This is a genomic window from Curtobacterium sp. PvP017, assembly GCF_054060195.1.
On the sequence record NZ_JBSSCY010000002.1, the window covers coordinates 619,119 to 721,506 of the forward strand.

The 102,388-nt window shown below is 70.9% G+C and carries 97 protein-coding genes, 3 tRNA genes and 1 riboswitch (1 of these 101 running past the window's edge); of the genes, 52 read left to right on the forward strand and 48 right to left on the reverse strand.

Annotation, left to right across the window (positions count from 1 at the left end):
• The 3 genes in view from ACVKXF_RS07020 to ACVKXF_RS07030 are tightly spaced (each overlapping or abutting the next) and all read left to right on the forward strand, a layout consistent with a single transcriptional unit that may run on beyond the window.
• Positions 1-304 carry the 3' portion of an ABC transporter permease gene (locus ACVKXF_RS07020; RefSeq protein ID WP_456795289.1) on the forward strand. The gene continues 677 nt to the left of window position 1, outside the view, so 304 of the gene's 981 nt are visible here — the last part of the coding sequence; its start codon lies off the left edge, out of view; the stop codon is at positions 302-304.
• Positions 301-1,191, forward strand: a complete 891-nt coding sequence (locus ACVKXF_RS07025; RefSeq protein WP_456795290.1) for an ABC transporter permease — start codon at positions 301-303, stop codon at positions 1,189-1,191. Before ACVKXF_RS07020 ends, ACVKXF_RS07025 begins: the two co-directional genes overlap by 4 nt.
• Positions 1,188-2,258 carry an ABC transporter ATP-binding protein gene (locus tag ACVKXF_RS07030; RefSeq protein ID WP_456795291.1) on the forward strand — a complete coding sequence of 357 codons (1,071 nt, stop codon included), beginning with the start codon at positions 1,188-1,190 and terminating at the stop codon, positions 2,256-2,258. The genes ACVKXF_RS07025 and ACVKXF_RS07030 overlap by 4 nt, the downstream gene beginning before the upstream one ends.
• A 164-nt stretch (positions 2,259-2,422) precedes the next feature.
• Here ACVKXF_RS07030 and ACVKXF_RS07035 read toward each other — a convergent pair whose 3' ends face one another.
• Positions 2,423-2,902, reverse strand: a complete 480-nt coding sequence (locus ACVKXF_RS07035; protein ID WP_123311899.1) for an NUDIX hydrolase — start codon at positions 2,900-2,902, stop codon at positions 2,423-2,425.
• A gap of 59 nt (positions 2,903-2,961) precedes the next feature.
• Between ACVKXF_RS07035 and nagB the strand changes: the two genes are divergently transcribed.
• Entirely contained in the window at positions 2,962-3,747 is a 786-nt protein-coding gene (nagB, locus tag ACVKXF_RS07040) for a glucosamine-6-phosphate deaminase (protein ID WP_123311901.1), read from the forward strand.
• A 9-nt stretch (positions 3,748-3,756) separates the two neighbouring features.
• On the opposite strand, the gene ACVKXF_RS07045 is transcribed toward nagB, so the two are convergent.
• Positions 3,757-4,944: a MalY/PatB family protein gene (locus tag ACVKXF_RS07045; RefSeq protein WP_456795292.1), complete on the reverse strand. Its 1,188-nt coding sequence runs from the start codon at positions 4,942-4,944 to the stop codon at positions 3,757-3,759.
• A 45-nt stretch (positions 4,945-4,989) separates the two neighbouring features.
• Here ACVKXF_RS07045 and ACVKXF_RS07050 point away from each other — a divergent pair, with 45 nt between their 5' ends.
• On the forward strand, positions 4,990-5,277 hold the full coding sequence (locus ACVKXF_RS07050; protein ID WP_123311905.1) for a hypothetical protein: 288 nt from the start codon (positions 4,990-4,992) through the stop codon (positions 5,275-5,277).
• Here the strand turns inward: ACVKXF_RS07050 and ACVKXF_RS07055 are convergent.
• Entirely contained in the window at positions 5,219-5,794 is a 576-nt protein-coding gene (locus tag ACVKXF_RS07055; RefSeq protein ID WP_456795293.1) for a TetR/AcrR family transcriptional regulator, read from the reverse strand. The two genes, ACVKXF_RS07050 and ACVKXF_RS07055, sit on opposite strands and share 59 nt — an antisense overlap.
• Positions 5,795-5,871: 77 nt before the next feature.
• On the opposite strand from ACVKXF_RS07055, the gene ACVKXF_RS07060 reads away from it, so the two are divergent.
• The 3 genes from ACVKXF_RS07060 (at position 5,872) to ACVKXF_RS07070 (ending at position 9,717) form a co-directional block, all read left to right on the forward strand.
• Positions 5,872-6,774 (forward strand): SDR family NAD(P)-dependent oxidoreductase, encoded by a 903-nt coding sequence (locus tag ACVKXF_RS07060; protein ID WP_456795294.1) that lies wholly within the window; start codon positions 5,872-5,874, stop codon positions 6,772-6,774.
• Positions 6,775-6,816: 42 nt separating this feature from the next.
• The gene (locus tag ACVKXF_RS07065) at positions 6,817-9,273 is read left to right on the forward strand and encodes a GH92 family glycosyl hydrolase (RefSeq protein WP_456795295.1); all 2,457 of its coding nucleotides are present in this window, start codon (positions 6,817-6,819) and stop codon (positions 9,271-9,273) included.
• Between the two features lie 141 nt (positions 9,274-9,414).
• Positions 9,415-9,717 carry a hypothetical protein gene (locus ACVKXF_RS07070; RefSeq protein WP_340196790.1) on the forward strand — a complete coding sequence of 101 codons (303 nt, stop codon included), beginning with the start codon at positions 9,415-9,417 and terminating at the stop codon, positions 9,715-9,717.
• Between the two features lie 5 nt (positions 9,718-9,722).
• On the opposite strand, the gene nagA is transcribed toward ACVKXF_RS07070, so the two are convergent.
• The 9 genes from nagA to clpS form a co-directional block, all read right to left on the reverse strand.
• Entirely contained in the window at positions 9,723-10,889 is a 1,167-nt protein-coding gene (gene nagA, locus ACVKXF_RS07075; RefSeq protein WP_456795296.1) for an N-acetylglucosamine-6-phosphate deacetylase, read from the reverse strand.
• Positions 10,886-11,293, reverse strand: coding sequence for a YrdB family protein (locus tag ACVKXF_RS07080; protein WP_456795297.1), 408 nt, complete (start codon positions 11,291-11,293; stop codon positions 10,886-10,888). The genes nagA and ACVKXF_RS07080 overlap by 4 nt, the downstream gene beginning before the upstream one ends.
• Positions 11,294-11,301: 8 nt before the next feature.
• Positions 11,302-12,162 (reverse strand): formyltetrahydrofolate deformylase, encoded by an 861-nt coding sequence (purU, locus tag ACVKXF_RS07085; RefSeq protein WP_340196793.1) that lies wholly within the window; start codon positions 12,160-12,162, stop codon positions 11,302-11,304.
• Positions 12,163-12,212: 50 nt separating this feature from the next.
• Positions 12,213-12,425 carry a hypothetical protein gene (locus tag ACVKXF_RS07090; RefSeq protein ID WP_456795298.1) on the reverse strand — a complete coding sequence of 71 codons (213 nt, stop codon included), beginning with the start codon at positions 12,423-12,425 and terminating at the stop codon, positions 12,213-12,215.
• A gap of 44 nt (positions 12,426-12,469) precedes the next feature.
• Positions 12,470-13,807 carry an MFS transporter gene (locus ACVKXF_RS07095; RefSeq protein ID WP_456795299.1) on the reverse strand — a complete coding sequence of 446 codons (1,338 nt, stop codon included), beginning with the start codon at positions 13,805-13,807 and terminating at the stop codon, positions 12,470-12,472.
• 100 nt (positions 13,808-13,907) lie between these two features.
• Positions 13,908-14,333 carry a MarR family winged helix-turn-helix transcriptional regulator gene (locus tag ACVKXF_RS07100; RefSeq protein ID WP_123311921.1) on the reverse strand — a complete coding sequence of 142 codons (426 nt, stop codon included), beginning with the start codon at positions 14,331-14,333 and terminating at the stop codon, positions 13,908-13,910.
• A 77-nt stretch (positions 14,334-14,410) separates the two neighbouring features.
• The gene (locus tag ACVKXF_RS07105; protein ID WP_456795300.1) at positions 14,411-15,355 is read right to left on the reverse strand and encodes a GNAT family N-acetyltransferase; all 945 of its coding nucleotides are present in this window, start codon (positions 15,353-15,355) and stop codon (positions 14,411-14,413) included.
• Positions 15,352-15,828, reverse strand: a complete 477-nt coding sequence (locus ACVKXF_RS07110; RefSeq protein ID WP_456795301.1) for a DUF2017 family protein — start codon at positions 15,826-15,828, stop codon at positions 15,352-15,354. Before ACVKXF_RS07110 ends, ACVKXF_RS07105 begins: the two co-directional genes overlap by 4 nt.
• Entirely contained in the window at positions 15,825-16,130 is a 306-nt protein-coding gene (gene clpS, locus ACVKXF_RS07115) for an ATP-dependent Clp protease adapter ClpS (protein WP_185003162.1), read from the reverse strand. Before clpS ends, ACVKXF_RS07110 begins: the two co-directional genes overlap by 4 nt.
• Before the next feature lie 37 nt (positions 16,131-16,167).
• Positions 16,168-16,253: riboswitch (ZMP/ZTP riboswitch) on the forward strand.
• A 53-nt stretch (positions 16,254-16,306) separates the two neighbouring features.
• Between clpS and glyA the strand changes: the two genes are divergently transcribed.
• The 3 genes from glyA (at position 16,307) to ACVKXF_RS07130 (ending at position 19,245) form a co-directional block, all read left to right on the forward strand.
• On the forward strand, positions 16,307-17,611 hold the full coding sequence (glyA, locus tag ACVKXF_RS07120; protein WP_395871447.1) for a serine hydroxymethyltransferase: 1,305 nt from the start codon (positions 16,307-16,309) through the stop codon (positions 17,609-17,611).
• Entirely contained in the window at positions 17,608-18,540 is a 933-nt protein-coding gene (locus ACVKXF_RS07125; RefSeq protein ID WP_456795302.1) for a tetrahydrofolate dehydrogenase/cyclohydrolase catalytic domain-containing protein, read from the forward strand. Before glyA ends, ACVKXF_RS07125 begins: the two co-directional genes overlap by 4 nt.
• 201 nt (positions 18,541-18,741) lie before the next feature.
• Complete coding sequence (locus ACVKXF_RS07130; RefSeq protein ID WP_123311927.1) at positions 18,742-19,245, forward strand: hypothetical protein; 504 nt, start codon at positions 18,742-18,744, stop codon at positions 19,243-19,245.
• 22 nt (positions 19,246-19,267) lie between these two features.
• On the opposite strand, the gene galK is transcribed toward ACVKXF_RS07130, so the two are convergent.
• Positions 19,268-20,404 carry a galactokinase gene (gene galK, locus ACVKXF_RS07135; RefSeq protein WP_456795303.1) on the reverse strand — a complete coding sequence of 379 codons (1,137 nt, stop codon included), beginning with the start codon at positions 20,402-20,404 and terminating at the stop codon, positions 19,268-19,270.
• Positions 20,401-21,498, reverse strand: a complete 1,098-nt coding sequence (gene galT / locus ACVKXF_RS07140; RefSeq protein WP_456795304.1) for a galactose-1-phosphate uridylyltransferase — start codon at positions 21,496-21,498, stop codon at positions 20,401-20,403. Before galT ends, galK begins: the two co-directional genes overlap by 4 nt.
• 64 nt (positions 21,499-21,562) lie before the next feature.
• Between galT and ACVKXF_RS07145 the strand changes: the two genes are divergently transcribed.
• Positions 21,563-22,408, forward strand: a complete 846-nt coding sequence (locus tag ACVKXF_RS07145; RefSeq protein WP_456795305.1) for a DeoR/GlpR family DNA-binding transcription regulator — start codon at positions 21,563-21,565, stop codon at positions 22,406-22,408.
• Positions 22,405-23,337, forward strand: a complete 933-nt coding sequence (locus ACVKXF_RS07150; RefSeq protein ID WP_456795306.1) for an aldose 1-epimerase family protein — start codon at positions 22,405-22,407, stop codon at positions 23,335-23,337. Before ACVKXF_RS07145 ends, ACVKXF_RS07150 begins: the two co-directional genes overlap by 4 nt.
• Positions 23,338-23,450: 113 nt before the next feature.
• On the opposite strand, the gene ACVKXF_RS07155 is transcribed toward ACVKXF_RS07150, so the two are convergent.
• The 4 genes from ACVKXF_RS07155 to ACVKXF_RS07170 form a co-directional block, all read right to left on the reverse strand.
• Positions 23,451-23,771, reverse strand: a complete 321-nt coding sequence (locus tag ACVKXF_RS07155; RefSeq protein ID WP_111085292.1) for a hypothetical protein — start codon at positions 23,769-23,771, stop codon at positions 23,451-23,453.
• A gap of 164 nt (positions 23,772-23,935) precedes the next feature.
• Positions 23,936-24,685: an SGNH/GDSL hydrolase family protein gene (locus tag ACVKXF_RS07160; RefSeq protein ID WP_456795307.1), complete on the reverse strand. Its 750-nt coding sequence runs from the start codon at positions 24,683-24,685 to the stop codon at positions 23,936-23,938.
• A gap of 39 nt (positions 24,686-24,724) precedes the next feature.
• A tRNA-Lys gene (locus tag ACVKXF_RS07165) sits at positions 24,725-24,800 on the reverse strand.
• A gap of 53 nt (positions 24,801-24,853) precedes the next feature.
• Positions 24,854-25,015 (reverse strand): DUF2207 domain-containing protein, encoded by a 162-nt coding sequence (locus ACVKXF_RS07170; protein WP_146249745.1) that lies wholly within the window; start codon positions 25,013-25,015, stop codon positions 24,854-24,856.
• 126 nt (positions 25,016-25,141) lie between these two features.
• Here ACVKXF_RS07170 and ACVKXF_RS07175 point away from each other — a divergent pair, with 126 nt between their 5' ends.
• From ACVKXF_RS07175 to ACVKXF_RS07185, 3 genes are all read left to right on the forward strand, one after another.
• Positions 25,142-25,771 carry a DNA-directed RNA polymerase subunit beta gene (locus tag ACVKXF_RS07175; protein ID WP_123311937.1) on the forward strand — a complete coding sequence of 210 codons (630 nt, stop codon included), beginning with the start codon at positions 25,142-25,144 and terminating at the stop codon, positions 25,769-25,771.
• A gap of 577 nt (positions 25,772-26,348) precedes the next feature.
• Positions 26,349-26,948 carry an ECF RNA polymerase sigma factor SigK gene (gene sigK, locus ACVKXF_RS07180; RefSeq protein ID WP_123311939.1) on the forward strand — a complete coding sequence of 200 codons (600 nt, stop codon included), beginning with the start codon at positions 26,349-26,351 and terminating at the stop codon, positions 26,946-26,948.
• Positions 26,945-27,826: an anti-sigma factor gene (locus ACVKXF_RS07185; protein WP_456795308.1), complete on the forward strand. Its 882-nt coding sequence runs from the start codon at positions 26,945-26,947 to the stop codon at positions 27,824-27,826. The genes sigK and ACVKXF_RS07185 overlap by 4 nt, the downstream gene beginning before the upstream one ends.
• A 178-nt stretch (positions 27,827-28,004) precedes the next feature.
• Here the strand turns inward: ACVKXF_RS07185 and pstB are convergent, their stop codons facing one another.
• From pstB to ACVKXF_RS07215, 6 genes are all read right to left on the reverse strand, one after another.
• Complete coding sequence (gene pstB, locus ACVKXF_RS07190; protein WP_111085283.1) at positions 28,005-28,784, reverse strand: phosphate ABC transporter ATP-binding protein PstB; 780 nt, start codon at positions 28,782-28,784, stop codon at positions 28,005-28,007.
• A gap of 34 nt (positions 28,785-28,818) precedes the next feature.
• Complete coding sequence (gene pstA / locus ACVKXF_RS07195) at positions 28,819-29,904, reverse strand: phosphate ABC transporter permease PstA (protein WP_123311943.1); 1,086 nt, start codon at positions 29,902-29,904, stop codon at positions 28,819-28,821.
• Between the two features lie 13 nt (positions 29,905-29,917).
• On the reverse strand, positions 29,918-30,868 hold the full coding sequence (gene pstC, locus ACVKXF_RS07200) for a phosphate ABC transporter permease subunit PstC (protein ID WP_222658693.1): 951 nt from the start codon (positions 30,866-30,868) through the stop codon (positions 29,918-29,920).
• Between the two features lie 174 nt (positions 30,869-31,042).
• The gene (gene pstS, locus ACVKXF_RS07205) at positions 31,043-32,146 is read right to left on the reverse strand and encodes a phosphate ABC transporter substrate-binding protein PstS (RefSeq protein WP_123311947.1); all 1,104 of its coding nucleotides are present in this window, start codon (positions 32,144-32,146) and stop codon (positions 31,043-31,045) included.
• A 305-nt stretch (positions 32,147-32,451) separates the two neighbouring features.
• A complete protein-coding gene (locus tag ACVKXF_RS07210) occupies positions 32,452-33,399 on the reverse strand; it encodes an NUDIX hydrolase (protein ID WP_123311949.1) in 948 nt (315 codons plus the stop codon).
• Complete coding sequence (locus ACVKXF_RS07215) at positions 33,396-35,561, reverse strand: RNA degradosome polyphosphate kinase (protein ID WP_123311951.1); 2,166 nt, start codon at positions 35,559-35,561, stop codon at positions 33,396-33,398. Before ACVKXF_RS07215 ends, ACVKXF_RS07210 begins: the two co-directional genes overlap by 4 nt.
• Positions 35,562-35,768: 207 nt before the next feature.
• On the opposite strand from ACVKXF_RS07215, the gene ACVKXF_RS07220 reads away from it, so the two are divergent.
• The 3 genes from ACVKXF_RS07220 (at position 35,769) to ACVKXF_RS07230 (ending at position 41,977) form a co-directional block, all read left to right on the forward strand.
• On the forward strand, positions 35,769-36,050 hold the full coding sequence (locus tag ACVKXF_RS07220; protein WP_027466625.1) for a hypothetical protein: 282 nt from the start codon (positions 35,769-35,771) through the stop codon (positions 36,048-36,050).
• 106 nt (positions 36,051-36,156) lie between these two features.
• Positions 36,157-41,508, forward strand: a complete 5,352-nt coding sequence (locus tag ACVKXF_RS07225) for a DUF6531 domain-containing protein (RefSeq protein WP_456795309.1) — start codon at positions 36,157-36,159, stop codon at positions 41,506-41,508.
• A 22-nt stretch (positions 41,509-41,530) separates the two neighbouring features.
• Positions 41,531-41,977: a hypothetical protein gene (locus ACVKXF_RS07230; protein ID WP_148061735.1), complete on the forward strand. Its 447-nt coding sequence runs from the start codon at positions 41,531-41,533 to the stop codon at positions 41,975-41,977.
• A 682-nt stretch (positions 41,978-42,659) separates the two neighbouring features.
• On the opposite strand, the gene ACVKXF_RS07235 is transcribed toward ACVKXF_RS07230, so the two are convergent.
• Positions 42,660-43,253: a hypothetical protein gene (locus ACVKXF_RS07235; protein WP_456795310.1), complete on the reverse strand. Its 594-nt coding sequence runs from the start codon at positions 43,251-43,253 to the stop codon at positions 42,660-42,662.
• Positions 43,254-43,505: 252 nt separating this feature from the next.
• Here ACVKXF_RS07235 and ACVKXF_RS07240 point away from each other — a divergent pair, with 252 nt between their 5' ends.
• The 3 genes from ACVKXF_RS07240 to ACVKXF_RS07250 are packed head-to-tail and all read left to right on the forward strand — an operon-like array spanning position 43,506 to position 51,949.
• Positions 43,506-46,262 carry a hypothetical protein gene (locus ACVKXF_RS07240; RefSeq protein ID WP_456795311.1) on the forward strand — a complete coding sequence of 919 codons (2,757 nt, stop codon included), beginning with the start codon at positions 43,506-43,508 and terminating at the stop codon, positions 46,260-46,262.
• Complete coding sequence (locus tag ACVKXF_RS07245) at positions 46,259-47,677, forward strand: hypothetical protein (RefSeq protein ID WP_456795312.1); 1,419 nt, start codon at positions 46,259-46,261, stop codon at positions 47,675-47,677. The genes ACVKXF_RS07240 and ACVKXF_RS07245 overlap by 4 nt, the downstream gene beginning before the upstream one ends.
• A gap of 36 nt (positions 47,678-47,713) precedes the next feature.
• Positions 47,714-51,949, forward strand: a complete 4,236-nt coding sequence (locus ACVKXF_RS07250) for an FtsK/SpoIIIE domain-containing protein (protein WP_456795313.1) — start codon at positions 47,714-47,716, stop codon at positions 51,947-51,949.
• Positions 51,950-52,037: 88 nt separating this feature from the next.
• Here ACVKXF_RS07250 and ACVKXF_RS07255 read toward each other — a convergent pair whose 3' ends face one another.
• From ACVKXF_RS07255 to ACVKXF_RS07265, 3 genes are read right to left on the reverse strand one after another with little or no spacing between them, the layout of a single operon-like run.
• A complete protein-coding gene (locus ACVKXF_RS07255; RefSeq protein ID WP_456795314.1) occupies positions 52,038-54,041 on the reverse strand; it encodes a serine/threonine-protein kinase in 2,004 nt (667 codons plus the stop codon).
• A 56-nt stretch (positions 54,042-54,097) separates the two neighbouring features.
• The gene (mshD, locus tag ACVKXF_RS07260; RefSeq protein WP_456795315.1) at positions 54,098-54,925 is read right to left on the reverse strand and encodes a mycothiol synthase; all 828 of its coding nucleotides are present in this window, start codon (positions 54,923-54,925) and stop codon (positions 54,098-54,100) included.
• On the reverse strand, positions 54,925-55,608 hold the full coding sequence (locus ACVKXF_RS07265) for a response regulator transcription factor (protein WP_111085255.1): 684 nt from the start codon (positions 55,606-55,608) through the stop codon (positions 54,925-54,927). Before ACVKXF_RS07265 ends, mshD begins: the two co-directional genes overlap by 1 nt.
• A 192-nt stretch (positions 55,609-55,800) precedes the next feature.
• On the opposite strand from ACVKXF_RS07265, the gene ACVKXF_RS07270 reads away from it, so the two are divergent.
• From ACVKXF_RS07270 to ygfZ, 3 genes are all read left to right on the forward strand, one after another.
• Positions 55,801-56,082 (forward strand): hypothetical protein, encoded by a 282-nt coding sequence (locus tag ACVKXF_RS07270; protein WP_222658683.1) that lies wholly within the window; start codon positions 55,801-55,803, stop codon positions 56,080-56,082.
• Between the two features lie 137 nt (positions 56,083-56,219).
• Complete coding sequence (locus ACVKXF_RS07275; protein ID WP_111085252.1) at positions 56,220-56,822, forward strand: FABP family protein; 603 nt, start codon at positions 56,220-56,222, stop codon at positions 56,820-56,822.
• The gene (gene ygfZ / locus ACVKXF_RS07280) at positions 56,822-57,898 is read left to right on the forward strand and encodes a CAF17-like 4Fe-4S cluster assembly/insertion protein YgfZ (RefSeq protein ID WP_456795316.1); all 1,077 of its coding nucleotides are present in this window, start codon (positions 56,822-56,824) and stop codon (positions 57,896-57,898) included. Before ACVKXF_RS07275 ends, ygfZ begins: the two co-directional genes overlap by 1 nt.
• A 12-nt stretch (positions 57,899-57,910) precedes the next feature.
• On the opposite strand, the gene ACVKXF_RS07285 is transcribed toward ygfZ, so the two are convergent.
• Genes ACVKXF_RS07285 through ACVKXF_RS07295 form a run of 3 tightly spaced genes read right to left on the reverse strand, consistent with a single transcriptional unit; the run spans position 57,911 to position 60,785 of the window.
• Entirely contained in the window at positions 57,911-58,624 is a 714-nt protein-coding gene (locus ACVKXF_RS07285; RefSeq protein ID WP_456795317.1) for an ABC transporter ATP-binding protein, read from the reverse strand.
• On the reverse strand, positions 58,621-59,958 hold the full coding sequence (locus tag ACVKXF_RS07290; protein ID WP_456795318.1) for an FtsX-like permease family protein: 1,338 nt from the start codon (positions 59,956-59,958) through the stop codon (positions 58,621-58,623). The genes ACVKXF_RS07285 and ACVKXF_RS07290 overlap by 4 nt, the downstream gene beginning before the upstream one ends.
• 53 nt (positions 59,959-60,011) lie before the next feature.
• Positions 60,012-60,785: a class I SAM-dependent methyltransferase gene (locus ACVKXF_RS07295; RefSeq protein WP_456795319.1), complete on the reverse strand. Its 774-nt coding sequence runs from the start codon at positions 60,783-60,785 to the stop codon at positions 60,012-60,014.
• Between the two features lie 45 nt (positions 60,786-60,830).
• On the opposite strand from ACVKXF_RS07295, the gene ACVKXF_RS07300 reads away from it, so the two are divergent.
• Positions 60,831-61,577, forward strand: coding sequence for a phosphoglyceromutase (locus tag ACVKXF_RS07300; protein WP_222658679.1), 747 nt, complete (start codon positions 60,831-60,833; stop codon positions 61,575-61,577).
• Between the two features lie 58 nt (positions 61,578-61,635).
• On the opposite strand, the gene ACVKXF_RS07305 is transcribed toward ACVKXF_RS07300, so the two are convergent.
• Positions 61,636-62,184 (reverse strand): AAA family ATPase, encoded by a 549-nt coding sequence (locus ACVKXF_RS07305; RefSeq protein ID WP_456795320.1) that lies wholly within the window; start codon positions 62,182-62,184, stop codon positions 61,636-61,638.
• Between the two features lie 59 nt (positions 62,185-62,243).
• Positions 62,244-62,912, reverse strand: coding sequence for a phosphate signaling complex protein PhoU (phoU, locus tag ACVKXF_RS07310; protein ID WP_111085245.1), 669 nt, complete (start codon positions 62,910-62,912; stop codon positions 62,244-62,246).
• A gap of 146 nt (positions 62,913-63,058) precedes the next feature.
• On the opposite strand from phoU, the gene ACVKXF_RS07315 reads away from it, so the two are divergent.
• Both ACVKXF_RS07315 and ACVKXF_RS07320 read left to right on the forward strand, forming a co-directional pair.
• The gene (locus ACVKXF_RS07315; RefSeq protein WP_123311982.1) at positions 63,059-64,225 is read left to right on the forward strand and encodes a sensor histidine kinase; all 1,167 of its coding nucleotides are present in this window, start codon (positions 63,059-63,061) and stop codon (positions 64,223-64,225) included.
• Positions 64,222-64,902, forward strand: a complete 681-nt coding sequence (locus ACVKXF_RS07320; RefSeq protein WP_111085241.1) for a response regulator transcription factor — start codon at positions 64,222-64,224, stop codon at positions 64,900-64,902. The genes ACVKXF_RS07315 and ACVKXF_RS07320 overlap by 4 nt, the downstream gene beginning before the upstream one ends.
• Before the next feature lie 84 nt (positions 64,903-64,986).
• Here ACVKXF_RS07320 and ACVKXF_RS07325 read toward each other — a convergent pair whose 3' ends face one another.
• Positions 64,987-65,505 (reverse strand): hypothetical protein, encoded by a 519-nt coding sequence (locus tag ACVKXF_RS07325; RefSeq protein WP_123311984.1) that lies wholly within the window; start codon positions 65,503-65,505, stop codon positions 64,987-64,989.
• A gap of 155 nt (positions 65,506-65,660) precedes the next feature.
• Between ACVKXF_RS07325 and ACVKXF_RS07330 the strand changes: the two genes are divergently transcribed.
• The 4 genes from ACVKXF_RS07330 to rlmB all read left to right on the forward strand — a co-directional run bounded on the left by ACVKXF_RS07330 (position 65,661) and on the right by rlmB (position 69,903).
• On the forward strand, positions 65,661-66,143 hold the full coding sequence (locus ACVKXF_RS07330; protein ID WP_017888066.1) for a CarD family transcriptional regulator: 483 nt from the start codon (positions 65,661-65,663) through the stop codon (positions 66,141-66,143).
• A gap of 64 nt (positions 66,144-66,207) precedes the next feature.
• Positions 66,208-67,386 (forward strand): 2-C-methyl-D-erythritol 4-phosphate cytidylyltransferase, encoded by a 1,179-nt coding sequence (gene ispD / locus ACVKXF_RS07335; RefSeq protein WP_456795321.1) that lies wholly within the window; start codon positions 66,208-66,210, stop codon positions 67,384-67,386.
• A gap of 17 nt (positions 67,387-67,403) precedes the next feature.
• Positions 67,404-68,813: a cysteine--tRNA ligase gene (cysS, locus tag ACVKXF_RS07340; RefSeq protein WP_456795322.1), complete on the forward strand. Its 1,410-nt coding sequence runs from the start codon at positions 67,404-67,406 to the stop codon at positions 68,811-68,813.
• 79 nt (positions 68,814-68,892) lie between these two features.
• Positions 68,893-69,903 carry a 23S rRNA (guanosine(2251)-2'-O)-methyltransferase RlmB gene (gene rlmB, locus ACVKXF_RS07345; RefSeq protein WP_123311990.1) on the forward strand — a complete coding sequence of 337 codons (1,011 nt, stop codon included), beginning with the start codon at positions 68,893-68,895 and terminating at the stop codon, positions 69,901-69,903.
• Positions 69,904-70,229: 326 nt separating this feature from the next.
• On the opposite strand, the gene ACVKXF_RS07350 is transcribed toward rlmB, so the two are convergent.
• The gene (locus ACVKXF_RS07350) at positions 70,230-71,543 is read right to left on the reverse strand and encodes a DUF4032 domain-containing protein (RefSeq protein WP_123311992.1); all 1,314 of its coding nucleotides are present in this window, start codon (positions 71,541-71,543) and stop codon (positions 70,230-70,232) included.
• Positions 71,544-71,631: 88 nt separating this feature from the next.
• Entirely contained in the window at positions 71,632-72,732 is a 1,101-nt protein-coding gene (locus ACVKXF_RS07355) for an ABC transporter ATP-binding protein (protein WP_123311994.1), read from the reverse strand.
• Between the two features lie 264 nt (positions 72,733-72,996).
• Here ACVKXF_RS07355 and ACVKXF_RS07360 point away from each other — a divergent pair, with 264 nt between their 5' ends.
• Entirely contained in the window at positions 72,997-73,947 is a 951-nt protein-coding gene (locus ACVKXF_RS07360; RefSeq protein WP_456795323.1) for a DsbA family protein, read from the forward strand.
• 81 nt (positions 73,948-74,028) lie between these two features.
• On the opposite strand, the gene ypfJ is transcribed toward ACVKXF_RS07360, so the two are convergent.
• On the reverse strand, positions 74,029-74,919 hold the full coding sequence (gene ypfJ, locus ACVKXF_RS07365; protein WP_456795324.1) for a KPN_02809 family neutral zinc metallopeptidase: 891 nt from the start codon (positions 74,917-74,919) through the stop codon (positions 74,029-74,031).
• A 112-nt stretch (positions 74,920-75,031) separates the two neighbouring features.
• Here ypfJ and ACVKXF_RS07370 point away from each other — a divergent pair, with 112 nt between their 5' ends.
• Positions 75,032-76,174, forward strand: a complete 1,143-nt coding sequence (locus ACVKXF_RS07370) for a glycerol dehydrogenase (protein ID WP_340196818.1) — start codon at positions 75,032-75,034, stop codon at positions 76,172-76,174.
• Positions 76,175-76,185: 11 nt separating this feature from the next.
• Here ACVKXF_RS07370 and ACVKXF_RS07375 read toward each other — a convergent pair whose 3' ends face one another.
• A complete protein-coding gene (locus ACVKXF_RS07375) occupies positions 76,186-76,923 on the reverse strand; it encodes an NAD(P)H-hydrate epimerase (protein WP_456795325.1) in 738 nt (245 codons plus the stop codon).
• Between the two features lie 34 nt (positions 76,924-76,957).
• Between ACVKXF_RS07375 and ACVKXF_RS07380 the strand changes: the two genes are divergently transcribed.
• A complete protein-coding gene (locus ACVKXF_RS07380) occupies positions 76,958-77,737 on the forward strand; it encodes an alpha/beta fold hydrolase (protein ID WP_123312002.1) in 780 nt (259 codons plus the stop codon).
• A gap of 81 nt (positions 77,738-77,818) precedes the next feature.
• The gene (locus ACVKXF_RS07385) at positions 77,819-78,850 is read left to right on the forward strand and encodes an aldo/keto reductase (RefSeq protein WP_194647530.1); all 1,032 of its coding nucleotides are present in this window, start codon (positions 77,819-77,821) and stop codon (positions 78,848-78,850) included.
• A gap of 199 nt (positions 78,851-79,049) precedes the next feature.
• Here the strand turns inward: ACVKXF_RS07385 and ACVKXF_RS07390 are convergent.
• Both ACVKXF_RS07390 and msrB read right to left on the reverse strand, forming a co-directional pair.
• Positions 79,050-79,125: transfer RNA gene (locus ACVKXF_RS07390), tRNA-Thr, on the reverse strand.
• A 37-nt stretch (positions 79,126-79,162) separates the two neighbouring features.
• The gene (gene msrB / locus ACVKXF_RS07395; RefSeq protein ID WP_123312006.1) at positions 79,163-79,570 is read right to left on the reverse strand and encodes a peptide-methionine (R)-S-oxide reductase MsrB; all 408 of its coding nucleotides are present in this window, start codon (positions 79,568-79,570) and stop codon (positions 79,163-79,165) included.
• 65 nt (positions 79,571-79,635) lie between these two features.
• Between msrB and ACVKXF_RS07400 the strand changes: the two genes are divergently transcribed.
• The 6 genes from ACVKXF_RS07400 to groL all read left to right on the forward strand — a co-directional run bounded on the left by ACVKXF_RS07400 (position 79,636) and on the right by groL (position 84,468).
• Complete coding sequence (locus ACVKXF_RS07400) at positions 79,636-80,109, forward strand: GNAT family N-acetyltransferase (protein WP_396289382.1); 474 nt, start codon at positions 79,636-79,638, stop codon at positions 80,107-80,109.
• Positions 80,109-81,188 carry a DUF2332 family protein gene (locus ACVKXF_RS07405; RefSeq protein WP_456795326.1) on the forward strand — a complete coding sequence of 360 codons (1,080 nt, stop codon included), beginning with the start codon at positions 80,109-80,111 and terminating at the stop codon, positions 81,186-81,188. The genes ACVKXF_RS07400 and ACVKXF_RS07405 overlap by 1 nt, the downstream gene beginning before the upstream one ends.
• Positions 81,189-81,285: 97 nt before the next feature.
• Positions 81,286-81,597, forward strand: a complete 312-nt coding sequence (locus tag ACVKXF_RS07410) for a DUF3263 domain-containing protein (RefSeq protein ID WP_396289380.1) — start codon at positions 81,286-81,288, stop codon at positions 81,595-81,597.
• Positions 81,594-82,199, forward strand: a complete 606-nt coding sequence (locus ACVKXF_RS07415) for a LytR C-terminal domain-containing protein (RefSeq protein ID WP_123312012.1) — start codon at positions 81,594-81,596, stop codon at positions 82,197-82,199. Before ACVKXF_RS07410 ends, ACVKXF_RS07415 begins: the two co-directional genes overlap by 4 nt.
• A 181-nt stretch (positions 82,200-82,380) precedes the next feature.
• Positions 82,381-82,584 (forward strand): cold-shock protein, encoded by a 204-nt coding sequence (locus tag ACVKXF_RS07420; protein ID WP_111085222.1) that lies wholly within the window; start codon positions 82,381-82,383, stop codon positions 82,582-82,584.
• A 261-nt stretch (positions 82,585-82,845) separates the two neighbouring features.
• Complete coding sequence (gene groL / locus ACVKXF_RS07425) at positions 82,846-84,468, forward strand: chaperonin GroEL (RefSeq protein WP_123312014.1); 1,623 nt, start codon at positions 82,846-82,848, stop codon at positions 84,466-84,468.
• 550 nt (positions 84,469-85,018) lie between these two features.
• Here the strand turns inward: groL and ACVKXF_RS07430 are convergent.
• From ACVKXF_RS07430 to ACVKXF_RS07450, 5 genes are all read right to left on the reverse strand, one after another.
• The gene (locus ACVKXF_RS07430; RefSeq protein WP_340196823.1) at positions 85,019-86,725 is read right to left on the reverse strand and encodes a sensor histidine kinase; all 1,707 of its coding nucleotides are present in this window, start codon (positions 86,723-86,725) and stop codon (positions 85,019-85,021) included.
• A 63-nt stretch (positions 86,726-86,788) separates the two neighbouring features.
• The gene (locus ACVKXF_RS07435; protein WP_017888045.1) at positions 86,789-87,484 is read right to left on the reverse strand and encodes a response regulator transcription factor; all 696 of its coding nucleotides are present in this window, start codon (positions 87,482-87,484) and stop codon (positions 86,789-86,791) included.
• A 51-nt stretch (positions 87,485-87,535) separates the two neighbouring features.
• The gene (locus ACVKXF_RS07440; RefSeq protein WP_123312018.1) at positions 87,536-89,233 is read right to left on the reverse strand and encodes a DNA repair helicase XPB; all 1,698 of its coding nucleotides are present in this window, start codon (positions 89,231-89,233) and stop codon (positions 87,536-87,538) included.
• 48 nt (positions 89,234-89,281) lie between these two features.
• On the reverse strand, positions 89,282-91,045 hold the full coding sequence (locus ACVKXF_RS07445) for a helicase-associated domain-containing protein (RefSeq protein ID WP_123312020.1): 1,764 nt from the start codon (positions 91,043-91,045) through the stop codon (positions 89,282-89,284).
• Positions 91,046-91,073: 28 nt separating this feature from the next.
• Complete coding sequence (locus ACVKXF_RS07450) at positions 91,074-91,319, reverse strand: hypothetical protein (protein WP_148061738.1); 246 nt, start codon at positions 91,317-91,319, stop codon at positions 91,074-91,076.
• 109 nt (positions 91,320-91,428) lie between these two features.
• Here ACVKXF_RS07450 and ACVKXF_RS07455 point away from each other — a divergent pair, with 109 nt between their 5' ends.
• The gene (locus tag ACVKXF_RS07455) at positions 91,429-91,806 is read left to right on the forward strand and encodes a cold-shock protein (protein WP_111085215.1); all 378 of its coding nucleotides are present in this window, start codon (positions 91,429-91,431) and stop codon (positions 91,804-91,806) included.
• A gap of 4 nt (positions 91,807-91,810) precedes the next feature.
• Positions 91,811-92,518 carry a DUF3027 domain-containing protein gene (locus tag ACVKXF_RS07460; protein ID WP_396289376.1) on the forward strand — a complete coding sequence of 236 codons (708 nt, stop codon included), beginning with the start codon at positions 91,811-91,813 and terminating at the stop codon, positions 92,516-92,518.
• 91 nt (positions 92,519-92,609) lie between these two features.
• Here the strand turns inward: ACVKXF_RS07460 and serC are convergent, their stop codons facing one another.
• Entirely contained in the window at positions 92,610-93,725 is a 1,116-nt protein-coding gene (gene serC / locus ACVKXF_RS07465; protein ID WP_123312026.1) for a phosphoserine transaminase, read from the reverse strand.
• Between the two features lie 174 nt (positions 93,726-93,899).
• Here serC and ACVKXF_RS07470 point away from each other — a divergent pair, with 174 nt between their 5' ends.
• The 7 genes from ACVKXF_RS07470 to ACVKXF_RS07500 all read left to right on the forward strand — a co-directional run bounded on the left by ACVKXF_RS07470 (position 93,900) and on the right by ACVKXF_RS07500 (position 99,143).
• Complete coding sequence (locus ACVKXF_RS07470) at positions 93,900-94,595, forward strand: metal-dependent transcriptional regulator (RefSeq protein ID WP_123312028.1); 696 nt, start codon at positions 93,900-93,902, stop codon at positions 94,593-94,595.
• Positions 94,596-94,772: 177 nt separating this feature from the next.
• A complete protein-coding gene (locus ACVKXF_RS07475; RefSeq protein ID WP_123312030.1) occupies positions 94,773-95,816 on the forward strand; it encodes a C40 family peptidase in 1,044 nt (347 codons plus the stop codon).
• Between the two features lie 391 nt (positions 95,817-96,207).
• Positions 96,208-96,702, forward strand: coding sequence for an HNH endonuclease (locus ACVKXF_RS07480; protein WP_123312032.1), 495 nt, complete (start codon positions 96,208-96,210; stop codon positions 96,700-96,702).
• Positions 96,703-96,869: 167 nt separating this feature from the next.
• A complete protein-coding gene (cmtR, locus tag ACVKXF_RS07485) occupies positions 96,870-97,223 on the forward strand; it encodes a Cd(II)/Pb(II)-sensing metalloregulatory transcriptional regulator CmtR (RefSeq protein ID WP_456795327.1) in 354 nt (117 codons plus the stop codon).
• Complete coding sequence (locus tag ACVKXF_RS07490) at positions 97,220-97,894, forward strand: cation diffusion facilitator family transporter (RefSeq protein ID WP_456795328.1); 675 nt, start codon at positions 97,220-97,222, stop codon at positions 97,892-97,894. The genes cmtR and ACVKXF_RS07490 overlap by 4 nt, the downstream gene beginning before the upstream one ends.
• Before the next feature lie 57 nt (positions 97,895-97,951).
• On the forward strand, positions 97,952-99,055 hold the full coding sequence (locus ACVKXF_RS07495; RefSeq protein ID WP_456795329.1) for an epoxide hydrolase family protein: 1,104 nt from the start codon (positions 97,952-97,954) through the stop codon (positions 99,053-99,055).
• 13 nt (positions 99,056-99,068) lie between these two features.
• Positions 99,069-99,143, forward strand: a tRNA-Arg gene (locus ACVKXF_RS07500).
• 64 nt (positions 99,144-99,207) lie between these two features.
• On the opposite strand, the gene ACVKXF_RS07505 is transcribed toward ACVKXF_RS07500, so the two are convergent.
• Positions 99,208-100,086 carry a hypothetical protein gene (locus ACVKXF_RS07505; protein ID WP_456795330.1) on the reverse strand — a complete coding sequence of 293 codons (879 nt, stop codon included), beginning with the start codon at positions 100,084-100,086 and terminating at the stop codon, positions 99,208-99,210.
• Positions 100,083-100,637, reverse strand: coding sequence for an RNA polymerase sigma factor (locus ACVKXF_RS07510; RefSeq protein ID WP_340196832.1), 555 nt, complete (start codon positions 100,635-100,637; stop codon positions 100,083-100,085). Before ACVKXF_RS07510 ends, ACVKXF_RS07505 begins: the two co-directional genes overlap by 4 nt.
• Before the next feature lie 110 nt (positions 100,638-100,747).
• Between ACVKXF_RS07510 and argG the strand changes: the two genes are divergently transcribed.
• Positions 100,748-102,190 carry an argininosuccinate synthase gene (argG, locus tag ACVKXF_RS07515; protein ID WP_123293324.1) on the forward strand — a complete coding sequence of 481 codons (1,443 nt, stop codon included), beginning with the start codon at positions 100,748-100,750 and terminating at the stop codon, positions 102,188-102,190.
• Positions 102,191-102,388 lie beyond the last annotated feature (198 nt).

Consider the following 102,388-nt stretch of genomic DNA (forward strand, 5'->3'; position numbering starts at 1 on the left):
CACCCTCGGCGCCTCGCGCGCCACGTACTGGCGCCGGATCGCCCTGCCCCTGCTCGCGCCGGCGTTCTGGGGTTCGTTGCTCCTGCTCTTCGCGAACGGGTTCTCGTCCTTCGCGACCGCCGCCGCGCTCATCTCGCAGGGCGGCATCGTGCCGCTCACGATCCGCACGCAGCTCACCAGCGAGACGCTCATCGGCCTGCAGAACGTCGCCGGGGTGCTCGCGTTCGGGATGGTCGTGGTGATGGCGGTCGTGATGGGTGCGTACGCACTGCTGCAGCGCCGGGCAGCCAGGTGGCAGCGATGAGCGGGGCGGCCCCGGTGCGTCCGGTGAGGCCGGGAGGCGCGGCTCGCGTCGGCCGCTTCGGTGCGGCCCCGTCGCGGGTCACCGCCACGGCCGTGCTCACGGTCGTCGGGATCGTCTTCGCGGTCCCGCTGGCCGCGCTGGTGCAGTTCACCTTCCGGCAGGGGACCGACGGCGGCCTGACGCTCGCGCACTGGACAGCCGTCACCGACCCGGTCAACGCGTTCACCTACCAGCCGGTGTTCGACGGGCTCCGGGCGTCGCTGCTCATCGCGGTGATCACCGTGGGTATCGTGCTGTTCGTCCTGCTGCCCGCCCAGATCATCACGGCGCTGCGCTACCCGAGGCTCCGCCGCGTCCTCGAGTTCGTCTGCATCGTGCCGATCACCGTCCCCGTCGTGGTGCTCGTCGTCGGCTTCATCCCCGTCTACCAGGTGGTCTCGCGGGTCTTCGGGTCCGACGCCTGGACGCTGGCCTTCGCGATCGGCATCATCACGCTGCCGTTCGCGTTCCGCCCGATCGCCGCCGCCATCACCGCGACGGACATGACGGTGCTGTCCGAGGCCGCCCGGTCGCTCGGGGCGTCGTGGTGGACGGTCACGTGGCGGGTGCTCCTGCCGAACCTCCGCCGGGGCATCACCGCCGCGTGCTTCCTCACCATCACGGTGGTCCTCGGGGAGTACACGCTCGCGGCGTTCCTGTCCCGCACCACCTTCCAGACCGCGCTCGTCCTCGTGCAGCAGACCGACCCGTACGTCGCCGCGATCTTCTCGGTCGCCGCGCTCGTGTTCGGGTTCGTCCTGCTCGTCCTGATCGGCCGCATCGGTTCGGGCCGTCGTGTCCGCCGTGTCCGCGCCGTCCGCAGCACCCCCGTCAAGGAGTCCGCATGACCGTCACCGCACCGGCAACCCCGGCGTCCCTCGCCACCACCGGCGCCGTCGTCGAGCTCGAGGCCGTCGAGAAGCACTACGGCACGCACCGCGCCCTGGCCGGGTTGTCGCTCCGCGTCGAACCGGGGGAGTTCGTGTCCCTGCTCGGACCGTCCGGGTGCGGCAAGACGACGGCGCTCCGAGCACTCGCAGGCCTCGAGGCCATCGACTCCGGCGCCATCCGCATCGACGGCCACGACGTCGCCGCCACGCCGGTGAACAAGCGCGACATCGGCATGGTGTTCCAGCAGTACTCACTGTTCCCGCACATGACGGTGCGGCAGAACGTGGCGTTCGGCCTCGAGATGCGCCGCGTCCCCGCCGCCGAGCGCAGGAGCCGCGTGGTCGAGGCGCTCAACATGGTGCACCTGGGTGCGTTCGCCGAGCGCTACCCGCACCAGCTGTCCGGCGGCCAGCAGCAGCGCGTCGCCCTCGCACGGGCCCTGGTCACGCGGCCCCGGGTCCTCCTGCTCGACGAGCCGCTGTCCGCCCTCGACGCGAAGGTCCGGGTCTCGCTGCGCGACGAGATCCGCCGGATCCAGAGCGACCTCGGCATCACCACCGTGTTCGTCACCCACGACCAAGAGGAAGCGCTCGCCGTGTCCGACCGCATCGCCGTGATGAACGCCGGTGACATCGAGCAGGTCGGCACGCCCGAGGAGCTCTACCGCTCCCCGTCGTCGGCGTTCACGGCGGACTTCGTCGGCCAGTCGAACCGGCTGCAGGGCGACCTGCGCGGCGGCGACGTGTTCGTGTACGGGTTCCGCGTGCCGGCACTCGATGCCTCGGTCCCGGACGGGCCGGTGCGCGCCTACGTCCGACCGGAGGACGTCGCCTTCGCCCCGGAGGGGATCACCGGCACCGTCGTCTCGTCGAGCTTCCTCGGGTCGATCCGCCGCACCACCGTCCGCCTCGACGACGACACCGTCGTGACCGTGCAGCACGAGGTCGGCGACCGTCGCGCCGCGGGCGAGCCCGTCGCCGTTCGGCTGCTCGGCGCACCCGTGGCGGTCGCCCCGCTCGCGTAGTCGCGAAAGTGACAGTCCTCGCCGGGCCAGGCGCGTCCCCTCCGCGAAGGCGACAGTTCCCCGCGGAACGTCGGCGGCACACTGTCGCTTTCGCGGGGTGGGCGCGACCACGGGCGGACGGGAGGCGCGGGGCGGGGCCGCCCCGCGCCTCCCGTCCGGTGGGGTCAGCGCTGGAAGCGCGCCTCGCGCTCGTCGGACAGGGCGGCCGCGACGCGGGCCCGCATGTTCGCGGGCATGTCGGGCAGGTCGTCGAGCCGTGCCCAGAACGCCTCGGTGTTCTCGCCGTCCGCAGGGTTCGGGGTGCCCGAGACGTACCGGCAGACGAACACGAGGTCGAGGTACTGCGCCCGGTCGCCGTTCGGGTAGGTCATCTCCGGCAGCACCTGCACCCACGCCAGCCGTTCGGCGACGGCGACGACGTCGGCCTCCTCGAGGACCTCGCGCTCGGCGGCGACGGCCGGTTCCTCACCCGGGTCGACGATGCCGGTCACCGGGGTGAAGGCGCCGTTGTCGGCACGACGGACCACGAGCAGTTCCTGGTCGTCACCGGAACCACGCGTGACCACGGCGGTGACGCCCGTCAGCCACAGCGGATCGGTGCCGATCCTCGAGCGGAGGGACAGGACGAAGTCGGGGGTGGGCATGCGCCCACGCTACCGATCCCGCCCTGTCGGAGACTGGTCATGACCAGTAGCATGGGACCGTGGAGATCATCATCCTGCCCACGCCGGCTGAGGTCGGTCGCGTCGCCGCGGCCAAGATCGCGTCCGTCGTCGCCAAGAAGCCGTCCGCCGTCATCGGTCTCGCCACCGGATCCAGCCCGCAGGGCATCTACACCGACCTGCAGCGTCGGGTCGGTGCCGGCGAGATCTCGTTCGCCGAGGCTCGCGGGTTCGCCCTCGACGAGTACGTCGGCATCCCGCTCGAGCACCCGGAGTCGTACGCCAGTGTCATCGCGCGCGACGTCGTGGCACCGCTCGGGTTCGACCCCTCGCGGGTGCGGGTGCCCGACGGTCGTGCCGACGACCTGGAGTTCGCGGCGAAGGAGTACGACGCAGCGATCCGAGCTGCCGGCGGGATCGACGTGCAGATCCTCGGCATCGGCGCGAACGGGCACATCGGGTTCAACGAGCCGACGTCGTCCTTCGCCTCGCGCACCCGGATCAAGACCCTGGCACCCTCCACCCGTGACGCCAACGCGCGGTTCTTCGACTCGCCCGAGCAGGTCCCGACGCACTGCATGACGCAGGGACTCGGCACCATCCTCGAGGCCCAGCAGCTCGTCCTCGTCGCGCAGGGCTCCGCCAAGGCCGACGCCATCGCCGCCGCGGTCGAGGGGCCGCTCAGCTCGTTCGTCCCCGGTTCGGCCCTGCAGCTGCACGAGCACGCGACGGTCGTCGTCGACGAGGAAGCCGCGGCCGGCCTGCAGCTCGCCGACTACTACCGCTACACGTACGCGAACAAGCCGGCGTGGCAGGTGTTCGAGTAGAACCGACGATCAGCCGTCTGCGCGCTGCCGGAACGCGGTGTGCAGGCGGCTGAGACCGTCGTCCAGGGTCTCGGCCGAGCACCCGAAGTTCAGCCGCGCGAACCCCTGACCCTGGCGTCCGAACGCCGGGCCCGAGGCCAGCGCGACCTTCGCCTCGTCGACCAGCAGTGCTGCGGGGTCGTCGCCCCACGGCAGGGCGCGCAGGTCCAGCCACGCCAGGTAGGACGCCTGCGGCTGCCGGTACTCGGCACCGGGCAGGACGTCACCGATCCGCTCGGCCAGGGTGCGACGGTTGGCGGCGAGCTCGGTGAGCAGTGACGCGAGCCACGGCTCTCCCTCGCTGAACGCGGCGACGCTCGCGGTGTAGCCGAGGATGCCGGTGCGCTCGACGACCTCGGTCGGCAGGGCGTCGAACCAGGCACGGGCCCGCTCCGAGGCGCCGACGATGAGCGCGCACTTCGTCCCCGCGAGGTTCCAGGCCTTGCTCGCACTCGTCAACGAGACGCCGAGCGCGGCTGCCTCGGGACAGGACTCCAGGAACGGCGTGAAGACCGCGTCGGCGTGCACGAGCGGCGCGTGGATCTCGTCCGAGACGACGACGGCGTCCCACTCGGCGGCGAGCTTCGCGAGTGCGACGAGCGACGCGCGGTCGTGCACCAGCCCGAGGGGGTTGTGCGGGTTGCAGAGCAGCACCGTGCGGGCCCCGTCGGCGAACGCCTGCGCGAGGCCGTCCAGGTCCATCCGCCAGCCGGCCGTGGTGTCGAACGGGTCGGCGGGGCCGTCGGGTGCGAGCAGCGGGACCTCGGTCACGGTGCCGCCGGCCTCGGACACGTACTCCCAGAACGGCGGGTACACGGGCGGCATGATGACGACCTGGTCGCCGGGCTCGATGATCCGGCGCAGCATCTCCACCGCGGCGACCGACACGTCGGTGGTGGTGCGGACGAGGTCGGGGTCGACCCGCCAGGCCCATCGGCTCTCGGCGAAGTCCGCGAACGCCTCGGGCAGCGCCCGACCGTGGCCGACGTACCCGGTGTCGCCGTTGGTGACCGCGGCGACGAGGGCCTCACGCACGGGTTCCGCGAGCATCGAGTCCATCTCGGCGACGAACATCGGCAGGACGTCCGGCGGGTACGCGGTGTACTTCTCGCTCGTACGGCTGCGGTGCGCATCGAACACGGAGACCATGACGCTCATGCGCCCATCCTGACAGTGCCCGCCGTCGCACGGCAGGATGAACCCGTGGAACACCGCTCGCGCACCGTGCTCCGGGCCGTCCGTGACGCGGTGCTGGTGGTCGTCGGCAGTGTCGCGATCGGCCTGGTCATCGTGATCGCCGGACTGGGGTGGCTCGACGACATGCCCTACCGGGGGTCCTCGACCGAAGCGGCCTACATCGCGGTCGCGGTGGCGGCGGTCGCCGTCTGCGGGTTCGGGGCGCTGGTCGGCCTCGCCGCGATCAGGGCGTCGGTCAGCTCGTCGGACGGAGCCCGGCGAGCAGGATCTCGACGTAGCGCTCCGGATCGCTGACCCGGGTACCGCCGGCGACGGCGGCCTCGCGCAGCCCGCACAGCAGTCGGCGGAGGTCGTCGGCGTCGATGTCGGTCCGGACGATCCCCTCGGTGCGTCCCCGCGCGAGCAGCGCGTCGACGGACACGACCAGGTCTCCGGCGAGGGCAGCGGTGTCCGCGCAGGAGAACCCGCCGTTCGTCAGCAGGTCGCCGAGCGCTGCGTCGTCCACCATGCTCCGGAACGCAGTGGTGACGACCCCGCGGAGCGCATCGGCCGCGTCCGGCAGGACGACGGCGTCGCGGACCTGGTCGAGCATGTCCTCGAGCGCGTCGATCGCGAGCGCTTCGAGCAGGTGCTGCTGGCTCGGGAAGTGCCGGTAGGCGGTCCCGACCCCCACTCCGGCCTCGTGCGCGACGGCGTTGAGCAGGGCCGGTTCTCCCCGGTCGACGAAGGTGCGGGCGACGTCGAGCAGCGCCGTCCGGTTGCGCTGGGCATCGGAGCGCAGCGCCTCGGGTCGAGCCATCGCGATCGTCATGTGGACACTCTATCCGGTTGTGCTAGCGTTCCGGATGAATCATCCGATTCAGTACGGCGAACGAGCAGGAGACGACGATGGACACCTTCGAGTGGGAACCGGCAGCGATGCCCGACCAGCACGGCAGGACCGTGGTGGTCACCGGCGCGACCGGTGGGCTCGGCCTCGTCGTCGCCACGACCCTCGCCTCGGCCGGCGCCCGCGTCGTCGCCGGGGTGCGCGACCTCGACAAGGCGGCTCGCGTCCTCCCCGCGGGTCTCGACCTGGAGGCGCGGCTCGTCGACACCTCCTCCGTCGCGTCCGTCACGGCGTTCGCCCGGCAGCTCGCTGCGGACGGCATCGTCGTGGATGCCCTCGTCAACAACGCCGGTGCGACACTCGGCACCTTCGGTCGCACGGACGAAGGAATCGAGCGCACCTGGGCGACGAACGTCGTCGGACCGGCCGTGCTCGCCGAGGCGATGCTCCCGCTGCTCGGCGGGCCGTCGCCCCGCGTCGTGCTCGTCGGCTCGAACCTGTCGCAGCGAACCCGCCGCGTACCCGGTCCCGGCGGGGTCGACGATCCGGGCGACTACTCGCAGTTCGCCGTGTACACCGACTCGAAGACGGCGGCGACGGCGCTCGCGGTCGACCTCGGTGAGCGGCTCCGCGCGGCCGGCTCGGACGTCCGCTCGGTCATCGCACACCCCGGCATCGCGGCGACGGGGATGAACGACCAGGCGGAGACCCTGGCGCAGCGCCTCGGCGGCATGGTCGCCCGCAGCATGGCCCGGACCGCTGCGGACGGCGCTCGCTCGACGCTCTGGTCGGCCACCGCGCCGGACGTCGCCGAGGGGGTGTTCGTCGGACCGGCACTCCGTCGAGGTGACCGGCGACTGCACGTCGTGCCCGTGAAGGGCCCGGCGGCGGACCCGGCGTTCCGCGCGCGCGTCCGGGCGTTCGTCGAGGAGCGACGTGAACAGCAGGAGAGTGCTCGGTGACGGATCGCGCGTCCCCCGTCCGAGGGGGCTAGCGTCGCCGACGTGAACCGTTCTCGCGTGCACCGTCGCCCGCTCGTCCGCCCGCTCCCGCTCGCCGCGGTGGCCACGATCGCCGCGCTGCTCGGGACGGGGGTCGTCGCCGCGCCGGCCGTCGCCTCGCCGTCAGGGCAGGCGACGCATGCGGGGAGGACTGTCTACGACCCGGCTCGGTACGTCGACCCGTTCATCGGCACCAGCGGCGACGGCAACACCTGGCCCGGTGCCACCGCCCCGTTCGGCATGCTCCAGTGGAGCCCCACCGGCACCGCAGGCGACCAGACCTCGACCCCGGTCGCGAACGGCTACTCGTACGACGTGAACCGGCTGCGCGGCTTCAGCCTGACGCACCTCAACGGCGCCGGCTGCGCACCTGGTGCCGCGGGTGACGTGCCGATCATGCCCGTCACGACCCCGGTCACGACGTCGCCGTCGGCCGACAGCACCGACGCGGTCTACGCCGCCGGCTACTCGCACGACGACGAGTCCGCGAGCCCGGGTCGCTACGGGGTCGCGCTCGACAACGGCGTCCGCACCGACCTCGCCGTCACCACCCGGGCCGGCATCGGCGAGTTCGCGTTCCCCGCCGGGAAGGCAGCGAACCTGCTCTTCCGCACCTCGAACTCGATCAACGGCAGCGAGGCCGCGACCACCCGCGTCGACCCCCGCACCCGCACGGTGAGCGGCAGCGTCCTGACCGGCGGCTTCTGCAGCCGCCGGGCGAACGGCGGCGGCGCCACCAACCCCGACCGCCGCAGCTACTACCGGCTGTTCTTCACGGCCACCTTCGACAAGGCGTTCACGAGCACCGGCACCTGGCAGGACGGCACGGTCCGACCGGGAGGCACGTCCTCCTCCGGTGGGGAGGGCTACCTGACCGGCGCCGACCGTGCCGGACGCGGCTCCGGCGCGTGGGTCGGGTTCGACGCGCGTCGCGGTGCGACGGTGCACGCGAAGATCGGCATCTCGTACGTGAGCGCGGCAGGCGCTGTCGCCAACCGCGACGGGGAGGTGACCCCGCGCTCGACCGTCGCCAGCGTGGCGGCCGGCACACGGGCCTCCTGGAACCGTGAACTGTCGCGCCTGCGCGTCGCAGGCGGCACCGCGGACCGGACCACCCAGCTGTACACGTCCGTCTACCACGCCCTCATGCAGCCGAACACGCTGAACGACCGCGACGGCCGCTACCTGGGGCCGGACCAGCGGGTACACCGGATGGATCGCGGGCACCGCGCCGTCTACGGCACGTACTCCGGGTGGGACCAGTACCGGGCGCAGATCCAACTGCTCGCACTGCTGCGGCCGGACGTCGCCGGGGACATGGCGCAGTCGATGCTGCGGTTCGCCCAGCAGAACGGCGGGGTGTGGGACCGCTGGCTCCACCTCGGGGCGCCGACGCACGTGATGACGGGTGACCCCTCGGCCGCGACGCTCGCCACCTGGTACGCGATGGGGGTCCGGAACTTCGACGTGCGAGCCGCCTACGCGTCGCTGAAGCACCAGGCGACCGTCGAGAACGCCGACGCCGAGAGCGACATCGGGTGCCCGGGCCAGTGCCTGGCGCAACGCCCCGCGCTCGACGAGTACCTGCAGCGCCAGTACGCCGCCAACGACGACTGCTCGTGCTGGGGCGGCGCTGCCGAGACGCTCGAGGACTCGATCTCCGACAGTGCGCTCGGGTACTGGGCGGGTTCCCTCGGGCTGCGCTCGGACGCCCGGATGTTCGCGGAGCGCGGGGCCTACTGGAAGAACACCTTCAACGCGGCCGTCGGCTACCAGGCCGCTCGCCAGGCGGATGGATCGTGGACGCCCGACTGGTCGCCCTCGACCGGCACCGGGTTCGCGCAGGGCACGAGTGCGCAGTACACCTGGCTCGTGCCGCAGGACGTGCAGGGGCTGTCGACGGCGTTGGGCGGCGACGACGCGGCGGTCGCGCGACTCGACGCGTTCTTCCACGACAGCACTGGTGCGTTCGCGGTGACCGGCGGCGACGCCACGAAGTTCGACCCGACGAACGAGCCCGACATCCACACGCCGTGGATGTACAACGCGCTCGGGAGGCCGTGGAAGACGCAGGAGACCGTGCGTCGGGTCGTCGACGACGCGTACTCGACGGGGCCGAGCGGGCTGCCGGGCAACGACGACCTGGGCACGATGAGCGCCTGGTACGTCTTCGCGTCGATCGGGTTGTTCCCGCAGACGCCGGGGCGGGCGGAGATGCTCATCGGCAGCCCCACGTTCAGCACGGTCGACATCCGGCGGTCGAGCGGGGAGCGGATCGTCGTCCGGTCCTCCGGCACGGCGCCGTACGTGCACGGTGCGCGGTTGGACGGGCGGACCCTCGAGAAGTCGTGGGTGCCGGCGTCCTTCGTCACCCGGGGTGGCGCGCTGTCGCTCCGGGTCGGGGACACCGCGGACACGTCGTGGGCGACCGGTGCTCGGGAACGCCCGATCGACCGCTGACCCGGGGTGAGGCTCGTCCTTCGGAGAGTACGGCGCTCGGTGATCGCTCAGAGAGCGTCGACGGAACGGCCAGCACGCTGGTCGGAGGGCTCTGGTCCTGACGTGCAGGCCCTACGATCGACCCGACAGAGAGGGACCACGATGACCGAACTCGCCGAATGGGAGACCGAGGGCGCCAAGGCCCGACCAGCGTCGCCGGACGAGCGGAACCGGGTACCAGCACCGGCCGCGCTCCGCGCCACGACCTGGATCGGCGTGCTGTTGCTCGTCGCTGCGACGTTCGTGTTCGTGGGTGCGTCGTACCTCGGCGTCCGCGAGGACGAGACCGAGGCGCACGCCCTCGCCCGACTCGTGATCGTCGTCGTCATCGGGGTCGCCGTCGCCGTGGTCGGCGCGGTCGCCCTGCTGCTCCGGCTCGTCGCAGGAGCACTCGCCCGGCGGTGACCGGGTCAGCGCAGCTCGCGCCCGCCGCCCCACACGCGCTGCACCTCGAGCGTCGGTGACAGCGCCACGAGGTCGGCCGCATAGCCCGGTGCCAGTCGCCCCAGCCGGTCGCCGAGCCCCATCGCCGCAGCCGGCACGCTCGTCAGGGCCGCGACGGCCTCGGGCAGCGTCCGTCCGGCGAGCGAGACCGCGTTCTGCAACGCCACGTCCTGCGTCAGGGTCGACCCCGCGATGGTGTCCGTCCCGGCGACGTGCGCGACGCCGTCCGTCACGGTGACGTCGAGCGACCCGAGCCGGTAGGACCCGTCCGCCGCGCCAGCAGCACCCATCGCATCGGTGATGAGCGCCACCCGGCCCGGGGCTGCACGGAGCAGGGTGTCCGCGACGACCGGGTGCACGTGCACGGCGTCGAGGATGAGCTCGAGCGTCACGCGGTCGTCGGCCACGGCGGCACCGATCGGCCCCGGTGCACGGTGGTGCAGCCCCGGCATCGCGTTGAAGGCATGGGTCAGCAGCGTCGCACCGGCGTCGAACGCGGCACGGGCCTGGTCGTACGTGCCGACGGTGTGCCCGACGGCGACGGTGACCCCGGCGGCGACGAACCGCCGGACGGCGTCGAGCGCGCCGGGGAGTTCCGGAGCGATGGTGACCTGGCGGATGACGCCCTCGCCGGCTTCGAGCAGTGCCTCGACCGCTGCCGGCGAGGGGTCGATGAGGAACGACTCGTTGTGGGCGCCCTTGTTGTGCGGGGACAGGAACGGCCCCTCCAGGTGCGCACCGAGCACGAGCGGGTCCGCGGCCATCACGGAACGGATCCGCGCGAGTGAGTCCGCGAGCGCGGGGACCGGGTTGGCGACGAGCGACAGGACCGAGCGGGTCGTGCCGTGCGCACGGTGCACGGCCAGCGACCCGGCGAAGGAGTCGTCCTCGTACGACTCGGTCGCCCCGCCGTGCCCGTGCAGGTCGATGAACCCGGGCGTCAGGACCGCATCGCCGAGGTCGACGACCTGGTCCGCCGTGGGGGCTTCGGGGCCGGAGCCGACCGCGTGCACCACGTCACCGGTGAGCAGGACCCAGCCGTTCGCCGTGGAGCCGGCCACGTCGACGACGTGGGATGCGCGCACCAGGGTGCGCTGGGCCTCCCGGCCGGTCTGGAGTCCCGTGGCGGTCATGCGGTCTCCCTGCGGAACGCGATCACGCCGCTCAGGGCGGCGATCACGATGAAGACGATGCCCACGATCGGCAGGCCGATGGAGATCCAGGTCGCGCCTGCGGCGATGACCAGGGCGACCTCGACGATCGTCTTGCCGACGATGTCGGTCTCGATCGGCGAGGCCGGCGAGCGGAAGAAGTACCAGACGACCGCCGCGAACAGCGGGGCACCGACCATGAACAGGTAGCCGGGCAGGGGGAGCTGCCACGACCAGTACCCCCAGAAGGCCAGGGAGAGCAGGCCGAACGTGCAGACCAGGATGCGGAGCACGCGCCAGGCGTCGAACGGTCGTCGCTGCTTGCCGGCGGGGGCGGGCACGGGGACCGCTTCCCAGTCGACGGGGGACTGCGGGGCGTTCGTCATGGTGCTGCCTACTTGAAGATGATGGTGCGGGCGCCGTCGAGCAGGACACGGTCCTCGGCGATCCAGCGCACTGCCTGGGTGAGGGTGCGGGACTCCTCGTCCTGGCCGATGGAGACCAGCTCGGCGGGGTCCTTCGTGTGGTCGACACGGACGACGTTCTGCTCGATGATCGGGCCCTCGTCCAGGTCGCTCGTGACGAAGTGGGCCGTCGCGCCGATGAGCTTCACACCGCGTGCGTGGGCCTGGCGGTAGGGGTTCGCGCCCTTGAAGCCGGGCAGGAACGAGTGGTGGATGTTGACCGCTCGGCCCTGGAGCGCGGCGCAGAGCTCCGGCGACAGGATCTGCATGTAGCGGGCGAGGACGACGAGTTCGATGTCGTGCTCCTCGACCGCTTCCAGCACACGGCGCTCCATGGCCGCCTTGCTGTCCGCGTCGGTGACGGGCCGGTGCTCGAACGGCACCGAGTAGAACGACGCGAGCTCGGACAGGTCCGGGTGGTTGGACAGGACGAGGGGGACCTCGATCGGCAGCTGCCCGCCGCGCTGGCGGTAGAGCAGGTCGTTGAGGCAGTGGCCGGCCTTCGACACCAGCACGAGGGTGCGCAGGGGGCGACCGACGACGTCGAGCTGGACGCGGGCGTCGTAGCGGGCGGCGACGGGGGCGAGGGCAGCCTCGAAGGTCGCGCGGTCGACGGGGGCCATGACCTGCAGGCGCATGAAGAACGTGTTCGTGTCGGCGCTCGAGAACTGCTGCGACTCGGTGATGTTGCCGTCCGCGGCGACGACCGCTCCGGAGACGGCGTGCACGATCCCGGGCTGGTCGTCGCAGACGAGCGTCAGGGTCCAGTGCGTGGGGGTCGGGTCGGTCACCGGATCAGGGTACCGGGCGCGGCGATGCAGCCGGTGCGGGCTGCCGGACGTCAGCGGCGGCGGGCGCGGAGGCGTCGGACGAAGTAGACCTCCATGCCGATCGCGAGCACCGTCACGACGATGCCCATGGTGACGGAGAAGGTGCCTCGGTTGGCGTTGACGATCGTGAAGACCGGTGCCGCGATGCAGATGAGGCCGCAGATCACCACGTTCCAGATCGCGCCTGGTCTGGTGTCGCTGCTGAACCCGCCGCCGTGCGTCATGACCCCGACGCTACCGACGCGCGGGTGCGTCGGACCGGATCCGCTCACGAAGCGGGCGTGGCGGCGGCCGTGCGGAGGCGGCGGTCGGCCAGGGTCAGGACCGTGAGGAGCACCGCGACGCCGAGGATCACCCAGGCCAGCAGGTGCAGGTCGGGCGTCGTCGGCGCCTGACCGAACACGCCACCGATGAGCGACGACGCCGCGATCGCCCCGATGTACACCGCCGTGCGGGACAGCCCGGCCGCGGTGCCGATGGACGCCGCGGGCACGAGCCGGTACAGCGCCGCCTGGTTCGACACCGACGCCAGGGCCTGCGGGACGCCGAACAGTGCCGGCGCCAGGGCGAGCAGCACGACCGGCGACCCGGTGTGCAGGAAGAGCAGGAGCGCCCCGCCGACGATCGGCACGACGGCCGCGACGATCAGCGGCCCGCGCACGGCGGTCTTCCGCGCGACGACGAACGACGCGCTCCCGGCCACGATCGCGGCGGGCAGCTGGATGTACCCGGCGACGTCGCTCGAGTACCCGGCGACGTCCTGCACCCACTGCGAGAACCCGTAGGTCATCGTGTAGGCGAGCAGGTAGGTCAGGAACAGCCGCACGTAGGTGCGGGACAGCGCGCCGTTCCGTGCGAGCATCCGGACGTCGACGAACGGCCGGACCGCCCGCAGCTCCCAGAGCACCAGGGCGACGAGCAGCACGATCGCGACCGCGAGCAGCCACCACAGCCCGGCGGACAGGTCGAGCAGGAACACGAGCAGCGCGGAGACGGTGCCCGTCATGAGCAGCATGCCGAACGGGTCGAGTGCCTGGAGGACGGGCAGGGCCTCGTCGTCACGCGGACGGAGGCGGTCGGACGGCAGCCACATCGACGCGACGACGATGCCGAACGCCGCGAGGGGCACGTTCACCAGGAAGATCGCGTGCCAGCCGAACGCCGCGATCAACGCGCCGCCGAGGGGCGGCCCGGCCGCCGCGGACACGAGCGAGGTGATCGACAGCGCTCCGAGCACGAGTGGGGGCGTCGGCTTCCCGATCCGCGCCGAGTACTGCCGCAGGGTGGTGAGTGCCGCCGGGTACGCGGACGAGGTCCCGATGCCGATGAGCACGCGGGCGAACACCGCGCCGCCGAAGCCGGTCAGGAACTCGGGTACGACCCCGGCGACGCCGACGATCACGAGCCCGGTCAGGAACACCTTCTTCGGGCCGAAGCGGTCGGCGAGCTTGCCCATCGTCGGCTGGGCGATCGCACTCGCCAGGTACAGGGCGGCGACGAGCCAGATCGCCTGTGCTGCTCCGATCCCGAGGTCGCGGGAGATCGGCGTCAGGGCGACGGACACCATCGTGGTGTTGATCGGGTTGAGCAGCGGCCCGACGAGCACCGGGATGAGGAGCTTCGGGCCGAAGCCGCTGGCGGTACTGCCCGGGGCGACGACGGGGGTGGGAGTGGTCGAGGTGGACGTGGGAGTGCTTCTTCCGGGGTCAGCGTTCGGTGAGCGGCGTGAGGATCGCGATCGCTCGGGCGACGGTGTCGCGGTCGGCGTCGGGCAGCGCGGCGAGCCGGTCGGTCAGGACGCGGGTGCGGGTCGTCCAGGCGTCCTCGCGGGCACGGGCGCCCCGGTCGGTCGCGCGGACGAGCGCCCGGCGGCCGTCGGCGGGGTCTGGACGCCGTTCGACGAGGCCGAGGTCCTCGAGCGCCTGGACGGTCGCGCCCATCGACTGCGGCCGGACGCCCTCGGCGCGGGCGAGCTCGGCGACCGTGGTCTCGCCGTACCGCAGCAGGCGTCCGAGCGCGGCCGTCTGGGACGCCGTGACGTCGTCGGCCTTGCCGGTCAGCAGCGTGCGCCGGATCCGGCCGTACAGCGTCAGCAGGTCACCGGCGAGCACGGTCGGATCGGGTGACTCCATACCGGCACGGTACTACTTCGACAGCGGAACTTGCAAGGCTCCCTTGTGAGTTCCAGGCGCGCTGCGCCGGACCGGGCTCAGCGCTCGAACACGATCCGGCGCTTCGTCACCACGAAGCCGGCCCGTTCGAACGCCCGGCGCATCGGGGTGTTCGCCGCGTCCGTCGTGCCGACCACCTTCGGCTCGCCGGCCTCGGCGTGCACGCGCAGTCCCTCGGCGAGCAGGCCGTCGACCACACCGCGGCCACGGTGCTGCGGCAGCACGCCGATGAAGCTGATCGCCGCGTCGTACGCCGTCCGCGTCGCCAGGACGAACCCGACCACCGGGCCGTCGGGATCGAGCGCGATCCGCCAGCCGTCGCGCGACCCCGGCAGCGAGCGGTAGAACTCGAGGTCGTCGGCGGCGGCGCCCCGCGGGCCGAGTTCGTCCACCGATGCCATTGTGTGGGCGTCGAGGCTCCCCACCGCGACGCGGGCGAAGAGGTCCGCGAACTCGTCGTCGTCACCGGCGCGGAACCGCAGTTCCGGTGTCTGCGACGGCATCGGCACCGGAGCCCCCGCCCGTTCCGGCGTCCACGCCACACTCACCCGCTCCGTCGACCGTCCGAGTCCCGCCGACCGAGCGGCCGCCGTGCGCCACGACACCGCGGCGACGGCGGCGGGATCGTCGTGCCACTCCACCGCGACGTCGACGATCCACTCCGGGACCACCCCGAACGCAGCGGTCCCCGCCGTGATCAGCCCGGCGGCGATCGTCACACGGTCGTCGTCCGTCACGTCGGGAGCCACCAGCAGGTCGTCGAGGGTCGACGGCGCCGCGGCGTCCGTGCCGCCCCACCAGAGTGCCCGCGCCACCGGACGGCCGTCGCGCACGGCCAGCCACGACCACTCCGGGCGGTAGTTGTCCGTGCCGGACTCGGCGCGGTACCGGTCCGGACCGATCCACGCGACCGGCTCCGACGTCGAGAACGCGAGCAGGTCCTCCCGGTCGTCCTCGGTGGCAGCGCGGAAGGCGACCGTCACCGCGGGTCGGTCATCGTCGTGATCAGGTGCTCCTGCACGTACCCGAGCCAGTCGTAGACGTCGCGCAGGCCGACGCCCGCGTCGGCCTCGACCGAACGCTCCTCGTCGTCGGCGTCGACGATCCCGAGACGGTCGGCGATCGTCAGCCGCAGGTCGGTCAGGGTGCGGAGCCAGGCCTGCTCGTCCTCGGGGGCGAGGGCGCCGTCGCGGGTGCCCGTCAGCCACTCGTGCACGGTCGTCGCGTTCGTGGTCTTCTGCGCCAGCAGGTCGGACTGCGTGTACTTCCGGAACTCGGCGCTGGCGTCGTCGTCGTCCGGGTAGGCGTCCGGGAACATCCGCTCGGTGACCGGGTCCACCGACAGATCGCCGTCGAGCACCTGGCGCAGCTGCTCGGTCAGGGACGTGAGCAGCCCGCGCTCGCCGGAGGACATGCCGAGGTGGACGCCGTCGGCGCGGCGGACGAAGGGGATCACGCTTCGGGGGCCTTGTCGACGGTCGCCTGCAGGCCGTAGCCGTGCATCGACTGGACGTGGGCCTCCATCGCCTCGCGCGGCCCCGTCGCCACGATGGCGCGCCCCTCGGTGTCCACCTGGTGCATGAGCCGCTCCGCCTGCGCGCGCCCGAAGCCGAAGTGCCGCTGGAAGACGTAGGTGACGTAGGACATCAGGTTCACCGGGTCGTCCCACACGACGGTGACCCACGGGGTGTCCGCGCGGGCACTGGTGCGTTCGTCCGGGGTGGTCCGTTCGTCCACGTCGGGCGAGGTCAGCGTCATGCATCCAGGGTGACACAGGGCGGGCGGCTCGGTACGATCGTGAGGTCGCGACTGGCGTTGGATGGGTCACCATCGGGGAGCGACACCTGACACGGTGCGCGGCCGTACGCCTGGGCTGCACCGACCGATCGTCCGTGCGCGACCTCCCGGTCGTCGCCAACCCACGTAGGAGAACCGTGTCCATCACCGATCTGCCCGCCGTCGACGGCTCCGTCGACACCGACCGCGCAGCCTTCAACGCCCCGCTCGACCAGGTCGACCCCGAGATCGCCGCCGTCCTGCAGCAGGAGCTCGGCCGTCAGCGCGACACCCTCGAGATGATCGCGTCCGAGAACTTCGTGCCGCGCGCCGTGCTCGAGTCCCAGGGCTCCGTCCTCACCAACAAGTACGCCGAGGGCTACCCCGGCAAGCGCTACTACGGCGGCTGCGAGTACGTCGACGTCGCCGAGCAGCTCGCCATCGACCGTGCCAAGGCGCTCTTCGGGGCGTCCTACGCGAACGTCCAGCCGCACTCGGGCGCCACGGCCAACGCCGCGGTCCTGCACGCGATCGCCAGCGCCGGCGACACGATCCTCGGCCTCGAGCTCGCGCACGGCGGTCACCTGACCCACGGCATGAAGCTCAACTTCTCCGGCCGCATCTACAACGCCGTGGCGTACGGCGTCGACCCCGAGACGTTCGAGGTCGACTACGACGACATCCGTGCCAAGGCCATCGAGCACCAGCCGAAGGTCCTCATCGCCGGCTGGTCCGCCTACCCGCGTCAGCTCGACTTCGCGAAGTTCCGCGAGATCGCGGACGAGGTCGGCGCGAAGCTCTGGGTCGACATGGCGCACTTCGCCGGCCTCGTCGCCGCCGGTCTGCACCCGTCCCCGGTCCCGCACGCCCACGTCGTCTCGTCGACGGTGCACAAGACCCTCGGCGGCCCCCGCTCGGGCATCATCCTGTCCAACGACGAGACGCTGTTCAAGAAGCTGAACTCCGCGGTCTTCCCGGGCCAGCAGGGCGGCCCGCTCATGCACGTGATCGCCGCCAAGGCCACCGCGTTCCTGCTCGCCGGCACCCCCGAGTTCAAGGCCCGCCAGGAGCGCACCATCCGCGGCGCCCGCTTGCTGGCGGATCGGCTCACGCAGCCGGACGCCCGCGCGGCCGGCATCGACGTCCTGACCGGTGGCACCGACGTGCACCTGGTGCTCGTCGACCTGCGCACCTCCGAGGTCGACGGCAAGCAGGCCGAAGACCTGCTGCACGAGGTCGGCATCACCGTGAACCGCAACTCCGTGCCGTTCGACCCGCGTCCGCCGATGGTCACCTCGGGTGTCCGCATCGGCACGTCGGCGCTCGCCACGCGTGGCTTCGGCGACGCCGAGTTCACCGAGGTCGCGGACATCATCGCGCTGACCCTCATGCCGAACCCGGACATCGCAGCGCTCTCGGCCCGGGTGAAGACCCTGACCGACGCGTTCCCCCTCTACGCGTGAGCGACGCCCTGACCTCCCTGCCCGTCGAACGATGGGCGGGGGAGGGCACTGCCGTCCGCATCGACGGCACCGCCCTCGCCGCCCGGACCCTCGAGGAACTGCGGGTCCGCATCGACCGGCTGCACGAGCACGGCATCCGTCCGGGGCTCGGCACGATCCTGGTCGGGTCGAACCCCGGTTCGATGTCGTACGTCGCGGGCAAGCACCGCGACTCGGCGCAGATCGGGCTCGACTCGCACCGCATCGACCTGCCGTCGTCCGCGAGCGCTGCGGACATCCGAGCAGCGATCCTGCAGATGAACGACGACCCCCGGGTCACCGCGTTCATCATGCAGCTGCCGCTGCCGGAAGGCATCGACCCGACGCCGATGCTCGAGCTGATGGACCCGTCGAAGGACGCCGACGGCCTGCACCCGACGAACCTCGGTGAGCTCGTGCTCGCCGTGCCCGGTGGTGCCGGCACGATCGACGCGCCCCTGCCCTGCACCCCGCGGGGCATCGTCGCGATGCTCGAGGCGTACGACATCCCGATCCGGGGCGCGCACGTCACGATCATCGGGCAGGGGCTGACGGTCGGCCGGCCGCTCGGTCTGCTGCTCACCCGCCTCGAGGCCACCGCCACCCTGACCCACTCCCTGACGGCCGACGTCGCCGCGGAGTGCCGTCGCGCCGACATCGTCGTCGCGGCCGCCGGGGTCGCGGGGCTCGTCAAGCCGGACTGGGTGCAGCCCGGTGCGGCCGTCATCGACGTGGGCATCACCCGCGTGGTGAACGACGAGACGGGGAAGGCCAAGCTGCACGGCGACGTCGACCCCGCCGTCGCGTCCGTCGCGGGCTTCATGTCGCCGGTGCCCGGCGGCGTCGGCCCGATGACCCGCGCGATGCTCATGAAGAACGTGGTCGAGGCCGCGGAGCGCCACCTGAAGTAGCGCGCGGGTCGCGCCGCCGGCGCGCGTCCGTTCGTGCCGCGGTCTGTGCCGCAGAAGCGACAGATTCCCGCGAACAGTTCGCGGGAATCTGTCGCTTTGGCGGGGCGGTCGCGTCCACGGGCGGCCGGGAGGCACGGCTCGCCCCCGCCCCGCGCGTACTGGGGACGGGTGCGGAGCCTGCCCCAGTGCTACGGTCACCGCATGGGGGAGAACGTCCAGACCGCGCCCGTGATGGCGGCCACCGGCAAGCAGCTTCGTCCGCGTGCGTGGGGCCTGGCGCTCATCGGGGTCGTCGCACTGGTGCTGTCACCGAACCTGGTGCTCTGGAGCACGTCGACGGGCTACGGCGGGGTCGACGCCGACGACAACTGGATCGACAACGGCGGCAAGGTCCTCGAGACCGCACCGATCACGGTGCAGGTCGAAGCGCACGTCGCGCCAGCCGCCCTCGCGGCGCTGCTGCTCGTCGTGGTCGTCGGGATCGTCCTGCCGCCGACGCTCGCGCGGTACGGGCACCGGACCCTCGGCGACATCGTGCGGTACTCGGCGTACCTGGCGGTTCCGGTGTGCATCATCGCCGGGTTCCTGGTCTACAGCGTGTGGCAGGGCCACGTCGTGACGGACCAGCTCCAGCACGAGGTGCTGCACCCCCAGGGCTTCCCGTGGGGTGGCGTCACGGTCACCACGGGTCACATGACCCGCTGACGCCCGAGTCTCGGCGAGGGACTCAGTCGCGGCGGGCGCCCTGCGCAGCGTGCACCGTGAAGACGTTCGGCTCGCGGTACCCGGCGGCGGCGAAGGCAGCGGCGACTGCGTCGGCGATCGCACCGCGCGACTCCTGGTCGACGAGCGCGATCGCAGCGCCACCGAACCCACCACCCGTCATCCGCGCACCGACGGCACCGTGCTCGACCGCGGTCGCGACGGCCAGGTCGAGTTCCGGCACGGAGATCTCGAAGTCGTCGCGCATCGACTCGTGCGACGCGACGAGCAGCGAACCGATCGCTCGCGGCCCCTGTTCGCGCAGCGTCCGGACGGTGTCGAGGACGCGCTGGTCCTCGGTCACGACGTGGCGCACGCGGCGGAAGGTCTCGTCGTCGAGCAGTTCCTGCGCACGGGGCAGGTCGTCGATGCTCACGTCGCGCAGGGCCTCGACACCGAGCACCTGCGCACCCTTCTCGCACGAGGCACGACGAGCCGCGTACCCGCCGGTGGCGTGCGCGTGCTCGACCCGGGTGTCGATGACCAGGACCTCGAGCCCGTTCGCCTCGAGCGCCAGGTCGACCACCGCGGTGTCGAGCGTGCGGCAGTCGAGGAACACGACGGCGTCCTGCTCGCCGAGCAGTGACGCGGACTGGTCCATGATGCCCGTCGGTGCGCCGACGGCGTGGTTCTCGGAGTACTGCCCCACGCGGGCGAGGGTCTTGCGGTCGAGCCCGAGCTCCCACAGGTCGTTGAAGGCGAGCGCGACGCCGCACTCGATCGCGGCGCTGGACGACAGGCCGGCCCCGACGGGGACGTCGGACTCGATGACGACGTCGAACCCGGTCTTGTCGGACAGGTCCGCGCCGGCCTGCTCGCGAAGTGCCCAGGCGATGCCGAAGACGTACGCCGACCAGCCGGTCATGTTCGACGGGTCGAGGTCGTCGAGCGACAGCTCGAGCACGGTGCCGGCGTCGAACGCGGACGAGACACGCAGCCGACGGTCCGGCCGCGGAGCGATCGACGCGGTGGTGCGGCGGTCGATCGCGAACGGCAGGACGTACCCGTCGTTGTAGTCGGTGTGCTCACCGATCAGGTTGACGCGCCCCGGGGCGGAGTACCGCACGGTCGGCTCGTACCCGTAGGCCTGCTGGAACGTCATGCTCGCTCGACTCCTTGTCGGATGAACTCGGCCGCCTTCTCGGGGACCAGGTCCCCGATCCAAGCGCCCATGGCGGCTTCACTGCCGGCCAGGAACTTCAACTTGTCCGCCGCTCGACGCGGCGAGGTGATCTGCAGCATGAGCCGCACGGTGTCCCGCCCGACGTGCACCGGTGCCTGGTGCCACGCGGCGATGTACGGGGTCGGGTCGTCGTAGAGCTTGTCGATGCCCCGCGTCAGGCGCAGGTGCATGTGGGCCAGCTCGTCCTTCTCGGCCTCGGTCAGGCCGGCGAAGTCGGGGACGTGGCGGTGCGGCAGCATGTGGATCTCGATGGGCCACCGCGCGGCGAACGGCACGAAGGCGGTGAAGTGCTCGCCCTGCAGCACGACCCGGTCCGAGGCACGCTCGTTCGCGAGGTGCTGCTCGAACATGTCCGGCCCGAAGCGCTCGATGGAGTCGAGCAGGCGCTGCGTGCGGGGCGTGATGTACGGGTACGAGTAGATCTGCCCGTGCGGGTGGTGCAGCGTGACGCCGATCGCCTCACCGCGGTTCTCGAACGGGAACACCTGCTGGATGCCGGGCATCGCGGAGAGCGCGGCGGTGCGGTCCGCCCAGGCCTCGACCACCGTGCGGGCGCGCGACTCGGAGATCGACGCGAAGGACCCCTCGGTCGCGGGGGAGAAGCACACGACCTCGCACCGGCCGACGGACCGGAGCTGCCGGTTCAGGCCGACGTCGGACAGGGACTGCAGCGAGGACGGGGCGTCATCGGACTCGAGCAGCGGACCGAACGACGGCGACCGGTTCTCGAACACGGCGACGTCGTACGTGCTCGGGATCTCGGACGGGTTCTGCGGTGTCTGCGGCGCGAGCGGGTCCTGGTCGGCCGGCGGCAGGAACGCGCGGTTCTGACGGCTCGCGGCGATGGAGACCCACTCGCCGGTCAGGACGTCCTGGCGCATCCGCGCGGTCTCCGGCCGAGGGTCGAGCGCACGCTCGTCGATGGCACGCTCAGCGGGCAGGGTGCTGTCCGCATCGTCGAAGTAGAACAGGTCGCGGCCGTCCGCGAGCTTCGTCGCGCGCTTGGTGATCACCGGAACAGCCTAGCGCCGATCCGAAGCATTGCGAAAGTCTTCGGAAGCAAGCGAAACTGGACCCGTGACCGACGACGACCTCTCCTTCCTGGCCGGATCGCTGCCAGCACCCCTCCGGCAGGACCGCATCGTCTCGATCGTCGAGGGCGCACCCGGCATGGTCCGGACCGCCGCGCTGGCCGCGTCGCTCGGCACGAGTGAGGTGACGGTCCGGCAGGACCTCGCGGTCCTCGACCAGGAGGCCCGGATCCGTCGGGTGCACGGGGGCGCGGTCCGCCTCGGGGCCGGGTCCACCGAGCGCCCCTTCGAGGAGACCGCCGTCGAGCACCAGGTGGCCAAGGCCGCCATCGGCCGTGCGGCCGCTGCGCTCGTGCGGTCCGGCGAATGCGTCGTGCTCGACGTCGGCACCACCCCGGCCGCCGTCGCCGAGGCGCTCGTCGCCCGCACGGAGCTGGTCGACGTCACCGTCGTCACGAACTCGCTGACCACTGCCCTGACCCTCGAGCGCGCCGTGCCGCGGTTCACCGTGATCGTCACCGGCGGCACGCTCCGGCCACTGCAGCACTCGCTCGTCGCGCCGTTCAACAACACGCTGCTGCCGATGATCGCCGCTGACGTCGTGTTCCTCGGTGGCACCGGCGTCGATGTCGCGCACGGTCTGACCAACGTCAACCTGCCTGAGACCGAGGCGAAGCGGATGCTCGCGGCCACCGCTCGGCGTACCGTCGTCGTCGCGGACGGGTCGAAGTTCGGCCGGGCCCACATCGGGGTCGTCCGCGCGCTCGAGGACATCGACGTCGTCGTCACCGCCGAGGCCGAAGCCGACGCGGTCGCCACGATCCGGGCGGGCGGCGTCGAGGTCGTCGTCGCGGACGGCGAGGACACACCCGGAAGGAACCACACCCCATGACCGCAGCACCCACCGGTGGGCAGTACCGCCTGCACCACGCCGGACCGGACGGCGTCGTCGAGGCCGTCGTGACCGAGGTCGCCGCCGGCATCCGAGAACTCCGCGTCGCAGGCTTCGACCTGACCGAGCCGTTCCCCGTCTCCGAGCAGCCGCCCGGCGCCAACGGCATCGTGCTCGTGCCGTGGCCGAACCGCGTCGCCGGAGGGGTCTGGGAGCTCGACGGCAAGCGGCAGCAGCTGGACATCTCGGAGCCGAAGTACGGCAACGCATCGCACGGCCTGCTCCGCTTCGCGCCGTACCGCGTGGTGTCGCAGACCGAGACCGGGATCGTGCAGGAGGCCACGATCCACCCGCAGCACGGCTGGCCGTTCACCCTCGAGACCCGCGTGCACCACGAACTCGTGGACGACGGCATCCGGGTGACGCACGAGATCACGAACCGTTCCGGCGTCCGCGCACCATTCGCGGTGGGGGCGCACCCGTACCTGCGTGCCGGAGACACCCCGGCCGACGAACTCGTCGTCACGCTCGACGCCGCCACCGCCTTCACCGTCGACGACCAGAAGGTGCCGAACGGGTCCGTGTCGGTGGAGGGCACGCCGTTCGACCTGCGCCGGGGACAGCGTGCCGGTGACGCGGACCTCGACACCGCGTACTCGGACATCACCCCGGATGCCGACGGGGTCCGCCACACGACGCTGCACGGCCCCGAGGGTGACGGGGTGCAGCTCTGGCAGGACGCCTCGTTCCCGTACGTGCAGGTGTTCACTTCGCGCGAGTACCCCCGCGGCGACGGCAAGGGCCTCGCGGTGGCGGTCGAGCCGATGACCGCTCCGGCCAACGCACTGAACTCCGGCGAGGGCCTGCGCTGGCTCGAGCCCGACGAGACCTGGACCGGCTCCTGGGGCATCCTCCGCGTCTGGTCCTGATCGCCCCACCGCAATCCGTCTCGCGAAAGCGACTCCGTCCCGCCGAAGGTCCGCGACACAGAGTCGCTTTCGCGGGGTTGTCGCCGGAGGGACCGGCGTCTCGGAGCTGCGGGTCAGCCGCGGCGCATGCGGAGCGCCTCGACCGCGAGGGACTCGCTGGCGTACCGGCCGACCTCGTGTGCCCAGGCCGGGTCGTCCCCGCGCAGGGCGATGAAGTCCTTGCGCTGCCGGCAGACGTAGCCGAGGACCGCGGTGGCCGTCGCGACCTCGATGAAGTCCTTGCGGATGTGCCGGGTCGTGACCTGAGCATTGCGGCGGAGCGTGTCGAGCAGGAGCTCGTTGCTCATCGTCGTGTTGGTCGCTGCGGCGAGCTCGACGATGCGGCGCGCGTCCCCGGTGCTGCTGGTCTGCGTGGCTTCGATGGGCTCGATCACGGTGTACCCCGTTCGTTCGTGGTGGTGCGGTGCTGCAGGACCCGGTGATCGGATCCGGGAACGACACTATCGGCGGCAGGCCAACAGTCGGCTGTGCGCAGGCTGATGTGTGCAGGGGATCTGCCATGAGCCAGCTGGGGAGGACTTGTACCCCGGTCTGGTGGTCAGGCGCAGCGCTCGTCGCGGGGTGCCGCGAGCGCGTCGAGGGACTCCGAGACCCGGTCCGCCAGGTACTGGTAGCCGGCGTCGTTGAGGTGGCCGCCGTCGATCGCCGCGTAGCCCGGGCTGTTCGCCGCGGTGAACCACTGCCCGGCGAGCGCGTCGATGTACGGCACGCCCGCTGCCGCTGCCCCAGCGGAGACGGAGGCGGCGACCCCGACGGTCGACTTCGCCCACGGCAGCGGCGCCGACGGCCCGAGCGCGACGACGATGGCGTCCGGCCAGGTCTGCTCCGCGTCGCGGAGGGTCTTCTCGACCCGGGCCTGCAGCGTCGACGAGTCGACGAGCCAGTCGTTCTGGCTGCCCTGCACGATGACGAGCTGCGGATCGACGTCCTCGGCATGCCGTTCCAGGCGAGGGCCGAACGTGTAGTGCGAGGACCCGGTCCGACCGGTGTCGACGTAGCCCGTACCCGGGTAGCCGTCGATGGTGGCGTCCCAGTGCCGGTCGGCCACGAGGTCCTGTGCCCACCCGTCGACACCGCTGGTCGAGCCGCGGCCAGAGGTGTACGAGTCACCGACGATCAGGACGTCGGAGCCGGGGGCGATTGCGTCGGCGACCTGTGCGGAGGAGACGCTCGACGACGTCGTGACGGGCTGGCAGGCACTCGAGACGGCCGGCAGGATGACGAGCAGCCCGCTCACGCCGAGAGCCATTGCTCCGAGCGCGATGCCGGGGAGGAGTCGTCGTGCCATCCGCCACATCTTAGACAACGGACGCACGGATCGGGCTGATGGTGGGCCCCGTGGGGCTCGAACCCACGACCCTCGGATTAAAAGTCCGGTGCTCTACCAACTGAGCTAGAGGCCCTCACCCGCAAGGCTAGCGGGTGAGGGCCTCTGGGAAGAACCTGGTGTCGAGGGTCAGCCGCGACGCCCGGTGAGCGTGCGCAGCAGCCACAGGACGACGGCCACGATGAGCAGCACGATGCCGACCCACAGCAGGAACTTGAGGCTCGCGGTGAAGCCACCGACGAACAGCAGGATGACCGCGATGACGGCCAGGATGATGAGCAGGGGGTTCATGGGGGAGTCCTCTCCTTCACGTACGGGAGGAGCGCCTCCCGACGAGACACCGTACCCGCGGCGCTGCCGTTGCGTTCTGGGCGAACGGAGGGCGGGCGTGTCACTGGCCGTGCCTACACTGACGCGGTGCCTCGCGATCACCACCGTCCTGTCCACTTCACCGATGCCGAGTTCGCTGCGATCCAGGGCGGCGAGGACCCGGCCGTCGTGAACCGTGTCGCGCACGAGACCGCGAACGCGCTGCTGCACCGGGTGCGGCAGGACCCGGACCCCGCGGTGGTCGAGCGGCTCGTGACCTACACGGACGTGCACGGCATCGACGCGATCGCCGAACTCTGGGCACGTGTCGGCGCCCACACGCTGCCGGGGGCCCTCTGGCGGGTGTACCTCGTCCGCACCGTGATCCGGCAGAACCCGGAGGAGATCGCCTTCCTGTTCGCGCGCGGTACGGAGCGCATCGGCACGATCGACCAGGCCGTCGCGGGTGCTGAGCAGCCGACGGGTCCTGCCGAGATCCTCACCTTGGCGGACCGCATCCTGCACGGCCTGTACACGGGCGACTTCGCGGTGGCGCTGGACCGGGGTGCGGCGTTCTGTCGGCTGACGGCGGCGGGTGCGACGGCGGTGGCGGACGACTCCGACCTGACGGCCGAGGCCCGCGCGAGCGAGTTGACGACGCGCGCGCTGCGTCTGACGGAGCTGGCGGCCGACCTGACCGAGGCGGCGGCGCTCTGGCGTCGCGACAGCCTGGACTAGCGAGCAGACCCGCCGGACCGGCACCGTGCCTCCCGGTCGGACGGCGACAGCCGCAACGAGGCAGAGACGAACCGGGCAGAGGCGAACCGGGCAGAGAAAAACCGGGCCGCAGAAGCGCCTCTCGGCGCGAGGCCGCTCGAAGCGGCGAATTTTGGAGCCCGGGGCTTGCTGCGGCCCGGCGACACCAACTCTACGACGCGTGGGCTGTGTCCGCTGCCCTGTTCACTCTCGGTGGACAGATCCGGACCCGGGCGTGCCCGGCAGACGGCCCGGACGCGGCCTCCCCACAACTTCTCGGCAACCGATCCAATCCACCACGGGCACCGCGCCGAATCATCAGCGTGACGGACTTGATGACCGTCACGAACGCGAGAGGCCCGGCGTGACCCGGACCGGTATCCGCCGGTCAATTCCCTGTGGGTCACGCTGGCCTCTCGTCTCGACCGCACGACGCGGCGGCTTCGCCCTACCCGGGTGGACCGCAGCACAGCACCACCAGCACCACGGCACACGCAGCACCCCCTGACAGAACGGCCACAACCGGCCGCCGACGCACCCGAGAGGAGGGAAACCTGCAATGCTTGCCCTCGTGGATAGCGACACCGAACGCTGGAGCTCGTCAGAGCCAGCCCAGGCATCGCCGGACGACCTCCTGGCTCGGGTTGCCTCCGGTGATCAAGCCGCCTTCGCGGACCTCTACGACGTCCTCTCCGGCCGGGTCCTCGGGCTCGTGACGCGCCTCCTCCGGGACCGCGCCCAGTCCGAAGAGGTCACCCAAGAGGTCTTCCTCGAAGTCTGGCAGCAGGCCACCCGGTTCGACCGGAAGCGCGGAACCGCCTCCAGCTGGGTCCTGACCATGGCGCACCGCCGAGCGGTGGACCGGGTCCGTGCCTCGCAGGCGTCGCACGACCGGGACACGAAGATCGGCATCCGCGACCTCGAGGCCGGTTTCGACCAGGTCTCCGAGTCGGTCGAGATCCGCATCGAACACGAACGTGTGGGTCGGGCGCTGGCCAAGCTGACCGAGTTCCAGCGGCAGGCCGTGCAGCTCGCGTACTACGGAGGCTTCTCGCACAGCGAGATGGCCGAACACCTCGGTGTCCCCATCGGCACCGTCAAGACCCGTCTCCGTGACGGGATGATCCGACTCCGAGACGAGATGGGGGTGACCTCATGACCGAACGACACGACGACCCCGCCCTGCTGACGGGTTCCTACGCACTCGACGCGCTGTCCGACGATGAGCGCATGCTCCTGGAGGACGTCCTCACGACGTCGCCCGAACTCCAGGCCGAAGCCGACTCGCTGCGCGAGACCGCGCTGCAGCTCGCCTTCGCCGCTGCGCCGATCGAGCCGCCGACGTCGCTGAAGGCGTCGCTGCTGGCACAGATCGCGACGACCCCGCAGGCCGCACCACTGGCCGACACGGCGGTCGACCAGACCCCGGTCGCCGAGACCACCTCCGTCCAGGAGGCCCGTCCCGAGCCCGCCAGGCACGTCGCCTCGATCGTCGACGGCTCCACCACCGGTGGCCGGGCGTCCTCCGAGGCTCGCCGCCGCTGGTTCCAGCGCCCGGCAGCCATGCTCACCAGTGCTGCTGCGGTCGCCGTGGTGTTCCTCGGTGTCGGCCTGGGTGTCGGTGTCGCGAACGGTCCGTCCGACGGGCCGGGGACGGGCACCACGCAGGCGTCCAGCGGACTCGACCGCATCTACGCCGCCTCGGACTTCCAGCGCAGCACCACCAAGGTCGAGGGCGGCGGCACGGCCACGGTCGTGTGGTCGAACGACCTCGGCAAGTCCGCGGTGATCCTCGACGGTGTCGAGCAGGCACCCAAGGGCAAGACGTACGAGCTCTGGTACATCGGCTCCGAGGAACAGGGCGGCACGATCAAGTCTGCCGGCCTGGTCGACGGTGTCGCCGACGGCGTGCACTCGGCCGTGCTCAAGGGCTCGATGTCCGACGGTGCGACGATCGGCATGACGGTCGAGCCGGCCGGTGGTTCCGAGCAGCCGACGACGACGCCGATCATGGCGGTCCCGACCACCTCGGCCTGACCCTCCCGGAAGATCGACCCCGAACGACACCCTCGACGTCGCACGACATCGAGGGTGTCGTTCTGCGTCGGTACGCGGTGCCTCGGCACCCAGCGCAACCACGAAGGCCCGGTGCGCGTCCGTGGCGGACGTGCACCGGGCCTCCCGGTCGTCCGTCAGCACGACGGACGGATGCCGATCAACCGAAGCGACCCGAGACGTAGTCCTCGGTGGCCTGCACGGACGGGTTCGAGAACATCGTCGCGGTGTCGTCGAACTCGATGAGCTTGCCCGGCGCACCGGTGCCCGCGATGTTGAAGAACGCGGTCTTGTCGCTGACGCGCGACGCCTGCTGCATGTTGTGGGTCACGATGACGATCGTGAACTCCTTCTTGAGCTCCTCGATCAGGTCCTCGATGGCCAGGGTGGAGATCGGGTCGAGCGCCGAGCAGGGCTCGTCCATCAGCAGCACGTCGGGCTGCACGGCGATGGCGCGGGCGATGCAGAGACGCTGCTGCTGACCGCCGGACAGGCCCATGCCGGGCTTGTCGAGGCGGTCCTTGACCTCGTTCCACAGGTTCGCGCCCTGCAGCGAGCGCTCGACGATGTCGTCGGCCTCGGACTTCGAGACGCGCTTGTTGTTGAGCTTCACGCCGGCCAGCACGTTGTCCTTGATGGACATCGTGGGGAACGGGTTCGGACGCTGGAAGACCATGCCGACCTGGCGACGGACGAGCACCGGGTCGACCCCGGGGCCGTACAGGTCGTCGCCGTCGATCTTGACCGAGCCCTCGACCCAGGCGCCGGGGATGACCTCGTGCATGCGGTTCAGGGTACGGAGGAAGGTGGACTTGCCACAGCCGGACGGGCCGATGAAGGCGGTGACGGTGCGGGGCTCGATGGTGATGTCGACACCCTCGACCGCCTTGAACTTCGAGTAGTAGACGTTGAGGCCGTCGACCTCGATGCGCTTGGACACGTTGATCCTTCTGATGGGTGGGGAAGTGGGTTCGCTAGCGCGAGAGCTTGGGGGCGAAGAGTCGGGTGACGAACCGGGCGAGCAGGTTGAGCGCCATCACGATGAGGATGAGCACCAGCGCGGCGGTCCAGGCTCGGTCGACGAACGGCTGCGGGTTGGCGCCCTGCTGCGAGTACTGCGTGTAGGCGTACACCGGCAGGGTCATCATCGGGTCCTTGAACAGGTCGTAGTTCATGCTCGCGGTGAAGCCGGCGGTGACGAGCAGCGGGGCCGTCTCGCCGATGACGCGGGCGATCGAGAGCATGACGCCGGTGGTGATGCCGGCGAGCGACGTCGGCAGGACCACCTTGAGGATCGTGAGGTACTTCGGGACGCCGAGGGCGTAGGACGCTTCGCGGAGCTCCATCGGCACGATCTTCAGCACCTCCTCGGTGGAACGCACGACGATCGGGATCATCAGCACCGACAGGGCGACGGAGCCGACCAGGCCGAAGCGGGCGCCCGGGCCGAGGAACAGCGCGAACAGCGAGTAGGCGAACAGACCGGCGACGATCGACGGGATACCCGTCATGACGTCGACGAAGAACGTGATGCCCTTCGCCAGCGCGCCGCGGCCGTACTCGACCAGGTAGATCGAGGTGAGCAGGCCGATCGGCACCGAGATGAGCGCCGCGAACAGGGTGATCTCGAGCGTGCCGATCAGTGCGTGGATCGCGCCGCCGCCCTCGGAGATCACGCCGCGCATCGAGTACGAGAAGAAGTTCGCGTCGAAGCGGGCCAGGCCGTCGGCGACGACGGTCCAGAGCAGGGACACCAGCGGCAGGACCGCGATGACGAAGGCCGTGATGACGAGCGAGGTGATCAGCCGGTTGACGGCTTGACGGCCGCCCTCGACGATGCGCGAGACGACCACGATGAGGACGTCGAACAGGACGGTGCCGAGGAACAGTGCGGCGACGACGTTGAAGTCCTTGACCGCGCCGCCGGCGTTGAGCAGGGCGAACACGGCCACCAGGGCGACCCAGCTGCCGACCAGCAGCAGCCACGGCACCGAGCGGTGCAGCTTGCCGTTGGCGTAGACGTTGCCGGCGGTGCCGGTCTGACGGAGAGCGAGGGACATCGGGTGCGACCTCTCAGCTGACCCGCGTGCGGACGATGTACCGCGCGAGCATGTTGATGACCAGGGTGATGACGAACAGGATCAGACCCGACGCGATCAGGGCGTTCAGGGCGGTCCCCGATGCCTCGGCGAACTGCAGCGCGATGTTCGCGGCGATCGTCGAGGGGTTCTGCGAGGTCAGCATCTGGAAGGTGACGTTCGTCGAGACCGACAGCACCAGGGCGATCGCCATCGTCTCGCCCAGGGCCCGACCGAGCCCGAGCATGATCGCGGACACGATGCCGGACTTGGCGAACGGCAGCACGGACAGGCGGATCATCTCCCAGCGCGTCGCACCGAGGGCCAGGGCGGCTTCCTCGTTGAGCGTGGGGGCCTGCAGGAAGATCTCGCGCATGACGGCCGTCATGATCGGGATCGCCATCACGGCGAGGACGATCGACGCGGTCAGGATGGTGCGGCCGGTGCCGGACACCTGACCGGAGAAGAGCGGGAACCACCCGAGGTACTCGTTCAGGAAGGCGTAGAACGGCTTCACGAACGGCGCCAGCACGACGATGCCCCAGAGGCCGTAGACGACCGACGGCACCGCGGCGAGCAGGTCGATGACGTAGCCGAGCACCGGGGCGAGCCGCCGCGGTGCGTAGTGCGAGATGAACAGTGCGATCCCGAGGGCGAGCGGGACCGAGATCACGAGCGCGATGAGCGCGGACCAGACGGTGCCGAACACCAGGGGGCCGACGTAGTCCCAGAAGTTCGTGGCGTTGTTCGGCAGTTCGCCGACCTTGGCGGAGAACGCCGGGATGCTCTGCCAGACCAGGAACGCGGCGACGAGCACGAGCACGAACAGGATGAGGCCGCCGGCGATGACCGAGGCGGCGGAGAACACCCGGTCACCGACGCGCACGACGGCCTTCGGCTTCTCGGGGGTGACGGTGGCCCCTGGCTGGGCCGGTGCGGTCGTCATGGGGCTCCTGTCGGAGGTACGCCGGGGGAGGCGACGGGTTCGGGGGGACGTACGTGGTGCGGAGGTGCCGGTCGGACGGGCGCTGGCTGTCGGGCCGGGCTGCTCGCGTCGCGACGGGCAAGGGCCCGGACGCCGGTCAGGTGGGTGGGACCGGCGTCCGGGCGCTTGGGGGTGTTACTTGATGGAGTCGACCGCGGCAGCGGCCTTCTCGGCCAGGTCGGACGACAGGGCGGCCGACTTGGCCTCCTTCGCCGCGGCGTCCTGCGCGTCGCCGGTGACGACGTAGCTCAGGAAGCCCTTGACCAGGTCGGCCTTGTCGGAGTCCTTGTACTCCTGGCACGCGATGGCGTAGGAGACGAGGACGAGCGGCCAGGCACCGTCAGCGGTGTCCTTGCGGTCGATGTCGATCGCGAGGTCGTTGTCCTCGCGGCCGGTGGCGACCTTCGAGTCGGCGACGACCTGCGCGGCGCCGTCGGCCGAGATCTCGGTGGCCTTGTCGCCGACCATCAGCTTCGCCTTGTCGAGGTCGCCCGCGCCGGAGTCGTCGATGTAGGTGATCGCGTTGGTGGCGCTGCCCATCGCGGAGGCGACGCCGGAGGTGCCCTTCGCGCTGTCACCGACCGAGTACGGGAAGGTCTGGCTCGGCTCTTCGGTCCAGACGTCGCCGGCGTTCGCGGAGACGTACTCCGAGAAGTTCTGCGTGGTGCCCGAGTCGTCGGAGCGGTGGACGACCGTGATGTTCGCGTCCGGCAGGTCGACGCCGTCGTTCAGGTCGGCGATCTGCGAGTCGTTCCACTTGGTGATCTTGCCCGAGAAGATGCCCGCGATGGTCTTCGCGTCGAGGGTCAGGTCGCTGACGCCGTCGACCTTGTAGGCGATCGCGATCGGGGAGATGTAGACCGGGATGTCGATGGCCTTGGTGTCGGCCTTGCACAGGTCGAAGGAGCCCGAGAGCTCCTCGTCGTTCAGTGCTGCGTCGGAGCCGGCGAAGTCCGCGGCCCCCGCGATGAAGTTCTTGCGACCGGCGCCCGAACCGTCGGGCGAGTAGTTGACGGTCACGCCCGAGGCCTGGTCCTGGAAACCGGCGGCCCAGGTGGCCTGCGCGGTCTGCTGGGCGGACGAGCCGGAGCCGGTCAGGGTGCCGGAGAGGCTCGAGTAGTCGCTGTTGCTGGAGGAGGACTCGGTGCTGCCCGCGTCCTCGTTCGCCGCGCACGAGGAGAGCACGACTGCGCCGGCGATCGCGATTGCTGCGATCGAACCGATTCGCTTGATGTTCACAGGGGTCCCTTCGGGGATGGGGTGCAGTGGGACCACTGCGGTCCCTGGGCCGGTGCCGACCCGGGAGCGACTGTAGGGACGCGAGGTGACGGGGATCACGCGCGTTGGTGAACGGAAGGTGAACGAGGGGTTGTCCCGGTCGGGGCGGCGTGCGGCGCCGCCGTGCCGGGAGCAGGATCGGGACGTCGTGCGTGCGCACGGAAGATGCAGACGCATGTTCTGCAGGGCGCTGGACGGGAGGCCCGGATCGCGTTGTCGGGCACGGCGCACGCCCGGCGCGCGGCCGGGTGCAGGGCGTGTGGTCGCTACGCCGGGATCGTGTTGCGGTGGGTCTCGACGGCGACGAGGGTCTCGCCGGCGATGTGCATCACCGAGAAGTCGCCGACCGACAGCATCGCGGCACGGCGCAGGTCGAACCGGCCGGAGTCGTCGGCGGTCGCGGTGGCGATCCGCGCGATGATGTCCGGCAGCACCGGCCCGTGCGAGCACAGCACCGCGGTCTTGCCCTTGTCGAGTCGCCGACGGACGACGCCCTTGACGTCGGCGGCGCCGCGGTCGTGGGCGTCCTGGCTGATGTCGGAGCTGCTCGAGACGCCGAGCTTCGTGGTGGCCGACAGCGGTTCGACGGTGGCGAGGCACCGTGCTGCCGTGCTGCTCACGATCTTCTTCGGACCGAACGCGGCGACCGGCGACGCCGCGGCTTTGGCCTGCGAGCGGCCGACGGGCAGGAGCGGACGGGTGGCGTCCGGGCCGTTCCAGTCGGAGCCGGGCACGGTCTTCGCGTGCCGCAGCGCGATCAGGGCGAACGTGCGGTGGTGGCCCGCGGCGGCGCGCTCGGCGAACCGGTCGAGGATCGCCACGTCGCGCTCGTACGTCAGGCGGTTGCGGGCGTCGTCGATCGTGACCCATTCGAGTGCGGCGACCTCGTGGTTCGGGGTGAAGTCGCCGGCACGGGCGTACTCCTTCGCCGAGACGCGCGCGGCCCAGTAGTGCACGACCTTGTCGCGGCCGTTCGGCAGCACGTACTCGGCGGTGCCGAGCGGGGCGCCGAGGTGCACGCGGTAGCCCGTCTCCTCGTCGATCTCGCGCACGGCGGTCGTCGGGACGGCCTCACCCGGGTCGACCTTGCCCTTGGGCAGGGAGACGTCCTTGTGGTGGTCGCGGTGGATGAGCAGCACGAGGGGCGTGCCGTCCTGTTCTCGCCAGACGACTGCGCCGGCGGCGAGGACGGGGCCCGAGGGACCGCCGCTCACCGAGTGGAGCGCTTCCGAGCCGAGATCTTCCGCATGGTCACATTCTGCACGTCTTCGAGCGGACGACCGTCATCGTCGGTCGAGTGCCGCGTCCACTCGCCGTCGGACTCGAGGTGCCACGAGCTCGCGGTGTCGGCCATCGCCAGGTCGAACATCTCGAGCACCTCGTTGATGTGGTCCGGCGCGGTCAACCGCACGAGGGCCTCGACTCGGCGGTCGAGGTTGCGGTGCATCATGTCGGCGCTGCCGATGAACACGGCCGGGTCGCCCTCGTTGTGGAACGCGAACGCGCGGGAGTGCTCGAGGTACCGGCCGACGATGCTCCGCACCCGGATGGTGTCGCTCACCCCTTCCATCCCCGGCTTGAGCGAGCAGATGCCGCGCACCCAGATGTCGACCGGCACACCGGCCTGGCTGGCCAGGTAGAGGGCGTCGATGATCTGCTCGTCGACCATCGAGTTGACCTTGATCCGGATGCCGGACGGCTTGCCGGCGCGCGCGTTGTCCGCCTCGGTCTGGATGCGCTTGAGCAGCCCCTTGCGCAGGTGCAGCGGTGCGACGAGCAGCCGCTTGAACTTCTTCTCGATCGCGTAGCCGGACAGCTCGTTGAACAGGCGTGTCAGGTCCTTGCCCACGGTGTCGTCCGCGGTGAACAGGCCCATGTCCTCGTAGATGCGCGAGGTCTTCGGGTTGTAGTTGCCCGTGCCGATGTGGCTGTAGTGCTTGAGCGTGCCGCCCTCCTGCCGGATGACGAGCACGAGCTTCGAGTGCGTCTTCAGCCCGACCAGGCCGTAGACGACGTGCACGCCGGCCTTCTCGAGCTTGCGGGCCCACGTGATGTTGTTCTGCTCGTCGAAGCGCGCCTTGATCTCGACGAGCGCCAGGACCTGCTTGCCCGCGGCGGCGGCGTCGATCAGGGCCTCGACGATGGGGCTGTCACCGGAGGTGCGGTACAGCGTCTGCTTGATGGCGAGCACGTGCGGGTCGGCCGCGGCCTGCTCGAGGAACGCCTGCACGCTCGTCGCGAAGGACTCGTACGGGTGGTGCACGAGGACGTCGTTCGCCTTGATGGCGCGGAACAGGTCGGGCTTCGTGTTTGGTTCGCCTGGCTGGAACTGCACCGGGGTCGTCGGCACGTGCTTCGGGTAGTGCAGGTCAGGCCGGTTGATCTTCGAGATCTCGAACAGGCCGCCGAGGTCGAGCGGCGACGGCAGCCGGAAGACCTCCTGTTCGGTGATGTCGAGCTCGCGCACGAGCAGGTCGAGGGTCACCGGGTCCATGTCCTCGGTGATCTCGAGGCGGATGGGCGGCCCGAACCGGCGACGCAGCAGTTCGCGCTCGAGGGCCTGGATGAGGTTCTCGGCCTCGTCCTCCTCGATCTCGACGTCCTCGTTGCGGGTGACCCGGAACACGTGGTGCTCGAGCACCTCCATCCCCGGGAACAGGTCGTCGAGGTGGTTCGCGATGAGGTCTTCGAGGGGGATGAACCGCATCCGCCCGGAGTTGTCGTCCGGCAGCTTGATGAAGCGGGAGAAGTTCTGCGGCACCTTCAGGCGCGCGAACTCCTGCCGCTGCGACTTCGGGTTGCGGACCCGGACCGCCAGGTTGAGCGAGAGCCCGGAGATGTAGGGGAACGGGTGCGCCGGGTCGACCGCCAGGGGCATGAGGACCGGGAAGATCTGCTCGTTGAAGTACTCGCGCATCCGAAGCCGGTCGGCCTCGTCCAGGTCGGACCAGTGCTCGATGTGGATGCCGGCGGCGTCGAGGTCGGGCTTGAGCGAGCCGATGAACGCCTGGGCGTGGCGGTCCTGCAGTTCGTGGGCCTTCTTCGCGATGTCGCGCAGGACGTCGCTCGGTGCACGGCCGACGTTGGTCGGGACGGCGATGCCGGTGTCGATGCGGCGCTTCAGGCCGGCGACCCGGACCATGAAGAACTCGTCGAGGTTGGACGCGAAGATCGCCAGGAAGTTCGCACGCTCGAGCAGGGGCTGCGTGCGGTCCTCGCCCAGTTCGAGCACCCGCTGGTTGAAGCGCAACCAGCTGAGCTCACGGTCGAAGTAGCGGTCCGACGGCAGCGACTCGTGCTCGATCTCGACGACCTCGTCGAAGTCGTCGAGGTCGGGTGCGACGGATTCGCCGTCGAGCTGCGGTTCGGTGTCCATGTCCACATCCTGCCACCAGGGCACCACGGCCGGAGGGGCTCCGGTGGACGCTGTGGAAACCCGCGGTGAACGGACCGTTTGTGAAGGAACGGTCACGATATACGAACGGTGACATCTGCGCCGGTTTGTGGGTATGGTGGGTCCCGTCAGAGCCTCCGGGGGGATTCCACTGCGCGGGGGTGCAGCTACGAATGAAAGAGGTTCATCATGTCGCGTGTCCTTTCGACCGAGCAGGCCAAGACCGCCATCCGTCAGGTCCAGTCGATCATCAACGGTGGGTTCACCGACCAGATCTCGCAGCTCGACGCCCAGGGCCGGATCCTGTCCGACTCGAACGTCTGGGACGGCCCGCTCGCGGCGACGTTCCGTGGGTCGACCTGGCCGGAGACCAAGGCCGCCCTCGACAAGGCGAAGACCGAGCTCGAGCAGCTCCGCACGCAGCTCGACAAGATCTCGCAGGACATCTTCACCGCGGGTGGCGGCGCGTAAGCAGCCACTCGTTCCGCCCGGACCGTCGCGCTCGCGGCGGTCCGGGCGTTCGCGGTCGGTGGGGCCGCGTGACCAGTACGACCAGTACGACTTCGGGGGATGAACCATGGCTGACCTGCACGGCAACGATCCGGTCGAGTTCGACAACGCCACGGCCGACGCACTCAGCACGGCACTGAACGGCGCGGCCGAGTCGATCGAGGGACAGGCCGGCTCACGGCAGTCCTACGTCACGACCGCGTCGCAAGAGTTCCGCGGGCACTTCTCCGAGCTCTTCGCGCAGAACGCGTCGACGGCAGCGTCCGACGGTTCGACGATCGCCGCGAACCTCCGCACCGTCGCGGGGTGGGTCGACAAGATGAAGGCCGCCGCCGAGCGGGAGAACGCTCGTCGCAAGGAAGCCCGCGACTGGGAAGCGGAGTACGGCGACCGGAACTTCTTCGAGTGGGTGCACGACAAGGTCGCCGGGGCGCCCGTGCCGCCCACCGTCCACCACGAGGACGCACCGACCTTCGGCCATGCGACCGGACCGAGCACTCCGCGCCAGACGCCGAACCCCGGCTCCGGTGGCGGGGGTGGGGGCGGGACGTCGTCCGCGAAGCCCGCCGACCTCCGCTCGTTCGCCACCGGGTCGTCGACGCTGAACCAGTCCCTCGACGGCAAGCCGGCCGGTGTGCGCGGCAAGCTCACCGACTTCGCGTCGAAGTGTTCCTGGGGGCACATCGACGCGACGAGCCTGGTGAACGCCTTCGAGCAGTGGATCACCGCCAACGGCCAGGACGTCACGTGGGCGAACACCATCGCCGACGCGTTCGCTGCTGCCGGCGGTGAAGGCGCCGTCTCCACGGTCTCGGATGCCGCGCTCGCCGCAGCTCTGGCTGCAGCCGGGGTCTCGCAGTCCCGCACGGACCTGCAGTTCGATCCGCCGTCCGCCTACGGGGCCCAGCCGACGACCGGCTACTCGATGGACCCGGTCAACACCACGACGGGCAACTTCCTCGAACCGGAGCTCGACCTCGGGTTCACCGGTGCATCTGCAGCACTGCAGGTCACCCGCATGTACAACTCCCTCGACCAGCACGTCGGGCTCTTCGGTCCGGGGTGGGCGTCGATCCTCGAGACCCGGCTGCTCATCGACGACGAAGGCGCGTCCTTCGTCGGTGCTGACGGCCGCCAGGTCCGGTTCCCGCGCGACGGCGAGGGCTGGGCGCGCGGAGTCGGCGAGAACCGCTGGCTCGCGGCCGAGGGTGACCGGCTCGTCGTCCGCGACAACCAGGGCGGGCGCATCGACTTCTCGCCGTCGGGGCAGTGGCTCGGACAGCGCGGCGGAGCCGGCACAGCGGTCCGCATCGAACGGAACAGCGACGACGTCGTCGTCCGCCTGGTGCACGAGCGAGGCCGCTCGATCGACGTCGACCACGTCGACGGCCGGGTCACGGTGCTCCGCGCATCCGACGGCCGCCGGGTCGAGTACGGGTACGACGACCGGGGCCGCCTCGTCACGGTGACCGATGCCGTCGGCGTCCGGCGCTACGGCTGGAACGACGACGACCTGATCATGACGGTCACCAGCGCGGCCGGTGTCGTCGAGGTCGACAACACCTACGACGACCAGCGCCGCGTCGTCGAGCAGGTCAGCCCGCACGGCCGCACCGTGCGCTTCGCCTACCTGCCCGGTCGTGTCACGGTGGTGTCCGACCACGACGGCTCGCGGTCGAACTCCTACATCGCCGACGCCAAGGGGCGTCTCGTCGGGGTCATCGACTCCGATGACCGCCGCCAGTCGATGAGCTACGACCGGCACGGCAACCTCGTGTCGGCGACCGAGCGCGACGGGTCCGTCACCGTGCACGCGTACGACGACCGCGGCCGGAAGACCCGCACCGTCACGCCGTCCGGCGGTGACCTGACCTACGGGTACGACGAGCAGGATCGCGTCACGACCGTCGTCACCGAGGCCGGCGCCGTCGTCTCCTACGAGTACGTGGGCGACGACCGCGACCCGTCGGTGATCACCGACCCGGTCGGCGGACGGACTGAGCTGAGCTGGCGAGACGGCGCGCTCACCCACGTCGTCGACCCGACCGGCGTGGTCCTGACCTTCGACCACGACGCGTTCGGCGAGCTCGTCGCGACCACGAACGCCGTCGGGGCCACCGCTCGGATCGAGCGCGACGCCGCCGGTCGCCCGGTCGCCGCGGTCAGCCCCTCCGGCGCACGGAGCGAGTACCGCTACGACGCAGCGGGGCTCCTCGTCGAACGGCGTGATGCCGACGGGGCCGTCTGGCGCTTCGAGTACGGTGCCGGCTCACGCATCGCAGCGGTCGTGGACCCGCTCGGAGCACGCACCACGTTCGACTACGCCCCGAACGGCGAGCTCGCGACGACCACCGACCCGCTGGGTCGGCGTGTCTCGCGGACGTTCGACGACCAGGGGAACCTGGCGGAGCTCGCATTGCCGGGCGGCGCGGTCTGGACGTTCGCGCACGACGCCTTGTCGCGCCTCCAGGCCGTCACCGACCCCGCCGGCGCGACCTGGCGTCGTGAGTACGACGTCGTCGGCGAGCTGACGGCGACCATCGACCCGACGGGCGTCCGCCAGGAGTTCTCGGACGACGTCGCGACCGGCGTCGCGACCCTGCGCGACGCCTTCGACTCGGCGACCGTCCGGTTCGACGAGTACGGCCGACCGGTCGAGTCGAGCTCCGACGAGACCGGTTCCGAACTCGTCACCTACGACGCTGCCGGCCGACCCGTCGAACTCGTCGACGGCGAAGGCGGCCTGACCCGACTCGAGCGCGACTTCGCCGGCCGTGTCGTGGCGTTGGTCGCTCCATCGGGCGCGCGCTCCACGTACGAGTACGACGCCTGCGGGCGTCCCGCCGCAGCCACCGACGCCGCGGGGGCGCGGACGACGCTCACCTACGACGCGGACTCCCGTGTCGTGGCCCGGACCCTGCCCACCGGCGAGGTAGAGGAGATCACGTACGACGCCGTCGGGCGCGTGGTCACGCAGACGACTCCGGGTTCCGGCACCGCGCGGTTCCGCTACGACCAGGCCGGGAGGCTCGTCTCCAGCCACGACGCACGCTTCGGCCGTCGTCGGTTCCGCTACGACGCAGCCGGGCAGCTGATCCAGGTCGTCAACGGTCTCGACGGGGCCACCTCGTTCGAGTACGACGAGCGCGGGCGCCTGGTGACGATCACCGACCCTGCCGGCGGGACCACTCGACGAGAGTACGACACCGCCGACCGTGTGGTCGCGGTCACCGACCCGCTCGGCCGGACGACCACCGCGGCCTACGACGCCGCCGGCCGTCAAGTCCGGCAAACGGATGCCGAGGGACGAACGACCGAGTGGACGTACGACGCGGCCGGCCGACAGCGGGCCGTGCTCGTCGACGGTGCGGTGCAGTCGGAGATCTCCCGCGACGCCGTCCACCGCACGGTCGTCGTGTCGGACCACACCCGTGGTGCCGGTCGGACGATCGAGCACGAGCTCCAGCGCGACCGCCGTGGCCTGCTCGTCCGCCGTGCCCGAGGCGACCGGTCCGTCGCGTGGGAGTACGACGCCGACGGCAACCGCATCGCTCGCGTCGATCCGAACGGGACCCGAACGACCTACCGTCGCGACGCCGTCGGCCGCGTCGTCGGGGTGGACCGTGACGGCGCCCCTGCCGGGACGTTCTCCTACGACGCCTCGGGTCGGATCGTCCAGGCGGCCACCGGCGAACTGGTGCAGTCGTGGTCGTACGAGGGTGGCGCCCTCGTCGCACACACTTCGACCACGCTCGACGGTGCCACCAGCACGCGGATCGAGCGCGATGCCGACGCGCGGATCACCGCGGTCGACGGACCGTCCGGAGTGGTGTCGTACGAGTACGACGCTGCCGGCCAGCTCGTCCGTGCCGGGGACTCGACGTGGACCTACGACGACCGTGGGCGACTCGTCGCCGAGACCGTCGGCGGTGTCGAGACGCGCCACGAGTACGACGCAGCCGGTCAGCTGGTCGCGACGATCACCGAAGCCGGCCGGATCGAGTACGTCCACGACGGTCTCGGTCGACGCATCCGACGGACCGCCGCTGACGGATCCACCACCGAGTACGCGTGGTCCGACCTGGGGTACCTCGCTGCCGTCGTCGACCGCGACGCCTCGTACGCCGAGACCGGTCGGCTCGACGTCTGGGTCGACGCGCTCGGTGAGCTCGCCGAGGTGGCCGGGGTCGCGGCGTGGTGGGACTCCGCCGCGGTCGTTCCGTCGCTCATCAGCATTGCCGACACGTCGTTGCTCGACCTGCCGGGGGGTGTCACCGCGATCGGCGATGTCGTCACGCAGCCCGCGTGGCGCAGCGCGCGCGCCACCGACGCTGCGGACCCTTGGGCGGCGCTCGCTGCCGTCACCGACGTCGGGCTGCCCGCGGGGGTGGCACTGACCGGCTCGGGCGGGGTGTCCGTCGCCGGGTTGGAGTGGCTCGGCGCACGTGTGTACGACCCTGCGGCGCGAGGCTTCCTGTCGGTCGACCCGCTCGCGCCGATCCTGGGTGCGGCGTGGTCGGGGAACCCCTACTCGTACGCCGGCAACGATCCGTTGCAGGCCGTCGACCCGCTCGGGCTGCGGCCGGCGACGGACAAGGACCTGCAGGCGTACCGGGATGCGAACCAGGGTGCGATCGCTGCTGTCGGGAGCTGGTGGGACGACAACTGGGAGTACGTGGTCGCGGGGGTTGCGATCGCTGGCGGCATCGCGCTCATGTGCACCGGAGTGGGTGGACCGGCGGGTGTCGCACTCTTGGCGGCTTCCGGTGCCCTGATGTCCGGTGGTATCTCTGTGGCGACACAGAAAGCCACGAAGGGTGAAGTGGATTGGCGAGCAGCCGGCGTCGACGCGGTGGTGGGAGCGGTGGGCGGGGCAGCTGGCGGCGGCGCGGCGCTGGGACTCGGTCGCCTTGCGCCCAACCTTGCGCGAGTAGCCGTGCCAGGAGCGGAGCGCCTGGCCGGAACCTTGCTGAGTTCAACGGGCCGGTCTGCGCTCTCGGCCGGGGCCGCGGGCTCTGCGTCCAACATGACGGATTACGCGTTCAACGGCAAGGATCGTACTGTCGGCGGGTTCATCCAGACGGGAGCCACGGGATTCGCTACCGGCGCGGCAGTCAGTGTTGGCTCGTCTCGGCTCGGGGGATGGGTGGCGGACTCCTTCAGCCCGACGGGCGGTCGGCATGTGATGCTCCCCGAGCCCAGCGGCCGACACGTCTTCGTTCCTGAGCACGCGGTTCGCGGATCGACGGCGGTGTGGAACACGATCACGTCAGAGACAATCGATCGCTCAGCCGGAGCGGGCGGCGCTGTCTTGAACGATGTCCTCACCGGGAAGGATCCGGGCGACTACTTGAAGGATGCCATCAACGGCGCCGTGTCAGGTGCCGGCGGGCCTACGGTTGGTCTCCACAGCCGCTGATGCGGAACAACGAACATCGGAGTTGCAGTTGACGAGATCGGCGCTCGAACGCACAGCGCAGAGAAGGCTCGTGCGCAGGAGGCGGATTCTTGCTTCCATCGTCCTGGCGTTCGTTGTCTTGGTTCCGCTACTCGGCTTCTTCGTCGGACCGATAACTTTGAAGGCGTACGACGCCGGACATCGGGTCGAGCCGATCTGCACGGTCAGCTCGGCGCACAGCAGCATCGATTCCTCTCGTTCGTTGAAGGGCGTTGGGTCGTCGACATCTCAGGTCGTGTTCGAGACGTCTGACTGCGGAACGCTCGTGCTGCAGTGGGGTGTCACGCGCGACAACGAGGACAACATCGCCCGAGGTGTCGTCGAGGGCGGGCGTTACAGATTCGACGTAGGAGAGGGGTCCTACAACATGCGGGGATTCCTGAATGCAATCCGCCAAGCCGTCTACGTGAAGAGCTTCGAACCCGCTTGACCTCGCATCTGCCATTGACGACCATGCGCTCGACCGAGCCGAGCCAGGAGCGATCGTGCGACGCCGTCGACGTGTAGAACGCAGCAGGGAGTATGGGCGACGGACGGCGCGGCACATAAGAAGTACCCGTGGTCGTGTTCTTCGTGACCGCGCGAGCGCGATCGTCGTTCTTATGGGTCTCGTGGTGGTCCCCGTCTCTGCATTCGGTGTCGGCCCGTGGGTATTAGGGCAGTATGACGATGAGCACCGCGTGAACGTTGTCTGTCGCGTCCGGTCCGTTGCTGCGGAAGTTCATTCGTCGAGGGGCGGTTCGCAGCCCCAAGTGAACTTCCACACCGACTGTGGGAATCTGCTTTGGGTTGGTTTGAATCGCTCGAACATGAACGATGTAGCGTCCGCAGTGAATGCGGGTGCAGAATACCGTTTCGAACTTGGCGCTGGCTCGTTCAAGCTACGGAAAATGCTCAAGGTCGTGAAAGTGGTCCCGACGATCTACCGCTACTCAGAGGTGCCCGGATAGCATCTAGACGGTTGGCGGATGAATGGCGTAGTGCTGCTCTTGCGCGCGAGGGCGGGGCGATGGTTCTTGGCGTGACCGAGCCCTCTCGCCGCGTGTACAACACGCGATAGTGAGCAGATCCAATCTGCGCCGTCATGTCTCCGATTCCACAAGCGGCGCTCGTCAGTGCCCGAAGACCCGGACGAAATCGTTCCACTGCGCCGGCGCACGCTGATCGAGCCATGCGCACAGTTCCGGGTAGGCCGCATCGATGGAGATGACGCTGATGACGCCGCGCTGCCCGTTCACCTTGATGTCCAGGCCGCCGAACCGGTTGGTGGTGGGACGGATGTGCTTGATCGCCGTCGGGTCGATGGTCCGTGCTGCGCGGAACATCGGGGTGACCACCAGCTGGGAGTCGTACGCCTCGACGCGACGGCGCTTCTGCCCGACGCCGAGGTAGACGAACAGGATCCCGAACAGCACCATGGCGACAGCAGTGATGAGCATCCCGATCGCGTCAGGGTCGTCGAGCAGCGTGAGCGTGGCGAGGAAGAAGAACCCTCCCACGACGATGAACACGATCCCGATGATCCGGAGCAAGAGGTAGTTCCACCGGCGTGCGCGGACGGTGAAGAGCACGCCGTACGCCTCGTCGCCCACGACGGTGGACGGTGGTCGCTTGCGATCGCTCCGGCGGACGAGCGCGCTGACGGCGGCCGGGATCGCGATCATCGCGATCAGCGCGATGAGGACCGGCGAGAGGTTGAGTGTCACCGATCTGCCCCCGGTCGTGCGTACGGACGTCGTCGTTCGATGGGCCCGAAGCCCTGGTCCCCCTGGATCATGCGTGCAGAGTATCAGCGCGGTTGTGGACAGCGATCGCGCGACGCTCCGGATGCGATACGTTGTATGCCAGTCGGGGCGTGTGGCCCGAACGGGGGCGGCCAGGGCGGCCGATCGACGCGGACCCGACGCCATCGAGCAACTAGCATCGATGTGCTCGACGATTCTCTTGGGGGGAAGACCGTGATCAACCAGCGTGCCGGGAACACCGGAGCACGAAGCACCACTCGCCGGCTCGTGGGGGCGGTCGCCGTCACCGGCATCGCCGCGCTGGTGCTCGCCGGGTGCACGTCCGACGACAAGCCGGTGGCTGACCCCTCACGGATCCTGCAGACGGTCGACACGCGTCTGGCCGCGGACGGCTCGATCACGTCGATCTCCGACACTGCGATCTCCGTCGCGGGCAAGGACTCCTCGTCGGCGACGACCGACCACGACCCCGCCAAGGCGGCTGGCGACCTCCCGCTCCGCATCACGACGCAGTACTCGACGTCCAAGAAGACCGGTACCGACCTCGCCGATCTCGACGGGTACTCGGGCCGGATCGCGATCGACCTGACGATCGAGAACCTCACGGTCACGTCGAAGAACCTGACCTACGACGTCGCCGGGACCTCTCGCTCGACGCCGGCGCTCGTGGGTGCGCCCTTCAGCGTCGCCGCTTCGACCGTCCTCACCGGCACCGCGGCCGACCGGATCGTCACCGATGCCGCTGACTCCGGTTCGTCCACGGACGGAGTCGTTAGCACGAACGAGGACGGGGACGCGGTCGTCCAGTGGGGCCGCCTGCTGGCACCGCCGACGTCCGGCGCGAGCAGCACGCTGCACCTCGTCGCCGACGTCAAGGACTTCACGCCGCCGACGTTCGACGTCGCCGCGCAGCCCGGGCTGTCCACGGACCTGTCCTCGACCGGCGTGGTGAACGCGGCGTTCGGGTCCGACAGTGACTCCGAACTCGCGCTCCAGCGCCGCACCATCGACCTCATCTCGCAGGTGAACGAGGTGCTCGCACGAGCGGGCGGCACGATCACCGAGGTCCGGTCCAACCTCGAGACCACGTCGAAGACCCTCGGCGTCAGCACCGCCGAGCGGCTCAAGGAGAGCAGCTCGTCCCTGGCAGGCACCATGCGGTCCCTGTCCGGCGAGCTCGGTTCCCTGGACGGCGATCTCGGCACGACCGTCAAGGCGACACAGTCCACCGTGCTGCAGCAGCTCCAGCAGACCACCACGAGTCTCGACAGCCTGCTCGGCGACACCTCGGCGACGGCGCCCGCTCCGGTCCTCGACGGGAACGGATGTGCGGCGACGCCCAAGACCTCGACCGCGGGCGGCAGCGTCTACGGCAACCTGCTCAGTGTCTCGTCGCAGCTCAAGGGCTACGCCGATGCGAGTGAGGCGTGCAAGCAGCAGGTGAGTGCGCAGCTCGCCGCTGCCGTCGGCCCGAAGGCTCCGGACGCGACGACCTGCGCCGCGACGGACGCGCGAGACTCGCTGACCTGCACGCTCTACGAGTCGTCCACCGCGATCAACGGTTCGCTGATCGGCCTGGTGAGCACCGGGCAGGCACTCGCCGCGCGGCTGCAGCCGGAGACGGTGGACGCCGCGATCGCGAGCGCTGCCGACCTCGACACGCAGCTCACCCGCATCTCCGACGCACTGGACGAGTACGAGAACGGTGGGGACGGCGGCACCGGTGACGCACTGCGCGCGTTGTCGACGAGCGCGGACCAGATCGGCACGCGAATCGACGCACTGGCGACGGCCGTGCAGACGACGCACGACCGTGCCGAGGCGGCACGTGACCTGCTCGACGGTGCAGGGTTCCCGCTGTCGATGCAGCGCCAGAACTCGGCGGTCGCGGACCAGCTCTGCGCCCTCGCGACGCTCGGACAGCTCGACCAGGCCGATGCTGATCGCCTCCGCGGCTACCTGACGGCCGAGCCCTGCGCCGGTGCGCCCGAGGGAACCGTGCTCCAGCCCGGCCTCGGGTTCACCGACCCGATGGACGAACGACTGGACGACCAGACGGCGCGCTGGCAGGACGTCGTCGACTCGACCAGTGCCGACGCGACGACCGAGGGAACCATCGGCAGCGCGGTCGCCGGCCTGCGGACCGATCTGACCGCGCTCGACGACAGCATCCGCGCTGTCCGTGACGCCGTCCGTGGTGGGAGCGACGACGTGGGTTCCACGATCGAACGCCTTCGCGCAGCGGTCTCGGACGCCGACCGGTCGCAGACGGTCATCGCCACACAGCTCGGGACCGTCCGCCAGACGCAGATCGACCTCGCGGCCGAGGTCGAGAAGACCTTCGAGGACGCCTCCGACCAGTCGTCGGAGACCTTCAAGAAGGCCATCGACGCACAGGTGCGGAAGGTCTCGACCACGGCCTCCGAGAGCAACCAAGCCGTCCGCGACGCCTTCGACAAGTCGATCTCGGGCCTGCAGTCCACCGCTGACGAGGTCACGAAGGACTCGAAGGGCACGATCGACGAGCAGAAGAGCACGCTCGAGCAGGAAGGCTCGGAGCTCTCCTCGGCGGTCGACCGGCAGACGGCGTCCAGCCTCGAGCGGATCGCGGCCAGCACGAGCGCCTCGACGCGTGACGTGCAGGGTGCTTCGACGCTGCTGACCGGCGACCTCAACCGGGTGATGCTCGACCTCGGCGACCGCAAGGTCAACGGCTCCGGCATCCTCGGCGCCATGGCCACGAGCGCGGCGAAGTCCGACTCCGCCGACTACCAGCTCGCCCTGGCGTCGCAGAACGCCGCGGGATACGCGAACGTCCGCGCCGAGGACGTCGCCGGCATCCTGCTCCAGCAGGAGCAGTTCCGTGCATCGCTCGATGCGGCGACGACGCTGCCGGCGTTCCAGCTGAAGGTCCCCGCCAGCGCGACGTCGACCACGCTGTACACCTTCCGGATCGGGGCGGACCGATGAGCGACCAGACGACCGAAGCCACGGCGACCGAGAGCGCCGACGGAACGCGTCCGCGCAGCCGCCGTCCGCTGCTCTTCGTCGGCATCGCGGTGCTCCTGGTGGCCGCGGTGGTCGCCGCCGTCCTGACGTTCCGGGCGCTCGGCAGCAGCACCCCGGCCGAAGCGGTCTCGGCGACCGTGCCGGTGAAGATCACGGTGGCGCACGTCCCGGCGAAGACGACGATCGGCGTCATCGTCACCCTCGGCGACGGCGAGGGATCCGAGTGGAACGAAGCGGCGCAGGGTGCGCTGGTGGCGGAGCGTCGGCTCGCACTCGGTGGCACCGACGTCGCGCTCGTCACGAAGAACGACGGCGGAACCGCTGCCGGGGGCAAGGCCGCGGTCGAGTCCCTCGCGAAGAGCGGGGTAGCGGGCATCGTCGTCGCCTCGTCGGGCAGCCACGTGTCCGGCGCCCTCACTGCTGCTGCGGCGAAGGGCATCCCGGTCGTCCTGCCCTACGCCCCGGCGGAGAAGGACTCCTGGTCGACGGCGCCGGCGGCAGGCTCGATCAGCACGGCGATGACCACGGCACTCGGCGACGCCGACGCGCCACTGCTGGTCGACCTGGGCGGCGGTGCTCCGGCGGGTCTGCGGGTCGCGCACGTCCTGGACGGGGACGACACCGCGGACGCTGCAGCGCTGGCCACGACCGTCGCCGAACGCACCGGCGCGACGAGCAACGAGGAAGATGCCGATGCCGATGCCGATGCCGATGCCGACGCGAAGACGGTGACGCCGGACTCCGACGCGGTCGTCGTCAGTGGCTCCGCGCAGCGCCAGGGTGCCTTCGTCGCCGCGCTCCAAGCCGAGAACGTCACGGTGCCGGTCGTCCTCACCCCGGATGCGACGAGCCCGGCGTTCGGCGCAGCGCTCGTCGAAGCCGGCGGCAGCCTGAGCGGCGCCTTCCGCACCGTGGGTGTCGCCACCGACGACGCCCGAGCGCTGGCCTCCGATGCCGGGGGCCGCGCGATGTCCGCCTTCCTCGGCGGTGTCCGGGTGCTCGCCGGTGACCAGGACGCCGAGAACCTGACCGGTGACCAGCCGTTCTCGGCGGTCGCGGGCGCAGCGGACTCGCGCAGCCACGACGCCGTCATCGCCCTGGTCCGCGCCGTCGGTTCGGCACGGAGCGTCGAGCCGGCGGACGTCACCGATGCCCTCGCCACGCTCGACCTCGACGCCGATGCGGGCATCGCCGGTCCGGCACTCGATTTCACGCGGCAGCAGGCACTCGGGACGCCCGCGACGGTGCTCGCGGCGTCGGCACAGCAGCTCGGTCTCCGTCCGGCCAGCACCGCGTCCGGCGACGGCACCGGGAGCGGAACCGACGCTGCCCGGACCGCGTCGCTCGTCTGGTTCGACGACTCCAGCACGGACTGACCCACCCACGCACCGACCCGGAAGAGGAACGCGAGCATGCGCCTGTTGATCGAGCTCGACGACCGACGTGATGCGGTCGAGGTCGACGGGTGGTCCGGCGCATCCTCGCTCGGGGACCTCGTGTCCGCGGCCATCGGCCTCACGCTCGAACCCGGCACCACCCTGGCGGTCGACGGGCACCGCACCAGCGTCGACACCCCGCTCCGGGACCTCGTGCTGCTCGAGGGATCCCGCATCGGACGAACCCCCGAGGAACGTCCGCTCAGTACCGACGGCTGGACCGTCACGCTCGCCGGCGGGCTCGAGGCCGGCCTCGTGGTGCCGGTCCCGCGCGGGCGGAAGCTCGTGGTCGGCCGGGCGCCGCAGGCCGACGTCGTGCTCCCCACCGAGAGCGCGTCGTGGGAGCACTGCACCGTCGAGCGCGAGGACGACGGTGTGCGGGTGCGTGATGCGGGATCGACGAACGGCACCGTCGTCGCCGGGGAGCGCATCGACGCCGAGGGCGTCCTGCTCACCGGGACGACGAGCGTCATCGTGGGCGGGGCCGTGCTGCTCGTCCGGCCGGCGCTCGACGAGGTCCCCGTGCCCGCGGCTGGCTCGATGGCGAATCTGACCCCGGCGGCGACGGCACCGTTCAACCGCCCACCACGCGCCGGCCGGACCTCCGACGCCGAGACGGTCGTGCCGCCCGGACGCAAGGACGTGCCGCCGGCCTCGAAGTTCAGCTGGATCACCGTCGCGGCACCCCTGGTGCTCGCCGGCGCGATGGTGCTCCTGCTCGGCGACGCGCGGTTCGCGCTGTTCGCCCTGCTCTCCCCGGTCACCGCGATCGGCATGTGGTTCGAGCAGAAGCACCGCCGCGCGAAGAACCTGAAAGAAGAGGACACCCGCTTCGCCGAGGCCGTGGAGTCCTTCCGCGGTGAGATCTCCGAAGCCGCGGCCGTCGAGGCTGCCCGCCGCCAGGAGCTCGTGCCCGATCCGGCGACCGTGGTTCGGCGAGCCGAACTGCCGACCACCCTATTGTGGCAGCGCCGCTCGGACGACGAGGACTTCCTGAGCCTGCACGCCGGCACCGGGGACGCTCCCTGGCGGCCCGAGGTCGATCAGCGTGCAGCGACCGCGAAGCTCGAGGACGAGGCGAAGGCCGCCATCGCCGACAGTCGCCTGACGGCCGCCCCGGTGGTGGCCGACCTGTCCGACGCCGGCGTCGTCGGGATCGTCGGCGATCGTCAGGGCGCCCTCGCCCTGGCGCGCAGCCTGCTCACGCAGGCCACCGTGCACTGCGGTCCCGCGGACCTGACGGTGGGCGTCTTCTGCGACGCGGGCCGCGCGGAGGACTGGGGGTGGGCCTCCTGGCTGCCGCATGCGCGTGTGGCGGGGAGCAGCACCGGCGCCCGCTGGATGTCGGCACAACGCGACCAGAGCGCGGCGATGCTCCGTGGCCTGCGGGAGTCGATCGACGAGCTGCCGACACCGAACCTGCTCGTCGTGGTCGACTCCGAGGTGCTCACCGAGGGACGGGATGCCCCTGCCCGCAACCTGCTCGGCCAGGGCCGCACGGTGCCCGGGCAGTCCCTGCGCCCGGGGGAGCGACCGCGCCGGGTGAGCGGCATCGTCATCGCGACCAACGAGCAGCAGCTCCCCGCCGCCTGCACGTCGATCATCACGGTCGGTGCCGATGCCGCGGCCACGGTCTACCGGCCGGAAGACCGGACCCGTGTCGAGGACGTCGTGCTCGCCGGCCTCAGCGTCGAGACCGCCGAGCGCAGCGCCCGCAGCGTGGCGCACTTCGACGATCCCGAACTGCTCGTGCCAGGGGCGTCCTTGCCCGCGCTCGTCCGCCTGCCGGAGCTGTTGTCGGGCGACGGGATCCGCACGGCGTGGGACACGCGCACGGGCTTCTCGACCCCGATCGGCTCGTCGGAGAGCGGTGTGCTCGAGATCGACCTGGTGCGCGACGGCCCCCACGGCCTGGTCGGCGGAACGACGGGTTCGGGCAAGAGCGAGTTCCTGCGGTCGCTCGTCGCCGGGCTCGCTGCACGCAACGACCCGACGCGTCTGAACTTCCTGCTCGTCGACTTCAAGGGCGGGGCCGCGTTCGCCGCCTGCGAGCGACTGCCGCACACCATCGGCACGATCAGCAACCTCGACGAGCAGCTCGCCGACCGAGCGATCCGTGCGCTCGAGGCCGAGCTCGAGCGACGCCAGCGGGTGTTCGCCGCGGCCGGAGCCGACATCGACAACCTCGATGCCTACCTGGCGACGAAGCCGGTCGAGCCGATGCCGCGACTGCTGCTGGTCGTCGACGAGTTCGCGATGCTCGCGAAGGACTTCCCGGACGTCCTGACGTCGCTCGTCAGCATCGCCGCCGTCGGCCGCACACTCGGCGTCCACATGATCCTGGCGACTCAGCGGCCGGCCGGTGTGGTGAGCGAGGACATCCTCGCGAACACGAACATGCGGGTCGCCCTGCGGGTGCAGAGCCGCGAGGACTCGACGAACGTCATCGGGGTCCCCGCCGCAGCCGGGATCGGTCGACAGCAGACCGGTCGCGCCTACGTCAAGCTCGGGCAGGACGACATCACCCCGGTGCAGACCGCCCTCGTCACCGGCCGAGCCCGTGACGAGCGTGCCGAGCAGCCGGTCTCGGTCCGTCCGACCGACGTGTTCGGTGTCCCCGCGCCGATGCCGGCACCGGCGCCGACCGCGTCGGACGTCACCGACCTCGACCAGCTGATCGAGGCGATCGGGCAGGCCAACACGGCAGCCGGGTACGCCCCGCCGCGTCCGATCTGGCCCGAGGCGCTCGGCGACCGCGTCGAACTGGCGGCCCTCACCGCCCCACGCCCGGGTACCGCCCCACGACCCGGCACCGTCCCCGTCGCCCTGGCCGACGACCCCGACCACCAGCGTCAGGTCACCACCGGATGGGACCTCGACGAGGGCAACCTCATGCTCATGGGCATCCCGGGCAGCGGGACGAGCACCGCGCTCGCCACGATCGCGCTGCAGCTCGCCGCAGGGTCGAGCCCCGACGAGCTCGACCTGCTGGTGCTCGACATGGGTCCGGGGGACCTCGCTCCGCTCGCGCAGTTGCCGCACACGACGGCCTACGTCGGCTCCGGTGCGGGTGCGGGGGAGCTGCAGACGCGGTTCCTGCGGCACCTCCGCGTCGAGCTCGAGCGTCGTCGTGCGGCACCCGGCGGGCGTCGTGCCGTGGTGCTCATCGACGGCCTCGCCGCCCTGCGCGACGAATACCAGGACTTCGAGGGGCAGCAGCTGCTCGACGCCCTGTACCGCGTCTACGCCGAGGGTCCCGCGCTCGGCATCTCCTTCGCGGTCTCGACGACGCGCGCGAAGGCCGTGCCGTCGGCGATGGACGAGGTCACCACGCAGAAGTGGATGTTCCGCCTCGCGGACCCCTACGACTACGCGTCCATCGGGGTCCGCCCCAAGGACGTCCCGCCGCCGGTGCCCGGCCGCTTCATCGACTCGACCATGCGGCTGCAGTCGCACGTCGCGACCCCGGACGTCCCGCTCGCCGAGGCGGTCACCCGGATCGCGGAGACCCGTCCGGGCAGCAGCCGGAAGGCGAGTGCCGTCGGTCGGCTGCCCGATGCCGTGCTCGTGGACGAGCTCGGCGCCGGAGCGGTGTTCGCGGGTGAGCCCTGGCGGATCCCGATCGGCATCGCGGAGGACGATCTGCAGCCGGCGTCGGTCGAGGTCTACGACGGCGAACACGTGCTGATCGCCGGCCCGGCCCGGTCCGGCAAGTCGAGCGTGCTCCTCGCCGTCGCCGAGCTCGCGCGGACAGCCGAGGGCGTGCGTCCGGCCGTGTGGGCGATCTGTGACCGCCGTTCCCCGCTCGCCTCCGGTTCCTTCGACCGCATCGCCGTCGGCCCTGACGAGGTCCCGGCCCTGTTGTCTGGGCTCCGGCTCGAACGCGGTCCGGTGCTGCTCTTGATCGACGACGCGGAGCGGTTCGAGGACGGCGACCAGGCCATCGCGACGCTGCTCACGACCGAGCGCCCCGGACTGTGCGTCGTGGCGGCCGGCCGGTCCGCCGACCTCCGGTCGATGTACAGCCACTGGACCCGTTCGGTCCGGAAGTCCCGGTGTGGTGTGCTGCTGCAGCCGGACGTCGACTACGACGGCGAGCTCCTCGGCGTCACGCTGCCGCGTCGCGCGCCCGTCGCGCTGACCGTCGGCCGCGGCTACGCCGCATCAGGCGGGGCCGTCCGTCTCGTGCAGACCGCGTCCGCCGGCAGCTGACGGCGACGCCGAGACCGTCGGCCGGGAGGCCCGTGGCCGTGCCCGCCACGGGCCTCCCGTCCGCCACCTGGTCGCGTGGACAGCGCGCTCAGTCGCGCGTCGTGATCCCGAAGGGCGAGCTCTCGAGGTTCGTGAAGTTCCCCACCGTCGCCCGCACCGTGCACGACGGCGCGACCGACAGGGCCGTGACGACCAGCCCGTCGGACGACACCGCCAGTGCCCCCGAGCAGCCGTCGGCGAACCGCACGCCGGACTCCCCGCCGGCCACGTCGACGAGCATCTGCGACGGGCGTCCCGTGGCGGGACTGCGGTAGAGCGGGTTGAGCTCGTCGGCACCGTTCGGCCACACCGGTACCAGGGTGACCGGCAGGGCCGTCTGACTGACCGTGCGGTCGGGCGTCCGGACCTCGATGCCCTGCAACCGCTGCACCGGGTAGGCGGTCCCGCGCACCGAGTCGTCGGTCACGGCAGCTGTGGTGGCCTCGCCGACGCCGTCGAGCCACGTCTGCAACGCCGCGCCGTCCGTGACGGAGGCGAGCGGCACCGAGGCCTCGACCGTGACGTCGCCGCCGGCGGGGACCTCGACGCCGGACAGGGCCCAGGCGCACGCGGTGTCGACACCCGTCAGTGAGGGCTGGTTGCGCTTCGCCGAGATGCCCTCGCCGGTCCAGGTGACGGCGGGGCACGAGGCACTCGAGCGGGCACCGGGGACGACCTCGAGGAACGGACCGGTCAGGGCCGACGCCTGCGCCGCGTACGTGACGCGCAGGTCCACGGTGCCCTTCGCGGGGTCGATGGTCGCGCGGCGGGTGGTGGCGAGGCCCGTGGGCAGTGGGCGGTCCTGCTGGTAGGCGTTGGCGGCCTGTGCGGTCGCGGTGCCGGCGCCCGGCGTCTTCCGCAGCGCACCGGGCAGCCAGACGACCCCGCCGACGACGAGCGCGGCCACGAGCACGACGCCGAGACCGCCGAACAGGAGCGCACGGTTCGTCAGCCACTCGGGGCGGGTGAACCGACGCGCCGGTGCGGGCTCGGCAGCGGGCGCGGCCGGCAGCGGCTGTCGTGCCATCGGCCGGATGACGGTCTGGGAACCGGCGGGGCCGAGTTCCGGCGCCGGGCCGACCACGGCTTCGTCCTCGGGGGTCCCGGTGTCGCCCCGGTCGGCGTCGTGCTCCGGGCGGACCCCGCGGACCACGGTGGCGGGCCGCTCGACCTCGTCGAACGCGTCCGGGTCGCTCGTCGCGGCCAGCGCGGGGGCTGCGGCGAGGGACCGGGCGAGCCGGCGCAGGGTCGCCGCGGCGTCCGCTGCTGCAGGACGGCTGTTCGGGTCCTTCGTCAGCAGGGCGGACACCGCTGCCCACAGGGCGTCGGGCACATCGAGCGGCGGCGGGTTCGACGTGACGTGCCGGTAGGCCACTGCGAAGTCCGTGCCCGGTCCGGCGAAGGGTGTGCGGCCGGACAGCAGCTCGTAGAGCATGACCCCGGCGCCGTAGACGTCCGCAGCGGGACCCGCTCGGCCGTGGCTGATCGACTCGGGCGCCATGTACTGCGGCGTGCCGAGGAGCCCGGTGGTGGTGCGCTCGCGCTCGGCGACGACGGACGCGATGCCGAAGTCGGTGACCCGGACGTCGCCGGTCGCACCGGGGACCCACGGGGTCTGGAGCAGCACGTTGTCGGGCTTGACGTCGCGGTGGGTCACGTCGCGCTCGTGTGCGGCCGCGAGGGCGTCGAGCGTCTCGGCGGTGATGGTCAGGGCGTCCCGTGGGGCCAGCGGACCGTTCGATGCCAGCAGATCGCGCGCGGACCCACCCGGCACCAGGTCCATGACGATCGCGAGCCGGTCGCCCTCGACGACCAGGTCGCGGACACGCACGATGGACGGGTGCTGCAGGGCGAGGAGCACCGAGCGCTCGCGGACGAAGCGTTCGACGATCTGCGGGTCGGCGGCGAGCTCGGCACGGAGCAGCTTCGCGGCGACGTGCTCGCCGGTCGCGGTGTGCTCGGCGCGCCAGACCTCGCCGGTGGCACCGGTCCCGAGCAGCTCGACCAACCGGTACGACGCACCGAGCGGCTCACCCTGACCGTACTGCGCCACTGCGTCCCCGACTTCCCGATTCCCCCGTTGGCCGACCCCTCGCCGACCACGCAATGTTACCGGCCGGTCGGAGCCTCCGCGTGCTCCGGCGCGGCGTACTGCACGTCGATCGCGTGCTGCGTGAACCCGGACCGCCGGTACAGCGCCAGCGCCGGCTCGTTGTTGCCCTCGACGTACAGTGCGGCTGCGGTCAGCCCACGGCCGCTGAGCCGAGCGGTGCCCGCGCGCATGAGCACCCCGCCGAGCCGCTGCCCCTGCAGGTCGGGCCGGACGGCGACGGCGTAGAACTCGCCGATGCCGTCCTCGACCTTGAGCCAGCACGAGCCGGCGAGCCGCCCGGAGGCGTCGCGGAGCAGCAGCAGGTCGTCGCCGGAGAACCAGGCGTCCGACTCGCGGGCGTGCAGGTCGTCGAGCGTCATCCGCCCCTGCTCGGGGTGGTGCGCGAAGGCCGCGGCGTTCAGGGTGAGCCAGTCGGCCTCGTCCTCGGTGCCGGGGCGGAACGCGGACAGGCTGTACCCGGCCGGCACGTCGACGGACGGGGCGTCGGCCTCGTCGATCGACGCTCGGAGCTGCAGCAGGGTCCGGACGGCGCGCCAGCCGAACCGATCGGCCAGTGCACGCGCTGCCGGGTGGTCCCCGTGTGCCCAGGCGAGTACGGGAGCGGCCCCGCCGCCCAGCGCGAGCGCCTGCGTGACGAGGGCGGCCCCGGTGCCGTGCCCACGGGCCTCCCGGTCGACGACGAGTTCCAGCTCGGCGTCGCGGACCACGGCGACCCCGTCGTCGGCCTCGAGGACCGTCGCGCGCCCCGCGCGGACGTCGACCAGGGTCTGGTCGGAGAACGGCGGCGCCTCGCCGGGGACGACGAACCGTGCGAGGTCCGGCACTACTGGCCCATCAGGCGCTCGGCCTCGTCGTCGTAGACGTTGAAGCGGTACCCGACGTTGCGGACCGTGCCGATGAGCGACTCGAGGTCGCCGAGCTTCGCGCGGAGCCGACGGACGTGCACGTCGACCGTTCGGGTGCCACCGAAGTAGTCGTAGCCCCAGACCTCGCTGAGCAGCTGCTCGCGGGTGAAGACGCGCGACGGGTGCGTGGCGAAGAAGCGGAGGAGCTCGAACTCCTTGAACGTCAGGTCGAGCGGCCGGCCGCGGACCTTCGCCGAGTAGCTCGCCTCGTCGATGACGACACCGGACGCCTGGATCTTCGAGCTGGACTGCCCCTTGGCCGCACGGCCCGCTGACAGCCGGATGCGGGCGTCGATCTCGGCGGGGCCGGCGCTCTCGAGCACCACGTCGTCGACGTTCCAGTCGCTGTTGACGGCGGTGAGCCCGCCCTCGGTGACCACGAGCACGATGGGTGTCGTCGACCCGGACGAGGCGAGGATCTTGCACAGGGCCTTCGCACTGACCAGGTCGGTGCGGGCGTCCACGAACATCAGGTCGCTCTGCGGCGCGTTGACCAGCTGGGCGGCCTCGGCCGGCACGTGACGGATCCTGTGGCTCAGGAGACCCAGGCTCGGCAGGACGTCGCCGGGCGCGGTCGAGGTGAGTACCAGGAGCTGTGCCACAGGACCTCCGCAGGTGGATGACGTCGTGGACACATCCTAGTGATGCTCGGGAAGTCCTCATCCGGCCGGACGGTTTGCGCGGGAACCCGCAAGCGCGCACGCAACGCACCGCACCGCACCGGACCGCAGCGCTGCGCTGCACGGCCGCGCTGCGCCTGCGCGCCGGGCGCGACCCCTGTCATGATGGAACGCGTGACCCAGCCAGTGCAGCCCACCGACCAGCGGCGTCTCACGCTGACGTCCGTCCTGCCGGTCTGGATCCTGGCCGTCGTCGGGGCGGTGCTCGTCCTCACGCTCGCCGAGCGCGACGCCTTCGCCTGGCTGCTCCTCGTGTTCGTCGCCTGCGTGATGGTGAGCTTCGTGCTCCAGCTCATCACCGCCACGAAGGACGGACTGGTCGAGCGGATCAGCATCGCGTCCTCCGGTGCCTTCGTCGTGGTGCTCGTCACCGCGGTGGTGCTCCTGGCGCGTTGAGCCGAGCCGCGTAGACTCCGGGGCATGGATTCGCTGCTTGCGCTCGAGCTGTTCTACGTGGGCCTCCTCGGCCTGGCGTCGCTCGCGATCGCGTTCATCTCGGTGGTCGTCGTCGTGAAGCTGTTCAAGGGTCAGCGTTGATCGAGCTCCCCGAGGGCCTGGCGCCCGAACTGGTCCCGTTGTCGTGGCTCGTCGGCGTCTGGGAGGGCACCGGCGTCGTGGAGTACCCCGTCGGTGACGAAGAGGCACCCCGTACCTACGAGTTCGGCCAGCGCGTGAGCTTCAGCCACGACGGCCTGCCGTACCTCAACTACTCGTCCACCACGTGGCTGCTCGACGACGACCACACCCCGCTCGCCGCCGAGATGGGCTACTGGCGGATCGACCGTCCGACGGAACCCGGTGACCGCGGCCCCGCGATGCTCCTGGGCGAGGGGCCGACCCCGTTCAGCACCGTCGAGAGCGTCGAGGCGCTGCGCAACACCACGGACGGCTTCGACGTCGAAGCCGCGATCGTGCACCCGACGGGCGTCAACGAGCTCTACGTCGGCCGGGTGCTCAAGGGTCGGATCGACCTGGCCACCGACGCCGTGATGCGCTCGCCGAACGCGAAGGACTACTCCGCCGCGACCCGCCTGTACGGCCTGGTCGAGGGCAAGCTCTTCTGGGCGTGGGACATCGCCGCGCTCGGTCGCGAACTCACCTCGCACGCCTCGGGGCAGCTCGCGAAGGTCGACTGATGTCGGCGTTCGCGGTGCGCGACGGGTTCGTCGCGTCATCTGGTGCGCTCGGCGCGCCCGCCGCACACTTCGGCAACCCCATCGGTGAGCAGCGGCTGCTCGAACGTGGCTCGGCCGTCGTCGAGCTCGGCCTCGGCGTCGTCACCGTCACCGGACCGGACCGCCTGTCGTGGCTCAACTCGATCACCTCGCAGCAGCTGACCGGCCTGCCGACCGGCGTCAGCACCGAGACCCTCGTGCTCGACCAGTCCGGCCGCGTCGAGCACGCCGCCCGCGTGGTCGACGACGGTTCGGTCGCGTGGCTCCTCACCGAGCCCCAGGACGCGGCACCGCTCGCCGCCTGGCTCGACTCGATGCGCTTCATGCTCCGGGTCGAGGTCGCGGACCGCAGTGCCGACTTCGTCACCGTCGGGTCCTTCACCGACACCGGTGCCGTCGCCGACGCGGTCGTCGAGTGGGTCGACCCGTGGGCGGCCGTCACGCCCGGTGGGTGGAGCTACGCCAGCCTGGAGGCCCACCCCGGCTCCGACTGGACCCTCCGGATCGCGGTGCTCACGCCGGGGGCCGCGGCCGGTCTGGCAGCGTCCGACCGGCCCGTCGCCGGGCTGCTGGCGTTCGAGGCACTGCGGATCGCCGCCTGGCGCCCGACGCTCTCCGATGCCGACGAGCGCACCATCCCGCACGAGCTCGACTGGCTCCGCTCCGCCGTGCACCTGACGAAGGGCTGCTACCGCGGGCAGGAGACCGTCGCGAAGGTGCACAACCTCGGGCACCCGCCGCGTCGGATCGTGCAGCTGCACCTGGACGGGTCCGACGCTGTCCTGCCGGCTCCGGGGACTCCCGTGGTGCTCGGCGACAAGGAAGTCGGACGGCTGGCCGCCTCGGCCGTCCACCACGAACTCGGGCCGATCGGTCTCGCTGTGGTCAAGCGCTCCCTCGACCCCACCGCGACCCTGACGCTCACCGCCGACGACGTCGTGGTGTCGGCGGCGCAGGAGACCATCGTCCCGCCGGAGGCCGGCGCCACGGCGAACGTGCCGCGACTGCCCCGCCTCGGAGCCGTCAAGCGCTCCTGACGGCTCCGGCCGTCACCGACGCTGATCGGCCTGGTTCACCGATTCCGACACGATCCGCCCGCGGTCGATGTGCACGACGCGGTGGCAGCCGGAGGCGACGACGGGGTCGTGGGTGACGACGACCAGGCTCCCACCGCTCCCCACGACCGCGCTGCGGAGGGCCTGCATGACGTCGAGGGACGTCGTCGGGTCGAGGGCGCCGGTCGGCTCGTCGGCGAAGACGACATCGGGGGCGGTCACCTGGGCCCTGGCGATCGCCACCCGCTGGACCTGGCCGCCGGAGAGCTGGCCGAGGCGGCGGTCCTCGAGCCCGGCGAGCCCCAGGACCCTGAGCCACTCGGCGGCCGCGTGCTCGGCCTCCCGCCGATGGCGGCCGGCGAGCAGCAGCGGCAGCGCGGCGTTCTCGACGGCGGTGAGCTCGGGGATGAGCAGGCCGTTCTGGAAGACGAACCCGAAACGGGTACGCCGCAGTTTCGTGCGGTGTTCGCTCCGCATCGTGGCGATGTCCTTCCGACCGCGGTCCGTCGCGAGCATCACCGATCCCGCGGTCGGTGTGTCGATGCCGGCGAGGCAGTGGAGCAGCGTGCTCTTGCCCGATCCCGATGCTCCGGTGATCGCGAGGGACTCGCCGGGCCGGACCGTGATGTCCACGCCGTCGAGTGCGGTGGTGTCCCCGTGGTGACGGGTGAGGCCGGTGGCGACGATGGTCGGTGTCGTGGTGGTCATGCGATGGCTCCGTTCGGTTCGGTCGTGCGGTGGCGGGACGCCGGGGGGTCACCGGGCAGGAGGCGTCCGGTGAGTGCGACACCGATCAGGGCGATGCCGATGCCGACGACGATCGAGACGCCGAGGGTGGTGAGGGACGCGCCGGAGACGGCGCCGACGCCGAGCACCAGCGGACCGACGAGCATCGAGGCCGAGGCCGAGGCGATCGCGGCCATCGTCACGAGCGGGAGCCCGACGCCGCGCAGGCGAGCACCGTCGAGCACGGCGCGTGGGGTGCCTGCACGCTGCAGGGCGAGGTGGAGGTCCTGGTGGTCGAGCACGGCGCTCACCTCGTCGACGGTGACGGTGGCAGCCGTGAGCAGCGACGAGCAGGCCAGCGTGATCATGGTCGTGACGGTTGCGTCGTGCACGAGCACGGGGTCGGACATCGGGGCGAGCAGCGCCATCCCGGCAGCGGCGACCACGGCGGTGAACGTCGTCATCGTGACCCCGCTGACGCGACGCCACGCGGCGAACGGTGACTCCATCGCGGTCCGAGCTGCGATGAGTGCTGCGGCGCTGTCGGCCCGACGATGCGCTCGCGTCGCCAGCAGTCGGATGACGACCGGCCCGATCAGGCGGAGCGTCGACATCGCGGTGACGATCCCGACGAGGATCAGGACGACGCCGATCGTCGACGGTCGGGCGCCGAACACGAGCCCGCCTGCCGTCGTCACCCCGAGGACCACCAGACCGCGCCGCAGTGCACGGGGGTCGACCCGTTCCGGACGCTCCCGACGTCGGACGCCCAGCGGTCCGACGAGCACCCGACGCAGTCCGAGCGACGCCCGCCACATCGCGAGCAGGGTGACGAGCACGACGACCGACCCGATGCCGACCGGTCCGAGGGGCGCCCCGGCCACGGAGTTCCCTGCGCCGGTGAGACCGGGTTGCGCCACGACGCCCGCGATGGCCGTGCCGACCACGGCGCCGACCGCGCTCCCGGGCACGGCGAGCACAGCTGCCTCGAGGACCGGCAAGCGCCGGACCAGTCGTGACGACCCACCGAGCAGCCGGAGCGTCGCCAGCCGGTCGTTGCGGGTGGCGGCGCTCGCCGTCACCGCGGACTCGATGAGCATGAGGACGGGCGCGGCCAGCATCGCGCTGGCGGTCCACGACATGAGGCCGTAGAGCGTGGACACCGGAGCGTCCGCGGAGGCGTACGCGACGAAGGCGTTGCCGAGGGCGGCGAGCACCGCGCCGACGACGGCGAACGCCAGCAGTGCCGCGACCCGAGTGGCCGGACGTGCCGTCCTCGGGCCGAAGAGCAGGGCGAGGAGCCGGAGTGATGTCATACGCAACAGTATTCGGTATGTCACGTACGGGTGCATCGTCCGAGCGGATGACCTCAGGCCGGCGCGACCACGTCCCACGGCACGCTGAGTTCGCCGAGCCGCCACCGCGTCGGCCCGTGCAGGACCGGCCACCCGCGGTCGCGCATGCCCCGCACCGTGGCGATCCACCGCTGCCGGGGCCCGTACGTACTGAGCGAAGCCGCCACCGCCCACGACAGGTCGAGGTCGCGCAGGAACGCGTGTACCCGTTCGCCGGGCACGTTCCGGTGGATCAGGGCCTTCGGCAGCCGTTCCGCCACGATGCTCGGCACGTCGAGCCCGGCGAGCCGGAGCGACACCGTGAAGGTCCGAGGGGCGACGTCGTCGAGCGTCACCCACGAGGCCACCCGGCCGACCTCGTTGCAGGTCCCCTCGACGAGCGCCCCGCCGGGCTGCAGGCGGTCCTGCATGATCCGCCACGACGCCACCACGGCGGACTCGTCGTACTGCCGCAGCACGTTGAACGCACGGATCACGGCCGGTCGACGCTGTCCGGGGGTCGGGGTCTCGAAGCCGCCGAGCCGGAACGTCACGCCGTCGCGGGTACCGGCGTTCGCGAACGCCACGCGTGCCGGTTCGATCTCGATGCCGGTGACCTCGACGTCCGGACGCACCAGGGCCAGACGGTCGCGCAGCTCGAGCGTCGTCGTCGGCGAGGCCCCGTACCCGACGTCGGCGACCAGCGGGTCGTCGGTCCTGCGGAGCGCGGGCAACGACGCGATCCACCGGTCGACACGGCGGAGCCGGTTGTACCCGGTCGTCCCGCGCGTCACGTTCCCGATGGGCATGCCGTCAAGGGTACGGGCCTGCTGACGCTCGGTAGACTCGGCAGCATGACCTCCACGCTCGTCCTGCTCCGTCACGGAAACAGTGACTGGAACCAGAAGAACCTGTTCACCGGTTGGGTCGACGTCCGGCTCAGCGAGCTGGGCGAGAAGGAGGCGAAGCGCGCCGGCGACCTCATCGCCGAGTCGGGCATCGTCCCCGACGTCCTGTACACCTCGCTCCTCACCCGTGCGATCCAGACGGCCGACATCGCGCTGCTCCAGGCCGACCTGGCGTGGCTGCCGGTCAAGCGCGACTGGCGCCTCAACGAGCGCCACTACGGCGACCTGCAGGGCAAGGACAAGGCCCAGACGCTGGCCGAGTACGGCGAGCAGCAGTTCATGGAGTGGCGCCGTTCGTTCGACGTCCCGCCGCCCCCCATCGCCGACGGCGCCGAGTGGTCGCAGGCCGGTGACCGTCGCTACGCCGACCTCGGCGACGAGCTGCCCCGCACCGAGTCGCTCAAGCTCGTGATCGACCGCCTGCTGCCCTACTGGGAGTCCGACATCACGAAGGACCTGGGCGAGGGCAAGACCGTGCTGGTCACCGCGCACGGCAACTCGCTCCGCGCGCTCGTGAAGCACCTCGACGACATCTCCGACGACGACATCGCCGGGCTGAACATCCCGACGGGCATCCCGCTGGTGTACGAGCTCGACGACGACTTCCGTCCGACGAAGCCGGCGTACTACCTCGACCCCGAGGCCGCTGCCGCCGGCGCTGCCGCCGTGGCCGCCCAGGGCGCCAAGAAGTAGCTCGGCACACACGAACGCCCCGTCCGGAGTCCGGGCGGGGCGTTCGTCGTGCGGCCGGTCAGACGAAGTGCGAGGCGATCTCCTGCACGAGGGCGCCGACGTCGTACGGGCTCGTCGTGTCGACCCGGATCACCGGGACGCCCGGCAACCCGACGGGTCGAGCGTCGTCCTCGTGTTCGTCCCAGAAGGCCAGCACCTCGTCGAGGTCGCCGTGCACCTCGTGCCGAACCGGCACGGTGCCCGGGTCGTACCGGTCGCGCAGCCGCTCCTCGGCGCTGGGCCGGTCCGTGTCGCACCACACCTCGACGGCGCGCGGCGACCCGGCGGACGTGAGCCCGGCCTCCAGGCGGTCCCGGTCACGCGACGGCAGCCAGACGGCGTCGAGGACGACCCCGTTCTCGACGGCCCGCGCCATGGACCACATCGTGTCCATCGCGATCCCGCCGAGCGGACGCGACGCGATCATCGGGCCGACGACGTCGGCGAGGGGCTCCTTGATCCGGTCCTTCGACAGGAACGGGCAACCGAGCACCTCGGCCAGCGCCGCGCCGATCGTGCTCTTGCCGGAACCGGGCATGCCGTTGACGATGATCGCGACCTGAGCCATGCGTCGATCCTCGCAGAACCGAGCGGGTGCCGAGCGCCGCGGAACGGAACCGAACCGGGTCAGACCGCGGCGGTCGAGGTGGACGCGCCGGTCCAGTCGCCGGTCGCCAGGTACTCGACCTTCTTCGCGATGGAGACCGCGTGGTCGGCGAAGCGCTCGTGGTAGCGCGAGGCCAGGGTGGCGTCCACGGTGTCGATCGGCCCGCCCTTCCAGGCCTCGCCGAGGACGAAGTCGAACACGCTCGCGTGCAGTTCGTCGACGGCGTCGTCCTCGTCGCGGATCTCCGCAGCCAGGGCGATGTCCTCGGTCGCGAGCAGCCGCGTGAGCTTCTGCGACATCGCGACGTCGTGCTTGCCCATCTCCTTGAACGTGCCGCGGAGACCCTTCGGCACGACCTTCTCGGGGAAGCGCTGACGGGCGAGCTGCGCGATGTGCTCGGCCATGTCACCCATGCGCTCGAGCGAGGAGCTCACGCGCAGGGCGGTGACGACGACCCGCAGGTCGCGGGCGACCGGTGCCTGGCGGGCCAGGATGTCGATGGCGATCTCGTCGAGGCTGTTGGCGGCCTCGTCGATCTTCTGGTCGTCGGCGATCACCTCCTCGGCGAGGGCGACGTCGGAGTCGCTGAAGGCCTGGGTGGCCCGGGTGATGGCGGACTCGACGAGTCCGGCGATCTCGGTCAGTCGCTCCTGGACGTCCTGGAGTTCCTGCTGGAAGACTTCGCGCATGGGGGAGTACCTCTCTCTGCGTACCGGTCGAGTGTCGTCAGCCCAGGTGAACGAACGGTGACGTGGGGCTGAACGCTTCGCGTTCCGGCCTTCCGAGGCGGGTGAACGGTACCGGAACCCCGCGTGACCATCCCTACACTGGCGACATGGACAACGCGTGGCTCGTGCCACTGTCGATGCTCCTCGGCGGGGTCTTCGGCGCGGGCGTCGTGGTGCTGATCATCACCGCCGAGCGCACGGCACGTGCTGCCGACGTGGCAGAGCGGACCCTGCCCGACGGCGTCGCAGCAGTGATCGCGACGATGCACAACCCGGCGGTCGTCATCGACCCGTCGAACACCGTCGTCGCCGCGTCGCCCCAGGCGCTGACCGTCGGGCTCGTCGTCCGGCGACGGCTCGTGCACCAGGAGCTCCTCGACCTGGTCGACCGGGTGCGCAAGAGCGGCGAGATGGGGGCGGAGGACCTCGAGCTCCCGCGCGGACGCCACGGGGAGCTCATCGGGTACCTCAGCTTCCGTGCCGCCCAGCTCGGCAACCGGTACGTGCTCATCACCGCGGACGATCTGACCGAGAGCCGGCGCATCGACGAGGTCCGCCGTGACTTCGTCGCCAACATCTCGCACGAGCTGAAGACCCCGATCGGCGCCATCGGCCTGCTGTCCGAGACGCTCGTCCTCGCGGCCGACGACCCCGCGCACGTGAAGAAGTTCGCCGCGCAGCTCATCACCGAGTCCGAACGGCTCGGCGCCCTGACGAAGGACATCATCGAGCTGTCCCGGCTGCAGTCGGTCGACGCGCTGGAGAACAGCGAGGAGACCGGTGTCGACAAGATCGTGCAGGCCGCGATCGACGCGAACGAGGTCGTCGCCCGCGCCCGCTCGATCGAGATCATCCGGGCGAAGAAGTCGAAGCTCCGGGTGATGGGCGACCCCGGCCTGCTGCAGGTCGCGGTGTCGAACCTCATCGCCAACGCGGTGAAGTACTCACCCGACGGCACCCGCGTCGGCGTCGGCGTCCGGTCCGCGAAGGGCTTCGTCGAGATCGCGATCACCGACCAGGGCGTCGGGATCCCCGAGGCCGACCTCGACCGGGTGTTCGAACGCTTCTACCGCGTCGACCCCGCCCGGTCGCGCGCCACCGGCGGCACCGGCCTCGGCCTGGCGATCGTCAAGCACGTCGTGGGCAACCACGGCGGCGACGTCCGTGTCTGGTCGCAGCCCGGCAAGGGCTCGACCTTCACCATCCGCCTGCCCGAGGCGGACACCGAACTGACCACCGCACTCGAAGAGCAACTGGAAGAGCAGCCATCGTGACCAAGATCCTCATCGTCGACGACGAGCCGGCCCTGAGCGAGCCCCTGGAGTTCCTGCTGCAGCGCGAGGGGTACGAGACCTCCGTCGCTGCCGACGGCGTGACCGCGCTGTCGAAGTTCGACTCGGAGAACCCGGACCTGGTGCTCCTCGACCTCATGCTGCCCGGGTTGTCCGGCACCGAAGTCTGCCGGCAGATCCGCACCCGGTCGAACGCCCCGATCATCATGCTGACGGCGAAGGACTCCGAGGTCGACATCGTCGTCGGGCTCGAGCTCGGCGCGGACGACTACGTGACGAAGCCGTACTCGACCCGCGAGCTGCTGGCCCGCATCCGCGCGGTCCTGCGGCGTCGCACCGAGGACGACCCGGCGGACAGCGGGATCCTGCAGGTCGGCGGCATCCGGATGGACGTCGAGCGGCACACGGTGTCGGTGGACGGCTCGGAGACGGCGATGCCCCTCAAGGAGTTCGAGCTGCTCGAGCTCCTGCTCCGCAACGCCGGGCGGGTGCTCACCCGTGGCCAGCTCATCGACCGGGTGTGGGGCTCCGACTACTTCGGCGACACGAAGACGCTCGACGTGCACATCAAGCGCATCCGCTCGAAGATCGAGCGCGTGCCGTCCACCCCGGAGATCCTGGTGACGGTGCGCGGTCTCGGGTACCGCATCGAGGCCTGAGACGGATGGACAGGAGGCCCGGTGCCGGTCCCTGGGACCGGCACCGGGCCTCCTGTCTGACGCGGTGGTGCGTGCGCGGAGCGGCTACTCGCCGTCCGTCGGCGTGGCCGACGGGGTCTCGACCGGCAGCGTGACCTGACCGGTCGGCTCGGGGGTCGAGGTCGGCGCGAGGGTGGCGTACTCCTCTTGCGAGGTGGTCAGCACCGGCACGTTGGCCGAGACGCCCTCGGCGTCGGGGTAGGAGAAGTACACCTTGACGAGCGAACCGGGCTCGGCGTCCGCGCTGTCGAAGTCGAGGGTGTCGTGCTGCGAGTCGTTCGCCAGGTCGACGTGCGAGTTCGCCGGCACCAGCACGGTCTCGGTGTCGCCACCGATCTCGACCGAGACGGTGATGCCGTCGGTGTCGGAGTTGTTCACGAGCGTGCCGATGAAGCGTGCGCCCTCGCCGTCGTCCGAGATCAGGATGGCGTTGCGGACGTCGACCTTGCCGGTCGAGACGTTCACGCCGTCGGTGATCTGCTTGATGTCGACGGTGTGCGCAGGCGACATGAACTCGCACCCGGTGGCGCCCAGCGCGATGGTTGCCGCAACGGCGACGGACACGAGTACCCGAGCTCGCAAGAGATTCCTCCGTAAGTCGATGAGGACCGGACGGTCCCGCTCCATCCTAGCGATCACCGGGAAGCCCCAGTGCTGAGGGTCCCCTTACCCGAACACCCCTTGTGGTAAACTGGAAGTCTGGGAACGGAGCCTGATACATGCAATTCGAGGTCGGCGAGACCGTCGTCTACCCCCACCACGGGGCGGCAACCATCTCTGAAGTCAAGACGCGCGTCATCAAGGGCGAGGAAAAGGTCTACCTGAAACTGCGGGTCACGCAGGGTGACCTGACGATCGAGGTACCGGCGGACAACGTCGACCTGGTCGGAGTCCGCGACGTGATCGGCAAGGAAGGACTCGACAAGGTGTTCGAGGTCCTCCGGGCACCGTTCACGGAAGAACCCACCAACTGGTCGCGCCGGTACAAGGCGAACCTCGAGAAGCTCGCTTCCGGGGACGTCATCAAGGTGTCCGAGGTCGTCCGCGACCTCTGGCGTCGCGACCAGGACCGCGGCCTGTCCGCGGGCGAGAAGCGGATGCTGGCCAAGGCGCGGCAGATCCTGATCTCCGAGCTGGCCCTGGCCGAGAAGACCGACGAGGACAAGGCATCGACCGTCCTCGACGAGGTCCTCGCGTCCTGAGCGCGTCGAACCACTGAGCGCAGCAGCACTGAACACCACGACGACCGCACGGTTCCCCGAAGGGGTGGACCGGGCGGTCGTCGTCGTTGCAGCCGGGTCCGGCACCCGACTCGGCATCGGAACCGCGAAGGCGTTCGTGCCCGTGGCCGGGCAGCTGATGCTCGCGCGCGCGCTCGAGCCGCTCTTCTCGTCGTCGTCCCCGACGCTGGTGGTCGTCGTCGCGCCGTCGGCGCTGCTCGAGGACTGCCGCCGGGTGGTCGCCACGGCCGCGGGTGCTGCGGTCGCCTACACGGCGGTCGTCCCAGGAGGCACGGATCGCCATGGTTCGGTCCAGGCCGGCCTGGCCGTGCTGCCGGACTCCGTCACCGCGGTGCTGGTGCACGACGCGGCTCGGTGCCTCACACCCGCTGCGCAGTTCGACCGGGTGTTCGACGCGGTCGCTTCGGGTGCTGGTGCGGGGTACGTCCCCGCGCTGCCCGTCACGGACACGATCAAGCGGGTCGCCGGTGACGTCGTCGTCGAGACCGTCGACCGGTCCGCACTCGTCGGCGTGCAGACGCCGCAGGGCTTCCCGCTCGATGCGCTCCGCCGGGCGTACGCGGTGTCGACGCAGTCCGAGACCGACGACGCCGGCGTGTTCCAGGCGGCCGGCGGCACGGTGCGCTCCGTGCCGGGCGACGCCGATGCCTTCAAGATCACGACGCCGTGGGACCTCGGGCGGGCGGAGTCGATCGTCCGGTCGCGGGCCTCGGTGCCGGGTGTCCCCGCTGCCTCGGCGGTCCGGCTCGGCCTCGGGGTCGACGTGCACGCGTTCGACGCGGCGTCGCCGTGCCGCGTCGGCCTGCTCGACTTCCCCGGCGAACCCGGGCTCTCCGGACACAGCGACGGCGACGCGGTGGCGCACGCGGTGTGCGACGCGCTGCTGTCCGCCGGCGGACTCGGCGACATCGGCGGGACGTTCGGCACCGCGGACCCCGCCTACGCCGGCGCGGCCGGCGACGTCTTCGTCCGTGGTGCGGTGGCGATGCTCCTCGACGCCGGCCTCGCCCCCGTCTCGGTCACGGTCCAGGTGGTCGGGAACCGACCGCGCATCGGTGCACGTCGGGTCGAGATGCAGGACGCCCTGTCCGCCGTGGTCGGAGCCCCCGTCGCGGTCTCCGGCACGACGACCGACGGCCTCGGCTTCACGGGTCGGGGCGAAGGGCTCGCCGCGATCGCAACAGCCCTCGTCCGACCGGCCTGACGTCCTAGGCTTGGGGCGTGACCGTTCGCCTCTACGACTCCCGCGCCGCAGCCGTCGTCGACCTCGTCCCCCTGGTCGACGGACAGGTCAGCGTCTACGTCTGCGGTCCGACGGTGCAGTCGTCGCCGCACATCGGACACCTGCGCTCCGCCCTGGTCTACGACATCTGGCGCCGCTGGCTGACCTACCGCGGTCTGCGCGTCACCCTCGTGCGGAACGTCACCGACATCGACGACAAGGTGCTCGACCTGGCCGCCGGCACCGACGAAGCCTGGTTCGCCCGGGCCTACCGCGTCGAGCTCGAGTTCACCGCCGCGTACAACGCCCTCGGCATCCTGCCGCCGACGTACGAGCCCCGCGCCACCGCGAGCGTGCCGCAGATGCACGACATCATCACGAAGCTCATCGACCGCGGCCACGCCTACGTCGCTGCCGACGACTCCGGTGACGTCTACTTCGACACCGGCAGCTGGCCGTCGTACGGTGCCCTGACCCGGCAGCGCCGCGAGGACATGGTCGAGGCCACCGACGCCGACCCCCGCGGCAAGCGCGACGCCCGCGACTTCGCCCTCTGGAAGGGTGCGAAGCCGGGTGAGCCGTCGACCGCGGCGTGGGACTCCCCGTGGGGCCCCGGTCGCCCGGGCTGGCACATCGAGTGCTCCGCCATGTCGCGGCGGTACCTCGGCCCGGCGTTCGACATCCACGGCGGCGGACTCGACCTGCGGTTCCCGCACCACGAGAACGAGCTCGCGCAGTCCACCGCCGCGGGGGACCCGTTCGCGTCCTACTGGCTGCACAACGGACTCGTCACGGTCGAGGGCCAGAAGATGTCGAAGTCGCTCGGCAACTCGATCTTCGCCGCCGACTTCCTCGCCGCTGCCCGCCCCGCCGTGGTGCGGTACTTCCTGGGGGCGGCGCACTACCGCTCCTCGATCGACCACCACGACGGCTCGTTGGCCGAGGCCGAAGCCGCCTACGACCGCATCGACGGGTTCCTGCAGCGGGCCGAGGTACGGCTCGAAGGGGTGCGCCTCGCCGACGCCCCCGCGGTGCCGGACGCCTTCGCCGCCGCGATGGACGACGACCTCGCGGTGCCCCAGGCGCTGGCCGTCCTGCACGAGACCGTGCGGACCGGCAACGCCGCCCTGGACGCCGACGATGCGGAAACGCTCGGGGTCGCGTACCATCAGGTGGCCGCGATGGTGGAGGTCCTCGGCATCGACCCGCGAGCCGCCCACTGGTCGGGGGGCGGCCAGGACACCTCGGCAGGCCCGCTCGCCGCTCTCGTCGAACGCCTCGTGCAGGAGCGCGCGGACGCCAGGGCAGCACGGGACTTCACCGCGGCCGACCGCGTGCGCGACGACCTCGCCGCCGCGGGCATCACGATCGAGGACACCCCGTCCGGAACACGCTGGAGCATCGCATGATCGAAGCCACCGCAGACCATTCCGGTCGGAACACGCTGGAGCATCGCCTGAACACGGCAGTGCCGAACAGGAGCTACGCATGAAGAACGTCTCGGGAAGCAAGAAGGGTCGGCCCGGCGCCGTCCGCACCGGTCGCAAGGGCAACAAGCAGGTCGGATCCGGCGGACAGGGCGCCCAGGCGCTCGAGGGTCGCAAGCCGACCCCGAAGGCCGAGGACCGCCCGTACCACCCCGCCGGCAAGCGGAAGGCCGCGAAGGACCGTTTCGAGGCGGCCAAGGGTCGTCACGGTTCCTCGAGCACCCCGCAGGGTCGCACGGGTCGCCCGCCGGCCCGGAAGACCGACGACTCCGAGCTCGTGACCGGACGCAACTCCGTGCTCGAGGCGCTCCGCACGAAGACCCCGTCGTCGACGCTCTACATCGCCTCGCGCATCGAGGTGGACGACCGAGTCAAGGAGATCCTCGCGCTCGCCAACCACCGTGGCGTCCCGATCATCGAGCTCATGCGCCCCGAGCTCGACCGCATCACCGGCCACGACAGCGTCCACCAGGGCGTCGCGCTCAAGGTGCCGGCGTACCAGTACGCCGTGTCCGAGGACATCGTCGAGCAGGCGTTCTCGCGCGACCAGGTGCCGCTGCTCGTCGCCCTCGACGGCATCACCGACCCGCGCAACCTCGGTGCGATCATCCGCTCGACCGCGGCGTTCGGCGGACACGGCGTCATCGTGCCGCAGCGTCGCTCGGTCGGCGTGACCGCGTCGGCGTGGAAGACCTCGGCCGGTGCCGCGGCCCGCACGCCCGTCGCGATGGCCCCGAACCTCACCCAGACGCTGAAGTCCCTGAAGTCGATGGGCCTGTTCGTCCTCGGTCTCGACGGCGACGGCGACGTGGAGCTCGACGGCCTCGCGCTCGCCGACCGTCCGATCGTGATCGTCGTCGGTTCCGAGGGCAAGGGCCTGTCGCGCCTGGTCACCGAGACCTGCGACGCGATCGTGTCGATCCCGATCTCGAGCGCGACCGAGTCCCTCAACGCCGGCATCGCGGCGAGCGTCACCCTGTGGGAGGTCGCCCGGCGCCGTCGCGCCGAGTAGCCGCACCGGCGTCGGCCCGGCCGCTCCGGGCCGTCGACGTCACCACCTGGAGGCCCGGTGCCGGTCCGCGAGACCGGCGCCGGGCCTCCAGTGCGTCCGTGGGGTTCAGTGCGTCCGTGGGGTTCCACGACTCGCCGCACGCGTCCTGCCGAGGTTCCACGACTCGCCGCACGCGTCGTGCCGAGGTTCCACAGACGGCCGTTTCGCGCGCCGAGGTTCCGAGATCTCGGAACCTCGGCGGAACGGGAACGGGAACGGGAACGGGAACGGGAACGGGAACGGGAACGGGAACGGGAACGGGAACGGGCGGGCGCGGGCGCGCGCGGTCAGACGGTGGCGCGCCAGTCCTCGACGTCGTCGGACTCGTCGCCCGCGGGCTCGGCGTCGTCGACCACGGGGATGGGCAGCGTCATCGACGACGTCGGCGGGTTGATGAGCAGGCGCTCGTCACGGCGGTGCCGCAGCACGTCGTTGATGTAGGCGGTCGTGGCCTCGGGCAGTGAGACCGAACGCTCTTCCTGCTGGGACATGAACCAGCGGTGCTCGAGCAGCTCGTGGAAGACCTCGGCGGGTTCGAGCCGGCCGCGCAGGTCGCGGGGGATCGAACGGACGACGGGCTCGAAGACCCGCGAGACCCACTCGTGCGCCACCATCTCCTCGTCGAGTTCGTCGCGGCCGTTGCGCGCCCGGTACGAGTCGAGGTCGTTGAGCAGACGTCGGGCCTGGTTCTCGCCGGCGTCCAGGCCGGTCAACCGCAGCAGGCGTCGCTGGTGGTGCCCGGCGTCGACGACCTTCGGCTGGATCCGCACCTGCGAACCGCCCTCGGTCGTGTGGATCGAGAGCTCCTCGATGTCGAAGCCGAGTTCGTTGAGTCGCTCGACGCGGTCGTTGATGCGCCAGCGCTCCTTGATGTCGAACTGCTCGGTGCCCGTGAGCTCGGTCCAGAGCGTCCGGTACTGCGCCACGATGCGGTTGGAGACGTCGACGGGGTCGGCGTTCTCGTCGAGACGCCCACCCGCTTCAAGGTCGAGGAGTTCGCCGGCGATGTTCACGCGCGCCACCTCGAGGTCGTTCTCGCGCTGCCCGTTCGACAGGCCGCCGGGGTAGAGCTTGCCGGTCTCGGCGTCGACCAGGTACGCGGCGAACGAGCCCGCGTCGCGACGGAACAGCGTGTTCGAGAGCGACACGTCGCCCCAGTAGAAGCCGATGATGTGCAGCCGCACGAGCAGCAGGGCCAGCGCGTCGACGAGCCGGGTGGCGGTCTCCGGGCGCAGGGTCTGCGAGTACAGCGCGCGGTACGGCAGCGAGAAGCGCAGGTGGCGCGTCACGAGCACGGGGTGCAGCTGCTCGCCGTCGGCGTCCACCCGGTTCGTGATGACCGCCACGGGGTCCACGCACGGCACGTCCATCCGCTGCAGCGTGCGGAGCATGTCGTACTCGGCACGGGCGACCTCTTCGCCGGTCTCCTTGACGGCGGCGACGTAGCCGCTCAGGTGCACGAAGCGCACGAGGTGCCGGGAGATGCCCTTCGGCAGGGCCACGATGGTCTCGTCCGGCCAGTCCGCCAGCGGCAGGTCCCACGGCAGGTCGAGCAGGCCGGGGTCGACGGTGGCTGCGGTGATGGACATCGAGTCGGGCACGGTGGATCCTTCGGTGTCGTGGGGGACAGCCGAGAGCCCGCGACCCGCCCTTGTGAGGCGGCGCGGGCTCTCGGGGAGTGCGCTTCGGTTACGCGCTGACGACGGCCTTGTCGTCCAGGCGCTCGCCCGACTCGGTGTCGAAGGCGTGCACGTGGCCCGACTTCGGCGTCACCACGATGGTGTCGCCGATCGACGGGTGCGAACGGCCGTCCACGCGGGCGACGATGTCGACGCGCGTGCCCTTGACGTCGGCGTGACCGTAGAGGTAGCCGTCGGCGCCGAGTTCCTCGACCACGTCGACCGTGACGGGCAGGCCCTCGCCCGACTGCGCCACGACGACGTCCTCGGGGCGGATGCCCACCGTGATCTGGCCGGAACGCGCGTTGGAGAGCGTGTCGCGGTCGATCGCGTGGTTGAGCGTGCCGAACTTGATGCCGCCCTCGACGACGTCGGCCGGCAGCAGGTTCATCGCCGGCGAGCCGATGAAGCCCGCGACGAAGACGTTGTTCGGCTTCTCGTACAGGTCGCGCGGCGTGCCGACCTGCTGCAGGATGCCGTCCTTGAGCACCGCGATGCGGTCACCCATGGTCAGTGCCTCGGTCTGGTCGTGCGTGACGTAGACCGTGGTGACACCAAGACGACGCTGGAGCGACGCGATCTGCGTACGGGTCTGGACGCGGAGCTTGGCGTCGAGGTTCGACAGCGGCTCGTCCATGAGGAACACCTGCGGCTGACGGACGATCGCACGGCCCATCGCGACGCGCTGACGCTGACCACCGGAGAGCGCCTTCGGCTTGCGGCCGAGGTAGTCCTCGAGGTCGAGGAGCTTGGCGGCTTCCTGCACGCGGGTGGCGCGCTCGTCCTTGCCGACGCCGGCGATCTTGAGCGCGAAGCCCATGTTCTCGGCGACGGTCATGTGCGGGTAGAGCGCGTAGTTCTGGAACACCATCGCGATGTCGCGGTCCTTCGGCGGGACGTCCGTGACGTCGCGGTCGCCGATGCGGATCTGACCGGAGTTGACCTCTTCGAGGCCGGCCAGCATGCGGAGCGAGGTGGACTTGCCGCAACCCGAGGGGCCAACGAGGACGAGGAACTCGCCGTCGGCGACGTCCAGGTCGAGGGAGTCGACCGCGGGACGGTTGCCTCCGGGGTAGAGACGGGTTGCCTTGTCATAGGTGACGGACGCCATGAGCGTTCGGTCCTTTCTTCACCGGCAGGTACGTGCCGGACGATCCGAGTGAAGCGGTCAGCCCGCGAGGGCCCCGGATGGTCGTCGTCGACCATCGAGGTTCATACAACACGAGTTCTCGCGGGTGCGCCACTGTTTTCCACCTGGCCGGTCGGTTCCCAGAGCGTGGTTGGGTGGTTCCCAGAGCGGCCCACTACAATCGCCGGGTCCGTCCGCCGAGCGGGGGTAGGTCGTGCGGACGCCGATCAGGAGGACGACGCACCGATGACCAACCGCCCCGAGGGTGACGCCCGCGCCGCGCGGAACGAGCGCCGCGAAGCCGCCCGACAGCGAGCGCAGCGCCACAGGACACAGCAGAAGCGCCGCCAGCGCGGGACCAGGCTCGGACTCCAGATCGGACTCGGTGTGGTGCTGCTCGCAGCGGCCACCATCGTCACGCTCGTCCTGGTGGACTCCGTGAAGCCCGCCGGCCCCGGGCCGTCGACCATGTCGCAGGGTGGCATCACCCTCGGCGAGGGCCTGAAGCCGGTGACCGCGTCGAGCAGCGCGACGCCGAGTGCTTCGGCGACCGCCGGTGCCGGCACGGTGCGCATCACGCTGTACGTCGACTACCTCTGCCCGACGTGCGGCGAGTTCGAGCAGGCCAACGGCGACTACATCGAGAGCCTGGTCGACTCCGGCGCCGCCACCGTCGACATCCACCCCCTCGCGATCCTGTCGAACCGGTCGCAGGGCACGAAGTACTCGCTGCGCGCCGCGAACGCCGCGGCCTGCGTCGCCGAGCACTCGCCGGACCAGTTCTACGCGGTCAACAAGGCGCTCTACGCCGAGCAGCCGGAACAGGGCACACCCGGCCTCACCGATGCGCAGCTCACCAAGGTCGTCACCGGGGTCTCCGGTCTGCAGGACCGCAGGGCCGTCACGAGCTGCATCGCCGACCAGGACTACAGCAAGTGGGTCGACGAGCAGACGACCGCGGTGTCCGGCGGGGACATCCCCGGTTCGTCGCTGAGCGAGTTCCCCGGCACGCCGCTGGTGCTCGTCAACGGGCAGCAGTACGAGCTCACGTCGCCGATCACGAACGACGACTTCCGCACCTTCGTGGTCACCGCGGCCGGTGCCACCGAGGCAACGCCCACCCCGACCCCCACGCCGAGCGCGACGCCCTCGCGCACGCGGAGCGCGACGCCGTCGCCCACACCGACCAAGCGCTGACGCACTGACGGACAGACAGACGGGAGGCCCGGTACCAGCTGGCACCGGGCCTCCCGTTCCGTCCGTGGCCGGGTCCACTGCCTACAGGGACGAACCGGCGACGCTGAACGTGTCGCAGCTCGTCGCGCCCTGCTGGTATCCGCGGACGAACCAGCGCTGACGCTGCTCGCTCGAACCGTGCGTGAACGAGTCCGGGTCGACCCGGCCGCTCGAGCGCTCCTGGATGCTGTCGTCGCCCACGGCACTCGCGGCGGACAGCGCATCGGCGATCTCGGCCCGGCTGATCGGTTCGAAGAAGGTCTCGCCGTCCGCGTCCTCGGTGTTCGCCGCGTCGCCGACCCAGGCGCCGGCGTAGCAGTCCGCCTGCAGCTCGACGCGGACACTGCCGGACGACGCCCCGGTGCCCGAGCGGTCCGTGCTGGCGAACGCGCCCTGCAGCTGCTGGATGTGGTGGCCCCACTCGTGCGCGACGACGTACATCTGCGCGAGCGGCCCGCCCGACGACCCGTACGTCGACTGCAGGTCGTCGTAGAAGGCGGTGTCGAGGTAGATCGCGCGGTCCGGCGGGCAGTAGAAGGGTCCGGTGGCGGCCGACGCCTGGCCGCACGACGTGTCGGTCGAGCCGTCGAAGAGGAAGAAGTCCGGTGCCGTGTACGAGATGCCGAGCGCCCGGGCCTCGGCGGTCCAGTAGCCGTCGAGGGACTCGGCAGCCCCCTCCATCCGGCACTCGACCTGCAGGTTGGCGTCGCGGCCGGTGCGGCACTCCGGCGCGGCGTCGACCGTCTCGCCCTGCTGCTGGATCTGTGTCGTGCCGTCGCCTCCGACGAACCCGCTCAGGTCGAAGCCCGTGAACTGGGCGATCAGGAACACGACGATGGCCGTGACGCCGACCGCGCCTCCGCCGACCGCGGCGGTCCGGCCCCGGCGCTTCACTCGGCCGCCGGAGAGTCGCGAGTCGTCGTTGAACGTCATGCCCCCGAATGTACGGGCCGCGGGACTCGCACGCCGCACGCATGCCCCGCGCGTACCGTCGAGGACGTCGGCGACCCCGACACGTGTCGTACAACCGGAAGGAACCGCAACCATGGCCACTCCCATCAGCACCGTGATGAGCCCCGCCCGCTACGTGCAGGGCAAGGACGCGATCACCCGCGTCGGCGAGTTCGTCGCCCCCATCGGCAAGCGCCCCCTGATCGTCGCCGACGACGTGGTGTGGGGCATCGTCGAGGCCGCGGTGACGGAGAGCTTCCGGACCGCGGACCTGCGGATCGAACGCGTCGGGTTCGGCCGGTTCGCCACCCCGGAGGCGGTCGACGCCCTCGTCGAGGAGATCCGCTCGACGGACGCCGACGTCATCGTCGGACTCGGCGGCGGATCCGCGATCGACGCAGCCAAGGCCTCCGGGCACCTCGCCGGCATCCGCTGGGCCAGTGTGCCGACCGCGGCGTCGACCGATGCCCCGACGTCGGCGCTCGCGGTGATCTACTCCGAGGCGGGCGAGTTCATCGAGTACCGGTTCTTCCCCCACAACCCCGACCTCGTGCTCATCGACACGAAGCTCGTCGCGAACGCCCCCGTCCAGTTCCTGATCGCCGGCATCGGCGACGCCCTGGCCACCTGGGTCGAGGCCCGCGCCGCCAAGCGTGCGAACGCCGACACCATGGCCGGCGGCCTGCAGACCGAGACCGGCGTCGCGCTCGCCGAGCTGTCCTGGAAGCTGCTGCACGAGAACGCCTTGCAGGCCATCGAGGCAGTGAAAGCCAAGGTCGTCACGCCCGCGCTCGAGAAGGTCGTCGAGGCGAACACCCTGCTGTCGGGCCTCGGGTTCGAGTCCGGTGGGCTCGCGGCGGCGCACGCCATCCACAACGGACTGACCGCGGCCCCGCAGGCGCACGGCCTGGCGCACGGCCAGAAGGTCAACATCGGCACGATCGCGCAGCTCGTGCTCGAGGGCGCGCCCGCCGAGGAGATCGAGGACTTCGTCGTCTTCACCACGAAGGTCGGTCTGCCGAACACCCTCACCGAGATCGGTCTGACCGTCGACGACACGACGGAACTCCGCGCCGTGGCCGAGGCCGCGACGGTGGAGGGCGAGACCATCCACAACATGCCGTTCCCGGTCACGCCGGAGCTCGTGGTCGACGCCCTCATCGCCATCGAGGGCATCGCGCGCAGCATCCGCGCCGAGCACGGCCTGCCGGAGCCGGTGCTCTACCAGCACCACTGATCTGATCGGGATCAGGTGCGGACCAGCGGCTCCACCGTCGCCAGGTCCGCGCCGATCCCGACGTCCACGAGCTCGATCCGTCCCGCGAGGGTGGCGGCCGGCCCCATCAGCAACCCGGCCTTCACCCCGCCGAACGTGACGGTGACGTCGGCGTGCAGCACGTGGTCGTCCGCGATCCCGCCGGTGTCGACGTCGATGCCGCTCGGCACGTCGACGGCGACGACGAACGGTGCGCGCTGGTCGCGGGCGAGCTCTCGGACGGCGTCGACGACCTCGCGGGCGGGGGAGCGGAGCGCCGCAGGCCCCCGCACGCCGATCCCGAGGATCGCGTCCAGCACCAGGTCGGCCTCGAGCGCCGCGTCGGTCGCGACCGCGGCCAGGCGGTCGCCGTCGTGTGCCGGCACACCGCCGGCGGGTGGACCGGACGGACCGTCCAGGAGGCGCGCTCCGCCGTCCAGCGCCGATGCCAGGCCCGCCTCGTGCACCCGTGAGCCGACGCGCAGGATCGCCACGTGCCTCCCGGCCGCCGCCAGCCGCGCACCCGCGAACAGGGCGTCACCACCGTTGTCGCCACTGCCCACCAGCAGCAGGACGGACCCTGGTCCGTCGCCCGGCCGAACGGCCGGGTCGTCGAGCAGGTCGCCGACGATGCGTGCCAGCCCGTCGGCCGCCCGCTGCATCAGCGGCTCGCCCACGTCGAGGTGCGGCCGCTCCGCCGCTCGGATCTGGTCACCGCCGTAGCCGTCCATGGCGACCACAGTGCCCCGCTACCCTGGAGGGGACATGTCACTCGTCCCCGAAGCGCCCCGTCCCCGCATCGTGATGTCGCCCGACGGCCTCCGGCTCGCGACCTACGACTTCGGCGATCCCGACGCCCCCGCCGTCGTCGCGGTGCACGGGTTCGCCTCCGGGGCGGTGCTGAACTGGCACGCCTCCGGCTGGACCCGCGACCTCGTCCGCGCCGGCTACCGCGTGCTGGCGTTCGACCAGCGTGGGCACGGTGCGAGCGCGAAGCCGCGCGACCCCGGCGCGTACTCGATGGACCTGCTCGTCGCGGACGTCACCACCGTCATCGACACGTACCTGCTCGACGAGGTCGCGTTCCTCGGGTACTCGCTCGGCGCACGCGTCGGCTGGCACACCGCCGAACGGTTGCCGGACCGCATCACCCGCGCGGTGTTCGGCGGCATCCCCGACGCCGACCCGATGCGCCGCGTGCGGGTCGACCAGGCGAAGGCGTACCTGGCGGACGGCACGCCGATCGAGGACCGTGTGACGAACGGCTACCTGACCATGGCCGGGAACGTCGAGGGGAACGACCTCGCAGCGCTCGTGGCGATGGTCGAGGGGATGCGGAACAGCATCGAGCCCACGCCCGAAAACGCCCCCGCGCAGCCGATCCTGATGGCGGCCGGCAGCGAGGACGGCATCCGCGACAGCGCCGTGCGGTTGGCGCAGGCGGCCCCGGACGCGTCGTTCTTCGAGATCCCCGGGCGCAACCACTTCAACGCGCCGACGTCGCGGGCGTTCCGCGAGGCTGCGCTGGCGTTCCTGCGTTCCTGACCGGCGCGCGTTGTCCGCGTCGCGCTGACGGGTACTGCCAGGTCCTCGCTGACGAAGGCCGTCGCGCGTACCGTCCCGGCCATGGACTACAGACTCCTCGGCAACAGCGGGACATCGGTGTCGACGCTGACCCTCGGCACCATGACGTTCGGCAGTGAAGCCGACGAACCCACCTCCCACACCATCATCGACACGTTCGTCGCGGCCGGCGGCACCCTGATCGACACGGCCGACGTCTACTCGGGCAACGAGTCCGAGCGGATCATCGGCCGCTGGCTCGCGGCACACCCCACCGAGGCGCAGCAGGTCGTCCTCGCCACCAAGGGCCGCTTCCCGCAGGGGGACGGCCCGAACGACGTCGGCCTGTCGCGCCGGCACCTCCGGGTCGCCCTCGACGCCTCGCTCGAGCGCCTCGGGGTCGACCACATCGACCTGTACCAGATGCACGCGTGGGACGCCCTGACGCCGATCGAGGAGACCCTGCGCTTCCTCGACGACGCCGTCTCCGCGGGCAAGATCGGGTCCTACGGGTTCTCGAACTACCTCGGCTACCAGATCACGAAGGCCGTCTACGAGGCGAAGGCGCACGGCTGGGCACCGCCGGTCACCCTGCAGCCGCAGTACAACCTGCTCGTCCGCGACATCGAGCACGAGATCGTCCCCGCCAGCCTCGACGCCGGGATCGGCCTGCTGCCCTGGTCGCCCCTGGCCGGCGGCTGGCTGTCCGGCAAGTACCAGCGCGACGAAGCACCCACCGGCTCCACCCGACTCGGCGAGAACCCGTCGCGCGGCATGGAGGCGTGGGAAGCACGGAACGGCGACGAGCGCACCTGGGCAGTCCTCGACGCGGTGTCCGCGGTCGCCGACGCGCACGGCGCATCGCGGTCGCAGGTCGCCCTCGCCTGGCTGCTCGCCCGGCCGGCGGTGACGAGCGTGATCCTCGGCGCCCGGACGGTGTCGCAGCTCGAGGACAACCTCGGTGCGGCCGACCTCGTGCTGACCGACGCGGAGCTCACGCAGCTCACCGATGCCAGCGCACCACGCATCGACGACTACCCGTACGGCACCGCCGGCGTCGCTCAGCGGGAACGCAAGATCACCGGCGGACGCTGAAGATCCGTGCACGTTCGTGCGGATTCGCGCGGAAGTGGGGTCCGGGTGTGGACGCACGGTTCGGTGAGGTGTCATCCTCGTCGCACGACCGGCTGGTTACCGCGTCGAGCGCCCGGAACACTCCCTGATCCGTGTTCCACACGCGCCGATGCCCCGGGTGAGTGATCACCCGGGGCATCGCTCCGCCGGACGGCGGTCGTGGGGCCGGCAGCGGGACTTGAACCCGCAACCCCCGTATTACAAGTACGGTGCGCTACCAATTGCGCCATGCCGGCTGACGCCGCTCATCCTACCGGTGAGGGCGTCGGACGCTCACTCGCCGGACTTCTCCGAGAAGTTCAGCGAGATCGAGTTCATGCAGTACCGGTCACCGGTGGGGGTGCCGAAACCGTCGGGGAACACGTGGCCCAGGTGCGAGCCGCAGTTCGCGCAACGGACCTCGGTGCGCACCATGCCGAGCGACTTGTCGTCGATCAGCTGCACGGCGTCGGGGTTCACCGACTCGTAGAACGACGGCCAGCCGCAGCCGGAGTCGAACTTCGTGCCGCTCTTGAACAGCTCTGCGTTGCAGGCCGCACAGGTGTAGACGCCGGCGCGCTCCTCGTCGAGGAGTTCACCGGTCCACGGCCGCTCGGTCCCCGCCTGACGCAGGACGGCGTACTGGTCCGGGGAGAGCTCCTCGCGCCACTGGGCGTCAGACTTGTCGACGTTGTATGCCATTGGTTCCTCCTGCTTCCGGTCGGGTTCTTCCGGGCACTCCCGACCACTTCAGTAAACTCGCGACGATGTCCGAGCATTCCGTGCGCCACGCCCGCTGGACCCGTCTGACGACGGACGAACTGTACGGCATCGTGGTGCTCCGGAACCGCGTCTTCGCACTCGAACAACGGGTGACCGCCGAGGACTTCGACGGCCGTGACCGCGAGCCCGAGACCGAGCACTGGTGGTTCGGCACCGACACCGATGCGGTTGGGTACCTGCGCCTCATCCGTCCGGCGGCGGACGAGGTCCACCCGGCGGATGCGTCGCCGCCGGAGTGGGTGATCGGCCGGGTCGCCACCCACCCGGAGCACCGCGGACAGGGCGTGGCCGGACGGCTCGTCGCCGCCGTGCTCGACCGACACGGGCACGACCCGTTCGTCCTGCACGCCCAGGAGTACGTCGCGGCCCTGTACGAGCGGTACGGCTTCGTCCGGTTCGGGGAGCCGTACGACGAAGCCGGCATCCGCCACGTCGGCATGCACCGCCCCGGGCGCTGATGGACACACGAGCCCGGTACGCCGCCTACGCCGACCGCATCGAGGCGGTCTCGCCGACGTACGCCGCGTGGGCACGGTCGCTCGACCCCGCGCTCGTCGCGCTCCTCGCCGAGGTCCCCGAGCAGCAGCGGCAGCCGGAGCTGTTCTTCGCCGTCGCGCGGCGGCTGGGCGCGGACCCGTCGGACCCCGGTGCGCTGCGCGCGATCGGACGGGAGGCCCGCCCCGCCCTGGTCACGGCCCTCGCCTCCGCCACGGTGCAGGCCAACGACCCGCGACGGCTCGGTCCCGTCGTCCCGCTGTTCGCGGCGCTCGCCGAGCGGACACCGCGGCCGCTCGGGTTGGTCGACGCGGGGGGCGCCGCCGGGCTGTGCTCGATCCCGGACCGGGTCACCCTCGACCACCGGGTGTCGGAGTCCCGGGTGCCGGCGGAACGCGCCCCGGTGCTGTCGTCGCGCCCCGACTCCTCGGGGCGCGATGACCACGGCGGGGTGCGCACCGAGCTCGTCCGGATGCACACGGCGCCGGAGGACCCGTCGATCCGACTGGTCGTCGACGTCACCGGCGACGTGCCCGCGCCGGCGAGCAGGCCGATCCGGGTCGGTGCACGGGTCGCGCTCGACCCGAACCCGATCGACCTCGCCGCACCGGGCGCGTTCGACCGGTTGGTCGAGGCCGTCCCGCCCGAGGCGACGGACCGGACCGCCCTGATGCGGCAGGCTGCGCGCGCGACGCTCGCCGCGCCTCCCGTCCGGCTCGTCGGCACGCTGCCAGGTGACCTCGACCGTGCACTGGACGCCCTGCCGGCCGACGTGGAGCCCGTCGTCCTGACCACCGGGACCCTGGTCTACGTGCCGGGCGCCGAGCGCCAGCGGTTCGTGGACCGCGTCCGCGAACGCGGTGTGCACTGGATCGCGCTCGAACGCACCGGGATCCTGCGAGGTGTCGCGGCGACGGTGCCCGACGACGTCGACCCCGCGGATCCGGACGCCTTCGCCACGGCGTCGATCGACGGCACCGCGGTCGCCGTCTCGGACCCGTTCGGCACGCGGGTGCGCTGGTTCCGCGACCCGAACCTGTGACCGGTGTTCGCGACAGTCCAGCGCCGTGCCAGGGTCCGGATGCTCTCCGCCCCTACGATGTGCGAGACCCGTTCCCCGACACGTGATCGGAACCGCCGTGACCAGCCCCACCGACGAGCACCGCGCTGACGAGCTCACCGAGCTCGCCAGGCACGTGCTGTCGTTCGAGCACGACCGGGCACGGCACGACCGCACGAAGGAAGCGGAGATCCGGGTCGAGTTCGAGATGTCGCCGGCGCGCTACTACCAGGTGCTGAACCGCGTGATCGACTCGCCCGCGGCACTCGCGTACGACCCGCAGCTCGTCACCAGGCTGCAGCGGCTCCGGCACGCGCGCACCAGCGCCCGGGCGACGCGCAGCTTCGTCGCGCCCGGCGGCGCTCCCGAAGGACGTGAAGAGGAACGATGAGCACCAGATTCCCCCGTGACCGGTTCGACGACGTCGCCGACGGCCCCCGGGTCGGCGCACACCGCGGTGCCCAGCGCCGCGGCCGTGGCTGGATCGCGTTCGCCTGGGCGGCACTCGCCACCGGCGTGCTCGTCGGCATCGGCGTGCTCGTCCTCGCACTCCTGAACGGCAGCTACTCGTTCAGCGGGTCGGACTCGCCCTCGGCGTCGACGAGCTCGTCGGCCACGTCGAAGCCGTCCGCGTCCGCCACCTCGAAGCCCTCGGCCTCCTCGTCGGCCGGTGCGGATGCCGGTTCCGGAGCGGCCGCGGCCACGCCGGCGCAGCAGGGCACGACCACCGTCGTCGTCCTGAACGGCACGACCACCTCCGGCCTCGCCGCCCGCGCCAGCGCCACGCTGACCGGTGCCGGCTGGCAGGTCGCCTCGACCGGGGACGCCGGCACGACCGGGTCGACGTCGACGATCGTGTACTACCAGCAGGCCGCGCAGGCAGCGGTCGCGCAGGGCATCGCGAAGCAGCTCGGGGTCACCGCCGTGCAGCAGTCGGCAGCGTTCCCGAACGCCGATGTGAGCGTCGTGCTCGGGGCCGACTACACCGGCTGATCCGCATTCCGCGGGCCCGTTCCGTCCGCATTTGTGACGGTCGTGTTTCGGGCACGTTGATTTCTGTCGGAATCGACGTGAAACAACGTCACACCTCTTGCCTGATCGGCGTGCTTCCAGCAGAGTCCCTTGCAGACGACGAACACGTCGTTCGCACAGCAGTACCAGGGAGCAAGAGATCATGGCCAACGGAACCGTGAAGTGGTTCAACGCTGAAAAGGGCTTCGGCTTCATCACCGTCGATGGAGGAGGCCAGGACGTGTTCGTGCACTACTCGGCCATCGACATGTCGGGTTACAAGGTCCTCGAGGAGGGCCAGGCAGTGGTGTTCGACGTCGGCACCGGGTCGAAGGGCCCGCAGGCGGAGGCAGTCCGACCGGCCTGACCACACGACACGCATCGTGAACGCGCCGTCCCGTCAGGGGCGGCGCGTTCGTCGTGCGTGGCCCGCGCCGCTCGGCGTGCGTGGCGGGCGGCCCGCGGCGGTGGTCGGGGTGCGCTGTTGGCGCAACGTGTGCTGGGAAGACGTGACGAGCCTCCAGATCGTGTTGCACTCGCACCGGGCGAGTGCCAGAATCGGCGTTGGCACTCGCTCACGTTGAGTGCCAGCACGACCCCACGACGTCCGGGAGGGACGAGAACTCACATGGCTAAGATCATTGCTTTCGACGAGGAGGCCCGCCGTGGCCTCGAGCGCGGCCTGAACCAGCTGGCCGACGCCGTGAAGGTGACGCTCGGCCCGCGCGGCCGCAACGTCGTCCTCGAGAAGAAGTGGGGCGCCCCCACGATCACGAACGACGGTGTCTCCATCGCCAAGGAGATCGAGCTCGACGACCCGTACGAGAAGATCGGTGCGGAGCTCGTCAAGGAGGTCGCCAAGAAGACCGACGACGTCGCCGGTGACGGTACGACCACCGCGACCGTCCTCGCCCAGGCACTCGTCCGCGAGGGCCTCCGCAACGTCGCCGCCGGCGCCGACCCCGTGTCGCTCAAGCGCGGCATCGAGAAGGCCGTCTCCGCCGTCTCCGACCAGCTCCTCGCCAACGCGAAGGACATCGAGACCAAGGACCAGATCGCCGCCACCGCGTCGATCTCGGCTGCAGACCCGACCATCGGCGCGCTCATCGCCGAGGCCATCGACAAGGTCGGCAAGGAAGGTGTCGTCACCGTCGAGGAGTCGAACACCTTCGGCACCGAGCTCGAGCTGACCGAGGGCATGCGCTTCGACAAGGGCTACCTGTCGCAGTACTTCGTCACCGACCCCGAGCGTCAGGAAGCCGTCTTCGAGGACGCCTACATCCTGATCGTCAACTCGAAGATCTCGAACATCAAGGACCTCCTGCCGGTCGTCGACAAGGTGATCCAGGCGGGCAAGCAGCTCCTGATCATCGCCGAGGACGTCGACGGCGAGGCCCTGGCCACGCTCGTCGTGAACAAGATCCGCGGCATCTTCAAGTCCGTCGCCGTCAAGGCCCCGGGCTTCGGTGACCGTCGCAAGGCCATGCTGCAGGACATCGCGATCCTGACCGGTGGCCAGGTCATCTCGGAAGAGGTCGGCCTCAAGCTCGAGAACGCGACGCTCGACCTGCTCGGTCGTGCCCGCAAGGTCGTCATCACCAAGGACGAGACCACGATCGTCGAGGGTGCCGGCGACGCCGAGCAGATCGCCGGCCGTGTCCGCCAGATCCGCTCCGAGATCGAGGCGACCGACTCCGACTACGACCGCGAGAAGCTCCAGGAGCGCCTCGCGAAGCTCGCCGGTGGCGTCGCCGTCATCAAGGCGGGTGCCGCGACCGAGGTCGAGCTCAAGGAGCGCAAGCACCGCATCGAGGACGCCGTCCGCAACGCGAAGGCTGCCGTCGAAGAGGGCATCGTCGCCGGTGGTGGCGTCGCCCTCATCCAGGCCGGTGCCGTCGCACTCGAGGCCCTCGAGCTCGAGGGTGACGAGGCGACCGGTGCGAACATCGTCCGCGTGGCCATCGACGCGCCGCTCAAGCAGATCGCGCTGAACGCCGGTCTCGAGCCGGGTGTCGTCGCCGCCAAGGTGCGCGAGCTCGAGTCGGGCTGGGGCCTCAACGCTGCGACCGGCGAGTACGTCGACCTCATCGCCGCGGGCATCATCGACCCGGCCAAGGTCACGCGCTCGGCGCTGCAGAACGCTGCGTCGATCGCCGGTCTGTTCCTGACGACCGAGGTCGTCGTCGCCGACAAGCCCGAGCGTGCCGCGGCCGCTCCGGCCGGCGACCCGACGGGTGGCATGGACTTCTAGGTCCGCTGTTCCGGAAGGGCCCCGCACGCTGCGCGTGCGGGGCCCTTCCGCGTGCGGGGGCGGGGCGCGTGTCCGTGCGGCGCACGTCCCCTCCCGTCCCGACACGTCCCGTCCCGCCCCGCCCCGTGAGGTTCCGAAATCTCGGCATCTCGGGGCCGGGTTCGCCGTTGTTCGGAACCTCGGCGATCAACGCGCGGCATGTCGTGGAACCTCGCCGAGCCGGTCGGTTCGGACTGGAGGCCCGTCCAGCGTCGTTCTCCGTCGCTGCGTCCGACCGTGGCCGGGGCCGGCGTCTCGTGCGCATGCTCCGTCCGGGCGAGAGCTTCGTGCCGCTCCTCGTCGATGGACGGCTTCGCCGGTCGGTGTGACGCGGCTCCGGACAGGACGGGGCCCCGGCGGACTCGGTGCGCCGAGGTTCCACGACTCGCCGTGTGCTGAACGCCGAGGTTCCGAACTCGAGCGCCACGGAGCTCGACATGCCGGGATTTTGGAACCTCGGGGTGCGGGCGCGGGCGAGGGCGCGGGCGCGCGCCGCGCCACGCGCCCCGCGTCAGGCGGCGTAGTCGCGGGGGAGCAGCGGCAGCCAGACGCGGAAGGTCGCGCCGCCGCCCTCGGTGTCGAAGACCTCGACCGAGCCGTGGTGTGCCGCGACGATGCCCGACACGATGGCGAGCCCGAGGCCCGAGCCGCCGGTGTCCCGCGCGCGCGAGGTGTCGGCACGCCAGAACCGCTGGAAGATCTTGTCGCGCAGCTGCGCCGGGATCCCCTCGCCGTGGTCGATGACGTCGATGTGGGCCATGCCGCGGTCGTCGTCCACGCCGACGCCGATCTCGATCGGGTCGTCGTGCTCGGTGAACCGCATGGCGTTGCCCATCAGGTTCGTCACGATCTGGCGGATCTTGTTCTCCTCCGCCAGGACGATCGGCGGGCGCTTGGGCATCACGACCGTGGGCAGCGGTGTCGTCTCGTCGGTGGGGGTGGCACCGGCCTCGATGTCCATCGCCCGGGTCCGACGAGCACGGAGGCGCGCGATCGTCTGCCGCGAGAACGCGATGGGGCCCGTGGTGTTCGCCGAGGTGGGCGAGGCCGGGGGGACCTCGCCCGTGTCGGACGACGAGCCCGACGAGAGCGACGACGAGGACGAGGGCGGCCGCACGGCCTGGGGCACGCTCTCGCCCGTCATGGCGTCCTCGACGAGCACCTGGATCTCGCGGTCCGGGTTGGACGCCATTGTGTCGAGCGCCGAGTCCCGTGCGATGGCGACGAGGTCGACCGGCCCGAGCTCGAGCGGCTTCGACTCGTCGATGCGGGCGAGCTGGAGCAGGTCCTGCACGAGCAGACCCATCCGTTTCGCCTCTTTCTCGATCCGCTCCATCGCCTGGGCGACGTCCTCTTCCTTGCGCAGGGCGCCCATCCGGTACAGCTCGGCGTACCCGCGCAGGGACACCAGCGGCGTGCGGAGTTCGTGCGAGGCGTCGCCGACGAACCGGCGCATCTGGTCGATGGTGCGCTGGCGGTCTTCGAACGCGGTGTCGATGCGCTCGAGCATGACGTTGAGGGACCGGTTGAGCCGACCGACCTCGGTGTTCGGGGTGTCCGCTTCGAGGCGCTGGTTGAAGTCACCGGCGGCGAAGCGCGCGGCGGTGTCCTCGACGTCCCGCAACGGGTCGAACGTGGCGGTGACGAGCAGCCGCGTGAGCATCGCCCCGAGCAGGATCACCGAGGCGCCGAAGCTCAGGAAGATCGCGGTGAACCGCAGGATCGTCTGGTCGGTGTCGGCGCTCGACACTGCGACGAGCACGAAGCCGGTCTCGGTGGAGCCGCTCGTCTGGTTCTGCAGCGACGCGGGGATGACCTGGGCACGCCATTCGTGGTTGTGCTGGCTGTCGTAGAGCGAGAAGCGCGAACCGTTCTGCGCTGCTGCCGAGAAGTCGAGTTCGCGGATGTCCGGACGGCTCGACGCCTTCGTCTGGCAGATCTTGTCACCGTCGGCGTCGTACGCGGCGACGTAGGCGCTCTGCGACAGCACGACCGACAGCTTGCAGTACTGCTCGCCGTCGCTGATGTTCTGGCCCTCGAGCTGCTCCGTGGTGCCCTTGACGTTGTTGTCGAGCTGCGCCATCAGGTACGTGGACAGGACGGTCATCGTGCCGAGCCCGGCGACGAGCAGGCCGAGCGCCACCAGGAGCACCGTGATCCCGGTGATCTTGGTGCGCAGGGAGATCCCGTCCCACCAGCGGCTCATTCGCGTGTGCATGCTGCCCCAACGATAGACAGCGGCCGCCCGGTGAAACCGGACGGCCGCCGTGAAGAACGGACGCTACGAGGCCTTGGACGCCTTGAGCATGTACCCGAATCCACGCTTGGTCTGGATGATGGGCTCGGCCGAGTACTGGTCGAGCTTGCGGCGCAGGTACGAGATGTAGGACTCGACGATGCCGGCGTCGCCGTTGAAGTCGTACTCCCACACGTGGTCGAGGATCTGCGCCTTCGACAGCACGCGGTTGGGGTTGAGCATGAGGTAGCGGAGCAGCTTGAACTCGGTGGGCGAGAGCTCGATCTGCGCGTCGCCGATCGTGACCTCGTGCGTGTCCTGGTCCATCGTCAGCTCGCCGGCGCGGATGATCGCGTCTTCCTCGTCGTTCATCGTGCGCCGCAGGATGGCCTTGATGCGGGCGACGATCTCGTCGAGGGAGAACGGCTTGGTGACGTAGTCGTCGCCGCCGACGGTGAGGCCGGTGATCTTGTCCTCGGTGTCGTCCTTCGCGGTGAGGAACAGGATCGGCGAGGTGTAGCCCGACGATCGGAGGCGCTTGGTGACGCCGAAGCCGTTCATGTCGGGGAGCATCACGTCGAGGATGATCAGGTCGGGTTCTTCCTCGAGCACGGCCGAGATCGCCTGGGCGCCGTTGCCGACGGCACGGACGGCGAACCCGGCGAAGCGCAACGAGGTCGTCAGGAGGTCGCGGATGTTCGGTTCGTCGTCGACGATCAGGATCTTGGGGCCATCGCTCATGGTCCTATCTTCTGACCGTTCCCTAATGGTTTCCTGAGAGCGGTGCGTACGTCAGCCCACGGGCGCCTGGACCTGGTCGGCATCCAGGATCGTGTAGGAGTACCCCTGCTCGGCGAGGAATCGCTGCCGGTTCTGCGCGAAGTCCTGGTCGACGGTGTCCCGCGCGACGAGCGTGTAGAACGACGCGGGCAGGCCGTCCTTGTTCGGACGCAGCAGTCGTCCGAGGCGCTGCGCCTCTTCCTGCCGTGATCCGAAGGAACCGGAGACCTGGATCGCGACGGTGGCGTCGGGCAGGTCGATCGAGAAGTTCGCGACCTTCGACACGACGAGCACGTCCACCTCGCCGGCTCGGAACGCGTCGTACAGCCGCTCGCGTTCGTCGACCGGGGTCGCTCCGGTGATCTCGGCCGCGTCGAGCGACGCGGCCAGTTCGTCGAGCTGGTCGATGTACTGCCCGATCACCAGGATCTGCTCGCCGCGGTGCTTCTCGATGAGTTCCCGCACGACCGGGGTCTTCGCGGGCGAGGTGGCGGCGAGCCGGTAGCGCTCGTCGTCGCTCGAGGCCGCGTACTCCAGGCGCTCCTGGTGCGGCAGGTCGATGCGCACCTCGTAGCACTCGGCAGGGGAGATGTAGCCCTGCGCCTCGATCTCCTTCCACGGAGCGTCGTAGCGCTTCGGGCCGATGAGCGAGAAGACGTCGCCCTCGCGGCCGTCCTCGCGCACGAGGGTCGCCGTGAGGCCGAGGCGACGGCGTGCCTGCAGGTCCGCGGTCAGCTTGAAGACCGGCGCCGGCAGCAGGTGGACCTCGTCGTACACGATGAGGCCCCAGTCGAGGGCGTCGAGCAGCGACAGGTGCGTGTACTCGCCCTTCCGACGGGCGGTGAGGATCTGGTACGTCGCGATCGTGACCGGCCGGATCTCCTTGACGCTGCCCGAGTACTCGCCGATGTCCTCCGGCTGCAGGGTCGTCCGCTTCAGGAGCTCGCTGCGCCACTGCCGTGCGGACACGGTGTTCGTCACGAGGATGAGCGTGGTCGCCTTGACGGTCGCCATCGCACCGGCGCCGACCAGGGTCTTGCCGGCGCCACAGGGCAGCACGACGACACCGGAGCCCTGCGCGAAGAACGTGTCGACGGCCTGCTCCTGGTACGGGCGCATGTGCCACTCGGCGGTGTCGAGGTCGATCGGGTGCGGCTGCCCGGGCGTGTAGCCCGCCAGGTCCTCGGCCGGCCAACCGAGCTTCACGAGCTCCTGCTTGATCTGCCCGCGAGCCCACGGCTGCAGCTCGACCTCGGATGGACTCCGCATGTCGCCGAGCAACGGCTTGATCCGCTTCGACCGGATGACCTCGGCCAGGACGGACGGGTCCTCGGCGGTGAGGAGCAGCACGGGAAGGCGCTCGAGTTCCTCGGTGGGGGAGTTCGCGATGACCGGTGCGTCCTCGCGCTCCTCCCGCCGGATGACGAGTCGGCCGTAGCGCGACACCGTGTCACGGATGTCGACCGTGACGCTCTGCGGGACGGGGAACTTGGCGAACCGCTCGAGGGTGGCGATCATCGCCTCGGCGTCGTGTCCGGCGGCCCGTGCGTTCCACAGGCCGAGGCGGGTGATGCGGTAGGTGTGCACGTGCTCTGGGGCGCGTTCGAGTTCGGCGAAGGCCGCGAGCTCGTGGCGTGCGTCCTCGGCGTCGGGGTGAGCGACCTCGAGGAGCACGGTGCGGTCGCTCTGCACGATCAGCGGTCCGTTCATGACCTGCCAGCCTAGCCGTCGTCACCTGCGTTCGGGTGACCGCGCCCCTCAGGCGTCGCTCTCGACCGCCACGACGAGCGACAGCGGCAACGTGCGTTCGACGTCGACGCTGGTGTCACGGCCGCGGACGCGGCCGGCCGCGACGGAGGTCGGGATGATCGAGAACGGCCGCTCGGACCCGTCCGGCATGCGGACCGTGAGCCGGATCGGCGTCCGCCCGCGCACGGCCAGGTCGATCTGCCGTCCCAGCCACTCCTGCTCCGGCTCGGCGTCACCACGCTGGGTGGTCAGGCGGAGTCGTTCCACGAGTGCGTGCGCCGCCTGTTCCGGCGAGCGTCCGGTGGGGCTGCGCCGACCGGGAGGCCCGTGGTGCGTCTCGGGGCGGGCGCCGGTCGCGAGCACGGCCGGGTAGCGCTGGTCCTCGAGCGCGGTGTGCACGACGTGCGCCGGGTAGCGGGTGGTCAGCGTGGTCAGGTCGCTGCGCTCCCACGCCATCTGCCGGAGTTCGGCGTCGACACCGATGAGGTCGAGCTGGTCCGCGGTGCCGCGCACCACGGTGCCGACCCCACCCTCGCCGCGGTCGACGACGATGCTGCCGTCGCGTCCGGCGACCTGGTCGACCAGGTAGGCGAGCGGCTGCGGGACACCCGTCGACGACAGTCGGGTGAGCAGCGCCAGGACGTCGTCGCGGGAGTGCCCGGCACGGAACGCCGCGCGCAGGGTGTCCTCGGAGATCCGGTACCGGGCGGCCAACCCGGGGGCTTCGAGCACGGCGACCGTGCGCAGGGCGGCGTCGTCGACCGGTGCGAGGGGCCCGGGAGCGATCACGGTCAGGTCGTGCTGCAGGTACACCTGGTCGACGGTGCCGGGCAGGTCCTCCGACGCGGGCCCGGCGTCACCGTCCAGGAGTGCCCGGCCAGTGCTCGTGACGATGCCGTCGACCGCGAGTCCGAGCGAACCGGCGGTACCGGCGGCGTCGAGCAGGAGGGCGTCGAGCCAACGGGAGCCCGCGGGGTACGCCCAGCGTCCGAGTGCCACGAGGTCGCGCAGGTCGTCGTCTGCGAGCGCGAGGACCTCGTGCACCGCGGTACCGAGGGTGTCCGCCCAGGCCGACACCAGCGTCGCCCAGCGGTCCGGCCAGTCGGCGACCAGCCAGGCCTGCCCGGCGTCGGTGACCGTCCAGCGGCCGGAGCCCGGGTCCGCGAAGCCCACGCGGTCGAGCAGTTCCAGTCTCCCGGGCACGACGTCCGCCTCGGTGCCGATGCGCTCGGCCAGGGCCTTGGCGAGTGGTGTGCCGATGCCGCCCTTGACGAGTTCGCGGACCGAGCCGGCGTCCACCGCACGCAGCAGTTCGGCGAGCACGGTCATGCTCGAGAACGCCTGCTCCGCGCCGGAGGTGCGTGCGCGGTCCTGACCGGCCACGTCGTCGGCGTGCGGAGCGCGGTCGGGGCGATCCGGGCCTCCTGACCGTTCCAGTGCCACGAGGTCGGGGTGGGCGGCCACGCGTGCGGCGACCGCGTCGTCGACGGCGCCGTCCTCGTCGGCCAGGCCGAGCGTGATCGCCGGGCCCAGGCTGTCGGCGTCACCGCCGTCACGGAGCGCCAGGATGGTGGCGCGGGGCAGGTGCTCGACCGCAGCGTCGACGGCGTCGTCGGTGCGGAGCGCCTCGGCCAGGTCGAAGAAGTCGGTGATCCGTTGCGGACCGGTCTCGCCGAGGGCGGCCGGGGGCAGGCTCCGCGCAGCGACGAGTCGTTCGAGGGAGTCGTCCGGCAGCGCCCGGAGTCGGGCGGCCAGGTCGGCGGTGGTCGTCATCGTCCGGTGCCAGCGTCCGGGGCGGACGTCAGCGAGCCGTCCGGTTGGCTCGTGCGCGACGCGTCCAGGTGATGCCGAGGAGCGTGAAGACCAGCACCATGCCGATCGGGAACCCGACGAGCGGGATCGCCATGATCACCGGCCACGGCATGGAGCCCTGCGCGCTCGGGACCGTCAGCCACATGACGATCATCGCCGCCATGCAGAGGAACGCAGCGATGAAGATGCCACCGACCATGAACGCCAGAGCGCGTTCGGTACGATTGAACGTCACCGGGGGTTCTGCGGAATCCTGCGGGTTCCCGGTTGATCGGGTCGGATTGGCCATCGACCCAGGATATCCGACGCACCACGGCCGTACCACGACCTCGAGGAGTCCACGCATGCCCACCGGCAAGGTCAAGTTCTACGACGACGACAAGGGCTTCGGCTTCATCACCGGAGACGACGGCGACCAGGTCTTCCTGCACGCTTCCTCGCTGCCCGACGGCGTCGTGACCGTGAAGGCGGGATCCCGGCTCGAGTACGGCGTCGTGCAGGGGAAGAAGGGGTCGCAGGCACTGTCCGTGCGGCTCCTCGACCCGCAGCCATCGTTGTCCCGGATGACCCGTCGCTCCGCAGACGACATGGCCGTGATCGTCGAGGACCTGGTGAAGGAACTCGACCGGATCAGCGGAGACCTCCGCCACGGCCGCTACCCGAAGAACGGCGATCGACTCGCCGCCATCCTGCGGCACGTCGCAGACCAGCTGGAGGCGTGACCCCATGACAGACAGCGACGCAGTACCTGTTGACTACACCGACCTGGCGCGGACCGCGCTGCTCGAGGTGACCCCGGAGTCGAGCATCGGCGCGCCCGTCGGCACCGTGGACGAGGGCGACGGCGTCGTCTCCGTCCTGTTCGCGAACCGCATGCCGGGGTACCCCGGCTGGCGCTGGACCGTCAGCGTCGCGAAGGTCGGCGACGAGGACCCCACCGTGCTCGAGGTCGAGCTGATGCCCGGCGACGGCTCGCTCGTGGCACCGGAGTGGGTGCCGTGGTCCGAGCGACTGGCCGAGTACCGGGCGGCGCAGGACCACGAGTCGGACGAGGAGTCTGACGACGATTCGGATGACGACGACGAGGACGACGACTTCGACGACGAGTCGGACGACGACTCGGACGAGGACGCCGACTACGACGACGCGGACGACGACGAAGCCGACGACGAGTCGGATGACGACGACGACTTCGACGCCGACGAGGACGACCTGGACGAGTCGGACGACGACGACATCGAGGGTGTGGACGTCGACGCGCTCGCCGAGGTCGACGATGACGCCTCCGACGGTGACGACGACACAGTCGACGAGGCTCCGCAGCCGCCCCGCCGTCGCCGCGCCCAGCGCGTGCGGCCGGTCGACCCGGACGCCGACCTCGTGGTCGACCAGCTCGACGCGGGCGAGGTCGACCCGGACTTCCACCGCTCCTGACCCGCACCGACCAGAACGACGAAGCACCACGGTCTCCCGTGGTGCTTCGTCGTTTCCCAGGTGTCCGCCGACCGGACGGCGGGGCGTGGGGTCAGCGCAGGGCGTCGACCGTGAAGTCGATCGCCTGCACGAGCTTCGCGACGTCGTCCGGGTCGATCGCGGTGAACGTCGCGACGCGCAGCTGGTTGCGGCCGAGCTTCCGGTACGGCTCGGTGTCGACGATGCCGTTCGCGCGCAGGGTCGCGGCGACGGCCTTGGCGTCGATCGAGTCGTCGAGGTCGATCGTGGCGACGACCTGCGAGCGGGCTGCGGGATCGGTGACGAACGGGGTCGCGTAGTCGACCGACTCGGCCCAGTCGTACAGCGTCGACGACGAGGTCTTCGTGCGGGTGTCCGCCCACGCCAGGCCGCCGGACTCGTTGATCCACCGGACCTGGTCGTCGAGCAGCAGCAGCGTCGAGATCGCCGGGGTGTTCAGCGTCTGGTTCAGGCGCGAGTTGTCGACGGCGTTCTTGAGCGACAGGAACTCCGGGATGTACCGGCCGCTCGCCGCGATGCGCTCGACGCGCTCGATCGCGGCGGGGGAGAACAGCGCGAGCCACAGGCCACCGTCGGAGGCGAAGTTCTTCTGCGGTGCGAAGTAGTAGACGTCGGTGGCGTCCACGTCGAACGCGGCACCACCGGCGGCGCTCGTGGCGTCGACGACCGTCAGTGCTCCGGCGTCACCGGCGGCGCGGACGACCGGGGCCATCACGCCGGTCGAGGTCTCGTTGTGGGGGTAGGCGTAGACGTCGACGCCGTCGATCGGCTCGAGCGCGGCGAGTGATCCGCCGGGGGCCTCGACGACGTGCGGCGCCTCGAGCCACGGTGCGCCGGCGGCCTTGGCGAACTTCGACCCGAACTCGCCGAAGGACAGGTTCTCCGCACGGCGTTCGATGAGGCCGAACGCGGCGGCGTCCCAGAAGGCGGTCGAACCGCCGTTGCCGAGGACGACCTCGTAGCCCTCGGGGACCTGGAACAGGTCGGCGAGCCCGGAGCGGACGCTGCCGACCAGGTCCTTCACGGGCTTCTGGCGGTGGGACGTGCCGAGGATCGTGGCCCCGCGCGTCACGAGGGACTCGAGCTGCGCGCCGCGGATCTTGGACGGTCCGCAGCCGAAGCGGCCGTCGGTGGGGAGGAGTTCGGCGGGGATGACGATGTCTGCCATGCGCCGATCCTACCGAGCGCGATCCCAGTGCTGGTGCGCCTGTACCGGCCGGACGGGGTTGCCCGCAGGGGTGCGGCTGCGGCGCTCTTCTTGCCCCGTGCAAGTGTCGGTCGGAGTTCGTCGGTCCGAACAAGTAGGGTGGTGGCCGCTGGGCCCAGACATGAGAGGCGGACCGTGACCGATCTCGTCGACACCACGGAGATGTACCTTCGCACCATCCTCGACTTGGAGGAGGAGGCGATCGTTCCGCTGCGCGCCCGCATCTCGGAGCGGCTCGGTCACTCGGGCCCGACGGTCTCGCAGACCATCGCCCGCATGGAGCGCGACGGCCTGGTCGTCGTCTCCGGCGACCGCCACCTGGAGCTCACCGACGAGGGTCGCTCACGCGCCACCCACGTCATGCGCAAGCACCGTCTGGCGGAGCGACTGCTCGCCGACGTCATCGGGCTCGACTGGGCCTTCGTCCACGACGAGGCCTGCCGGTGGGAGCACGTCATGAGCGAGCAGGTCGAGGTCCGCCTGCTCGAGATGCTCGGCAACCCGACCGAGTCGCCGTACGGCAACCCGATCCCCGGCCTGGCAGAGATCGGCGGCCCCGCAGCCGCCGGGTTCCTCGACGGCGTGCAGAACATCGTCGCCGCGACCGAGGGCACCGACGCCGTCGCGACCGGCGTGATCCGACGTCTGGGCGAGCCCGTGCAGTTCGAACCCGAACTCCTGCACCAGCTCCGCACGGCCGGCGTCATGCCCGGTCGGCTCGCGGGCGTGCAGCGCGCCGGGGCCTACGTCGCCGTTCGTGTCGAGGGCGAGGACTCGGGCATCGAGCTCCCCGTCGAGGTCGCGCAGCACGTGTACATCGAGCGGAACTGATTTCCCTGCTCTGACCAGGGCTTCTTAACCGTTTCGTTACAAACGGGCCGTTTCATCTCGACAAGGTAACGACGGCCCCGTACACTCGTCGAGTCCCCGCGCTGCGCCTGAGCCGGAGACCCGTGGCAGGACGTCTCGAACCCGTCTCCTGCCTCGATCGGAAACGATGACGAACGGATGGGGTTGCACGTCGCCGGACACCCACGGCAGCGTGATGACGAGACGCCGGAGACCACACCCTTGACGCAGACCGGTTCCGCCGCGGACGACCAGACGCCCGCGAACCCGACGAACACCGAGAACGCCACCGACGCCCCGCTCACCCGGCGGTCCGCCCGCCAGGCCGATGCGCGCCCGACCCGCAAGGTCGTCCCCGTGCGGTCCGCGCCGCTCCCCGGCGGCCGTCGTGCTGCGCAGGCTGCAGCCAGTGCCACCGCAGCGAAGGCCAGTTCGGCGTCGCGCAAGCGCAAGTTCCTCGCCCCCATCGTCCTGACGGTCGCCGCCGGCATGTTCGGCACCGTGGCGGTCGCACCGGCCTTCGCCGCGCAGCCCGCCACCGGCACCGACGCGGCGAACGCCCAGCGTCAGGTCCGCGCGACCGAGAGCCAGGAGTTCTCGGTGTCCGACGCGGTGGCCCTGGCCGGCACGAGCCGCGACGGCTACGGCGCCACCTCGACCGCGACGCTCGACGCCCGCGCAGCGGCGAAGCAGGCAGCGGCCGACCAGGCCGCGGCCTCGGAGCAGGCCGCAGCCGACGCCGAGGAGCAGGCGTCCGCGACCCAGGCCGCGCGTGCGCAGACCGCCGAGCAGTACGCCTCGTACACCGGCCCGTCCGCCGCCGACTACGTGGCCAGCTCGACCGCCGCGGACACCCCGTTCTCGCTGCCGGCCGTCGTCGCGACCGCCAAGCAGTACATCGGCACCCCGTACGTCTTCGGCGGCGCCGACCCGTCGGGCTTCGACTGCTCGGGATACGTCATGTTCGTGTACGCGCAGTACGGCATCAACCTCGCGCACTCCGTGCCGCTGCAGGACCAGGCCGGCACCACGATCCCCGAGTCCGAGGCGCAGCCCGGTGACGTCGTCATCTTCAACAACGAGGCGCACGACGGCTTCTACATGGGCAACGGCATGATCATGGACGCCCCGAAGCCCGGTGGCTCCGTGTCGATCCGTCCGATCTGGACCAGCGACTACCACATCGTCCGCTTCGGCATCTGAGGCATCTGAGGCGTCTACGGCGCCGCGGCGTCCGACCCGACCGCGGGGCATCGATCCCGTGAACATCGCCGGAACCGGCCCGTGCACCCTCGTGCCGGGCCGGTTTCTGACGTAGCCTGGCGCTGCACCGGTCCGCAAGGCCCCGAGCAGGGAGACCCCATGTCGATGTTCCGCACGACCCGAACCATGGGTCGGCGCGCGCGCATCGACATACGGTCGACCACCGCCTGCGTGCACGAGCACGCCCCTGCATGACGAGAGCACTGCCCATCCGGGTGGTGCTCTTCGTGGTTCAGGGGACGTGTGCGCGAGCGACGGTCACCTGCGAAGGACCCCGGTCCGACGCACCCGCAGCGCCTGGAAGCCGTCCAGGCACGTCGGAAGGGAACCAATGCGCACTCTCGTCCTCAACGCCGGTTACGAGCCCCTCGCGGTGATCTCGTTCCGACGAGCCCTCGTGCTGGTCATGAACCAGAAGGCCTCCGTCGTCGCCGCCGATCTCGAACACCCGGTCACCGGGTCGACGTCGAGCTACGACCGTCCGTCCGTCATCATCCTCACCCGGTACGTGCGCATCCCGCACTCGAGACTCGTGCCGGTGTCGCGGCGAGGCGTCCTGCGCCGTGACGCGAACCGGTGCGCGTACTGCGACCGGCACGCGACGACCATCGACCACGTGCAGCCGAAGTCGCGCGGCGGGCAGGACTCGTGGGAGAACCTCGTGGCCTGCTGCCTGGCCTGCAACAACGAGAAGGGTGACCGCACCCCGCAGGAGATGGGGTGGCGGCTGCGCTTCCGTCCGAAGATCCCGCACGGTTCGTCGTGGGTCGTTCGCGGCATCGAGCGTCCGCAGGCCGAGTGGGACGAGTACCTGGTGGCCGCGTAGCGGCCTGCCCTGCAGGTACCGAGCGAGCAGAAGGCGACGGGTCGCGGGTGGCGAGCCGTCGTCTTGTGCTCACTCGATGACGGACTGGAGGCCCGTGGCGGGGCCGCCACGAGCCTCCCGTCCGCCGTCCGCTCGCGACAGGTCAGCGGACGCTGTATGGTCAGCGCATGCTGACCACTGCACCGCGGCTCGACGTCATGCACCGGCTCGGCCGGGCGATGGCGGACCGGACACGGTCCCGGATCCTGCTCGAGATGCTCGAGGCGCCGGTCCACCCGGGCCGGCTCGCGACCGACCTGGGGCTCAGCCGCTCGAACGTTTCGAACCACCTCGCCTGCCTGCGCGGATGCGGGATCGTCGTCGCCGTGCCCGAGGGGCGGTCCACCCGGTACGAGATCGCCGACCCGCACCTCGGGGCCGCGATCCGCTCGCTCCTCGAGGTCGTGCTCGCCGTCGACGACGGCGAAGCGTGCACCGACGAGGACTGCGACGTCCCGCTCTGCTGCGGACCCGGCGCATGACCGGGGTGACGGCTGCGGTCGTCCCCGACCGCCGACGGGTGCTGCAGCGACGGATCCGGTGGATCGTCGCTGCGACGATCACGTACAACGTCATCGAGGCGGTCATCGCGATCGCCGCCGGTTCGGTGGCGTCCTCGACAGCCCTCATCGGCTTCGGACTCGACTCCGTCGTCGAGGTCCTGTCCGCCGCTGCGGTCGCGTGGCAGTTCGCCGGGTCGGACCCCGAAGCACGGGAACGCGTCGCGCTCAAGGCCATCGCGGTCTCCTTCTTCGGGTTGGCGCTGTACGTCACGGTCGACGCGGTGCTGACCCTGACCGGGGTGCGCGAGCCGGAGCACAGCCTCGTCGGGATCGTGCTGGCGGCGGTGAGCCTTGCCGTGATGCCGTTCCTCAGCCTGCTCGAACGTCGTACCGGCAAGGAGCTCGGTTCGGCATCGGCGATCGCGGACTCGAAGCAGACCCTGGTGTGCAGCTACCTGTCCGCCGCGGTGTTGATCGGTCTGCTCCTGAACACGCTGTTCGGGTGGTCGTGGGCTGATCCGGTCGCCGGCTTGGTCGTCGTCGTGTTCGCGGTGCGCGAGGGGCTCGAGGCCTGGCGCGGCGACGCCTGCAAGCAGCCGGTCGGCGCCCTGACCGGCGAGCGTGCGAGCGACGCCTGCGACTGCTGCTGAAGACGTCGGACGGCGCCCGCGGTCCGGGTGTCGGTCCCGCTGAGTAGCGTCGCCGCCATGGGCGAGACACCGCAGATCGACGACGCGACCATCGAGGACCTCCGCGCGCGACTGCGTGCCACGCGGTGGCCGGATGCTCCCGCCGGCGCCGGGTGGTCGCTCGGGGCGGACGTCGACGAACTCCGGGCCCTCATCGCGTACTGGGCCGACGGCTTCGACTTCGACGCGCACCGGGCACAGCTCGCCGCGCTGCCCAGCCGACGGCTGACGATCGACGGCACCGGGATCCACGTGCTGCACGCCCGAGCCGGCACGCCCGACGCGTTGCCGCTCCTGCTCGCGCACGGCTGGCCCGACTCCGGGTGGCGGTACCGCAAGGTCCTGCCGATGCTCGTCGAGGCCGGGTTCGACGTGGTCGTGCCGGACATGCCCGGGTACGGCTTCTCCGACGCGCCGCCGCAGCCGATCGACGCCCGCGCGGTCGCCGGCATGTGGGCCGAGCTGATGACGGAGCTGGGCCACGAACGCTTCGCCGTCGCCGGCGGGGACATCGGGACCCACGTCGCCCGCTACCTCGCGCTCGTGCACGCCGACCGGGTCGTCGCCGTGCACCGCATCGACGGCGGGCTCGCCTGGCCGGGCATCGACCTCGACACGTTGTCGCCGGAGGAACGCGGGTTCGTCGCCGCGACCGCCCGCTGGCGCGACGCCGAGGGCGCCTACGCGATGATGCACCGCACCAAGCCGCAGACCGTCGCGGTCGGCCTGAACGACTCACCCGCCGGGCTCGCCGCGTGGATCGTCGAGAAGTTGCGGTCGTGGAGTGACTGCGACGGCGACCTGTGGTCGGTGTACACGCAGGACGAGGTGCTCGCGCTGCTGACCGAGTACTGGGCCACCGGCACGATCGGCTCGGCGATGCGGATGTACCACGCGAACGCCGCGATCCCGGCCGACCAGCTCGCCCGCCGGGTCGAGGTACCGTCCGGGTTCTCGCTGTTCCCCGGCGACCTCGTGGAGCCGCCGCGCGCATGGCTCGAGCGGACGACGAACCTGGTGTCCTACCGGATGATGCCGCGCGGGGGACACTTCGCGCCGTTCGAGCAGCCGGCCCTGTACGTCGACGAGCTCACGACCTTCCTGGAGCCGTTCCGCCGCTAGAGTGGACGGGCCAGCCTCTGTAGCTCAATGGAAGAGCAGTTCCGTCCTAAGGAAACGGTTGGGGGTTCGAGTCCCTCCAGGGGCACCAGCAGGTCGAAGGGGTTCGCGTCCCTGCAGCGCCTTCCGGGGGCACCGAAGCCTTGCGCCGCGGATCACCCCGCGGCCGGCGGGTCCTCCGGGATCGGGTGCTCGCCCTGCCAGATCGTGTCGACCTGCTCGAACTCGCGCGGTGCGCACTGCGTGTCGAGGACGTCGACGGCTTCGGTCGGCGTCGACCAGATGTACCACGGGCCGGCGCCGGGGCCCGTGCTCGACCACAAGCCGTCGGCGTACCACGACGGCGCCACGTCGCCGATCGGGTGCCCCGCCTGCGCCATGCAGGCCGCGAGCCGGTCGAAGGCGGCGGTGTACTCGGCCAGGGTGATGGTCCCGTCGGCGATCGCAGCCTGCTGCTGGGGCGAGGGCTGCGCGATCCGTGCCGACCGTGCCCACGACGCCCACACGGCGTAGCGGGCACCGCCGCCACCGGAGACCGACACGGCGGCCGCTCCGGATCCGGTCAGCGGGGAGAGGCTCCATCGCGGCATGGAACCCGGCGTGCACGCGACGGCGTCGGCGACGGTCGTCCCGCCGACCTCGACCGTGAAGGTGCCGGGGTCGAGACACTCCCACGTGAGCGTCACCCGGTCGGCTCCCTCCGGCCGAGCGCCGAGGGAGAACGAGGCGTCGCCGTGGGTGACGGTGAACGCGGGGGAGCCGAGCATCGATGCGTGGTTGACCTCGACCGTCCCGTAGCGGGTCGTCGTCGCGAGCAGATCCTCGCGTGCGGCGTCCGCGGTGGTGCCGGGGAGCGCCGCAGCCGTGATCCCTCCGGTGAGACCGGCGCCGACGGCGAAGGCCGTCACGACCGCGGCGACCGTGCCGCGAGTGGGTCGTCGTCGCCGCGGACGCGCGGGGTGGGCCGTTGCGTCGACGTCGGCGACGAGGGCGTCGCGCATCGCCGCGAGACGAGGGGAGATGTGGTCGTTCACAGTGTGCCTCCGAGGGGTTCCGCTGACGTCGAGTACTGCTGCTGGAGTCGTGCCTTCGCCCGGTGGAGCCGGGACTTCACGGTGCCCGGTGCGACCCCGAGGGCTGCGGCCGCTTCGCGTTCGCCGAGGCCTTCGAGCACGCAGAGGGTGAGGACCCTCTGGTCTGCGATCGGGAGCCCGCGCAACGCTGCGACCGCTTCGGCGTCGGTGAACGACTCTGCGGGGTCGGGAGCGGGGTCGTCGACCGGGAACCTCCCGAGGAAGAGCCGGTGACGGCGGGTGGCGCGGGTCAGGTTGTGCGCGGTGTTCGTCGCCGTGACGAGCAGCCAGGGCAGCATGGAGTCGTCGACGAAGCGGACGCGTTCGCGCTTCCGCCAGGCCTCGAGGAACGCGATGGCCACGACGTCGTCGGCGTCGGCCGGTGTGGGGACGAGGCCGACGGCGTGCCGGCGCAGGCGTGGGGCGTGGCGGTCGAAGACGCGTCCGACCGCTCGGCCGTCGCCGGCCATGCCCAGCGCCCAGTCCGCTCGGTCCCCCGTGATCTGGTTCATGCCCTGTATTGTCCGGGCGCAGCGGATCGGTTCCCGGTTCGCGGGACGAGTTCTCCACAACCGTCGCGCTGGACGGTAGCGTGCCCCGGTCTCCCCGTACGATTGACCCCGTGTCCAAGGTCCTGAGCAGTCTCCCCGTCGGCGAACGAGTCGGCATCGCGTTCTCAGGGGGTCTCGACACCTCCTGCGCCGTTGCCTGGATGCGCGAGAAGGGGGCGATCCCCTGCACGTACACGGCTGACATCGGTCAGTACGACGAGCCGGACATCGACGCCGTCCCGAGCCGCGCCCACGAGTACGGTGCCGAGATCGCCCGCCTGGTCGACGCGAAGAGCGCCCTGGTGGAAGAAGGCCTCGTCGCCCTGCAGACCGGTGCCTTCCACATCCGTTCCGGCGGCAAGACGTACTTCAACACGACGCCCCTCGGTCGTGCGGTGACGGGCACGATGCTCGTCCGCGCGATGAAGGAGGACGGCGTCGACATCTGGGGCGACGGCTCCACCTACAAGGGCAACGACATCGAGCGGTTCTACCGCTACGGCCTGATGGCCAACCCGCGTCTGCGCGTCTACAAGCCGTGGCTCGACTCCGAGTTCGTCGAGGAGCTCGGCGGCCGCAAGGAGATGAGCGAGTGGCTCGTCGCCCGCGGCTTCCCGTACCGCGACTCCACCGAGAAGGCGTACTCGACCGACGCCAACATCTGGGGTGCCACGCACGAGGCGAAGAGCCTCGAGGAGCTCTCGAGCGGCCTGGACATCGTCGAGCCGATCATGGGCGTCGCCGCCTGGCGTGACGACGTCGAGGTCGCCACCGAGGTCGTCAGCATCCGCTTCGAGGCCGGACGCCCCGTCGCGATCAACGGCGAGGAGTACACGGACGCCGTCGCACTCGTCTACGAGGCGAACGCGATCGGCGGTCGTCACGGCCTCGGCGCGTCCGACCAGATCGAGAACCGCATCATCGAGGCGAAGAGCCGCGGCATCTACGAGGCACCGGGCATGGCCCTGCTGCACATCGCGTACGAGCGGCTGCTCAACGCGATCCACAACGAGGACACCGTCGCGTCGTACCACAACGAGGGCCGCCGACTCGGGCGACTGATGTACGAGGGCCGTTGGCTCGACCCGCAGTCGCTCATGCTCCGCGAGTCCCTGCAGCGCTGGGTCGCGTCGGCCGTCACGGGCGAGGTCACGCTGCGCCTGCGTCGCGGCGACGACTACACGATCCTCGACACCACGGGTCCGGCGCTGTCCTACCACCCTGACAAGCTCTCGATGGAGCGGGTCGGCGACGCCGCGTTCGGTCCGGACGACCGCATCGGTCAGCTGACGATGCGCAACCTCGACATCGCGGATTCCCGCTCAAGGCTCGAGCAGTACGCGGCGGCCGGTCTCATCGGTGGTGCGACGGCCGAGCTCGTCGGTGAGCTCGAGGCGGGCGAGTCCGAGGAGATCCTCGGCGGCGCCGTCATCGCCTCGGACGCCGAGGACGCGCTCGGTCGTCGGACGGACCTCGCCTCCGAGGGCGCGGCCTTCGACTCCGGCACCGACTGACCAGCGCAGAGCGACGTGACCGGTACCACACGACCGGTCGCGCGCCGTGGACGCGCGAAGAACCTCACGGGAGGGGGGGGGGGCCCCGGGCCCCCCCCCCCCCCCCCCCCGCGGGGGGGGGGGGGGGGCCGGGGGCGCCCCCCCCCCCCCCCCCGCCCCCCCCGCCCCCCCCCCGGGGGGGGGGCGGGGGGCCCCCCC

Excerpts from the sequence above, each read along its gene's own strand:
- ACVKXF_RS07025 (WP_456795290.1), top strand. The coding sequence starts at position 301 with ATGAGCGGGGCGGCCCCGGTGCGTCCGGTGAGGCCGGGAGGCGCGGCT.
- ACVKXF_RS07030 (WP_456795291.1), top strand. The coding sequence starts at position 1,188 with ATGACCGTCACCGCACCGGCAACCCCGGCGTCCCTCGCCACCACCGGC.
- ACVKXF_RS07035 (WP_123311899.1), bottom strand. The coding sequence starts at position 2,902 with ATGCCCACCCCCGACTTCGTCCTGTCCCTCCGCTCGAGGATCGGCACC.
- ACVKXF_RS07045 (WP_456795292.1), bottom strand. The coding sequence starts at position 4,944 with ATGAGCGTCATGGTCTCCGTGTTCGATGCGCACCGCAGCCGTACGAGC.
- ACVKXF_RS07055 (WP_456795293.1), bottom strand. The coding sequence starts at position 5,794 with ATGACGATCGCGATGGCTCGACCCGAGGCGCTGCGCTCCGATGCCCAG.
- ACVKXF_RS07060 (WP_456795294.1), top strand. The coding sequence starts at position 5,872 with ATGGACACCTTCGAGTGGGAACCGGCAGCGATGCCCGACCAGCACGGC.
- ACVKXF_RS07070 (WP_340196790.1), top strand. The coding sequence starts at position 9,415 with ATGACCGAACTCGCCGAATGGGAGACCGAGGGCGCCAAGGCCCGACCA.
- nagA (WP_456795296.1), bottom strand. The coding sequence starts at position 10,889 with ATGACCGCCACGGGACTCCAGACCGGCCGGGAGGCCCAGCGCACCCTG.
- ACVKXF_RS07080 (WP_456795297.1), bottom strand. The coding sequence starts at position 11,293 with ATGACGAACGCCCCGCAGTCCCCCGTCGACTGGGAAGCGGTCCCCGTG.
- ACVKXF_RS07090 (WP_456795298.1), bottom strand. The coding sequence starts at position 12,425 with ATGACGCACGGCGGCGGGTTCAGCAGCGACACCAGACCAGGCGCGATC.
- ACVKXF_RS07100 (WP_123311921.1), bottom strand. The coding sequence starts at position 14,333 with ATGGAGTCACCCGATCCGACCGTGCTCGCCGGTGACCTGCTGACGCTG.
- clpS (WP_185003162.1), bottom strand. The coding sequence starts at position 16,130 with ATGACGCTGACCTCGCCCGACGTGGACGAACGGACCACCCCGGACGAA.
- ACVKXF_RS07130 (WP_123311927.1), top strand. The coding sequence starts at position 18,742 with ATGGGGGAGAACGTCCAGACCGCGCCCGTGATGGCGGCCACCGGCAAG.
- galK (WP_456795303.1), bottom strand. The coding sequence starts at position 20,404 with ATGACGTTCCAGCAGGCCTACGGGTACGAGCCGACCGTGCGGTACTCC.
- ACVKXF_RS07150 (WP_456795306.1), top strand. The coding sequence starts at position 22,405 with ATGACCGCAGCACCCACCGGTGGGCAGTACCGCCTGCACCACGCCGGA.
- ACVKXF_RS07160 (WP_456795307.1), bottom strand. The coding sequence starts at position 24,685 with ATGGCACGACGACTCCTCCCCGGCATCGCGCTCGGAGCAATGGCTCTC.
- ACVKXF_RS07170 (WP_146249745.1), bottom strand. The coding sequence starts at position 25,015 with ATGAACCCCCTGCTCATCATCCTGGCCGTCATCGCGGTCATCCTGCTG.
- sigK (WP_123311939.1), top strand. The coding sequence starts at position 26,349 with ATGCTTGCCCTCGTGGATAGCGACACCGAACGCTGGAGCTCGTCAGAG.
- ACVKXF_RS07185 (WP_456795308.1), top strand. The coding sequence starts at position 26,945 with ATGACCGAACGACACGACGACCCCGCCCTGCTGACGGGTTCCTACGCA.
- pstA (WP_123311943.1), bottom strand. The coding sequence starts at position 29,904 with ATGTCCCTCGCTCTCCGTCAGACCGGCACCGCCGGCAACGTCTACGCC.
- pstC (WP_222658693.1), bottom strand. The coding sequence starts at position 30,868 with ATGACGACCGCACCGGCCCAGCCAGGGGCCACCGTCACCCCCGAGAAG.
- ACVKXF_RS07215 (WP_123311951.1), bottom strand. The coding sequence starts at position 35,561 with ATGGACACCGAACCGCAGCTCGACGGCGAATCCGTCGCACCCGACCTC.
- ACVKXF_RS07220 (WP_027466625.1), top strand. The coding sequence starts at position 35,769 with ATGTCGCGTGTCCTTTCGACCGAGCAGGCCAAGACCGCCATCCGTCAG.
- ACVKXF_RS07225 (WP_456795309.1), top strand. The coding sequence starts at position 36,157 with ATGGCTGACCTGCACGGCAACGATCCGGTCGAGTTCGACAACGCCACG.
- ACVKXF_RS07245 (WP_456795312.1), top strand. The coding sequence starts at position 46,259 with ATGAGCGACCAGACGACCGAAGCCACGGCGACCGAGAGCGCCGACGGA.
- ACVKXF_RS07250 (WP_456795313.1), top strand. The coding sequence starts at position 47,714 with ATGCGCCTGTTGATCGAGCTCGACGACCGACGTGATGCGGTCGAGGTC.
- ygfZ (WP_456795316.1), top strand. The coding sequence starts at position 56,822 with ATGTCGGCGTTCGCGGTGCGCGACGGGTTCGTCGCGTCATCTGGTGCG.
- ACVKXF_RS07285 (WP_456795317.1), bottom strand. The coding sequence starts at position 58,624 with ATGACCACCACGACACCGACCATCGTCGCCACCGGCCTCACCCGTCAC.
- ACVKXF_RS07290 (WP_456795318.1), bottom strand. The coding sequence starts at position 59,958 with ATGACATCACTCCGGCTCCTCGCCCTGCTCTTCGGCCCGAGGACGGCA.
- ACVKXF_RS07295 (WP_456795319.1), bottom strand. The coding sequence starts at position 60,785 with ATGCCCATCGGGAACGTGACGCGCGGGACGACCGGGTACAACCGGCTC.
- ACVKXF_RS07300 (WP_222658679.1), top strand. The coding sequence starts at position 60,831 with ATGACCTCCACGCTCGTCCTGCTCCGTCACGGAAACAGTGACTGGAAC.
- ACVKXF_RS07305 (WP_456795320.1), bottom strand. The coding sequence starts at position 62,184 with ATGGCTCAGGTCGCGATCATCGTCAACGGCATGCCCGGTTCCGGCAAG.
- phoU (WP_111085245.1), bottom strand. The coding sequence starts at position 62,912 with ATGCGCGAAGTCTTCCAGCAGGAACTCCAGGACGTCCAGGAGCGACTG.
- ACVKXF_RS07315 (WP_123311982.1), top strand. The coding sequence starts at position 63,059 with ATGGACAACGCGTGGCTCGTGCCACTGTCGATGCTCCTCGGCGGGGTC.
- ACVKXF_RS07330 (WP_017888066.1), top strand. The coding sequence starts at position 65,661 with ATGCAATTCGAGGTCGGCGAGACCGTCGTCTACCCCCACCACGGGGCG.
- rlmB (WP_123311990.1), top strand. The coding sequence starts at position 68,893 with ATGAAGAACGTCTCGGGAAGCAAGAAGGGTCGGCCCGGCGCCGTCCGC.
- ACVKXF_RS07355 (WP_123311994.1), bottom strand. The coding sequence starts at position 72,732 with ATGGCGTCCGTCACCTATGACAAGGCAACCCGTCTCTACCCCGGAGGC.
- ACVKXF_RS07360 (WP_456795323.1), top strand. The coding sequence starts at position 72,997 with ATGACCAACCGCCCCGAGGGTGACGCCCGCGCCGCGCGGAACGAGCGC.
- ypfJ (WP_456795324.1), bottom strand. The coding sequence starts at position 74,919 with ATGACGTTCAACGACGACTCGCGACTCTCCGGCGGCCGAGTGAAGCGC.
- ACVKXF_RS07370 (WP_340196818.1), top strand. The coding sequence starts at position 75,032 with ATGGCCACTCCCATCAGCACCGTGATGAGCCCCGCCCGCTACGTGCAG.
- ACVKXF_RS07375 (WP_456795325.1), bottom strand. The coding sequence starts at position 76,923 with ATGGACGGCTACGGCGGTGACCAGATCCGAGCGGCGGAGCGGCCGCAC.
- ACVKXF_RS07380 (WP_123312002.1), top strand. The coding sequence starts at position 76,958 with ATGTCACTCGTCCCCGAAGCGCCCCGTCCCCGCATCGTGATGTCGCCC.
- ACVKXF_RS07385 (WP_194647530.1), top strand. The coding sequence starts at position 77,819 with ATGGACTACAGACTCCTCGGCAACAGCGGGACATCGGTGTCGACGCTG.
- msrB (WP_123312006.1), bottom strand. The coding sequence starts at position 79,570 with ATGGCATACAACGTCGACAAGTCTGACGCCCAGTGGCGCGAGGAGCTC.
- ACVKXF_RS07400 (WP_396289382.1), top strand. The coding sequence starts at position 79,636 with ATGTCCGAGCATTCCGTGCGCCACGCCCGCTGGACCCGTCTGACGACG.
- ACVKXF_RS07405 (WP_456795326.1), top strand. The coding sequence starts at position 80,109 with ATGGACACACGAGCCCGGTACGCCGCCTACGCCGACCGCATCGAGGCG.
- ACVKXF_RS07415 (WP_123312012.1), top strand. The coding sequence starts at position 81,594 with ATGAGCACCAGATTCCCCCGTGACCGGTTCGACGACGTCGCCGACGGC.
- ACVKXF_RS07420 (WP_111085222.1), top strand. The coding sequence starts at position 82,381 with ATGGCCAACGGAACCGTGAAGTGGTTCAACGCTGAAAAGGGCTTCGGC.
- groL (WP_123312014.1), top strand. The coding sequence starts at position 82,846 with ATGGCTAAGATCATTGCTTTCGACGAGGAGGCCCGCCGTGGCCTCGAG.
- ACVKXF_RS07430 (WP_340196823.1), bottom strand. The coding sequence starts at position 86,725 with ATGCACACGCGAATGAGCCGCTGGTGGGACGGGATCTCCCTGCGCACC.
- ACVKXF_RS07435 (WP_017888045.1), bottom strand. The coding sequence starts at position 87,484 with ATGAGCGATGGCCCCAAGATCCTGATCGTCGACGACGAACCGAACATC.
- ACVKXF_RS07440 (WP_123312018.1), bottom strand. The coding sequence starts at position 89,233 with ATGAACGGACCGCTGATCGTGCAGAGCGACCGCACCGTGCTCCTCGAG.
- ACVKXF_RS07445 (WP_123312020.1), bottom strand. The coding sequence starts at position 91,045 with ATGACGACCACCGCCGACCTGGCCGCCCGACTCCGGGCGCTGCCGGAC.
- ACVKXF_RS07455 (WP_111085215.1), top strand. The coding sequence starts at position 91,429 with ATGCCCACCGGCAAGGTCAAGTTCTACGACGACGACAAGGGCTTCGGC.
- ACVKXF_RS07460 (WP_396289376.1), top strand. The coding sequence starts at position 91,811 with ATGACAGACAGCGACGCAGTACCTGTTGACTACACCGACCTGGCGCGG.
- serC (WP_123312026.1), bottom strand. The coding sequence starts at position 93,725 with ATGGCAGACATCGTCATCCCCGCCGAACTCCTCCCCACCGACGGCCGC.
- ACVKXF_RS07475 (WP_123312030.1), top strand. The coding sequence starts at position 94,773 with ATGGGGTTGCACGTCGCCGGACACCCACGGCAGCGTGATGACGAGACG.
- ACVKXF_RS07480 (WP_123312032.1), top strand. The coding sequence starts at position 96,208 with ATGCGCACTCTCGTCCTCAACGCCGGTTACGAGCCCCTCGCGGTGATC.
- cmtR (WP_456795327.1), top strand. The coding sequence starts at position 96,870 with ATGCTGACCACTGCACCGCGGCTCGACGTCATGCACCGGCTCGGCCGG.
- ACVKXF_RS07490 (WP_456795328.1), top strand. The coding sequence starts at position 97,220 with ATGACCGGGGTGACGGCTGCGGTCGTCCCCGACCGCCGACGGGTGCTG.
- ACVKXF_RS07495 (WP_456795329.1), top strand. The coding sequence starts at position 97,952 with ATGGGCGAGACACCGCAGATCGACGACGCGACCATCGAGGACCTCCGC.
- ACVKXF_RS07510 (WP_340196832.1), bottom strand. The coding sequence starts at position 100,637 with ATGAACCAGATCACGGGGGACCGAGCGGACTGGGCGCTGGGCATGGCC.